Annotated in this window: 105 protein-coding genes, 7 tRNA genes and 1 other RNA gene (2 of these 113 cut by a window edge); 45 read left to right on the plus strand and 68 right to left on the minus strand. The window is 46.6% G+C overall.

Annotated features, from left to right (window positions below):
- The 3 genes in view from T495_RS0111070 to T495_RS0111080 are tightly spaced (each overlapping or abutting the next) and all read right to left on the minus strand, a layout consistent with a single transcriptional unit that may run on beyond the window.
- A protein-coding gene (locus T495_RS0111070; RefSeq protein ID WP_081832102.1) for a tetratricopeptide repeat protein crosses the window boundary here: on the minus strand, positions 1 to 2,505 show its 5' portion. The gene continues 348 nt to the left of window position 1, outside the view; only the first 2,505 of its 2,853 coding nucleotides appear in the window; the start codon lies at positions 2,503 to 2,505; its stop codon lies beyond the left edge, outside the window.
- A complete protein-coding gene (locus T495_RS0111075) occupies positions 2,505 to 2,762 on the minus strand; it encodes a hypothetical protein (protein WP_155950103.1) in 258 nt (85 codons plus the stop codon). Before T495_RS0111075 ends, T495_RS0111070 begins: the two co-directional genes overlap by 1 nt.
- Entirely contained in the window at positions 2,759 to 4,012 is a 1,254-nt protein-coding gene (locus tag T495_RS0111080) for a 3-phosphoshikimate 1-carboxyvinyltransferase (protein WP_033148735.1), read from the minus strand. Before T495_RS0111080 ends, T495_RS0111075 begins: the two co-directional genes overlap by 4 nt.
- A 170-nt stretch (positions 4,013 to 4,182) precedes the next feature.
- On the opposite strand from T495_RS0111080, the gene pelA reads away from it, so the two are divergent.
- Both pelA and T495_RS0111090 read left to right on the plus strand, forming a co-directional pair.
- Positions 4,183 to 5,265: a pectate lyase gene (gene pelA, locus T495_RS0111085; RefSeq protein WP_033148736.1), complete on the plus strand. Its 1,083-nt coding sequence runs from the start codon at positions 4,183 to 4,185 to the stop codon at positions 5,263 to 5,265.
- 84 nt (positions 5,266 to 5,349) lie between these two features.
- Positions 5,350 to 5,422: transfer RNA gene (locus T495_RS0111090), tRNA-Pro, on the plus strand.
- Positions 5,423 to 5,527: 105 nt separating this feature from the next.
- Here the strand turns inward: T495_RS0111090 and T495_RS0111095 are convergent.
- Positions 5,528 to 6,181 (minus strand): hypothetical protein, encoded by a 654-nt coding sequence (locus tag T495_RS0111095; RefSeq protein ID WP_028903809.1) that lies wholly within the window; start codon positions 6,179 to 6,181, stop codon positions 5,528 to 5,530.
- Between the two features lie 44 nt (positions 6,182 to 6,225).
- On the minus strand, positions 6,226 to 6,855 hold the full coding sequence (locus T495_RS0111100) for a nitroreductase family protein (RefSeq protein ID WP_051523111.1): 630 nt from the start codon (positions 6,853 to 6,855) through the stop codon (positions 6,226 to 6,228).
- Positions 6,856 to 6,943: 88 nt separating this feature from the next.
- Here T495_RS0111100 and pgeF point away from each other — a divergent pair, with 88 nt between their 5' ends.
- The 4 genes from pgeF (at position 6,944) to thrC (ending at position 12,874) form a co-directional block, all read left to right on the plus strand.
- Entirely contained in the window at positions 6,944 to 7,687 is a 744-nt protein-coding gene (gene pgeF / locus T495_RS0111105; protein WP_051652010.1) for a peptidoglycan editing factor PgeF, read from the plus strand.
- 129 nt (positions 7,688 to 7,816) lie between these two features.
- On the plus strand, positions 7,817 to 10,249 hold the full coding sequence (thrA, locus tag T495_RS0111110; protein ID WP_028903806.1) for a bifunctional aspartate kinase/homoserine dehydrogenase I: 2,433 nt from the start codon (positions 7,817 to 7,819) through the stop codon (positions 10,247 to 10,249).
- A gap of 5 nt (positions 10,250 to 10,254) precedes the next feature.
- Positions 10,255 to 11,493 carry a cofactor-independent phosphoglycerate mutase gene (locus T495_RS0111115; protein WP_033148737.1) on the plus strand — a complete coding sequence of 413 codons (1,239 nt, stop codon included), beginning with the start codon at positions 10,255 to 10,257 and terminating at the stop codon, positions 11,491 to 11,493.
- A 76-nt stretch (positions 11,494 to 11,569) separates the two neighbouring features.
- Complete coding sequence (gene thrC / locus T495_RS0111120) at positions 11,570 to 12,874, plus strand: threonine synthase (protein ID WP_033148738.1); 1,305 nt, start codon at positions 11,570 to 11,572, stop codon at positions 12,872 to 12,874.
- Positions 12,875 to 12,955: 81 nt separating this feature from the next.
- Here thrC and T495_RS0111125 read toward each other — a convergent pair whose 3' ends face one another.
- Together T495_RS0111125 and rnpB are read right to left on the minus strand one after the other, a co-directional pair.
- Positions 12,956 to 13,879 carry a YihY/virulence factor BrkB family protein gene (locus T495_RS0111125; RefSeq protein WP_051523109.1) on the minus strand — a complete coding sequence of 308 codons (924 nt, stop codon included), beginning with the start codon at positions 13,877 to 13,879 and terminating at the stop codon, positions 12,956 to 12,958.
- 11 nt (positions 13,880 to 13,890) lie between these two features.
- Positions 13,891 to 14,254, minus strand: an RNA gene (gene rnpB / locus T495_RS15355) — RNase P RNA component class A.
- 298 nt (positions 14,255 to 14,552) lie between these two features.
- Here rnpB and T495_RS0111130 point away from each other — a divergent pair.
- The 3 genes from T495_RS0111130 (at position 14,553) to T495_RS0111140 (ending at position 17,436) form a co-directional block, all read left to right on the plus strand.
- Entirely contained in the window at positions 14,553 to 16,046 is a 1,494-nt protein-coding gene (locus tag T495_RS0111130; RefSeq protein WP_028903803.1) for a trypsin-like peptidase domain-containing protein, read from the plus strand.
- A gap of 107 nt (positions 16,047 to 16,153) precedes the next feature.
- Positions 16,154 to 17,014 (plus strand): RNA polymerase sigma factor RpoD/SigA, encoded by an 861-nt coding sequence (locus T495_RS0111135; RefSeq protein WP_033148739.1) that lies wholly within the window; start codon positions 16,154 to 16,156, stop codon positions 17,012 to 17,014.
- Complete coding sequence (locus T495_RS0111140) at positions 17,014 to 17,436, plus strand: hypothetical protein (RefSeq protein ID WP_033148740.1); 423 nt, start codon at positions 17,014 to 17,016, stop codon at positions 17,434 to 17,436. The genes T495_RS0111135 and T495_RS0111140 overlap by 1 nt, the downstream gene beginning before the upstream one ends.
- A gap of 23 nt (positions 17,437 to 17,459) precedes the next feature.
- Here T495_RS0111140 and T495_RS0111145 read toward each other — a convergent pair whose 3' ends face one another.
- The 5 genes from T495_RS0111145 to T495_RS15295 form a co-directional block, all read right to left on the minus strand.
- The gene (locus tag T495_RS0111145) at positions 17,460 to 18,773 is read right to left on the minus strand and encodes a pyridoxal phosphate-dependent aminotransferase (RefSeq protein ID WP_033148741.1); all 1,314 of its coding nucleotides are present in this window, start codon (positions 18,771 to 18,773) and stop codon (positions 17,460 to 17,462) included.
- Positions 18,770 to 19,342, minus strand: coding sequence for an indolepyruvate oxidoreductase subunit beta (locus tag T495_RS0111150; protein WP_033148742.1), 573 nt, complete (start codon positions 19,340 to 19,342; stop codon positions 18,770 to 18,772). Before T495_RS0111150 ends, T495_RS0111145 begins: the two co-directional genes overlap by 4 nt.
- A 38-nt stretch (positions 19,343 to 19,380) precedes the next feature.
- Complete coding sequence (locus tag T495_RS0111155; protein ID WP_033148743.1) at positions 19,381 to 20,988, minus strand: thiamine pyrophosphate-dependent enzyme; 1,608 nt, start codon at positions 20,986 to 20,988, stop codon at positions 19,381 to 19,383.
- A gap of 146 nt (positions 20,989 to 21,134) precedes the next feature.
- The gene (locus T495_RS0111160) at positions 21,135 to 22,760 is read right to left on the minus strand and encodes an OmpP1/FadL family transporter (RefSeq protein ID WP_033148744.1); all 1,626 of its coding nucleotides are present in this window, start codon (positions 22,758 to 22,760) and stop codon (positions 21,135 to 21,137) included.
- Between the two features lie 43 nt (positions 22,761 to 22,803).
- A complete protein-coding gene (locus tag T495_RS15295; RefSeq protein WP_051523108.1) occupies positions 22,804 to 23,784 on the minus strand; it encodes a hypothetical protein in 981 nt (326 codons plus the stop codon).
- A gap of 129 nt (positions 23,785 to 23,913) precedes the next feature.
- Between T495_RS15295 and prmA the strand changes: the two genes are divergently transcribed.
- On the plus strand, positions 23,914 to 24,822 hold the full coding sequence (gene prmA, locus T495_RS0111170; RefSeq protein ID WP_033148745.1) for a 50S ribosomal protein L11 methyltransferase: 909 nt from the start codon (positions 23,914 to 23,916) through the stop codon (positions 24,820 to 24,822).
- Positions 24,823 to 25,065: 243 nt separating this feature from the next.
- Here prmA and T495_RS0111175 read toward each other — a convergent pair whose 3' ends face one another.
- Together T495_RS0111175 and T495_RS0111180 are read right to left on the minus strand one after the other, a co-directional pair.
- Complete coding sequence (locus T495_RS0111175; RefSeq protein WP_033148746.1) at positions 25,066 to 25,428, minus strand: hypothetical protein; 363 nt, start codon at positions 25,426 to 25,428, stop codon at positions 25,066 to 25,068.
- Positions 25,429 to 25,604: 176 nt separating this feature from the next.
- The gene (locus T495_RS0111180; protein ID WP_197020389.1) at positions 25,605 to 26,087 is read right to left on the minus strand and encodes a DUF4890 domain-containing protein; all 483 of its coding nucleotides are present in this window, start codon (positions 26,085 to 26,087) and stop codon (positions 25,605 to 25,607) included.
- Positions 26,088 to 26,374: 287 nt separating this feature from the next.
- Between T495_RS0111180 and T495_RS0111185 the strand changes: the two genes are divergently transcribed.
- Positions 26,375 to 26,447, plus strand: a tRNA-Thr gene (locus tag T495_RS0111185).
- A gap of 34 nt (positions 26,448 to 26,481) precedes the next feature.
- Positions 26,482 to 26,552: transfer RNA gene (locus T495_RS0111190), tRNA-Gly, on the plus strand.
- A 46-nt stretch (positions 26,553 to 26,598) separates the two neighbouring features.
- Here the strand turns inward: T495_RS0111190 and T495_RS0111195 are convergent.
- Positions 26,599 to 27,510 carry a glucosaminidase domain-containing protein gene (locus T495_RS0111195; protein WP_033148747.1) on the minus strand — a complete coding sequence of 304 codons (912 nt, stop codon included), beginning with the start codon at positions 27,508 to 27,510 and terminating at the stop codon, positions 26,599 to 26,601.
- Between the two features lie 76 nt (positions 27,511 to 27,586).
- Between T495_RS0111195 and T495_RS0111200 the strand changes: the two genes are divergently transcribed.
- Positions 27,587 to 28,060 carry a cytidine deaminase gene (locus T495_RS0111200; protein WP_028903794.1) on the plus strand — a complete coding sequence of 158 codons (474 nt, stop codon included), beginning with the start codon at positions 27,587 to 27,589 and terminating at the stop codon, positions 28,058 to 28,060.
- Here T495_RS0111200 and T495_RS0111205 read toward each other — a convergent pair.
- From T495_RS0111205 to T495_RS0111245, 9 genes are all read right to left on the minus strand, one after another.
- Positions 28,057 to 29,388, minus strand: a complete 1,332-nt coding sequence (locus T495_RS0111205) for a right-handed parallel beta-helix repeat-containing protein (protein ID WP_081832104.1) — start codon at positions 29,386 to 29,388, stop codon at positions 28,057 to 28,059. The genes T495_RS0111200 and T495_RS0111205 overlap by 4 nt on opposite strands.
- A 41-nt stretch (positions 29,389 to 29,429) precedes the next feature.
- Positions 29,430 to 29,987, minus strand: coding sequence for an NADH peroxidase (locus tag T495_RS0111210; protein WP_028903793.1), 558 nt, complete (start codon positions 29,985 to 29,987; stop codon positions 29,430 to 29,432).
- Positions 29,988 to 30,118: 131 nt separating this feature from the next.
- Positions 30,119 to 30,940 (minus strand): rhamnogalacturonan acetylesterase, encoded by an 822-nt coding sequence (locus T495_RS0111215; RefSeq protein ID WP_231495096.1) that lies wholly within the window; start codon positions 30,938 to 30,940, stop codon positions 30,119 to 30,121.
- Positions 30,941 to 31,007: 67 nt separating this feature from the next.
- A complete protein-coding gene (gene hisS / locus T495_RS0111220; protein ID WP_033148748.1) occupies positions 31,008 to 32,372 on the minus strand; it encodes a histidine--tRNA ligase in 1,365 nt (454 codons plus the stop codon).
- Between the two features lie 3 nt (positions 32,373 to 32,375).
- On the minus strand, positions 32,376 to 33,647 hold the full coding sequence (locus tag T495_RS0111225; RefSeq protein ID WP_028903791.1) for an adenylosuccinate synthase: 1,272 nt from the start codon (positions 33,645 to 33,647) through the stop codon (positions 32,376 to 32,378).
- On the minus strand, positions 33,634 to 34,149 hold the full coding sequence (locus T495_RS0111230) for a Fur family transcriptional regulator (protein ID WP_028903790.1): 516 nt from the start codon (positions 34,147 to 34,149) through the stop codon (positions 33,634 to 33,636). The genes T495_RS0111225 and T495_RS0111230 overlap by 14 nt, the downstream gene beginning before the upstream one ends.
- A 62-nt stretch (positions 34,150 to 34,211) precedes the next feature.
- Entirely contained in the window at positions 34,212 to 34,826 is a 615-nt protein-coding gene (locus T495_RS0111235) for a DNA alkylation repair protein (protein WP_033148749.1), read from the minus strand.
- 8 nt (positions 34,827 to 34,834) lie between these two features.
- Entirely contained in the window at positions 34,835 to 36,742 is a 1,908-nt protein-coding gene (locus T495_RS0111240; protein WP_081832116.1) for a dihydrofolate reductase, read from the minus strand.
- Positions 36,743 to 36,786: 44 nt separating this feature from the next.
- The gene (locus tag T495_RS0111245; protein ID WP_028903787.1) at positions 36,787 to 37,251 is read right to left on the minus strand and encodes an AraC family transcriptional regulator; all 465 of its coding nucleotides are present in this window, start codon (positions 37,249 to 37,251) and stop codon (positions 36,787 to 36,789) included.
- Between the two features lie 117 nt (positions 37,252 to 37,368).
- On the opposite strand from T495_RS0111245, the gene recQ reads away from it, so the two are divergent.
- The 4 genes from recQ (at position 37,369) to T495_RS0111265 (ending at position 41,825) form a co-directional block, all read left to right on the plus strand.
- The gene (gene recQ, locus T495_RS0111250) at positions 37,369 to 39,192 is read left to right on the plus strand and encodes a DNA helicase RecQ (protein WP_033148751.1); all 1,824 of its coding nucleotides are present in this window, start codon (positions 37,369 to 37,371) and stop codon (positions 39,190 to 39,192) included.
- Positions 39,193 to 39,338: 146 nt separating this feature from the next.
- Positions 39,339 to 40,154 carry a glycogen/starch synthase gene (locus T495_RS0111255; protein ID WP_028903785.1) on the plus strand — a complete coding sequence of 272 codons (816 nt, stop codon included), beginning with the start codon at positions 39,339 to 39,341 and terminating at the stop codon, positions 40,152 to 40,154.
- A 30-nt stretch (positions 40,155 to 40,184) separates the two neighbouring features.
- Positions 40,185 to 41,687 carry a DUF4270 domain-containing protein gene (locus T495_RS0111260; RefSeq protein WP_033148752.1) on the plus strand — a complete coding sequence of 501 codons (1,503 nt, stop codon included), beginning with the start codon at positions 40,185 to 40,187 and terminating at the stop codon, positions 41,685 to 41,687.
- Between the two features lie 6 nt (positions 41,688 to 41,693).
- Positions 41,694 to 41,825: a hypothetical protein gene (locus tag T495_RS0111265; RefSeq protein WP_028903783.1), complete on the plus strand. Its 132-nt coding sequence runs from the start codon at positions 41,694 to 41,696 to the stop codon at positions 41,823 to 41,825.
- Positions 41,826 to 41,847: 22 nt separating this feature from the next.
- On the opposite strand, the gene T495_RS0111270 is transcribed toward T495_RS0111265, so the two are convergent.
- Positions 41,848 to 44,277, minus strand: coding sequence for an ATP-dependent helicase (locus T495_RS0111270; protein ID WP_033148877.1), 2,430 nt, complete (start codon positions 44,275 to 44,277; stop codon positions 41,848 to 41,850).
- A gap of 624 nt (positions 44,278 to 44,901) precedes the next feature.
- On the opposite strand from T495_RS0111270, the gene T495_RS0111275 reads away from it, so the two are divergent.
- The 4 genes from T495_RS0111275 to T495_RS0111290 all read left to right on the plus strand — a co-directional run bounded on the left by T495_RS0111275 (position 44,902) and on the right by T495_RS0111290 (position 49,658).
- The gene (locus T495_RS0111275) at positions 44,902 to 45,411 is read left to right on the plus strand and encodes a hypothetical protein (RefSeq protein WP_155950101.1); all 510 of its coding nucleotides are present in this window, start codon (positions 44,902 to 44,904) and stop codon (positions 45,409 to 45,411) included.
- 159 nt (positions 45,412 to 45,570) lie between these two features.
- A complete protein-coding gene (gene carB / locus T495_RS0111280) occupies positions 45,571 to 48,831 on the plus strand; it encodes a carbamoyl-phosphate synthase (glutamine-hydrolyzing) large subunit (protein ID WP_033148753.1) in 3,261 nt (1,086 codons plus the stop codon).
- 10 nt (positions 48,832 to 48,841) lie between these two features.
- Positions 48,842 to 49,426 carry a YigZ family protein gene (locus T495_RS0111285; protein WP_033148754.1) on the plus strand — a complete coding sequence of 195 codons (585 nt, stop codon included), beginning with the start codon at positions 48,842 to 48,844 and terminating at the stop codon, positions 49,424 to 49,426.
- A 144-nt stretch (positions 49,427 to 49,570) separates the two neighbouring features.
- Positions 49,571 to 49,658: transfer RNA gene (locus T495_RS0111290), tRNA-Ser, on the plus strand.
- Positions 49,659 to 49,705: 47 nt separating this feature from the next.
- Here the strand turns inward: T495_RS0111290 and T495_RS0111295 are convergent.
- From T495_RS0111295 to serC, 5 genes are all read right to left on the minus strand, one after another.
- Positions 49,706 to 49,978: a TIGR03905 family TSCPD domain-containing protein gene (locus T495_RS0111295; protein WP_033148755.1), complete on the minus strand. Its 273-nt coding sequence runs from the start codon at positions 49,976 to 49,978 to the stop codon at positions 49,706 to 49,708.
- A gap of 4 nt (positions 49,979 to 49,982) precedes the next feature.
- Entirely contained in the window at positions 49,983 to 51,230 is a 1,248-nt protein-coding gene (locus T495_RS0111300; protein ID WP_033148756.1) for a DUF1015 domain-containing protein, read from the minus strand.
- A gap of 4 nt (positions 51,231 to 51,234) precedes the next feature.
- Positions 51,235 to 51,660: an HIT family protein gene (locus T495_RS0111305; protein ID WP_028903777.1), complete on the minus strand. Its 426-nt coding sequence runs from the start codon at positions 51,658 to 51,660 to the stop codon at positions 51,235 to 51,237.
- A gap of 79 nt (positions 51,661 to 51,739) precedes the next feature.
- Positions 51,740 to 52,657 (minus strand): NAD(P)-dependent oxidoreductase, encoded by a 918-nt coding sequence (locus T495_RS0111310; RefSeq protein ID WP_013065456.1) that lies wholly within the window; start codon positions 52,655 to 52,657, stop codon positions 51,740 to 51,742.
- 92 nt (positions 52,658 to 52,749) lie between these two features.
- The gene (gene serC, locus T495_RS0111315) at positions 52,750 to 53,817 is read right to left on the minus strand and encodes a 3-phosphoserine/phosphohydroxythreonine transaminase (protein ID WP_028903776.1); all 1,068 of its coding nucleotides are present in this window, start codon (positions 53,815 to 53,817) and stop codon (positions 52,750 to 52,752) included.
- 318 nt (positions 53,818 to 54,135) lie between these two features.
- Between serC and T495_RS0111320 the strand changes: the two genes are divergently transcribed.
- From T495_RS0111320 to T495_RS0111330, 3 genes are read left to right on the plus strand one after another with little or no spacing between them, the layout of a single operon-like run.
- Positions 54,136 to 54,528 (plus strand): 2-amino-4-hydroxy-6-hydroxymethyldihydropteridine diphosphokinase, encoded by a 393-nt coding sequence (locus T495_RS0111320; RefSeq protein WP_033148757.1) that lies wholly within the window; start codon positions 54,136 to 54,138, stop codon positions 54,526 to 54,528.
- Complete coding sequence (locus T495_RS0111325; RefSeq protein WP_033148758.1) at positions 54,525 to 55,757, plus strand: M64 family metallopeptidase; 1,233 nt, start codon at positions 54,525 to 54,527, stop codon at positions 55,755 to 55,757. Before T495_RS0111320 ends, T495_RS0111325 begins: the two co-directional genes overlap by 4 nt.
- Positions 55,754 to 56,560: an RNA methyltransferase gene (locus tag T495_RS0111330; protein ID WP_033148759.1), complete on the plus strand. Its 807-nt coding sequence runs from the start codon at positions 55,754 to 55,756 to the stop codon at positions 56,558 to 56,560. Before T495_RS0111325 ends, T495_RS0111330 begins: the two co-directional genes overlap by 4 nt.
- Here T495_RS0111330 and mtgA read toward each other — a convergent pair whose 3' ends face one another.
- From mtgA to T495_RS0111370, 8 genes are all read right to left on the minus strand, one after another.
- Positions 56,561 to 57,277 (minus strand): monofunctional biosynthetic peptidoglycan transglycosylase, encoded by a 717-nt coding sequence (gene mtgA / locus T495_RS0111335; protein ID WP_033148760.1) that lies wholly within the window; start codon positions 57,275 to 57,277, stop codon positions 56,561 to 56,563. It abuts the gene before it with no gap.
- Between the two features lie 28 nt (positions 57,278 to 57,305).
- On the minus strand, positions 57,306 to 57,986 hold the full coding sequence (locus tag T495_RS0111340; protein ID WP_033148761.1) for an OmpA family protein: 681 nt from the start codon (positions 57,984 to 57,986) through the stop codon (positions 57,306 to 57,308).
- A gap of 303 nt (positions 57,987 to 58,289) precedes the next feature.
- Positions 58,290 to 59,168, minus strand: a complete 879-nt coding sequence (locus tag T495_RS0111345; protein ID WP_197020390.1) for a site-specific DNA-methyltransferase — start codon at positions 59,166 to 59,168, stop codon at positions 58,290 to 58,292.
- On the minus strand, positions 59,165 to 59,986 hold the full coding sequence (locus T495_RS0111350; RefSeq protein WP_033148762.1) for a type II restriction endonuclease: 822 nt from the start codon (positions 59,984 to 59,986) through the stop codon (positions 59,165 to 59,167). Before T495_RS0111350 ends, T495_RS0111345 begins: the two co-directional genes overlap by 4 nt.
- Positions 59,979 to 60,881, minus strand: a complete 903-nt coding sequence (locus T495_RS0111355) for a DNA adenine methylase (RefSeq protein WP_051652016.1) — start codon at positions 60,879 to 60,881, stop codon at positions 59,979 to 59,981. The genes T495_RS0111350 and T495_RS0111355 overlap by 8 nt, the downstream gene beginning before the upstream one ends.
- A gap of 304 nt (positions 60,882 to 61,185) precedes the next feature.
- On the minus strand, positions 61,186 to 61,365 hold the full coding sequence (locus T495_RS0111360; RefSeq protein ID WP_033148763.1) for a DpnD/PcfM family protein: 180 nt from the start codon (positions 61,363 to 61,365) through the stop codon (positions 61,186 to 61,188).
- A 98-nt stretch (positions 61,366 to 61,463) separates the two neighbouring features.
- Positions 61,464 to 61,994 (minus strand): DUF4007 family protein, encoded by a 531-nt coding sequence (locus T495_RS0111365; protein ID WP_231495097.1) that lies wholly within the window; start codon positions 61,992 to 61,994, stop codon positions 61,464 to 61,466.
- A gap of 538 nt (positions 61,995 to 62,532) precedes the next feature.
- Positions 62,533 to 63,594: a linear amide C-N hydrolase gene (locus tag T495_RS0111370; RefSeq protein WP_081773303.1), complete on the minus strand. Its 1,062-nt coding sequence runs from the start codon at positions 63,592 to 63,594 to the stop codon at positions 62,533 to 62,535.
- A gap of 169 nt (positions 63,595 to 63,763) precedes the next feature.
- On the opposite strand from T495_RS0111370, the gene proS reads away from it, so the two are divergent.
- Entirely contained in the window at positions 63,764 to 65,245 is a 1,482-nt protein-coding gene (gene proS, locus T495_RS0111375; RefSeq protein ID WP_028903504.1) for a proline--tRNA ligase, read from the plus strand.
- 249 nt (positions 65,246 to 65,494) lie between these two features.
- Here proS and T495_RS0111380 read toward each other — a convergent pair whose 3' ends face one another.
- From T495_RS0111380 to ileS, 8 genes are read right to left on the minus strand one after another with little or no spacing between them, the layout of a single operon-like run.
- Positions 65,495 to 65,962 (minus strand): DUF3256 family protein, encoded by a 468-nt coding sequence (locus T495_RS0111380; protein ID WP_051523056.1) that lies wholly within the window; start codon positions 65,960 to 65,962, stop codon positions 65,495 to 65,497.
- Positions 65,959 to 67,281 (minus strand): phenylacetate--CoA ligase family protein, encoded by a 1,323-nt coding sequence (locus tag T495_RS0111385; protein ID WP_028903503.1) that lies wholly within the window; start codon positions 67,279 to 67,281, stop codon positions 65,959 to 65,961. The genes T495_RS0111380 and T495_RS0111385 overlap by 4 nt, the downstream gene beginning before the upstream one ends.
- A gap of 47 nt (positions 67,282 to 67,328) precedes the next feature.
- Positions 67,329 to 68,048, minus strand: coding sequence for a 16S rRNA (uracil(1498)-N(3))-methyltransferase (locus T495_RS0111390; RefSeq protein WP_028903502.1), 720 nt, complete (start codon positions 68,046 to 68,048; stop codon positions 67,329 to 67,331).
- 9 nt (positions 68,049 to 68,057) lie between these two features.
- The gene (locus T495_RS0111395) at positions 68,058 to 69,368 is read right to left on the minus strand and encodes an MFS transporter (RefSeq protein ID WP_028903501.1); all 1,311 of its coding nucleotides are present in this window, start codon (positions 69,366 to 69,368) and stop codon (positions 68,058 to 68,060) included.
- A 23-nt stretch (positions 69,369 to 69,391) separates the two neighbouring features.
- Positions 69,392 to 70,303, minus strand: a complete 912-nt coding sequence (locus T495_RS0111400; RefSeq protein WP_028903500.1) for a DUF4296 domain-containing protein — start codon at positions 70,301 to 70,303, stop codon at positions 69,392 to 69,394.
- Entirely contained in the window at positions 70,293 to 70,940 is a 648-nt protein-coding gene (locus tag T495_RS0111405; protein ID WP_028903499.1) for a lipoprotein signal peptidase, read from the minus strand. Before T495_RS0111405 ends, T495_RS0111400 begins: the two co-directional genes overlap by 11 nt.
- Positions 70,937 to 71,317 carry a molecular chaperone DnaK gene (locus tag T495_RS0111410; RefSeq protein WP_028903498.1) on the minus strand — a complete coding sequence of 127 codons (381 nt, stop codon included), beginning with the start codon at positions 71,315 to 71,317 and terminating at the stop codon, positions 70,937 to 70,939. The genes T495_RS0111405 and T495_RS0111410 overlap by 4 nt, the downstream gene beginning before the upstream one ends.
- A gap of 29 nt (positions 71,318 to 71,346) precedes the next feature.
- Positions 71,347 to 74,907, minus strand: a complete 3,561-nt coding sequence (gene ileS / locus T495_RS0111415; protein ID WP_028903497.1) for an isoleucine--tRNA ligase — start codon at positions 74,905 to 74,907, stop codon at positions 71,347 to 71,349.
- A 206-nt stretch (positions 74,908 to 75,113) separates the two neighbouring features.
- On the opposite strand from ileS, the gene T495_RS0111420 reads away from it, so the two are divergent.
- Positions 75,114 to 76,562, plus strand: a complete 1,449-nt coding sequence (locus T495_RS0111420; RefSeq protein ID WP_033148764.1) for an anaerobic C4-dicarboxylate transporter — start codon at positions 75,114 to 75,116, stop codon at positions 76,560 to 76,562.
- A 58-nt stretch (positions 76,563 to 76,620) separates the two neighbouring features.
- Here the strand turns inward: T495_RS0111420 and T495_RS0111425 are convergent, their stop codons facing one another.
- Together T495_RS0111425 and T495_RS0111430 are read right to left on the minus strand one after the other, a co-directional pair.
- Complete coding sequence (locus tag T495_RS0111425) at positions 76,621 to 78,366, minus strand: phospho-sugar mutase (RefSeq protein WP_033148765.1); 1,746 nt, start codon at positions 78,364 to 78,366, stop codon at positions 76,621 to 76,623.
- Between the two features lie 142 nt (positions 78,367 to 78,508).
- A complete protein-coding gene (locus T495_RS0111430) occupies positions 78,509 to 79,696 on the minus strand; it encodes a M48 family metallopeptidase (protein WP_155993618.1) in 1,188 nt (395 codons plus the stop codon).
- A 127-nt stretch (positions 79,697 to 79,823) separates the two neighbouring features.
- Here T495_RS0111430 and T495_RS0111435 point away from each other — a divergent pair, with 127 nt between their 5' ends.
- Entirely contained in the window at positions 79,824 to 80,318 is a 495-nt protein-coding gene (locus T495_RS0111435) for a hypothetical protein (RefSeq protein ID WP_033148766.1), read from the plus strand.
- A 75-nt stretch (positions 80,319 to 80,393) separates the two neighbouring features.
- On the opposite strand, the gene T495_RS0111440 is transcribed toward T495_RS0111435, so the two are convergent.
- Both T495_RS0111440 and T495_RS0111445 read right to left on the minus strand, forming a co-directional pair.
- Positions 80,394 to 81,023: an OmpH family outer membrane protein gene (locus tag T495_RS0111440; protein WP_028903492.1), complete on the minus strand. Its 630-nt coding sequence runs from the start codon at positions 81,021 to 81,023 to the stop codon at positions 80,394 to 80,396.
- Between the two features lie 32 nt (positions 81,024 to 81,055).
- Entirely contained in the window at positions 81,056 to 81,217 is a 162-nt protein-coding gene (locus T495_RS0111445; RefSeq protein ID WP_369699752.1) for a hypothetical protein, read from the minus strand.
- Positions 81,218 to 81,329: 112 nt separating this feature from the next.
- Between T495_RS0111445 and T495_RS0111450 the strand changes: the two genes are divergently transcribed.
- The 5 genes from T495_RS0111450 (at position 81,330) to T495_RS0111470 (ending at position 83,596) form a co-directional block, all read left to right on the plus strand.
- Positions 81,330 to 82,790 (plus strand): aminoacyl-histidine dipeptidase, encoded by a 1,461-nt coding sequence (locus T495_RS0111450; protein WP_033148767.1) that lies wholly within the window; start codon positions 81,330 to 81,332, stop codon positions 82,788 to 82,790.
- The gene (locus tag T495_RS0111455; protein WP_033148768.1) at positions 82,787 to 83,155 is read left to right on the plus strand and encodes a hypothetical protein; all 369 of its coding nucleotides are present in this window, start codon (positions 82,787 to 82,789) and stop codon (positions 83,153 to 83,155) included. The genes T495_RS0111450 and T495_RS0111455 overlap by 4 nt, the downstream gene beginning before the upstream one ends.
- 110 nt (positions 83,156 to 83,265) lie before the next feature.
- Positions 83,266 to 83,355: transfer RNA gene (locus tag T495_RS0111460), tRNA-Ser, on the plus strand.
- A gap of 33 nt (positions 83,356 to 83,388) precedes the next feature.
- A tRNA-Glu gene (locus T495_RS0111465) sits at positions 83,389 to 83,460 on the plus strand.
- Positions 83,461 to 83,524: 64 nt separating this feature from the next.
- A tRNA-Glu gene (locus T495_RS0111470) sits at positions 83,525 to 83,596 on the plus strand.
- 57 nt (positions 83,597 to 83,653) lie between these two features.
- On the opposite strand, the gene T495_RS0111475 is transcribed toward T495_RS0111470, so the two are convergent.
- From T495_RS0111475 to map, 18 genes are all read right to left on the minus strand, one after another.
- Positions 83,654 to 84,871 carry an S-adenosylmethionine:tRNA ribosyltransferase-isomerase gene (locus T495_RS0111475; RefSeq protein ID WP_028903488.1) on the minus strand — a complete coding sequence of 406 codons (1,218 nt, stop codon included), beginning with the start codon at positions 84,869 to 84,871 and terminating at the stop codon, positions 83,654 to 83,656.
- Positions 84,868 to 85,557, minus strand: a complete 690-nt coding sequence (locus tag T495_RS0111480) for a phosphatase PAP2 family protein (protein WP_033148769.1) — start codon at positions 85,555 to 85,557, stop codon at positions 84,868 to 84,870. The genes T495_RS0111475 and T495_RS0111480 overlap by 4 nt, the downstream gene beginning before the upstream one ends.
- Positions 85,554 to 88,142 (minus strand): BatD family protein, encoded by a 2,589-nt coding sequence (locus tag T495_RS0111485; RefSeq protein WP_033148770.1) that lies wholly within the window; start codon positions 88,140 to 88,142, stop codon positions 85,554 to 85,556. The genes T495_RS0111480 and T495_RS0111485 overlap by 4 nt, the downstream gene beginning before the upstream one ends.
- A 26-nt stretch (positions 88,143 to 88,168) precedes the next feature.
- Complete coding sequence (locus T495_RS0111490) at positions 88,169 to 89,872, minus strand: VWA domain-containing protein (RefSeq protein WP_033148771.1); 1,704 nt, start codon at positions 89,870 to 89,872, stop codon at positions 88,169 to 88,171.
- A gap of 1 nt (position 89,873) precedes the next feature.
- Positions 89,874 to 90,872, minus strand: coding sequence for a VWA domain-containing protein (locus T495_RS0111495; RefSeq protein WP_028903484.1), 999 nt, complete (start codon positions 90,870 to 90,872; stop codon positions 89,874 to 89,876).
- A gap of 10 nt (positions 90,873 to 90,882) precedes the next feature.
- A complete protein-coding gene (locus tag T495_RS0111500; RefSeq protein ID WP_033148772.1) occupies positions 90,883 to 91,950 on the minus strand; it encodes a BatD family protein in 1,068 nt (355 codons plus the stop codon).
- Entirely contained in the window at positions 91,950 to 92,819 is an 870-nt protein-coding gene (locus T495_RS0111505) for a DUF58 domain-containing protein (RefSeq protein WP_028903482.1), read from the minus strand. Before T495_RS0111505 ends, T495_RS0111500 begins: the two co-directional genes overlap by 1 nt.
- On the minus strand, positions 92,819 to 93,814 hold the full coding sequence (locus T495_RS0111510) for a MoxR family ATPase (protein ID WP_033148773.1): 996 nt from the start codon (positions 93,812 to 93,814) through the stop codon (positions 92,819 to 92,821). The genes T495_RS0111505 and T495_RS0111510 overlap by 1 nt, the downstream gene beginning before the upstream one ends.
- A gap of 144 nt (positions 93,815 to 93,958) precedes the next feature.
- Positions 93,959 to 95,557: an HU family DNA-binding protein gene (locus T495_RS15300; protein WP_033148774.1), complete on the minus strand. Its 1,599-nt coding sequence runs from the start codon at positions 95,555 to 95,557 to the stop codon at positions 93,959 to 93,961.
- Positions 95,557 to 95,844: an HU family DNA-binding protein gene (locus T495_RS0111520; RefSeq protein ID WP_028903479.1), complete on the minus strand. Its 288-nt coding sequence runs from the start codon at positions 95,842 to 95,844 to the stop codon at positions 95,557 to 95,559. Before T495_RS0111520 ends, T495_RS15300 begins: the two co-directional genes overlap by 1 nt.
- Complete coding sequence (gene rimO / locus T495_RS0111525; protein ID WP_028903478.1) at positions 95,834 to 97,147, minus strand: 30S ribosomal protein S12 methylthiotransferase RimO; 1,314 nt, start codon at positions 97,145 to 97,147, stop codon at positions 95,834 to 95,836. Before rimO ends, T495_RS0111520 begins: the two co-directional genes overlap by 11 nt.
- Positions 97,140 to 98,093 carry a signal recognition particle-docking protein FtsY gene (ftsY, locus tag T495_RS0111530; RefSeq protein ID WP_028903477.1) on the minus strand — a complete coding sequence of 318 codons (954 nt, stop codon included), beginning with the start codon at positions 98,091 to 98,093 and terminating at the stop codon, positions 97,140 to 97,142. Before ftsY ends, rimO begins: the two co-directional genes overlap by 8 nt.
- Before the next feature lie 104 nt (positions 98,094 to 98,197).
- Positions 98,198 to 98,356: a DUF4295 domain-containing protein gene (locus tag T495_RS15625; RefSeq protein WP_006950479.1), complete on the minus strand. Its 159-nt coding sequence runs from the start codon at positions 98,354 to 98,356 to the stop codon at positions 98,198 to 98,200.
- 13 nt (positions 98,357 to 98,369) lie between these two features.
- Positions 98,370 to 98,561, minus strand: a complete 192-nt coding sequence (gene rpmG / locus T495_RS0111535; RefSeq protein WP_028903476.1) for a 50S ribosomal protein L33 — start codon at positions 98,559 to 98,561, stop codon at positions 98,370 to 98,372.
- A 4-nt stretch (positions 98,562 to 98,565) separates the two neighbouring features.
- The gene (gene rpmB, locus T495_RS0111540; protein WP_013063140.1) at positions 98,566 to 98,829 is read right to left on the minus strand and encodes a 50S ribosomal protein L28; all 264 of its coding nucleotides are present in this window, start codon (positions 98,827 to 98,829) and stop codon (positions 98,566 to 98,568) included.
- Positions 98,830 to 98,947: 118 nt separating this feature from the next.
- Positions 98,948 to 99,463, minus strand: coding sequence for a CinA family protein (locus T495_RS0111545; protein ID WP_033148775.1), 516 nt, complete (start codon positions 99,461 to 99,463; stop codon positions 98,948 to 98,950).
- An 11-nt stretch (positions 99,464 to 99,474) separates the two neighbouring features.
- On the minus strand, positions 99,475 to 100,506 hold the full coding sequence (gene tsaD / locus T495_RS0111550; protein WP_028903474.1) for a tRNA (adenosine(37)-N6)-threonylcarbamoyltransferase complex transferase subunit TsaD: 1,032 nt from the start codon (positions 100,504 to 100,506) through the stop codon (positions 99,475 to 99,477).
- Positions 100,507 to 100,512: 6 nt separating this feature from the next.
- On the minus strand, positions 100,513 to 101,379 hold the full coding sequence (gene map, locus T495_RS0111555) for a type I methionyl aminopeptidase (RefSeq protein WP_033148776.1): 867 nt from the start codon (positions 101,377 to 101,379) through the stop codon (positions 100,513 to 100,515).
- 260 nt (positions 101,380 to 101,639) lie between these two features.
- On the opposite strand from map, the gene T495_RS0111560 reads away from it, so the two are divergent.
- The 13 genes from T495_RS0111560 to T495_RS0111620 all read left to right on the plus strand — a co-directional run.
- The gene (locus tag T495_RS0111560) at positions 101,640 to 102,314 is read left to right on the plus strand and encodes a transcription termination/antitermination NusG family protein (RefSeq protein ID WP_033148777.1); all 675 of its coding nucleotides are present in this window, start codon (positions 101,640 to 101,642) and stop codon (positions 102,312 to 102,314) included.
- A gap of 14 nt (positions 102,315 to 102,328) precedes the next feature.
- The gene (locus T495_RS0111565) at positions 102,329 to 103,177 is read left to right on the plus strand and encodes an ABC transporter permease (protein WP_033148778.1); all 849 of its coding nucleotides are present in this window, start codon (positions 102,329 to 102,331) and stop codon (positions 103,175 to 103,177) included.
- 16 nt (positions 103,178 to 103,193) lie between these two features.
- On the plus strand, positions 103,194 to 104,474 hold the full coding sequence (locus T495_RS0111570; RefSeq protein WP_051652019.1) for an ABC transporter ATP-binding protein: 1,281 nt from the start codon (positions 103,194 to 103,196) through the stop codon (positions 104,472 to 104,474).
- Positions 104,464 to 105,567, plus strand: coding sequence for an acyltransferase (locus T495_RS0111575; RefSeq protein WP_033148779.1), 1,104 nt, complete (start codon positions 104,464 to 104,466; stop codon positions 105,565 to 105,567). The genes T495_RS0111570 and T495_RS0111575 overlap by 11 nt, the downstream gene beginning before the upstream one ends.
- Positions 105,568 to 105,585: 18 nt before the next feature.
- Positions 105,586 to 106,518 (plus strand): glycosyltransferase family 2 protein, encoded by a 933-nt coding sequence (locus tag T495_RS0111580; protein WP_197020391.1) that lies wholly within the window; start codon positions 105,586 to 105,588, stop codon positions 106,516 to 106,518.
- Entirely contained in the window at positions 106,500 to 107,474 is a 975-nt protein-coding gene (locus tag T495_RS15305) for a glycosyltransferase family 2 protein (RefSeq protein WP_051652021.1), read from the plus strand. Before T495_RS0111580 ends, T495_RS15305 begins: the two co-directional genes overlap by 19 nt.
- On the plus strand, positions 107,456 to 108,430 hold the full coding sequence (locus tag T495_RS15310) for a glycosyltransferase family 2 protein (protein ID WP_051523050.1): 975 nt from the start codon (positions 107,456 to 107,458) through the stop codon (positions 108,428 to 108,430). Before T495_RS15305 ends, T495_RS15310 begins: the two co-directional genes overlap by 19 nt.
- Positions 108,431 to 108,463: 33 nt before the next feature.
- Positions 108,464 to 109,474, plus strand: a complete 1,011-nt coding sequence (locus tag T495_RS0111595; protein WP_033148780.1) for a glycosyltransferase family 2 protein — start codon at positions 108,464 to 108,466, stop codon at positions 109,472 to 109,474.
- Positions 109,475 to 109,691: 217 nt separating this feature from the next.
- The gene (locus T495_RS15315) at positions 109,692 to 110,738 is read left to right on the plus strand and encodes a glycosyltransferase family 2 protein (protein WP_051523049.1); all 1,047 of its coding nucleotides are present in this window, start codon (positions 109,692 to 109,694) and stop codon (positions 110,736 to 110,738) included.
- Between the two features lie 257 nt (positions 110,739 to 110,995).
- Entirely contained in the window at positions 110,996 to 112,126 is a 1,131-nt protein-coding gene (locus T495_RS15320; RefSeq protein WP_197020392.1) for a CDP-glycerol glycerophosphotransferase family protein, read from the plus strand.
- A 5-nt stretch (positions 112,127 to 112,131) separates the two neighbouring features.
- Complete coding sequence (locus tag T495_RS0111610; RefSeq protein WP_033148781.1) at positions 112,132 to 112,848, plus strand: 2-C-methyl-D-erythritol 4-phosphate cytidylyltransferase; 717 nt, start codon at positions 112,132 to 112,134, stop codon at positions 112,846 to 112,848.
- A 12-nt stretch (positions 112,849 to 112,860) separates the two neighbouring features.
- Entirely contained in the window at positions 112,861 to 113,922 is a 1,062-nt protein-coding gene (locus T495_RS0111615; RefSeq protein ID WP_033148782.1) for an NAD-dependent epimerase/dehydratase family protein, read from the plus strand.
- Positions 113,923 to 114,570: 648 nt separating this feature from the next.
- On the plus strand, positions 114,571 to 115,343 hold the beginning of the coding sequence (locus T495_RS0111620) for a VapE domain-containing protein (protein ID WP_033148783.1). Its footprint extends 1,369 nt past the window's final position; only the first 773 of its 2,142 coding nucleotides appear in the window; the start codon lies at positions 114,571 to 114,573; its stop codon lies beyond the right edge, outside the window.

Here is a 115,343-nt window from a genome sequence, read left to right on the forward strand (position 1 = left end):
ACGGTTATAATCACCAGCCTGTTCTACTTCTATCTCGAAGTTGCGCACCAGGAAGTTGGTGAAGTTGTAGCGTGCCAACTCGAACAGCAACTGGTTCTGGTTCACAGAATCGGGATTGTAAACAAGCATGAACATATAGTGGTCGCTGCGGTCTGTGCTCAGCGTGTCGATGGCTGTAGAATCATCAGTCAGCGTTATGTTCTGCTGGCTCCAGAGGTCACCGATCTCGAACTTACCACCATGTAGTGTCCTACCCTCCTGCACACCCTTGATGATCATGCCTGCCAGCTGACTCACCTCACTCTCAGGGTATTTCTCTACCACCTCTTTCAACTGGGTCATACACCCTTCGCCATCGCCTGCATTCAGCCTACTCAGGCCACTGATGAAGATAAACTTGTCGCGATGCGCACCTTGCGGGAAACGGGTAGCCGAGAGGGCGGCATTAGCCTTCACCACCTCAGTCTGGTCAGTCTTAAAGGCATCGTAGGTGGCCACATAGAGCGAGTCTTCTATCTGCTCACCCCAACGGGCGTTTTCAGCATATAGTGAATCGGCAATCAAAAGGGTCCATTCGCTCTCTGGGTATTGTTCCTTCAGCTGGCTCATGCACTCATCGGCTTGCATCGTTCTGCCTTGACGCGAGTAGAGCAACCACAGATGATACCAAACCTCATCATTATGCTCGTAGTCGGGATAATCTGCAGCCAGCCGGCGCAGATAGCGCTCACTGATAGCCAGCCGTTCCATCTTGTCCTTCAGGATGATACCTGCATAGAAGAGACCGTCCTTGATGATATTGTGACAGGCAGCCTGCTGCTCTTCCGTGAATGGTATCTGGGCGAGATAGTACTCACGCTGATGGGGATCGAAGGCTACAGAATCCTGAGGGCCAGAAATGACACTGTCATTGGTCACTATTGTCATGTCGTCAAGAGGCGCAGCCGACAGACTGTCAGTTTCTGCCGACGGCATGCGGACTACCGTCTGGTTGATACGTCGCCAGTTATCTACATTCTCACGCTTTCCCCACATGCGCTGGAAGGTAATCTTACCCTGACTCACAGCTGTGGGGTTATAGAAGTACCACGTGCCCCCCGACTGCTGAGCGCCAGGCATTTGCGGGGCACCCGAAGGGGGGCGTTGGGACAATGATCGATAATCCGATTGCGCCCCAAGCTGCTGTACATCGGCGTTGTTTTCCAACTCGTTATTGCGTGCCTCCTTCTCCCGTTTCTTCAGGGCGTCAATCACACGATCGATGGCCTGATAGCGCTCCTTCTCCGGCATTTGAGCAAGCGCCAGCAGAGAATCCTGCAGATGAATGGCTTCTGTATGTGGTACCAGTTCGTCGAGCACCTTCGAGCGCTGCGACAGCACGTCGTAATCCTTACGTTCCTTGTCGAGCAGTCCGATGGCCTCGTCATAGCAGCGTTTGGCCTCGCTGAACTGTTCGCGCTCCCAGTAAATGTTACCCAGCGTCAGGAGCAGTACACCTTTCTCGATACCGTTGCGTGTAGCTTTCATGTTACCCTTCTCATAAGCGGCTATCGCGCTGAGGGTATCGCCTTGAGCCATGTAGATATTGCCAATGGCGTAGTAAACCTGGTCGAGATAGTCGGCATTGTTATCATTGGCGGCCATACGTTTCAGCTTGCCTATCATCTGACGACCGTTGTTCTTAGCCAACACTTCGGTCTGGGCGATACGGGCATTAAACTCCAACTCGTAAGGCGGATGACATCTGACCACATGCTTAAAGGCGCTATAGGCCTGTTGCTGATGGCCTAACAGGTTCTGTATCTGTCCCATCAGATACCATTCGCGCGCACGTTGCAGCTTGCGACGCTCATGCTTGATGACCTTTTGCAGATAAGGCACCGCCTTGTCGTAACTGCCTTCACGGATATAGTAGTTGGCGTAGGTATAGTCCCAATCCTTCACAGCTCGGAAGTCCATCGAGTCGCGACTCATATTGCGTATCACGTCCTCGGCATCGTAGCGCCATCCCAGTTCCGTATAGCTTTTGGCAAGCCAGGCGCGAGCCAGTCCGCTGCGCATAGGATCGCCCAGATACAACCGGGCCATATACGAGAAGGTGGCAGCAGCCTCTTCGAACTGCCCCATCTGGAACTCAGCCTTACCCATCAGCAGCCACGCTTTCCAGAGGAACGGATTCAGTTCGCGTCCTTTCTCCTTGATACTATGGCGCTGGATGGCTTTCTCCATCTTCTCTACCGTTCGCTCGTAGTTCGATTTGCCTATCTCGCGACTGTTCTTATTGGCCACAGGATAGAGTGGCAACAGTTCTGTATAGTTGTCCTTGTTGCCTTTCTCCTTTTCCAGATTGCCATCGAGAAAGGCAATATGACCATTATAATAGGTATTATAGCGCGCATTGAAGGCATGCCACCAACGCGACTTAGCGGTATGCTTATTCTTTTGCGCGAGACAAGGGGCGAAAAAGAAAAATGCGGTTGTAAGAATGATACAAACCTTATTCATCAATCCTTATCGAACTTCCAGTATCTTCCCAGTTTGTTCAGTACGTTCTTATTCTTTTCTGATTCTTCTTTTTTCTTCTTCTGTTTCTGCTCTTCCAGCAGACAGTGTATCTTGCAGTCGCCCTCATCGGCAGCTGTACAGGTAGAGCAGTCGTGTCCCTGCTTAATCTCATCGTCGCCCCTGTCAAACCAGTTGGCTATCAGCGCTATCACACCGAGGGCGGCTATCATCGCTACACAAACTAATGCAAACATCATAAGCTCTCAATATTAAATCCAACATATTTCAGGTCGTCCCAGAACTTAGGATACGACTTGGTGACCACCTGCGGATTATTGATAATCAATCCGTTAGTGCGCAAGGCAAAGGGTGCGAAGGCCAGCGCCATACGATGGTCTTCGTAGGTATCGATGCCTGCCTCAAGGTTGGGCTCACAGCGCTCGCCGTCCCAATAGAGTTCGCTATCGTTAGCATCGTGTATCACGTAGCCCAGTTTCCGCATTTCGTTCTTCAAGGCTGCAATACGGTCGGTCTCCTTGATTTTCAGGGTTGAGAGACCCTTGAAGTGAAAGGGGATATCGAGTGCGGCGCAGGTCACCACAAAGGTCTGTGCCAAGTCGGGCGCATTTACAAAGTCGTACTCCAACTTCGATACGCCTCGGCCATTCTTCTTCAGTGTCACCAACTGTGGAATACCCTTCTTCTGGGTTTCAAAAGTAGTCTTTACGCCCAGCAGACTGAAGATATAGCGGGTGGTTGAGTCGCCTTGCATCGAGCCATCCATCAGGCCAGTCAGCTTCACTTCAGCCTCGCGGTCCTTGCTCAGCGCCACCATCTCATACCAATAGCTGGCACCACTCCAGTCGCTCTCTATATAGTAGTCGCGACTCGTGTAGGGTTTGTGGGTCACTGTAATCGTATCTGGTGTGCTCCACTTGGCTTCAGCGCCAAACTCGCCCATCATCCACAGCGTAAGGTCAATGTAGGGGCGCGATATAATGTCGCCTGTGAGCTGGAGCGTCAGACCGTTCTTCAACATAGGGCCGATCATGAGTAGTGCCGAGATGTATTGCGAACTGACGTTGCCTGGAATCTCGAGTACGCCGCCAGCCAGTTTCTTACCAGTAATCTTCAGGGGTGGGAATCCCTCTTCACCCACATATTCGATCTGCGCGCCCAATTTGCGGAGCGCATCGACTAAGATGGCAATGGGGCGATGCTTCATGCGGTCTGTACCTGTTATCACATGGGTGCCACGCATCACGCTCAGGTAGGCCGTCATAAATCGCATGGCGGTACCTGCAGCTTTTATGTTAATCTCGTCGGGCATATATTTCAGCGCCTCGATAATCACCTCTGTATCATCGCAATCGCTCAGGTTCTCAGGCAGGCTGCTGCCACCACTAAGGGCATAGATGATCAGGGCACGGTTGGATATGCTTTTTGAGGCTGGCAACTGGATGGTCTGAGCCAAACGTTCAGGTGCCGAGAGTCTATATTGCTTCATTTTTTGTAATTGTCGTTTTCTACGATGCAAAGATACGCATTTTCAGCCACAGAGCGCTCATTTTTACACATTTTATCACATTTTTCCTATTAATGTGTGTTAATCTTTGCGCCGGTTCGCAATCTTTTTGTACTTTTGCAGCCAGAACAACAATTTTAACAAACATCTGTATGAACTACATTAAGACTACTCTACTGTCGGCCCTCATTGGGCTATTACCTATCGCCACAGCTTCGGCTCAGGGCGAAAAGATGCTGAGAGAAAAGAATCCCGAGTTTTTCAAATCTGCCGAAGCCCGCCGTGTGGGCGACCAGTTGCTGATATGGCAACGCAATACCGGTGGATGGCCCAAGAACATCGATATGGTGACGCCGCTTACTGACGCCCAGCGCCAACAGGTGTTGGCCGACAAGCAGGTGACTGACGACTCGACCATCGACAACGGTGCTACCACCATGCAGATGACCTTCCTGGCTCGTCTGTGGCAGCAGACCAAGGATGAGCGCTATCGCGAGGCATTCAACAAGGGCGTACGCTATCTGCTGAGTGGTCAGTACGAGAATGGCGGCTGGCCCCAGTTCTGGCCCACCATGCGCAATTACCAGATACACATTACTTATAATGACGATGCGATGGTGAACACGCTGATCATCCTGCGCGAGATACTGAAAGACCGCGAGCCATTTAAGGATCTGAGTGATGCAGAGCTCGACAAGCAGATTGAGAAAGCATATAATAAAGGTATCGACTGCATTCTGAACACACAGATCAAAGTGGGCGACACACTAACCGTATGGTGCCAACAGCACGACCACACCACCCTTGCGCCAGCCAAAGCACGCTCGTACGAGCTGCCATCGTTCTGCTCGATGGAGAGTGCAAGCATCGTGCGTTTCCTGATGAATCTGCCCAACCCCGATGAGCGCGTACGCAAGGCCATACACAGTGCGATGGCGTGGTTCGACAAGCACAAGATTACCGGCTACCGCCTGGAGCGTATCGGCAAGAAGGGCGAGCCTGGTGCCGACACCCGATTGGTGGCCGACGAGAAGGCCGGACCACTGTGGGCCCGATTCTACGATTTGGAGACCTGCCAGCCCTACGTTTGCGACCGCGATGGAGTGCCCCGTAAGCATCTGTGGGAGATTGGTCCTGAGCGCCGAAATGGCTACAGTTGGTACAACGATCGTGCTGAACAACTGTTCGAAAAGTACGAAAAATGGAAAAATAAGTGGGAAAACAAAAAAAAGTAAGCCAAAAATTTGGTAGTTTCAAAAATACTCCGTACCTTTGCACCCGCATTCGACAATGAGGTCGGTGTTAAGCATAGTTTTGATCGGGATTTAGCGCAGTTGGTAGCGCACACGTCTGGGGGGCGCGAGGTCGCTGGTTCGAGTCCAGTAATCCCGACAGGAGGAGCGAGGGAGTCGAAAGATTCCCTCGCTTTTTTCTTTTTCATACGCTTGCTGTAGTACCAAAAGTAATCCCCTCCGTGATTGGAGGGGATTAACTATTTTAACGACGGCGGATGTGCAGGATATCGTCCTTGGTGCCGCGAGAGACATAGCCTAACAACTGGCTCACCTCGTTCATCAACTTGGCATTGATAAGCTCGCGCAAACTCACTTCCGTTGGCGTGCGATGTCCTTCGGCATCCTCGTGATAGGCATTCTGGAAGATGCCGTGCGACCAGTTCTCTGTGATTGTAGATACAATTTTTCGCCTGTCGTACTTGATCAGCGTCCAAGGACCGTCAGGATAACCATTATCGTCGCACAAACCGTGAAAACTATGTCCATCCTTGAAACGACCAGTAATATGGCCACTCACCTCACCATCGAAAACCGTCAGCGCCAGGTCTTCGGCAGTATCATCTGTGTTGTTCAGTGACGCATAGATCATATCGCCGCTCAACACGCCACACATGAAGTGCGTGCGCAGCTCTTTACGTCCATCGCTATGCTTACAGAACATCGACCAGTAGCCACTCTTAAAATCGTGCTCGTACTCGCCTTCCGCATGCTCATAATTGCCATCCTTGTGATTGCACTCGTAGCGGAACTTGCCATCCAACACATGCCCTTGGGCCGTTGGAATATACACATACTCAGCCGCGCCACGCTCAAACTTACCACGATAGAACTTATGACCAGCAGGAACATTGGTCATTAACCTAGTAAAAAATCTGTTGACACAGTTCATACTGGATCTATTTAATAGAACTTCACAACATCATCGAGAGGCTTGCGCTCTGGGCGGTTTGGCTCTTCAGCACGATAGCCCAGCGAAATAACAGCCATGATAGTCTCGCTCTCAGGGATAGCAAACAACTCACGCAACTGATCGGCATCGCGCATACCCATAATCAGCGTATCGAAGCCCATAGCACGTGCTTTCATAATCAGATAGCAGTTGCTCAGACCATTGTCGTAAGCACCCCAGCCATCGCCAACCTCATTGGTCTGATTGCCTTGGAAGAAGCCCGACCTGCCACGTTCGAAAGTAGAGACGATGAGCACTGGCGCATCCTTGATACGATCCTTGTTGCCACCAACCATATCCTGCACGGCAGCCAGTTTCTCAGGACTGATGGCCACATAGTACTTGGAAGGCTGCTGGTTGGCCCACGATGGTGCCTCCTGTGTTGCCAGCAGCAATTCACGCACCTCGGCCTCAGAAATCTTCTTCGAGGCATCGTAGCTACGCACACTGCGGCGCGAGGTCAGCACTTCGTCGAACGACGGCGATGTACCTGCCGACTCTGTATTACTACTGTTACTATTAGAACAACTGGTTAGCGAAAGAAGTGCAATAGCTGCACCAATCAGATAGTTTTTTGTCATAGTTTTAATTTAAAAATCGCTTGCAAATATACACAAAAATATGCTATTCTACAAGATTTTAACAATATTTTTGTACCTTTGCACCATTATGTTACACCTAAGCAAAGAAAGAGACATCATCGCCTTCTCGACCGAGAGAGGCTTTGTAGATATGGATGCACCCTACGACGGGTTCAACATCACCTGGTATACCGACGACAACGAGGAGCATATAGCCAACTGCCGTCACGACCTGTGTCAGATGCTGGAGATTGACGACCAGCATCTGGTACTACCACAACAGGTACACGATACACTGGTGGCCGAGGTAACTGCTGAGAACTTAGGTAGCCGCTTTGAGGGCATCGACGCGCTCATCACCACCCTGCCCCGCACCTGCATCGGCGTATCCACAGCCGACTGTGTACCTATATTAATATATGACACGCGCACGCGAGCCATCGCAGCAGCTCATGCGGGCTGGCGAGGTACCGTGGCACACATCGCACAAAAAACCATCGCCCAAATGACAGAGCGCTATGGCTCGCGACCAGAAGACCTCAAGGTGGCGATAGGTCCGAGCATCGGCCCAGAGGCCTTCGAGATAGGCGACGAGGTGTACGAGGCATTTGCCCAAGCCGACTTCGATATGCAGCGCATAGCCTTACGGCGCGAGAAATGGCATATCGACCTGTGGCAGGCCAATGCGCTCGACATCCAACAGACGGGTGTGCCTGCCAGCAACATCGAGATAGAAGGCATATGTACCTACGAGCACTATGACCAGTTCTTCTCGGCACGAAGGCTGGGCATTAAAAGTGGAAGAATTTATACCGGAATCATGATAAAATGAAAGTAAATAGCTAAATTTCCTTTCAGATATTTGGCTGTTTGCACAAAAACACTTACCTTTGCAGCGCCAGTGGATGAAGCCCTGCTTGTTTAAGGGTACCGCTAAAGGCAAGATAAATTGCATAGGAATATGAAAGTATTGAAATTCGGCGGAACGTCCGTAGGTTCCGTAAAAAGCATTCTTAGCTTGAAAAAAATCGTTGAGACAGAGGCTCGGACGCAACCTGTCGTAGTAGTAGTTAGTGCGCTGGGCGGTATCACCGATAAACTGATTGCCACATCGCAGATGGCCCTGAAGGGTGACGACAAGTGGCGCGAGGAATTCGACGCTATGGTGACACGACATCACCAAATGATCGACACCATCATTACCGATGACAAAAAGCGCGTAGATTTATTCAACAAAGTGGATCAGCTGTTCGACCAGTTGAAGAGCATTTATTATGGCGTATATCTGATTCACGACCTCTCGAAAAAGACAGAAGATGCGATTGTAAGTTACGGCGAGCGCTTATCGTCGAACATCGTGGCCACACTCATTAAGGGTGGCAAGCGCATGAACAGTCGCGACTTTATCCGTACAGAAAAAAAGAACGGCAAGCACCGTCTGGTGGCCGATTTGACCAACCAGCTGGTTCGCGAGGCGTTTAAAGATATGCCCGAGGTAGCTGTGGTGCCTGGCTTTATCAGTAGAGATAAGGACACCAGCGAGACCACTAACCTGGGACGTGGCGGTAGCGATTACACCGCCGCCATCATTGCTGCAGCACTCGACGCCGAGGTGCTGGAGATTTGGACCGACGTGGATGGCTTTATGACCGCCGACCCACGTGTGATTAAGACGGCCTACACCATCAATGAACTGAGCTACATCGAGGCGATGGAGCTGTGTAACTTTGGTGCCAAGGTTATCTATCCCCCAACCATCTACCCCGTTTGCGTAAAAAACATTCCCATTAAGGTTAAGAATACATTCAACCCCGAACACCCGGGCACACTGATTAAGGATCATATCGAGAACGATCAGAAGCCTATTAAGGGTATCAGCAGTATTAAAGGTACCACCCTGATTACCGTTACGGGACTGTCGATGGTAGGTGTGATTGGTGTGAACCGACGCATTTTCACCACGCTGGCCAACAAGGGTATCAGTGTGTTCATGGTATCGCAGGCATCATCAGAGAACTCAACCTCAATCGGTGTGCGCGACGAGGATGCAAACGATGCTGTAGAGGTGCTGAACGACGAGTTTGCCAAGGAGATTGAGACGGGCGCCATGTTCCCCATGCACGCCGAGAGCGGACTGGCCACCATCGCCATCGTAGGTGAGAACATGAAGCATACACCAGGTATCGCAGGAAAACTGTTTGGCACATTAGGTCGCAGTGGTATCAGCGTGATTGCCTGTGCACAGGGTGCTTCGGAGACGAACATCTCGTTTGTTGTGGATGGCAAGTTCCTGCGCAAGTCGCTCAACGTACTCCACGACTCGTTCTTCCTCTCGGAATACAAGGTACTCAACTTGTTTATCTGCGGTGTGGGCACCGTGGGTGGCAAGCTGATTGAGCAGATTCGCAGTCAGTACGAAACACTGATGCAGCGTAACGGTCTAAAGCTGAACGTGGTGGGTATCGCCTCGTCGAAGGCTGGCATCTACGACCGCGATGGCATCGACCTTGAGAACTATCGTGAACTGCTGAAGGCTCCCGAGGCACAGGGCAAGAACCTGCGCGACGAGGTGATTGGCATGAACATTTTTAATAGCGTGTTTGTAGATTGTACCGCCAGCAAGGATATTGCTGCGCTGTACCAATCGTTCTTAGAGCATAACATCAGCGTGATTGCAGCCAACAAACTGGCGGCTTCGAGCGATTACGCCAACTATATGAAACTGAAGAAGACGGCTCGCGACCGAGGTGTCTGGTTCCGTTACGAAACCAACGTGGGCGCCGGACTGCCTATCATCGGCACCATCAACGACCTGCGAAACTCGGGCGATAAAATCCTGAAAATCGAGGCTGTGCTGAGTGGTACGCTGAACTTCATCTTCAACGAGATAGCTGCCGACGTGCCCTTCTCGGAGACTGTACGACGTGCCAAGGAGCAGGGCTACAGCGAGCCCGATCCACGTATCGACCTGAGTGGTACCGACGTGATTCGCAAACTGGTGATTCTAACCCGCGAGGCCGGCTATCAGGTGGAACAGGCCGATGTAGAGAAGCATCTGTTTGTGCCCAATGAATACTTTGAGGGTACGGTTGACGACTTCTGGAAGAAGTTGCCTGAGCTGGATGCCGACTTTGAGGCACGACGCCAGAAGCTGGATGCCGAAGGCAAGCGTTGGCGCTTTGTAGCCACAATGGAAGACGGCAAGACCAACGTAGCTCTGCGCGAGGTGGATATCAACCATCCGTTCTACCGTCTGGAGGGCTCAAACAACATTGTGCTGCTAACCACAGAGCGCTACAAGGAGTACCCCATGCTCATTCAAGGCTATGGTGCCGGTGCCAGCGTAACAGCAGCAGGTGTCTTCGCAAACATCATGTCAATCGCTAATATTTAAAAGCTATGAAACACATTATTATCTTAGGAGACGGAATGGCTGACCTGCCAGTAGAACGACTGGGAGGAAAGACATTACTACAATATGCCAACAAACCCATGATGGACCAGTTGGCAAAAGAAGGACGCTGCGGCCGACTGATAACCGTGCCCGAGGGATTTCCTCCTGGCAGCGAGGTGGCCAACACCGCCATCTTAGGTTACGACCTGAATAAGGTGTACGAGGGTCGCGGACCATTGGAGGCTGCCTCGATAGGTTATGAGATGGCCGACGACGACCTGGCCTTACGTTGCAACATCATCAATCTGCAGGATGGAAAGATCATCACACACAACGGTGGTAATCTGGAAACAGATGATGCCCGATTGCTGATCGACTATCTGAACGAAACCCTGGCCAAGCCCATCAACGAGAGTCTGGGCTGCGAACGCGTAAAATTTATCACTGGCATACAGTATCGTCACCTGCTGGTAATCAAGGGCGGCAACAAGCACATTACTTGCGCCCCACCCCACGACCATCCTAACGAGGAGTGGCGCCCACTGCTGGTAAAAGCTGATATTCCTGAAGCACAGGAGACAGCCGACCTGCTGAACGAACTTATCTTGAAATCGCAGGAGCTGCTGCCCAAGCACCCTTATAATCAGGCTAAGGTCGCTAAAGGCGAACGACAGGCTAACAGCATCTGGCCTTGGAGCGGTGGTTATCGTCCGTCGATGGAAACGCTGATGCAGCAGTATCCCGACATCAAATCGGGTACAGTGATTTCGGCTGTAGACTTGATTCGTGGCATTGGTCACTATGCAGGCTTGAGAATTGTGGAAGTGGAAGGGGCTACCGGACTCGCCGACACCAACTACGAGGGCAAGGCTAAGGCGGCTATCGAGGCGTTGGAGCACGACGACTTTGTGTTTGTACATGTTGAAGCCAGCGACGAAGCCGGACACGACGGCGATCTGGAGCTGAAGCTCAAAACCATCGAGTATCTCGACCAACGACTCATCAAGCCCATCTACGAGCACATCCTTAAGATGAACGAGCCCGTATGTATGGCAGTGCTGCCCGACCACCTGACACCTGTTGAGATGCGCATACACGTAGGACAGCCCGTGCCATTCTTGATTTGGCACAAAGCCATCGAGCCCGACGAGGTTCAGCAATACGACGAAGTGAGCTGCGTATCAGGCAGTTACGGTCTCTTGAAGCTTAACGAATTCATGCAAGCCCTGATGACCGAAAAATAAAGTTCCGCTCGGCTATGCCGCTTTTACAAAGGCGGAACGCCGACTAAAAGAATGTTCAAAGATCAAAGTTAAAAGTATGAAATATTACAGCACCAACGGCAAGGCTCCTATTGCCGACCTGCACAAAGCAGTAGTAAAGGGACTGGCAGAAGATCGCGGACTGTATATGCCCGAGCGTATCAACAAGCTGCCCCAGGAGTTTTTCGATAATATCGAAAAGATGAGTTTTCAGGAGATAGCCTACACCGTAGCCAGCGCTTTCTTTGGCGAAGATGTAGATCCTGATGCCCTGCATGATATCGTGTACGACACCTTGGCATTCGATTGTCCTGTGGTGAACGTTAAGGATAATATCTATACTCTGGAGCTGTTCCATGGTCCTACCCTCGCCTTTAAGGATGTTGGCGCCCGCTTTATGGCGCGCTTGCTGCAGTACTTTATTAAGCAGGAGGAAGGGCATAAGGAGGTAAACGTGCTGGTGGCTACCAGCGGCGATACAGGTTCGGCTGTAGCCAATGGATTCTTGGGGGTTGAGGGTATCCACGTGTATGTGCTCTATCCCAAAGGCAAGGTAAGTCCAATACAGGAGTGCCAGTTTACTACACTGGGCAAGAACATCACTGCCATCGAGGTGGATGGTGTGTTCGACGACTGTCAGGCATTAGTAAAAAATGCCTTTATGGATGCTGAGCTGAACGCGCACATGAAGCTGACATCGGCTAACTCAATCAATGTGGCTCGTTTCCTGCCCCAGGCATTCTACTACTTTAATGCCTACGCCCGCATGAAGGAGCAAGGTAAGGCCGATAATTTGGTGATATGTGTTCCGAGTGGTAATTTTGGAAACATCTGTGCAGCGCTGTTCGGACATGAAATGGGACTGCCCATCAAGCGATTCATTGCTGCCAACAACGCCAACGATATCTTCTATAAGTATCTGCAGACAGGCAAATACGAGCCAAAACCATCGAAGCAGACACTCGCCAACGCAATGGACGTAGGCGATCCTTCGAACTTTGCCCGTATCTACGACCTGTATGGCAAGAGTCACGAGAAGATCAGCGCGCTGATCAGCGGTGCTACCTATAGCGACGAACAGATTCGCGAAACCATGCGCGAGTGCTACAAGGCTTCGGGCTATATCCTTGATCCTCATGGTGCTTGCGGCTATCAGGCTTTGGCCGACGGACTGCAGCCTGACGAGGTTGGTGTGTTCTGCGAAACAGCCCACCCTGCTAAGTTCAAGGAGAAGGTTGATGAGATTCTGGGTATCGATGTAGCTATACCCGAGCGCTTAGCCGCCTTCATGCGTGGTGAGAAGCAAAGCGTCCCCATGACAAAGGACTTCGCAGACTTTAAAGATTATCTCATGCATCAATAATTCAGCAACGGACAACAGGACTAACAAGACGGATTAATCCTAAAAACTAATCTTTAAGTCGTGTAGTCCGTTGCAAAAAAATTATAGAGAATCGAGGCGGTCAGAGTACAATTCTCTGGCCGCTTCGTCTCTTTCATCATCCGTCATATCGATAAGCGGATGAATGTCGATCTCATCGAGATTGATACCGATGCGGTCCATGTTCTGATTGGTATAAGTGAGCTGCGCACCAAACAAGCAGATGGTCCACGAAATCTGTACCCAAAGCATGAACAAGGGCAACGCAGCAAACGAACCGTAGATAGCGTTATAGCCAGTCACCCAAATCTGCGAGTGGATATAGAACAACTGTAGCAGCTGCATGGCAACACCCGACAGGATACCTGGCACAATGGCACTCTTAAACTTGACATTGGTATTGGGCATATACACATACAGTATTACAAAGAGCATCGACAACAGCAGATAAGGCGAGAAATCGAGTAATCTACTCACCGCCGAGCCCAAAATCAAAAGGCCTTCCATGTGTTTCGCCACCGTGGCCATAAAGATGGAAAGACCCATCGACACCACAATAATAATGGGGAATACAAAGAACATGGCCAAATAGTTTGTAAGCGAACGGATAAGCGGACGCGAATTGCTCACCTGCCATATCTGATTGAACGTTTCCTCCACATTGTTAACCAGCATCAAAACCGTATAGAGCATGAAGATCAAACCCACACCTAAGAAGATACCACTCTGCGTATGAATCAGGTAGCTGTTCACAAAGTCGGTCAGGATATCAGCCACCTGAGGCTGCGACGACAGCGCATCGCGAAACCATATCTCAATATACTTGTTATATCCGAATCCGCGCGCAATGGCAAAAATCACAGCCAAGATAGGCACTATGGCCAGCAACGTAGAATAAGTAAGGGCCGACGCCTGCGTCATCACTCGTTTCGTGGTAAAGAAACGAATGGTGAGAATCAGCGTACGATATATCTGGTTTATCTTCATATGATCGAAAAAAAAGCACTGCACCTATAAGCCGGGTTCTGTACCATGCAAGCATGGCGTTTGTCATTTATCTAGTCCATAAGTCACCTCATGGCTCAAGCGTTCTACCCTCCATCGTGTAAGAACTCGGGCGGGCAACCCTCAGACGACGGTTTACATGAACTTGCAGCCCCCAGTCGGCACAGCCCAACGATCACCCGCTGGCTGGTGGTCTCTTACACCACCTTCTCACCCTTACCTTGCGGCGGTAATTTTCTTCTGCCGGCACCTACTGTCACCAATAGCTTCTACTTTCAGAAGTGGAGCGCCCTATGCTGCCCGGACTTTCCTCTCGCGCGACCTTTCAGAAGCGCCAGCGACAAACCGTTGCAGTGCGTTTTCTGCCTGCAAAGATACTCATATTTTCGCAAATTCAAGAAGAATCTGCATAAAATAATTGATATAATTAAAAATATGTAACTAAAATCATAACAAATCCTTAATTTTGTCAGTAATTTAAGATTTAAAGTGTTAATCGCAAATGCGCGTTAAGCATATGGGGCGAATTGTTAAAATGGGACAAATCTTTGCGACATTTTGTCAGTATTCCAAATAATGCACTTATTTTTGCACCATCAAAACGTGAAAGGAAACTGGATTGTAGAATTTAAAACTTAAAAAAATGAATGAGAATATGAAAAAAATCGTAAATGTAGCAACACCTGCCGTTTGTGCAGTTGCTTTGACGCTTTCAGTAGTTGCATTCGCTAAAACCAATGCCGCTACTGCTCCCGCTCCTATTATGACATCAACAACAGCTGCTCCTGCCGGACAGCCTGTAGACCTGACTTATGCTGCCGAAAAGGCCCTGCCATCGGTAGTATACATCAAATCGGTACAAAACTCAAAGATTCAGACCGTTGAGTATAGTGATCCATTCGAGGACTTCTTCTCTAATCCCTTTGGCGGATTCTTCGGACAGGGTCAGGGTAACAACGGGCGCCGTCAGCGTCAGGTGCAGACACCTAAGCGTGCTGCAGCCGGTTCGGGCGTTATCATCTCTGCCGACGGTTATATTGTCACCAACAACCACGTAGTTGACGGAGCCGACGAGCTGACAGTTAGCCTGAACGAGGGTTCGAAGGAATACTCAGCTCGTGTCATCGGTGCCGACAAGACCACCGACCTGGCACTCATCAAAATCGACGGCAAAAACTTGCCCGCCATCGTAATTGCCAATAGCGACAATGTCAAGGTGGGTGAATGGGTTCTCGCTGTAGGTAACCCACTCGGCCTGAACAATACCGTTACAGCAGGTATTATCTCAGCAAAAGCACGTACACTGGGCGCTAACGGTGTCGAGAGTTTTATCCAGACCGATGCCGCTATCAACCAAGGTAACTCTGGTGGTGCACTGGTTAACACCCGCGGTGAGCTGGTAGGTATCAATGCCATGCTGGCATCACCCACAGGTTCGAATATCGGCTACGGTTTCGCCATCCCAACAGCAATTATGAATAAGGTGGTTGAGGACCTGAAGCAGTATGGTAACGTACAGCGCGCTATGATCGGTATTCAGGGTACAGACGTGAAGACCTACGTTGACGCCGAGAAAGACAAGGATAAGGAAGTTGACTTAGGCACCATGGAGGGTATCTATGTAGCCAAGGTTGTAGAGGACGGTGCTGCAGAGGCTGCCGGACTGAAGGAAGGCGACGTCATCACCGTCATCGACGGACAGAAAGTTACCAAGTTCGGTGAATTGCAGGGAATCCTGGCCAAGAAACGTCCTGGTGACAAGATCAACATCACCTATCTGCGCAATAAGAAGAACCACAGCGCTACCTTGACACTGAAAAACGAGCAGGGCACCACTAAGGTAGTGAAGAACGCTGATACCGACGTACTGGGAGCTGACTTCCGTCCTGTTACCGAAGCCCAGAAGAAGCAGTTGGAAATCAACTACGGTCTGGAGGTAATCAAGGTCAACGGTGGTAAGATGAAGGAGGCCGGTGTACCTAAGGGATTCATCATCCAGCGCGTGAACGATGTTCCTATGAAGACCTTCGACGACCTGCAGAACGCAGTAAAGGAGGCCAACAACTCGAAGGACCAGATGCTCGTTATCCGTGGTATCTTCCCAACAGGTAAAAAAGGTGGTTTCGTAGTATATCTGCAGAGCGAATAATACAAAATCGATAAAAAAGAGCCACGAATGATGAAAATTCGTGGCTTTTTTTTGGTCAATTCAGGAAAAAGCCTTACTTTTGCGCTCAGCTAAAAAATATTACCACGATGAGACAACTAAAGATCACTAAATCTATAACCAACCGAGAAAGTGCGGCTCTGGAGAAGTATCTACAGGAAATCAGCAAAGAAACCATGATCTCGGCTGAGGAAGAAGTTGAATTGGCACAGCGCATCAAAAAGGGAGACCAAAAGGCGCTGGAACGACTGACGAAGGCAAACCTTCGCTTCGTGGTATCTGTGGCTAAACAATATCAGAATCAAGGACTATCGCTACCCGATCTGATCAACGAGGGAAACCTTGGACTACTCAAGGCAGCAGAGCGTTTCGATGAGACACGCGGATTCAAGTTCATCTCGTATGCAGTATGGTGGATTCGTCAGAGTATTCTGCAGGCCATCTCAGAGCAGAGCCGTATCGTACGTCTGCCGCTCAACCAGGTGGGATCAGTCAATAAGATCAATCGCGAGATTAACCGCTTTGAACAGCTGAACGAGCGCCGACCATCAATCGACGAGATTGCCGAAAAAACAGATCTGCCGCAGGATAAGATCGACGAGGCAATGAGCATCAACGGCCACCACATCTCAGTGGATGCGCCATTCATTGAGGGCGAAGACAACAGTCTGCTCGACGTGATGACAAACAGCGATGCTCCTCTGGCCGACAACTCGCTGGTAGAAGAATCGCTGAAATCAGAAATACAGAACGCTCTGAACACCCTGAATGAGCGAGAGCGCAACGTGGTAGAAGCCTCATACGGCATCAACCAACCAGAGTTGACACTGGAAGAGATCGGCTCAAAGTTCGGACTTACACGCGAGCGCGTACGACAGATTAAGGAAAAGGCTATCCGCAAACTCAGAAATAGTAAAGCGAATAAATTTTTAAAGACATATTTAGGATAATGAAATTGATTAAACAACTTACACTCGCCATCATTCTGATGGCTGCCGGCACCACCAACGTACAGGCACAGAATGTAAAAGTTCCAAAGGCGTATATGTTCGGATTCGTAGCTTCGTTCAACGACTCTACGGTATATTTTACCAATATCCAGCAGGTTGACAGCGTTTGGGTTACCAAGAAAAAGAATATGCTGGCAGGCCGTAATCACTACAGCTACCAGTTGCGTGAATACTTCACACAGAACCGTTCACTCCCCAACCGTACTTGTGTAGTTATTGCCGACGTGAACCGCAAGAATCTTGAGAAGAAATACGCCAAGATGAAGAATAAGTATCTGGTAAAAAGCAAGAAGCCATACGAAGTACGCAGCATCGCTGAGACCGACTTCAAGTTTAAGACCGTTGATATGAGTTACGAATAAGAAAAAAATAATCCTCAGTAAAACTACTGAGGATTATTTTTTTCAAACACTTTCATGCGTTCTTCGAGTTGCGCATATTGGTGTTCCTCAATGAACGAGGTGCACACACGCAGACCTTCCTGCTCCGAACCACAGGTTATCAGGCAGATGGCAGACACACCATAGTACATCAACTCCTTGGCCAACTGTCCCGAAGTCATACCTGGATAGCCTATAGTAAAATAGAAGCCATCAGCAATAGGTTCGTCGAGATCCTTATCGTAAACCACATAGAAGTTGTGGCGACAGAAAATCTCCTTCAGTTTCTTGGCACGCTCACCATACACACTAATCTCCTTGCGGAAGTCGTATTCACCCTCGTAGGCAGCTTTCAGCATAGCTGCCAACGCATACTGAGCACTATGACTGGTGCCAGAACTCAAGGCATAAAGCATGCGAGTAGAGAATACGGGACCAAATGGCAAGCCCTGATAGCGAGCAGCCAAATCGTCGAAATGACGATGGAACAAGGCATCGCTGATACAAACCACACCAATGCGCTCACCAGCATAGCTGAAAGCCTTTGAGCCAGAAATGAGCAGCATATAATTATCGGTATAGCGAGCCACAGTGGCCTGATAAGGCGCTTCGAAAGGCTTTGAGAGATCCTTACGGAAGTCCATGGCAAAGTAAGCTAGATCCTCCATCACGATAGCATCATACTTGGTTGCCAGCTCGCCGACAATCTGCAACTCCTCCTCACGCAGACAAATCCACGAGGGGTTGTTGGGGTTTGAGTACACGATGGCGCAGATGTTACCATTGCACATGTAACTTTCGAGTTTAGCACGCAACTTTTCGCCACGATAATTATACACGTCGAAGGTCTCGTATTTCACACCCATCACCTGCAGTTGCATCTTCTGCACAGGGAACCCTGGGTCGATAAACAGCACGGTATCCTTGTTGTGATCACACTGCGAACAGGTCAGGAACGAGGCAAAGGTACCCTGCATTGAACCGGTAACAGGCACACAGCCTTCAGGCTTTACATCGATGCCGATAAAAGCCTTGACAAACTGCGAGGCAGCCTCTTTCAATACTAGCGCACCCTGAATGTCAGGATATGAATGAGCAATACCACCTTCGAGGGCTTTTATCTGGGCATCAACGCCTACCTGAGCAGCAGGCAGACCAGGAATACCCATCTCCATCTTGATGAATTCTACCCCACTCGCCTTCTCGGCTTTAGCAGCTACCTGCTTCACCTCACGGATGGTAGCCTTGGCAAAATCCTCGATGCCAAGTTCTGCCACCAGTCCGTCAACTATTTCTCTTTTAATTGGAGTTTCCATTATTTCTGCGCTGCTTTACCAATGGCTAATGCTTTGATGTTGGCATCTACGATGGCATCACCTTTGCGGGCGAAGACGCGACGGATGGCATCCTCTAACTTATCGTACTCGATACCCAAGGCCTTCTGGGCTGCACCCAGCAGAATCACGTTGGCCGAACGGGGCACACCATTATCTTTGGCTGCCTGTTCGATATCCAGTACAATCACATTCTTTACACTTTCCAAATCCTGTTTAATCTTCTCGATTTCAGGATAGTTAGGAATATTTACGAAAGGAGCGCTCGAAGTAATAATCCAGCCATCCTTAGCCAAGAATGGCAGATAGCGCAGGGCCTCCATGGGCTCCATCGAGATGATGACATCAGCACCACCCAGAGGAATCAGATCGCTGCTGATGGGGGTGCTCGAGATGCGCAGATTCGACTGTACGTCGCCACCACGCTGACTCATACCGTGTACCTCGGCCTGCTTGATATAGAGGTTCTCCTTCATGGCAGCCTCGCCAATGATAGTTGCAATCGAGAGGATACCCTGACCACCTACTCCACAAAGAATTATATCAGTTTTCATTGAACTTTGAGGTTTGAACTTTTTACTTTTTTACATTTTTACTTTTTCTCTGTAGCCTTTTTCTGCTTGAGATGGCGCTGCAGCGTCTGCATACACTCACGGCGAGGGATAATCACACTCACACCATGATAATTGATCTCATCGCGAATGGCCTGTGTAATCTCGAGCATGTTCTTAGGGATGGGGTTAACCACCTTAAGGTGATCCTCTGAGAGGCCCAAGCCCTTACAGATAGCCTCGAACTTATTGGTACCAGCCGAATCCTGTCCACCAGTCATAGCGGTGGTCAGGTTATCGCTGATAATTACAGTAATATCAGCATTCTCGTTGATAGCATCCAGCAAACCAGTCATACCGCTGTGGGTAAAGGTAGAGTCACCGATGATAGCTACGGCAGGCCACTGACCAGCATCGCTGGCACCCTTGGCCATCGTAATCGAAGCACCCATATCTACACAGCTGTGGATGGCCTTGTATGGAGGCAGGAATCCCAGTGTGTAACAACCGATATCGCCAAACACACGGGCATTGGGATACTCCTTCAGCACCTCATTCAAGGCTGTATACACATCGCGGTGTCCACAACCCTGGCACAGTGCAGGCGGACGTGGAGTAACATCCTCACATGGTGCATAGCCCTCGCTGCTCTCAATACCAAGCGCTTTTTTCAGGAAGTCGGGATTCAACTCGCCTGTACGAGGCAGTTCGCCAGTCAATCGTCCCTTGATAACAGCGTTTCCAGGCATCACACCACGTACCTGATCCTCAATGAAAGGCTGTCCCTCTTCGGCAATCAGCACGCTCTCACAATCATCTGTCATACGACGAATCAGCTTCTTGGGGATTGGATACTGAGAGATCTTGAGCACGGGGAAAGGACACCCCTCAGGATAGCACTCCATCAGGTAGTTGTAAGCAATACCGCTGGCGATGATACCCAATTGGTGGTCGGCACCATCAATATACTTGTTATATTTACTATCTACAGCCATCTGCTCAAGCAAAGGCTGCTGACCGGTAACTACTACATTACGCTTACGGGCAAAGGCGGGCAGCAATACCCAGTTGCTGGCCTGAGCATCGTAATTAAGCTCATTCTGTGGGCGGGCCTCTTCCTTCACCTCAACCACCGCACGACTGTGAGCCATACGGGTAGTGACACGCATCAAGATAGGCAGGTGCAACCGCTCCGACAGGTCGAATGCTTCTTGCATCATATCGTAAGCCTCCTGTTGTGAGCTGGGCTCCAAGGTAGGAATCATAGCAAACTTAGCATAGAAACGTGAGTCCTGCTCGTCCTGCGATGAGTGCATCGATGGGTCGTCGGCTACCAGAACTACTACACCACCGTTGGTACCCGTCATAGCCGAGTTAACAAACGGATCGGCACAGACATTCAGTCCCACATGTTTCATACACACCAGCGCCCTCTTGCCCATATACGACATACCGAGAGCAGCCTCCATAGCCGTCTTCTCGTTGGTACTCCAACGACGGTGGATGTTACGCTCTTTAGCAATTGGCGACTCCTGAATATACTCAGTAATCTCCGTTGATGGAGTGCCGGGATAGGCATATACACCACTCAGACCTGCATCAATAGCACCCTGAGCAATAGCCTCGTCTCCCAATAAAAGCTTTTTCATCTGACTAATTTATATTTTACAATTTTACGATTTTCAATTATGTGATATTATCTATCAGGGGCAAAGGTAGGCATTTTTACGCAAACAGCCAAAAAAATACGGCTTAATTTGCTTAAGCCGTATTTTTATTCATCCACCTTTCAATTTTAGAATGTATAGCCAATGGTCAGCAAGCCCTGACTACGCTTATTAGTAACCTTTGTCACACCAGTATCCATACCTGTTGCGTACTGCTGGAATGGGTGGAACTCACCATCAGTCTTACTCAGCTGATAAGCCAAGTCGATATTCATCTTTCCAACCTTGAAACCTACACCACAAGTCAGGCGCTGGGTATCGTCCCAGTTCACATAGTCGGTAGTTGAAGCGTACATAGTGCCTGGGCTGTTAACAGTCATATCGCGTACACCATCCATCTTATAGCCGCTGGTCAAGTAATTATAACCCAATCGCAAAGCAACATCAGGAACTGGCTTATACTCTACACCAAGCTTGAAAGTCGACACGCCTTTCAACGAGCGCTCAGTATTCTGCTTCATAGCATGATCCTTTGATGTCTCGGCATTATCGTAGTAGTCATAGCCATCGATGATACGGTTCTGACTGGCGCTATAGTCTGTAAACTCATAGCCTGCGCCCAAAGCCAACTCACGTCCGATAGTGGTACCCAGACTTAAACCAAACTTCCAAGGAGTATGGTAAGCGAAATCGTAGCTCTGCTGACTCGACATATCATCATAAGCACCAATCGGAGTTTCACCATCATATGCATTATTCACCAAGAGTGACGAATTACTGGAGGTTAGTTCATACCATGTTGGCGTATGGATATAAGCACCTATTCGGAATGGAGACTCCTCCATAGGACGAACGATAGCACCAAACTTGATATTCACACCTGTTCCCTTAATCCTACGGTCATCGCCAATAGCAACCGAACCACCAGAGACCTCACCACCTCCCTGATGAAGCACCAATGACTCACCATACTCAGAGTACCCCTTATACTGCACATCCTTGATACCTACGGTCAGTCCCCAATAAAACCGGTCGTTGTAATTACCGCTTATGTTAAAATCATAATCAGCTATCCAGCCTCTATGCGCACGGTCGAAACTATAAGCGTTGGCATCCATATAGTCAATGCTCCAATCCAACAAAGTTCCCTTATTGTCCAAAATCTCTGTAAGCATCAGCGAGTTGGCATTCATGTGATCAACTTCGGAGTAGCAGAACGAACGATAGTTATTTCTACCATCATAGCCCATGATATAATTCTGTTCATTATAACGCAAATCATACCCGCCATGAGCCTCATCAGCTTTCAACCCCTTTTGGAATGTCAGGCCATTCTGCGAGCACCCTCTCAGCGCATTAGCTGCCGACAATATCTGGTCGAAGTTCTTGCTCTTATGATAGTTGAAGCCCACATTAACAATAGAATGTGAACTAATACGAGCCGAATATACGAAACCAATCTGATCAAAACTCATATTAGTTTTGCCAAGACCATCAAACTCCTTTGCATCAGCCTGTGACACCAATCCAACCCCCAGGCTGGCTGTAGAGTGGCGGAACAATCCGATACCAGCAGGGTTAGTACCCATGGTTGAGATATCTGCACCCAATGCCTCCATTGCTCCACCCATACCCACATAGCGGGCGGTTCCGTTCAGATCGCTACCCAGCAAACGGGCGCTCTCGTATGTATCCTGTGCAGCTGCCGGCAAAATAATGCCCAAAGCAAACGCTGCCAATAAAGTCTTCTTCATAATGACAATATAATCTTTAATGTATAATGTTTAATGTATAATGTTAACGGCGTCCACCCATGTGACTACCTCCGCTACCACCACTAGAACGACTACCACCACTGAATCCACCGCTACTAGAACGGCTACCGCCACCAAAGCTACCACTGCTACTTGAAGAAGAACGTGATGGTGTGTAAGTAGAAGAACGGCTATAGCTGCTGCTATTCGAATTATCATAAGTACGGCGACCAACACGCTGACCAACACGCTGACCATTGCCAGACATGTTCACTCTGGTACCGCCATCCATACGTGCAGCGCGATCTCTCAGACTGCCCATACGCGCACTATTGGTCGAAACAGTGTTGCGATGTGCAGGACGATAACTGGTGCGACCAGACAAATCGATAGTGCCAGCATTACCTGTGCGTCCGTAATAGTGACCACCGCCACCACCATAGTAATGGCCATAATAACCATAGTAATAATGCGGATAATACCATCTGTAATAACCATAGTAAGGCCACCCCCATGTACTCCAATATGGATCGTACCAACCATTGTACCAGGGATCATACCAGCTGTAATACCAAGGACTATACAGACTACTGTATCCATACCAAGAACCATAATACCAAGGATCATACCAACCATAACGGCTATAATACCAAGGCGAATGCCACAACAACGAACTGCGGCCTGCGTTATAACCTGCCCAGAAAGCAGCGTTATCACTCACGTCGTAATCGTCGAATCGCATCATCTGTTTGGTCAGTGCATAATCCTCTGTCTGCAACGAGTCTGATGGATAAACGCCCTTCCCCCCTGTAAAGTCGATTACATCTAATTTGGTTGTATCACCGTCTATCACCTCATAGCTGCTCTGGGCTTTCGGCTGTGGAGCAACCACGCGGGTATTTTCCTTCACCGTCTCTAACTGTGCCTTCTTCTTTTTGGGTACAAAATAGAGATCGTCATCTTGAGCCATCATCGACAGAGGCATGGCTCCGATCAGCATTGAAATTAACAACAGTTTTTTCATTTTCTTCTAAGTTTAATGATTCACGTTGCAAAAATACAACGAATTTTGGTGCAAATGTAGGGAAAAACCCTAACTTATAGTAGGATTTTCCCTAATTTTTGTAATTTTGCCTCAAAAATTAACGATTATATGAAATATTTCGAAGTAGAATTCACAATTTCGCCCTTCTCAAGCGATGCAGCCGACTTGTTGGCATCACTGGCTGGCGAGGCTGGTTTTGAGACGTTTGAGGAGACTCCTACTGGAGTTAAAGGCTATGTTCAACAAAGTCTCTTTGATGAAGATACGCTAAAGGCATGCATCGAGGATTTTCCTTTTGATAGTACCAATATATTATATAAGGTACGCGAAGCTGAAGATCGCGATTGGAATGAGCAATGGGAACAAGAAGGTTTTGAGCCCATCATCATTGCTGATGGGAAACTGATTATCCACGATGGACGACACTTGCCTGACACCATCACATCAGGAAGCACCACTTCCACAATCTCTATCGAAATTGATGCGAAATTGGCCTTCGGAACTGGTACCCACGAAACCACAAGGATGATTTGCACTCAACTCATCTCGCTTCTTAAACCAAGTTCCTTATCCCCCGAGTCTCAAGCGCCCAGAACCGATTCTCTACGAGTTCTCGACTGTGGTACTGGAACCGGCATCCTCTCTATCTGCTCCCTGAAACTTGGTGCCCAGCAAGCTGTAGGATACGACATTGACGAGTGGAGCGTTGATAATGCCAGACATAATGCCGTTATCAATCGCGTTGACGAACGATTTACATCACTATTAGGCGATGCTTCGATTCTAAGCAAAATCGATAGCGATTTTGATTTAGTGCTGGCAAATATTAATAGAAACATCCTGTTAGCAGACATGCCCAGCTTCGTTGGGAAGATGCATCACGGATCTCTGCTCATCCTAAGTGGCTTCTACACAGACGATTGCGATATACTGATTAAAAATGCCCATAAACTTGGGCTTTCGCTTATGTCCCAGACCAGTAATCAGGATTGGGCTTGCCTCGTTTTTAAGTATTAATATGCATATAATATAAAGATTGTTAACAATACACCAAAAATTCTTGTTTCTCAGGTAATATCATTACCTTTGCACTCGATTTTAATGGTTAAGGTTTATGGTTGATTAATTTAGTTTTTTATTAAAGAGAGGCTAGCAGCGAATGCTCGCCTCTCTTTCTTTTTATGCATCATAAACAAAATAGAGGCATCCATCACGGACGCCTCAAGAAAGAATGACCAATAATAACTAATAAAACGAAATTTACTTGTTTAGACCACGATTGTTGATCGTAGCGTTGAGCAGCATCAGATACTTATGCATCTGCTCCTCGTTCAGAACATAACTCATGCGCTTTACGTCGGTGTTGATAGCGCGCTTAACCAAAGCGTCGCGATCTGTATTACCATACTGAACAGCATAGGTCATCTCTGTGTTGAACACGTAATGGATGTTCTCAACAGCTTCCTTCTGGTCGTCTGCCAGATTCAGAGCATCAGAGAGCTTATTCATATTGATATTCATTTCATAAGCCTCTATGTTGCTTACCATGTTTGCTGTCTCACCTTCAGCGAATGCAGTTGTCATACTCAGCATTGCTACCATTGTCAAAATCATCTTCTTCATCTTTTTACCCTTTCTTTAATTTAATTGTTATCCTAAAAGCGCGCCTCTCGGGCTAACGCTGCTTGTCCACTTAAGGATCAAGCTTCATACCTTTTATGTCTTTTGACGCTGCAAAAGTATGACGATTTTTGAATATAAACAAGTATTATTCCAAATTGTGTACGAACACAGCATAATTATTGATGCATATCAAATCGACGTGGATGATGCTGGTTCTCGCGCATCTTTTTCTGGTCTTTCTGATACTTCTTAAACTGATCGGCCGTCATAATCTTCTCTAATTCAGCTTCATAGGCTTTCATTGTGGCCTGCATTTCCTTATGATGTTCCTTCATCTTACCACCATCTTTTGGTGGCTCTGGACGTTTCACCATATCATTTTTAGGGGGCATTGGGGGGCGACCAGCCTCACCATGGCGTCCATGACGATGAGGACCACGTGGCATCATCTTATCAGCATACTTTGTATTCAGATCGAGTAGCTGTTTTGCTTGTTTATCACTCAGCTGATAACGGCTTACCGTCTCATCGGTACGATGCTTCACCATTTCTGTTTTGTCAAACTTACGTGGCTGACGCTGTTCACTCTTCTCTTCTTGTGCGATGACAGAAGTACTAACCAACAGAACTGCCATCATTGATAAAAACATTCTTTTCATTGTTCTAATCTTTTTTTGTTTAACCATATATTTAGTTCACTCATTGCTTTCAGCTGTAACTATCCTTTTGACGCAAGGATAGCAATCTGGTTTAACCAGAGATCAGCCCAATTCAGCAAACCCATAAAAAAATGCCTAACAACAGTCTAAAGACTTCAGCAAACCATATAAACAAAAGACTGATAAGAATAGAAAAAACAAAAATGACGGTTAATGCGAAAAAAAAAGGCGTAAAATTTGCACGATACAAATAAAATGAGTACTTTTGCACCCGCTAAAGGAGACCTGCCGATATGGCTCAGTTGGTAGAGCAACGCATTCGTAATGCGTGGGTCGCCGGTTCGAGTCCGGCTATCGGCTCTCCTCGTCAAAATCAGAGTTCTTATTCATCGCTGCGGAATTAGCACATCGGTAGTGCACGGGCTTCCCAAGCCTGGGAGGCGGGTTCGATTCCCGTATTCCGCTCAGAGAAGTAGAGGGCCGAAGCCCTCTACTCTTTTTATTTCCATAGCTATCTCAATCTGAGACCATCACCAACCTTTATCTGATAATCGGGCGATAAATGGTTCATCTTATACAAACTCTTCAGCCGGATACCATACTTCTGAGCTATGGTATACATGGATTCACCACTACGAACATAATGGAGGCGGCCTTTATAGTCCTTAGGAGCCTTGCTCTGTTTCTTTTTCAGCCATACAATCTCGCCTTCCTCTAACTGATCCTTGCGATAGCGTTCATTGTACTTAGCTATCTTGCGGTAACTGATGCCAATCTCCTGACCAATCGACTTAAAGGTGTCACCACGACGGGCTATCAGATAATAATTCTTATTGAATATCTTAATGACATGTAACGAAGCACCACCAACTTCCTGATCTTTGGTACGCTGGGCCATAAAATGATCGTACTCCTTTGCATTGTCATACTGGTAGAGCTTATACAACTGAATAATCTCTATGAGTTTCTCTGCATATACTGGATTTGTAGCATAGCCAGCAGCCTTCAGGCCCTTAGCCCACCCCCGATAATCGGTAGTCTTAAGTTGAAACAAAGAGCGGTAACGCTGATTACCTGCCAAGAACTTGGAGTGGTCTTCGTATGATTCATAAGCACTATCGTAAACGCGGAAACAGTCATTACGCTGATCATCATCATGATAAGTTCTACGTCCTACCCAACCATTATTACACTTTATGCCAAAATGGTTATTGCTATTACGTGTCAACTCACTACGTCCAGCACCACTTTCCAATAATCCTTGGGCTAACGTAATGGATGCAGGGATACGATAGCGCTTCATCTGCTCGATAGCAATATCCTTATATTGATCTACATATTGTTGGTAAGCCTGATTCCATCTGGCCTGCGAAAAAGCAGAAACTGAAAGCAAAAAGGCTATAAACACGGAAAAATATCTCATATTATGCTATTTATTTCTGCAAAAGTAATGATTTCTCTCGAATTATTTGTATTTTTGCACAAAAATATAGCATTTTATGAGAGAACTGGAGCTAAAGTCGGTAATTAAGGTGTGCGACATGGAAGAGTTAAGTACAGAAGAACACCACTTGATTGAACTCGCTATTGAGGCAACAAGCCGCAGTTATGCCCCCTATTCTAAATTTTGTGTAGGAGCAGCAGTCAGGTTAGACAATGGTGTGGAGATTATAGGCTGCAATCAGGAGAACGCCGCCTACCCATCAGGATTATGTGCCGAGCGTACAGCTCTTTTTGCAGCAGGTGCCCAATATCCCAATGTTCCTGTACGCATGCTGGCCATAGCTGCTCGTGGTACTAACGGTGAGTTAGAAGAAGAGCCAGTAGGTCCATGCGGTTCATGTCGCCAGGTCATCATAGAATCCGAGACACGTGCCAAAGCCCCTATCCGTATTCTGCTCTATGGCAAAAAATATGTGTACGTGATTGACGGCATCAGAGAACTAATGCCACTGACATTCTCTAAGTTCTAACGATAACATCCCAACCCCACAGCTGTCGACAAAGAGTCCAGATGGAAATCATAGTCAAGATTCGATTCATCAATCTTGACAAAATGTTGTTTCCCTTGTATTGAGTCTCTAGGCGACTCCCAGATAACATCTCTGAAATGAACAGTATCAGCAGCCAGAGCAGGTGTACGCAAAAGACTGTGAGAAAACAGATAATTAAATGTATCATCAGCTGATGACTGGTTTTCTATCAATACATCATCATCGTAACCCGTAAGGATCGAATTCTCACACTTCAAATCAACCAATGATGCAGGTGTATTACTAAAGCGTAAGGCAGCTCCACGTCCACCTGTAAAGGGATAGAACTGTGCCAACGTACAATAGACGATTTCTACAATACCGCCATTCACTTTCAGACAATCACCCATGGTGTTCGATAACTGACAATTCTCCAGATTTACATGAGCGTTTGTCAGATAAACACCATCACCCTGACAATTATGTATGATACAGTTTTTCAGCTTTAAACGATAACTATTAGCATCAAGTGCAGCCGAGTCACAAACCACACCTTGACAGGAATTACTAATCTGTGTATCATTCAGCACATTGCCATTTGACGTCTCACAGAATCTAACCCCTCGCCATTGCCCAGGAACCCGATCATATGGTAAATATGAGAACATACGGTCAAGTCGGTCACCTCGCATCGTACAATGGTCTGTCAATAAGGTTCCATAAACCTCTAAGCCGGCATCGGCATGAAAATAGAGGGTTGTATTACGGATTGTGAGATGCGCACCCTCTTTGATTACAAAATCACCGTAGACGACCAATGGTTTATCCGACTCAATAACCGAGTCACGCTCAATAACAGGCGAATAACATTTGATAGCATCCCAAGCCCAAGCCTGCAGACAAACATGCTGCTCCACCCCACTCTCAAGCAAGAACATCAACTGATCTGTTATTGGTTCCGGCTCAGTACGATAAGTTTCATACGGTGTAATCTCCACAAACACAAATATACTATCGTTTTTCCGTATTTCTATATCATTGGTTTGCGCACCATTAGTGTTATCAAGATAGATACCATCCACATTGACGCGGAAACCAGTTTGATTACCACGTTTCAAACGTACACTTTGCAGTTTAACTCCACTGCTATTCCGATTATGTACCCAGAACGAATAAGTTGATGAGGATGTACGACTGAAAACAGTATCCAATTTCACTGTATCCACAGGAAAATCAAGCTGCATACCCGTAGCAGCCGAAAACGCGTCGTCATCAGCACAAGCCACCAAGCCAAGAATCAGCGATAGAAAAAAGATAATCCGTTTCATCTTAATGATAAAACGGATTATTCCTTATTTTATTATATTGACTACTTGCCAAAATATCTCTTGAGAAGCCCAGCGAAGCCTGCACCATGACGAGCCTCATCCTTAGCCATCTCGTGAACAGTGTCGTGGATAGCATCGAATCCGGCAGCCTTAGCGTTCTTGGCAATACGGAACTTATCCTCGCAAGCACCAGCCTCAGCTGCAGCGCGCTTCTCCAGATTGGTCTTGGTGTCCCATACGCACTCGCCCAGTAGCTCAGCAAAACGTGAAGCGTGGTCAGCCTCCTCGAAAGCATAACGCTTGAATGCCTCTGCAATCTCAGGATAACCCTCGCGGTCGGCCTGACGAGCCATAGCCAGATACATACCTACCTCGCTGCACTCACCATTAAAGTGTGCACGCAGGTCGTTAATCATTTCTTCTGATACCCCCTCGGGCTTACCATCGCCAATACGATGAACAGTAGCATAAGTTACGTCACCATCGTCCTTCAGCTCAGAGAACTTAGAGGCAGGAGCCTTACAGATTGGACACTTCTCGGGAGGATTCTCGCCTTCGTAGATATAACCACAAACAGCGCAGATAAATTTCTTTGTCATAATTGTAATTTGTTTAGTTATTAATACATGATATTTTGTTAGTACAATATTCTTTTGCTGCAAATATAAGCATAAAAATTAAATCCCGCAAGGATTTTGCAGGATTTATTTTAAAATGTTGCGTAATTAGGTTATTTCTTACGATATTTACTCAGCACGGGAATCTCTTGACAGAGTGCATCGGCCAGCAGATTTGCCACCACTCTGGCACCATATATATTATAATGTGTATTGTCCTGCTTGCCCTTTGGCTCCGATGGCTCTTCACCGGGTCGATACCACATGTGCAACTTTTTCGAAGCCTCAGTTCCCATACCCTGTTCCAGGTTGTGGGTAATGGTGTTGGCATCTACAAAGTGGCAGTTCATACGGATTGCCACATCCTTTGGTGCCACACGATACTGGCCGTGGGTATCGTAAAGGGTGTCGCCCTCAATCATTTTTACGCCATCCTTAAAGGTTGATGTGCGCAGCTTCTCGTCGTCGTCGTTCTGAGGCGCAACCACAAAAAAGTTGCGACGCGCCACCGGATTCATCAGTACAGGAATACCACCATGCTCTCGTGTCTCGCGCACAAACTTAGCCAGGTTGTAATCAAAGGTTGAACCCGGATCTGTATGTCGGGCAAGATTGGGCTTTTCGTCATTATGTCCGAACTGGATAATCACATAGTCGCCAGGCTTGAGCTTCTCCAGCACCTTACCCCATCGACCTTCGTCGATGAAGCTTTTAGAACTACGGCCATTCACAGCATGGTTATCCACCACGATATAATCGGCATCAAAGCAATCCTGCAACATCATGCCCCATCCACGTTCCTGCTTTCCACCAGTTGTATCCTTGTTGGCTGCTGTCGAGTCGCCAATCACAAAGATGGTAGTATGCTTATCGGGAGTCATCGCCGTAAGCAGCAACAATCCTCCTATAAAGAATAATAATGTAAGTTTTTTCATTGTTTCAATTGTTTTAGTAGAAATCCCCCTCCAATAGCGGAGGGGGATTGGATAGTTATATCAACGATTATGCAAGAATCGCCTGGATAATTTCATCGATAGTGATGAGACTCTGCTCGCCAGTCTCCATATTCTTCAGCGTCAGTTTGCCTTCAGACATCTCGTTCTCACCAGCCAAAGCCACGAATGGAATCTGCTTGGCATTGGCATACGACATCTGCTTCTTCATCTTAGTAGAATCGGGGAATATCTCTGTACGGATGCCAGCCTCACGAGCCTTAGCAACGAATGGCAGACAGTAAGCAGTCTCCTTATCGCCAAAATTGATGAATAGCAGCTGGGTGCCGTTGGTAGCGTCCTTTGGATAGCAGTCGAGTGCGTTCAGTACATCGAAGATACGATCCACACCAAAACTGATACCTACGCCCGAGATACCAGGCATACCGAAGATACCTGTGAGGTTATCGTAACGACCGCCACCTGTGATTGAACCAATCTGCACGTCGAGCGCTTTTACCTCGAAGATGGCGCCTGTGTAGTAGTTCAAACCACGAGCCAAAGTCAGGTCAAGCTGAATCTCGTTCTTCAGACCGAGTGTCTTCAGTGTATCGAGAATGAAGCGCGTTTCCTCAACGCCCTTCAAACCAGTTTCACTGGTAGCCAGCACCTCAGCAATGGTGTTCAACTTCTCGTCGTTGGTACCCTCGAGTGAGATAATAGGCTGAAGCTTCTCAATCTGCTCATCAGAGAGCCCATCCTCACGCAGCTCCTGGTTCACGTTGTCGAGTCCGATCTTATCCAGCTTGTCAATAGCAACGGTGATATCAACAATCTTCTCAGCAGCACCGATTACCTCGGCAATACCTGTCAGGATTTTGCGGTTGTTGATCTTGATCTGAACACGTACGCCGAAACGGCTGAATACGGTGTCTACGATCTGCATCAACTCCACCTCGTTCAGCAACGAATCAGAACCTACGATGTCGCCATCAAACTGCCAGAACTCACGATAACGTCCTTTCTGAGGACGGTCGGCACGCCATACTGGCTGCATCTGGTAACGCTTGAAAGGCAGCTGCAATTCTTCGCGATGCATCACCACGTAGCGGGCAAAAGGTACGGTAAGGTCGTAACGCAAACCCTTTTCGCAGAGTTTGGCAGCCAAACGCAGCGAGTTACGCTCAGCCAGCTCATCGGGCGTTATCTTCGAGAGGTAATCGCCAGAGTTCAGTACCTTGAACAGCAGCTTATCACCCTCTTCGCCATATTTACCCATCAGTGTGCCGAGGGTTTCCATAGCAGGGGTCTCTATCTGCTGAAAGCCATAGAGCTGGTACACCTGTTTTATAGTATCAAAAATATAATTACGCTTAGCCATCTCCATTGGAGAGAAGTCGCGCGTTCCTTTGGGAATACTTGGTTTCTGTGCCATTTATTACTTTCTTACAATTGTCTGGGCGCGATCGGGACCGATAGAGATAATCTTAATTGGAGTCTCCAACTGCTGCTCCAGGAATGCTATATAATCATTGAACTCTTTAGGGAACTGATCCTCGCTGGTAAACTTAGTCATATCTGTCTTCCAGCCAGGCAGCTCCTGATATACAGGCTCGATACCATCCTCGATGTTGTATGGGAAGTAATCGATCTCTGTACCATTCTGCTTATAAGCAACACATGCCTTGATGGTGTCGAATCCATCGAGTACATCGCTCTTCATCATAATGAGCTGGGTAACGCCGTTCACCATGATAGAGTATTTCAAGGCTACAAGGTCAATCCAACCACAACGACGCTCACGACCGGTAACAGCACCATACTCGTGACCCAGATCGCGTATCTTCTTACCTGTCTCATCAAACAACTCTGTGGGGAAAGGACCTGCACCAACGCGTGTGCAGTAAGCTTTCATGATACCATATACATCGCCAATCTTATTGGGACCGATACCCAGACCAGTGCAAGCACCAGCACAGATGGTGTTAGATGATGTTACGAAGGGGTATGAACCGAAGTCAACATCGAGCATCGTCCCCTGAGCACCCTCGCAGAGCACGCTCTTACCACTCTTCAGGAGATTATTGATTTCGTGCTCAGAATCAACGATGGGGAACTGACGCAGATATTCGATACCTTCCAGCCACTTCTTCTCCACCTCAGTGATATCATAGTCAAAGTTGAGCGACTTCAGAATAGCATCGTGACGTGCCTTAGCCTTGGCATACTTCTCCTCAAAGTTCTCGAGGATATCGCCAACACGCAGACCATTACGGCTTACCTTATCGGTATAAGTAGGACCAATACCCTTACCAGTAGTACCTACCTTATTCTTACCTTTCTGGGCCTCATAGGCAGCATCGAGTACGCGATGGGTAGGCATAATGAGATGAGCTTTCTTTGAGATATGCAGACGGCTACGCAGTTCATGACCGCTTGCCTCGAGTGCCTTGGCTTCTTCCATAAAGAGATCTGGAGCCAGCACTACACCATTACCGATGATGTTTACCTTATCACCCTGGAAAATACCTGAAGGAATAGAGCGAAGCACATACTTCTCACCCTCAAACTCCAAAGTATGACCTGCATTAGGACCACCCTGGAAACGAGCAACTACATCGTACTTTGGAGTCAGTACATCGACCACCTTACCTTTTCCTTCGTCACCCCACTGCAAACCGAGCAGGACGTCAACTTTACCTTTGTTCATTTTCAGTTTTATTTTTGTTCTTACCTTTTATTACCTTTACAGTCTTCTTGCGTTTAGTCAATTTAATCTGACATGTGCTACATACACCATACACATAAAGTGTAAATCCGTCTTTTCGGAATCGCTTTAGATGCATATTATCCACAGCCGCGATAATCTCGGGGGATTTAATCTCTGTCACCTTACCACATATCGTGCATATCTGATGACAATGGCTCTGGTTATCATAACAAGCTTCATATTTGGTTGAACCTTGAAAACGATGTCTTACAACAAGTCTAAGCGACAAAAACAGGTTCAGTGTATTATACAAGGTAGCCCTGCTAACAGGGAAATCCATCTCTTGAGCCAGACGTGATTTCAACTCATCGAGAGTGAAGTGTCCATTGATGCTATAGATTGCTCTGAGAATAGTGTAACGCTCTGGTGTCTTGCGATGATTATTCATCTCAAGATAGTTATCCAGTAACCTCTCTACAGCTGCAATTACACTTTCTTTCATCTGATTCTCTCAAGAAAACCGCACAAAGGTACGCATTTTCGGGCAGATAAAAGAAACTTTATTTAAAAAAAATCTAAATTAGCCCGTTTTAATGCACTTTTTGCAAGTCGTTCGTATACTAATCCAAGTTCTGCAAATCGCATCATGGTATTCATGGCTGCTTTCTTTACCATCAGACTCTGCCCCTGGATAGCCGCCAGAGCCTGATCGATAAACTCGTTGATACCTCGTTCATTTGGTTGCTGACCATTCATGAACAAACGTGACAGAACATGAAAGCCACACAGCTGATACAACTCCTTATCGGAAGCCATCCAGGTATAGGCTTTTTCAGCAGCGAACGGCAGATACTGAAAAAGGTTGAACGAAGCCTGTTCTGCTATCTCCTGCGAATCAATCTGCTCCATCCATATATCAACCACTTCTGGCAATATTTTGTCTGCGGGCATCAGCATCGTTGCAAGAATCTTGCATTCACGCACATTCTCTTTCCATAACGCAATAGCCAGATCATAATCCTGCCCAATCTCCTCAGCTTTAGCTTTTAGTCGGGGTAGCGTGGCACCCCAATTCAGTTTATAATCTAATCCTTTATTACGCATAGAAGTAGCAACCATTCCGTCCATCATCAGACGGAATGATTGCTTGATTTCCTTTATCTGTTGGTTTATATCCATTTCTTCAATTAAATTAATGTGGCATACTCTGCACTATATCGCAACATCTGGTGTGCATAGCTCTCCCCATAGTTCACCTCAATATCACAGATTTCACGGTTTTCATCATATACCGGCAAAAGCTGCGGATTGATAAATCCCTTGTACGGAGCCAGATTCAGTTTCTTATATCGCTCCAGCACTTCGGCATGCAGTTCGGCATCAACCTTCACCGCATAACGCTCTACCATATCACGAGCAGCCTCATAGTCGCCTTCACTCTTTATACGTTGAATCTCAGCTAGCAGACGGGCTATCAACGTTCTCAGTTCTGCATAATCGCTAATCTCAACATAAGTCTTACCATCACGCTTCACCAATTTGATAACGTCGCCATTCTCATAGCACCAATGAGCTATCAAAGCACGGTTACGCATGTGAGCCTCTTCGAGTTGATGACCAGGCGTAATACGTATCAGCTGGGTCATCAGGCCATTCATCATATAGGTATAATACTGCGACTGGTAAGCCTTCTCATCAGGAACGAGTCCCAACTCCACCAGTTTGCGGTCTGCTATATAATAGAGACCAAACAAATCAGCTCTCGCCTCCTCTATCGTACTGCTATAGGCTTTCAGTGCATCGGGATCAACACCTGGCAACAGCTGACCGCTTCCATGCCCCAAGCACTCATGCAGATCAGTATGCAAATCATCACAGATGTCGCCATAGCTTTCTATCATCTCCAGTGTTTCCTGATCAACAACGAATTCTTCCTTGAACCCGTTACCTTTTGCTGCTTTATTATAGGCATCGGTAATATTACTGATGGTGATGCTCTTGCTACCATATACAGCTCTAATCCAATCAGCATTAGGCAGATTGATACCAATAGCTGTTGCCGGATACTCATCACCACCCAACATAGCTGCACAGATAACGTTGGCCGACACACCTTTCACTACCGGTTTACGGAAACGGGCATCCACAGGCGAATGATCCTCGAACCACTGAGCATGACTACTGATGGTCTGTGTACGATGCGTGGCATCTTCATCAATATATTCCACCAGACCTTCCCACGAGCCTTTCAGACCAAGTGGATCGCCATACACCTCGATAAAGCCGTTAATGAAATCTATGGTCGAATCATGCTCTTTCAGCCATTCAATACAATATTTATTGAATATCTGCAAATCACCTGATTGATAATAGCTTATCAGCAAAGAAATAACCAGCTTTTGTTGTTCATTCTCTGCCACATCACGTGCTTTTTCCAACCAACAGATAACGTTACGGATAGCATTGGCATATTTACCATCAGCCGACCAAACCAACTCCTTCACCTCACCATTTTCCTTCACCAGGGTTGAGTTCAGTCCGTAGGAAGGTGGCGTATCAGGGGTTGTCTCGTTTTGTTTCTGGCAATCATAAAAAGCCTCTGCTTCAGCCTGTGTCACACCATCGTAGAAATTACAAGCCGACGTCAACAGCAAGTCCTCTCCATCGGCCTGATTTACACGTTTTGGCATCACCTGCTCATCGAAGATAACCGGGAAGAGTTCATCACACATCTCATCGACAGTCTCTCCCGACTTCAATGGCAGTTTGCAGGCATCCACCAGGTGGAGTGCCTCGCGCAGATACTCAGCCGAGAAACCAGGTTTGAACTTCTCGCAACCATAGTGATGATGTATGCCACTTGAAAACCACACACGTTTCAGATACACCTCAAGCGCCTTGAAGTCATCAGAATCATGAGCGATACTCATATCAACATATACAACCTCCAACATCTTACGGATGCGGAGGTTGTATTTACCGAATTGATCAAATGTAATATCTCGTCCGAACAGCGTAGCTTTTGAAAGGTAGTAAACTAACTTCTTCTGCTGTAACGACAGTTTTTCAAATCCATTCAGACGATATCTGAGCATCTGCAGATCAGCAAAACGCTCATCTTGATAGTTAAAATCCACTATTATTCTTCTGTCTTTGGTTTACGACCACGCTTAGCCTTCATAGCAGGGTGCTGCTTGAGGTGCTCCATACGATAATCACGAGGAGTCATACCCATTACGCGATAGAATGAAGCATAGAACGACTGACGGTTAGCAAATCCAACCATATCACTAACCTCTTCCATGCGTAAATCCTGATAACGCTTGTCAACAAGGATAGTCATAGCCTCATCGATTCTATACTTATTCACAAATGAAGTATAGTTCATATGAAAACGCACGTTAACGACAGCTGAGATATAACGGGTATTTGTTCCTAATTCCTCAGCCAGTTTCTTTGCTGAATAATCCTTGTCACGATACTTCTTCTGCATCACGATGATGTTCATGATTTTTTCTTGCATTTCATCCATCATCTTTGGGCTCACCAAACTTCTGTAAGCCGCTACCTTTTCCTTCTTCTCAATAATGTTGTACTTTGCCATTTGCTTTTGGTAATTTTTTAATGTTGCGCAAAGTTAGCAAGATTTTTCGAATTAACAATAGTTTTTGAAGAAAAATTGAGAAAAAAGCATTACCTTTGCCCAAAATTTAAAATAATTATGGATATTTTTGGTGTTTTACAACAGTATTTCGGCTATAATTCATTCCGCGAGAATCAAGAAGAAATCATCCGCCACGTCATCAACGGGAACGATGCATTAGTACTGATGCCAACGGGCGGCGGCAAAAGTATCTGCTATCAGATTCCGGCTCTCGCCATGCCAGGAATTGCCATAATTATTTCACCATTAATCAGCCTCATGAAAGATCAGGTCGAGGCGCTTCGCGCTAACGGCATTGAGGCCGAGGCACTGAATAGCGGAAACGATTCTACAGCCGACTTGGTAATCAGGCGGAAATGCATCAATGGCGAAATAAAATTATTGTATATTTCGCCAGAAAAAGTGATGGCCGAATGCGACTATCTGCTTAAGAACCTACAGATATCACTGTTTGCCATCGACGAGGCCCACTGTATTTCGCAATGGGGTCACGACTTCAGACCAGAGTACACACAACTGGGCACCCTCAGAGATAAGTTCCCGGACGTCCCGATGATGGCTCTGACAGCTACCGCCGACAAGATCACCCGCCACGACATTATCGAACAATTGAAATTAAGAAACGCGCGCGAGTTTGTTTCCAGTTTCGACCGTCCCAACCTTAGCCTAACCGTAAAAAGGGGTTATAGAGGCGCAGAGAAAATGCACTTTATTCTTAATTTCATCAAAGCACGCCCTCACGATGCCGGCATCATCTACTGCCTGAGTCGCAAAACTACCGAGAAAGTTGCTGCCGACCTGCGCAAGAAAGGTATCAACGCTGCGGCATACCACGCAGGCATGTCGAATCTGGAACGAAGCCAGACTCAGGAACAATTCAAGAACGACCAGCTATTGGTGGTTTGCGCTACGATTGCCTTTGGCATGGGTATCGACAAGAGCAACGTGCGATGGGTGATTCATTACAATATGCCCAAAAGCATTGAGAGTTTCTATCAGGAGATAGGCCGCGCCGGACGTGATGGTGCTCCCGCCGATACCGTCTTATTTTATTCTCTGGCCGATATCATCCAGCTATCCGAGTTTGCCCGCCAAAGCGGTCAGCAGGATGTAAACATGGATAAGTTGAAACGCATGCGTGAGTATGCAGAGTCAAACGTCTGCAGGCGTCGTATCCTGCTGAACTACTTCAGCGAACAGACCGATCACGACTGTGGCAACTGTGATGTATGCGACAACCCACCCCAACGCTTCGACGGCACCCGATACGTACAAATGGCATTAAGCGCTGCTAAGCGCTGCAACGAGGAGATTCGCATATCAACTATCATAGAGATTCTGAAGGGCATGCGCTCACCCAGCATCGTCAGACACGGGTATGACCAGCTGAAGACATTCGGCGTAGGTCATGATTTAAGCATTAACGACTGGCAGGATTACCTGTTGCAGATGCTACAGATGGGCTTTATCGAGATAGCCTATAACGACGGCAACAAAGTGAAAGTTACCGAAATAGGCAACGACGTACTTTACGGACGCAAATCGGCTCCGTTATGCGTGATTGACCATAGCGCCAAGGAAGCCCCGAAGAAGAAACCGAAACTGCGTCTGGAAATCCCAACCATCACCATCCCAGGTCTCCCCCCGACAACCGGTATCGAAGACCCCAAACTGTTCGAAGCCCTTCGCCAGCTCAGGAAGGCATGCGCCGACGAAGAAGGCTTTCCACCCTATATCGTTTTCAGCGACAAGGTGCTCCATGCTCTAGCCACCATCAAGCCTACTTCGCTCGATCAGTTTGGCAATATTCAGGGCATCGGAGAGCACAAAAAAGGCAAGTATGGCGATTGTTTTGTATCACTGATCCAAAAGTACGTTTAAGCCCGTTTTTACACCTTATTATTATAAAAAAGGGAAAAAGAAACTAAAAAATCGCCCTAAAAGTGTCTATTTTTGCTAAAAACGAGCACATATTGGCAATTTTGTGCAAAATAATTAGTACCTTTGCAAGGTAAAATCATCCAAAGATGGCTAAAAAGAAAATATTATTCATCAATCAGGAGATCACTCCGTATGTCCCCGACAATTCACTGTCGCTCATGGGGAAAAACCTTCCAAAGGTTATGCAGGAACGTAGTCACGAGATTCGCACTTTCATGCCTAAGTGGGGTAATATCAATGAGCGCCGCGGTCAGTTGCACGAAGTCATCCGACTCTCGGGTATGAACCTAATCATTAACGACACCGACCACCCATTGATTATCAAGGTTGCTTCGATTCAGTCAGCACGTGTTCAGGTATATTTCATCGACAACGATGATTACTTTGGCAAGCGTCTGATAGAGCGCGACGAAGCAGGTGTTGAGTATGATGACAATGGCGAACGAGCTATATTCTTTGCACGTGGCGTGCTTGAAACAGTTAAGAAGTTGCGCTGGGTACCCGATATCATCCACTGTCAGGGTTGGATGAGTGGCGTTGTGCCTTTCTATGTCAAGACGGCCTATCGCGATGAGCCTTCGTTTGCCGAAACCAAAGTAGTAACTTCTCTGTACAATAAGAGCATTGAAAAGGACTTTGGCAATAACTTCAAGCAGTTTATGGAGTTCCGCGACGCCAAGCCCGAGTTGCTGACTGACTACCAGGATAAGTTTGATTTTGAAGAACTTGGCAAGTTGGCTATTGATTACAGCGATGGTGTGATCCAGGCCGTACCCGACGCCAGCCAGACACTGCTGGATTATGCGGGTGCCAAGAATGTACCGCTGCTCGGCTATCATGAGGACTTTGCCGATGCCTATGAGGCATTCTACGAGTCGCTGTATGCCGATGAAGCAAAATAAGTAAATAGGATTAAGACAAAACATGCGTCAATGAAATTTAGATTGTTTACAGCGATTGCAGTTGCTGCAATGGCAATAACCTCTTGTAGCGAAGATACTGCAACAATTGGATCTTCAGTTACCAACAAAACCGACCTGCTTGAATATTCCACCGGATTATATCAGGCAACATCACGCTCGATTCTGGCTGATTCGGTTTACTCGGATAACTCCAACTGTTATTTTGGAATGGTAAAAGATCCTGAGACCCTATCGTATGTCAAGAGCGATTTTATGACTCAGTTCAATATGATTGAAGGCTTCGAACTGCCAACCCAAGATAAGATGCTGAGTAAGATTGATGGTGAAGTAGTTGCTGACTCTTGCGAGATTTCATTGTTTGTGAAGTATTCAAAGTCATACGGCGACACGCTTGCAGCCATGAAGATGCGCGTTTCTGAGCTTGACTCGCCCATCGATGACAAATACACTCATTATAGCAACTTTGATCTCAAATCAAACGGATACCTTCGAGATAAGGGTTTACAAATTAACAGAATGTTCTCTATCAGAGACCTGACGCTCTCTGACGCCAACCTGCAGCATATCCAGACCAATATCTCAAAGCAAGGCACATCTACGGACAGCGGATATTATGACAGAATCCGTGTTCCAATGAATGTTCCCTATACAGCCAAGAACGGCACGACCTATAATAACTATGGTACATACGTGCTTCGTACCTACTATGAGCATCCCGAGTATTTCCGTAACTCGTACTGGTTTGTTCATAATGTATGCCCAGGTTTCTATTTTGAGATTACCGACGGTCTTGGCGTCATGGCAAACATCCTTGAGATCAACATCCAGATGTACTACACCTTCCAGGCTGATACCACACAGGCTATTTCGGCAGTATATCTGTCATCAACACCTGAGGTGATGCAGACTACTCATGTAGTTAACGACCGTCCAACCTTACAGAAGTTGGTAGACGACAACAACTGTACTTATCTCAAGTCGCCCGCTGGCATCTTTACGGAGGTGACATTGCCTGTCGACGAGATATCACAGACTCACGCCAACGACTCTCTGCTGTCGGTCAGCATCAACTTCGAGCGTCTGAACAATGGTGCGCAGGGCAGCGAGGTGCACCTCGCTACACCCACCAACATCCTGATGGTACAGAAAGACAGCCTCTATTCATTCTTTGAGAATAAGACCATGTACGACTATACCACCTCGTTTATGGGCACACTTTCAACCAATGTCTATGCATTCAGCAACATTGGTAATCTGATTACACAGATGGCCCGCCAGAAAGCTGAGGGACTGAAGAGCGATGCCAACTGGGAGGCCAAGCACCCCGACTGGAACAAGGTGGTACTGGTACCAATCGCCACCACAACCAAGACGTCGTACGACAGCTATGGTTATTCTTCGACCACCATCTCGGGTATTCACAACCAGATGGGCTTATCAAGCACCAAACTGGTAGGTGGTACCAACAGTCCTATCGAAGTCAAGGTGGTATATGCCAAATTTAAGAACTAATAAGCTATGGCCGACGGATTTTTAGAGAAGCATCACGAGGATTACGAAGCCCGCAAGGCGGCTTGGATCCGCAAGAAGAAGCATCTGCCGAAAGCTAAGCCCAGAAATATAGAGCGCCCCGATGACGAGGCGCTCTAATTTTTTCTCATGTCGAGATCATTCAACCGATAATCTTGAATTTAGCGAACTTCAGCAACAGCTGTTTGGTGCCCGCATTCGTAAACGCCACAGTAGCCTTGGCATTCTCACCCGAACCCTCCAAGCGCACCACGGTTCCTACACCGAAACGCATATGCTCTATCCGAGCGCCCTCATGCAGATCGCTGGCACTCGGATCGGTTGCCATCGGACGAGGCGCCACAGCATTATATACCCGTTTGAAGTTTGCGCCAAACGGATTCACAGGCTTTTCCGGTTGTCGTGGTGCAACAGCACGCGGCTTGGGATCGGCTTTGAATTGTGAAGCCACCGGCCGTGGGTTCTGCATCCATTCCGGACCTTCGCTCTCAAACCGGCTGTTCCTACTATAGCCACCAGTAGTACCTGTGCCATAAGCACCGCCATCATAGCGATTGTAGGCCTTACGCTGAGGCGAGCCGAAGTTGCCTGCCCCACCCGCTTCACCATGTACCTCCAGCAGATCGGAGTCAATATCGCGGATAAAGCGCGATGGTGTATCATACTCCATGCGCCCATAGCGGAATCGGTTCTGGGCACAGGTCAGTATGCAGTGTTTCTCAGCACGCGTGATAGCCACATACAGCAATCTACGCTCCTCTTCCAGCTCACGCATCGAGTTCGTACACATCGGACTGGGGAAGATATTCTCCTCCAACCCCACCACGAATACCGTTGGGAACTCCAGCCCCTTGGCAGAGTGGATGGTCATCAGCACCACTTTATCGTTGTCGTCGCCATTATCGCTATCAAGATCGGTAAGCAATGCCACCTCCTGCAGGAAATCAGGCAGATAGACCTCTTCGCCCATATCCTCCTCACGTCGGCTCTCCACAAAATCCTGCATACCGCTCAGAAACTCTTCCAAGTTCTCCTGGCGCGATATATCCTCAGGATTACGTCCGCTGTAGATATCCTTACTAATGCCCGACGACATAATGATATCATGACCCAACACATAAGCATCCTCAGTCTGGATACGGGCTATCCATCCTTCTATCAGTTCACGGAAATGCTGGAGTTTGGTCATCGTGCCCTTGCTCACATCCAGCGGGAACAGCATAGGCTGCTTAATAACCTGCCACAAGCTGACACCATACTGCTGGGCAGTCTGTATGATTTTTCCGACCGTTGTATCACCAATGCCACGAGCAGGATAGTTCACGATACGCTTAAACGCCTCTTCATCGTCAGGATTGGCTATCAAACGGAAATAGGCAATCACGTCCTTGATTTCCTTACGCTGATAGAAGCTCAGACCGCCATAGATGCGATACGGAATACCGTCCTTACGCATCTGTTCCTCAAAGCTTCGGCTCTGCGAATTGGTACGATACAGAATGGCAAAGTCGCTCCAGTTACAGCAATCCTGCCGTTTCAGGCGCTTGATATCCTGCGTTACAATCATCGCCTCTTCACGATCGCTGTAGGCTGGCTTCAGCTGCAGACGTTCACCATGCTCATTCTTTGAGAATACATTCTTCGGTATCTGTCGCTCATTACGACGTATCAGCGAGTTAGCCGCCTGAACAATCAACTGCGTTGAACGATAATTCTGCTCCAGTTTGAAGAGTTTAGCATGCTGATACTGGCTTTGGAAATTCAGGATATTGTCGATATTCGCACCTCGGAACGAGTAGATACTCTGCGCATCATCACCCACCACGCACACCTTCTGGCGCTCTTTGGTCAGCTGATATACTATCTGCTGCTGCGCATAGTTCGTGTCCTGATACTCATCTACCAGCACAAACTGGAATTTATCCACATATTTCTGTCGTACATCCTCGTTCTTTTGGAAGAGCACCCACGTCTGTACCAGCAAGTCGTCGAAATCCATCGCATTGGCCTGCCTGCAGCGCTCCGCATACCTCAAATATATCCGTGATACCTGAGGACGTTTTTGAGTAGCATCATCAGCTGCCCAATCACTCTCCTTATAAGCCTGCGGCAGCAGTAGATGGTTCTTTGCCAACGAGATACGATCGGCCACCGACGAAGGTTTATATACCTTATCATCCAACCCCATTTCTTTGATGATGTTTTTTACAAGCGAACGGGCATCAGTCTGATCGTAGATTGTAAAGTTCGGATTGTAGCCGATTTTGTCGGCTTCAGCCCTTAATATGCGTGCAAATACGCTATGAAAAGTACCCATCTGCAGATATCTGGCCTGCTCTTCACCCACCAGGCGCCCTATTCGCTCCTTCATTTCGCGGGCCGCCTTATTGGTAAAGGTGAGTGCCAGAATCTGCCAAGGCTTCATTCCTTGTTCTAAGAGCCAAGCAATCTTATACGTCAGCACGCGTGTTTTTCCCGATCCAGCACCAGCAATCACCAAGCTGGCGCCATCGCAGTACTCCACTGCAACACGCTGACTTTCATTCAGTTGACTCAGTATCTCATTATTCATCATTCTCTATTTTGTATTGTTGATGCAAAGATACAAATAATATTTAAAACCACCAAATTTGGTTTATAGAATTACGCCATGTGGAGCAACTCGGACGTTCAAAAACGTAGTAAAAGTATATTTTTGAAAAGTACCTAAGAATTTTTTGCGCGCTAACTACTTTGCACGTGAAAAGTACTTAGAGAAAAATTGACACATTATTGATCGTTTTTTGGACATCGTAGGGTGACTGAAAAACCGTGAGTTAATTCAAACGATAAAACGAGCTGGATCATTTTATCAATCGAATTAACTCAGCAGAAAATTCGACCTAATTTACCCAAGTAGGCAACTATGATTAAAAAGTTTTTACAAGTATCAGGGGCAAAAATTGAAATGACCATAGACCGACATCGCTCCAGATAGTAATAATTTCAGTTTCATGTATAATATTTTATAAATCATGTCGGGTGATAAAGAGACTATAAGAAATAATAACAATAGCATGACAAAAAAGTACTGAGAGGAATTAACAATTAGTTAACACTTAATATTTTGTGCGCTGACGGAAAATGTGTAACTTTGCATGGTCAAAAAAATAACGAGCGATAGCCGCTCACAGTATAACTATAATTATTATCTGAAATGAAAAAACTAAAAATGATGGTTGCCATGCTGGCAATGACAATGGCTATGCAGGCACAAACAAAGTTCCACGACGTCGAAGCCAACGAGGCTACAGGCAAAGTGAAGTCAATCACTATGAACATGATGGGTATGCCCCGCAACATCACCTTCACCGAGGACGGTAAGATGCAGCAGGAAGGCATGAGCGATGTCCAGTATGATGAGAACGGCTATCTGCAACAGGCCACAGTAAGCATGATGGGACAGAGTGCTACCATCAAGTTCGGTTGGGAGAACGGCAAGCTGGTAAGCCAGAGTGTTAACGCCATGGGCCAGGATATCAAGACCACCTTCGTTTACGATGAGAAAGGCATTATAAAAGCACAGAAGGTAAACATGGGCGGACAGGAGATGGAGACTCCCCTCACCGACTACAAGTTCGACGACAAGGGCAACTGGATCAGTCGTAAGATGAGCATGATGGGACAGGAAATGGAAATTACTCGTACCATTACTTATTACGAATAAAACGCATAAACATTAGTTTTATATTTATAGGACTCACTTTTTTATAAGTTGAGTCCTTTTTTTAACACTTTACAAGACGCTGTTTTTGGAGGATTAAATAAATCTTTGTAACTTTGCACGCGATAAAATCGCAATCTTCATAATAAACCCAATACGAATATGAAAAAAGAACTGAAAAAAGTGTTGGTACTCGGTTCGGGTGCCTTGAAAATCGGACAGGCCGGAGAGTTCGACTATTCTGGCTCTCAGGCTCTGAAAGCACTACGTGAGGAAGGCATCAAGAGTGTGCTCGTAAACCCTAATATCGCAACCATCCAGACAAGCGAGGGTATTGCAGACAAAGTGTATTTCCAGCCGGTAAATACACACTTCGTAACAGAAATCATCAAGAAAGAGCGCCCCGACGGCATCCTGCTGGCATTTGGCGGACAGACAGCACTGAACTGCGGTACTGAGCTCTACCTGAACGGCACGCTAAAGGAGTATGGCGTTGAGGTACTGGGCACCAGTGTTGAAGCCATCATGAACACAGAGGACCGCGATCTCTTTGTGAAGAAGCTGGGCGAGGTTAACCTGAAGGTGCCTGTAAGCCACGCTGTAGAGTCGATGGAAGATGCGCTGAAGGCTGCCCACGAGATAGGATTCCCCATCATGATCCGTTCGGCCTATGCGCTGGGTGGTCTGGGGTCTGGTATCTGTCCCGACGAGAAGAAGTTTATCGAGTTGGCAGAGTCGGCCTTCACCTTCGCTCCACAGATTCTGGTGGAGGAGAGTCTGAAAGGCTGGAAGGAGATTGAGTTCGAGTGCATCCGCGATGCCAACGACCGCTGCTTCACTGTTGCCTCGATGGAGAACTTCGACCCATTAGGCATCCACACTGGCGAATCTATCGTAGTTGCCCCAACCTGCTCGCTGCGTGAGGAGCAGGTCAAGATGCTGCAGGAAATCACCATCAAGTGTGTAAAGCATCTGGGTATCGTAGGTGAGTGCAACATTCAGTTCGCATTCAATGCTGAGACCAACGACTATCGTATCATTGAGATCAACGCTCGTTTGAGCCGCTCTTCAGCACTGGCATCAAAGGCCACTGGCTATCCCCTCGCCTTCGTTGCTGCTAAGATCGCTCTTGGTTACACACTCGACCAGATTGGCGAGATGGGCACAACCTCAAGTGCATACGTTGCCCCCAGCCTCGACTATATGATCTGTAAGATTCCTCGTTGGGACCTGACTAAGTTTGCTGGTGTGAGCCGTCAGATTGGTTCATCGATGAAGTCGGTTGGTGAGATTATGTCTATCGGACGTTCGTTCGAGGAGATGATTCAGAAAGGCTTGCGTATGATTGGTCAGGGCATGCACGGTTTCGTGGGCAACGACCACACCAAGTTCGACAACCTCGACGATGAGTTGGCTAACCCCACCGACCTGCGTATCTTTGCTATCGCTCAGGCACTCGAAGAGGGCTACACCATCGAGCGTATTGAGCAGCTCACCAAGATCGACGTCTGGTTCCTGGAGCGCCTGAAGCATATCGTAGATCTGAAGCACGAACTGCTGAAGTACAACAAGCTGGAGGAGCTGCCCGACGAGCTGCTGCTGGAGGTGAAGCGTTGCGGATTCAGCGACTTCCAGATAGCCCGCTTCGTGTTGAAGCCACAGGGTGGTAATATGGAAAAGGAGAACCTGGCTGTTCGTAAATATCGCCAGCAGAAGGGTATCGTTCCTTCAGTAAAGCGCATCCCCACAGTAGCCTCCGAGCATCCTGAGCTCACCAACTACCTCTACTTCACTTATACGCATGTGCCCGCTTTCGGCAATCCTGAAGGAGAGAAATATGTAGCCGCGCACGATATCAATTATTATAATAACGAGAAGTCAGTTGTTGTTCTCGGTTCTGGTGCTTACCGCATCGGTTCATCGGTAGAGTTCGACTGGTGTTCGGTAAATGCCATCAACACCGCCCGCAAACTGGGTTACAAGTCGATCATGATCAACTACAACCCCGAGACGGTTTCTACCGACTACGACATGTGCGACCGTCTGTACTTCGACGAACTTTCGTTGGAGCGCGTGCTCGACGTTATCGACCTCGAGTCGCCACGTGGTGTCATTGTTTCTGTAGGTGGTCAGATTCCAAACAACCTGGCTATGAAGCTGCACCGTCAGGGTGTTCCCGTACTCGGCACTTCACCAGTTGATATCGACCGTGCCGAGAACCGCGACAAGTTCTCAGCCATGCTCGACAAGCTTGGTATCGACCAGCCCGCATGGCAGGCACTCACCAGTTTCGACGATGTGAAGGATTTCGTGGCCAAAGTGGGCTACCCCGTACTGGTTCGTCCTTCGTACGTACTCTCTGGCGCAGCCATGAACGTATGCTACGATGAAGAGGAGCTGCACCGCTTCCTCAACATGGCTACCGAGGTATCGAAGGAGTTCCCCGTAGTGGTTTCCAAGTTCATGACTGAGACCAAGGAGATTGAGTTCGACGCTGTAGCCGATAAGGGTGAAGTGATTGAGTATGCTATCTCGGAGCACGTGGAGTATGCAGGTGTTCACTCAGGCGATGCCACCATGGTATTCCCTGCTCAGAACATCTATTTCTCTACCATCCGTCAGATCAAGAAGATTGCACATAAGATTGCAGCCGAGCTGAATATCAGCGGACCATTCAACATCCAGTTCCTGGCTAAGAACCGCGAGGTGAAGGTGATTGAGTGTAACCTGCGCGCCAGCCGTTCGTTCCCATTCGTTTCGAAGATTCTGAAGCGTAACTTCATCGAGACGGCTACCAAGATTATGCTCGACGCTCCTTATCAGAAACCCGACAAGAGTGAGTTCGACATCGATCGTATCGGTGTGAAGGCCAGTCAGTTCTCATTTGCCCGTTTGCAGAATGCCGACCCAGTACTGGGTGTCGACATGAGCTCTACCGGTGAGGTTGGTTGTCTGGGCGACGACCTGAACGAGGCGCTGCTCAACTCGCTGATTGCTACAGGCTACTCTATTCCAAAGGATGCCGTTCTGATTTCATCAGGTGGTGCCAAGGGTAAGGTTAGTCTGCTGGAGCCAGCACAGCAGTTGGCCAAGAAGGGCTACACCATCTACGCTACAGCTGGAACAGCCAAATTCTTCAACGATAATGGCGTGAAGGCCACAGCCGTAGCATGGCCCGATGAGAATGGCGATAACAATGTGATGGATCTCATCAGTCAGCACAAGGTTGGTCTGGTTATCAATGTGCCAAAGAATCATACCAGTCGCGAGCTGACGAATGGTTACAAGATCCGTCGTGGTGCCATCGATCACAACATTCCATTGATGACTAACGTGCGCTTGGCCAAGGCATTTATCGAGGCCTTCACCGCTATGAGCATCGATGATGTGAAGATCAAATCATGGCAGGAGTATAATAATTAAACATTGAACATTGACAGACGAATATAAAACTCTAAAGACCGAAGGCGAGGGTTACTACACCGAGAAGCGTAGCAAGTTCCTCGCCTTCGCTCATCATGTAGAAACCCTTGACGAAATCAAGGAATTATTAGCAGGCTATCGTAAGAAGTACTACGACGCCCGCCACGTTTGCTATGCGTATATGTTAGGTGCCGAACGATTGGAGTTCCGCGCTAACGACGACGGCGAACCATCGAGCACAGCCGGTAAACCCATTCTAGGACAGATTAACAGCAACGAGTTAACAGATATCCTGATTGTAGTGGTGCGTTATTATGGTGGTGTGAACTTAGGTACATCAGGTTTGATTGTAGCCTATCGCGAAGCAGCTGCCGATGCCCTCGCCCACTCCGAGATTGAAACTCGTCAGGTTGAGGAGATTGTGACCTACACTTTCGCCTATCCGCTTATAAACGACGTGATGCGCATCGTGAAGGAGATGCAGCCTCGTATCGTTTCGCAAACCTACGATAACACTTGCGAGATCAAGCTCAGCATCCGCAAATCAGAGGCAGAGCAGCTACGTAACCGACTATCGAAGCTGTCCTTTGAATAAAAATGGGAATTTTCCGTCAGAAATGTTTGGTGGTTTCCAAAAAATGCATTACCTTTGCACTCGCAAACGAGAGAAAGAGTTAAACAAGTTTGACTCTCCTTTCGTTCAGCAAAACGAGCAAGCTCGATTTGCCTTCGCTTAATCGGAGAGTTGGCAGAGTGATCGATCGCGCTGGACTCGAAATCCGGTATACCCCTTTCGGGTATCGGGGGTTTGAATCCCTCACTCTCCGCAAAGAAAAGAATAAGGCTTCGGAATTTTCCGGAGCCTTATTTCTGTTTATCCTTCTAATGGTGCGTCCTTGAGTTTCTCAAGGGCCCGGCACAGCTGATCGGGACACGAGGTACCCTTGGCACCACAACGAATACCATTGATCTTAGGTATCACATCGTCAATCTTCTGTCCGCGAACCAACTGGCTGATTCCCTGAAGGTTGCCATTGCAACCTCCAAGGAAGAACACCTGCTGTATCACGTTGTTCTCATCGGCAGTCACGTCGATCAGTTTCGAACATGTGCCCTGAGTCTCATACTGTACGTGCTTAGTCTTCATCGGCTTAGCTCAGTTTGTGAATAACCAGTCCTGAACGCAGCTTTGGCTCGAACCAGGTAGCCTTTGGTGGCATAATCTTACCGCTATCGGCGATATCCATGATCTGCTGCATGGATACGGGATAGAGGGCCAGAGCGGCACGCATCTCACCTGAGTCAACACGACGCTTCAACTCCTTCAGTCCGCGCAGACCGCCAACGAAGTCGATACGCTGCGAAGAGCGCAAGTCGCCGATGTTCAGAATCTCGTCCAGAATGAGTCGGCTCGAGATGTCAACATCCAGCACACCGATAGGATCGGTATTATCGTATGTTCCCTCCTTAGCCTTCAGACTGTACCAGTGCTCATCGAGATAGAGCGAGAACTCGTGCAACTGCTGTGGCTTATAGATGTCAGTACCCTTATCCGCAACCTCGAAATTCACCTGCAGGGCAGCGAGGAACTCCTCAGAAGAGAGACCGTTCAGGTCCTTTACCACACGGTTGTAATCGAGGATGGTGAGCTGCGATGCCTGGAAGCAAACCGCCATGAAGTAGTTGTACTCCTCTGTACCATTGTGGTTGGGGTTCTGCTTCTGCTTCTCGGCACCAACCAGGGCGGCAGCAGCTGAGCGGTGGTGACCATCGGCGATATACAGCGATGGCATATTGGCAAACTGCTCAGTGATGGTCTGCATATCCTTCGCGTCGCTGATTACCCAGAACTGATGACGGAAGCCATCGATAGGAGCTACGAAATCGTACTCGGGCTCGGTAGCAGCATAACGCATAATCAGCTCGTTGAGCACAGCGTTGTCGGGATAAGCAAAGAATACAGGCTCGATGTTGGCATTGTTCACACGAACATGCTTCATGCGGTCCTCCTCCTTGTCACGACGGGTCAGCTCATGCTTCTTGATGTTACCCTTCATGTAGTCGTCCACATAGGCGCCCACCACCAGTCCGTACTGTGTCTTGCCGTTCATGGTCTGTGCATAGATATAATAGTGGTCGTCGGCATCCTGTACCAGCCATCCCTTATCCTGGAACTTCTGGAAGTTCTCGGCAGCCTTCTCGTACACGCGTGGGTCGTACTCCGAAGTACCAACGGGGAAGTCAATCTCTGGTTTGATGATGTGATAGAGGCTCTTCTCATTGTCGCCAGCCTCTGCCCTCGCCTCTTCACTGTCGAGCACGTCGTAAGGACGGCTCTCCACTTGCTCTACAAGCTCTTTGGGTGGGCGAATACCCTTGAATGGTTTGATAATAGCCATGTTATTATAAGTATTTTTTAATGTTCTCTATCATTTCTGTATATTCGGCATCGGTAAGATATACCTTGCCTGGGTTCATCTGGAACACGCCACCGTAATCAGGACCATCCACATATTTGGGCGCCAGATGGAAGTGCAGATGCGACAGCTTGTCGCTATAGGCACCATAGTTAATCTTTTCGGGATTGAATGCTTTCTGCATGGCACGAGTCACCTTAGCCACATCGGCCATAAAGGCATTGCGATCTTCGTCGCTCAACTCGTTCAGATCATTGACGTGGTCCTTATAGGCCACCAGGCAACGACCGCGATAGGTCTGCTCCTTAAACAAAAAAGCTCGCGACACCGACAGTTGAGCAAACTCAATCATCAGGTCGTGAAGCGTCTGATTATTCGTGCAGTACAAGCACTGCTTGGGATCACTTTGCATAATTATTATTGGTTTTAGGAGAATACAAAAGTGCACAAGTAGGGCTTAAACCCTCCTGTGCACCTTATATATCAGTAAATTACTTATTTACCTGGAACTTGGTGTCGCCATCCTTGAAGAAGGCGTTGATCTGCTTGGCAGCAGCGATACCAGCGTTGATGTTGGCCTCGGCTGTCTGAGCACCCATCTTCTTAGGAGTTGAGAAGTAACGACCCTCGAACTTAGCGAACTCATCGTTAGCATCGGGCATGATGTCGGTCACGAACTTCAGGTCCTCACGCTCAGCCATCAGCTTAATCAGCTCGGGCTCGTTGATAACCTCCTTACGGGCTGTGTTAACCAGCACGCCACCCTTCTTCATCTTGCCAACCAATGCAGCGTTGATGCTCTGCTTGGTCTCAGGAGTAGCAGGGATGTGGAGTGATACAACATCACAGGTCTCGAACAACTTCTCCTGACAGCAAACAGCGTGTACGCCAGCAGCCTCGATAACCTCTGCAGGGCAGAAAGCATCGTAAGCGTAAACGTCCATACCGAAGCCCTTGGCGATGCGAGCCACATTGCGACCTACATTACCGAAAGCCAGGATACCCAGCTTCTTACCCAGCAGCTCTGAACCGCTCTTACCGTTGTAGAAACCACGAACGGCCATCACGAGCAGACCGAATACCAACTCGGCTACTGCGTTTGAGTTCTGACCTGGGGTGTTCTCAGCTACTACGTTGTGAGCAGTAGCAGCAGCCAGATCGATGTTGTCGTAACCAGCACCGGCACGAACCACGATCTTCAGCTGCTTAGCAGCGTCGAGTACCTCAGCGTCAACCTTATCGCTACGGATAATGAGTGCGTCGGCATCAGCAACGGCTGCCAGGAACTGAGCCTTTTCTGTATATTTCTCGAGCAGTACCAGCTCATTGCCGGCTGCCTCAATCTCTGCCTTGATACCATTAACAGCAGCTGCTGCGAATGGCTTCTCTGTTGCAACTAATACTTTCATATCTTTGTTTTTTATTTGCAACGGACTACAGGACTTAAGGACTTTTTAATGCGGATAGTCCTGTTAGTCCTGTAGTCCGCTGCTAAAAATAATTAATGATTACTCTCGAATTCCTTCATGCAGGCTACCAGAGCGTTGCAGCCTTCGATGGTCTGGGCGTTGTAGCAAGATGCACGGAAACCACCAACTGAGCGGTGACCCTTAACACCAACCATACCCTTTGAAGTAGCGAAGTCGAGGAAGTCCTTCTCCAGCTCCTTGTACTCGTCGGCCATCACGAAGCAGATGTTCATCAGCGAACGATCCTCAGCCTTAGCAGTACCTACGAACATCTTGTTGCGGTCGATCTCGCCGTAAACAATCTCCGCGCGCTGCTGAGCCAGCTTGTCCATAGCCTCTACACCACCCTGGGCCTTGATCCAGCGCAGGTTCTCGAGAGCGCTGTAGATAGGAACTACAGGAGGCGTATTGAACATAGAACCCTTATCTACGTGTGTACGGTAGTCGAGCATGGTAGGAATCTCACGAGGAGCCTTACCCAGCGCGTCGTCCTTAACAATCACGATGGTAACACCGGCCATAGCCAGGTTCTTCTGAGCACCAGCGTAGATGGCATCGTACTTAGCCACGTCGACAGGACGGCTGAAGATATCTGATGACATATCGGCAATCAGACGAACGGGAACATCGAGGTCCTTGCGGATCTCTGTACCATAGATAGTATTGTTAGTTGTGATGTGCAGATAGTCAGCATCAGCGGGAACAGTCCAATCCTTAGGGATGAAAGTATAGTTGGCATCAGCTGAAGAAGCCACCTCTACTACCTCACCGAAAAGCTTAGCTTCCTTCATAGCCTTCTTAGCCCAAACACCGGTGTTCAGGTAAGCAGCCTTCTTAATCAGGAAGTTATAAGGAATCATACAGAACTCCAGACTGGCACCACCACCAAGGAAAATCACGGAGTAACCCTCGGGAACGTTAAGGAGTTCCTTTACGAGAGCCACAGCCTCGTCAACTACAGGCTGAAAGTCCTTTGCACGATGGCTGATCTCCATCAGAGAGAGACCCGAACCGTTGAAATCAAGACACTGCTGAGCGGTCTTCTCAATCACCTCGCGAGGAAGCATCGAGGGACCGGCGTTAAAGTTGTACTTCTTCATTTGATTGTTTATTTTTTAAATGATTTATATTCCTTTATTCAACCCTTCAATCATATGATATCCGAATTGCGCTGCGAAATTACACTTTTTATTTTATTCCACCAAATATTTAAGCAGAAATTCACAAATATTCCTGTTTTTCTTTCATTTTGTCAACTCAATATAGCACTTTTCATTATCTTTTGACAATGCCTTATACCTTTATTATATATATGACGTTGCAAAGATACTGAATATTTTTGTATTACAAGCCGTTCAAACAGATTTTTTTGAATTCATTTGGATTATTGCCCGCTAATTCGTACCTTTGCAATCGTTATGGTACAAAAGCAACATCACGTCATTATCAGTCTGGCCTCTAATAGCAACCAGGAGGCCCATCTGGAGGCTGCGCGCGCCCAACTCACGCAGCTGCTCACCGAGGTGCATTTCACATCGGCCATCTACACCGACCCTGTAGGGAATGGTCCATGTTCAATGTTCAATGTCCAATGCCCCAAATATCTCAATCAGCTCTGTCAAGGTACTACCGGCTTAGGCATGAACCTGCTCAACGAGGTATTGAAGGAGATTGAGAAACGACTTGGCCGCACCCATAACGAGGATGGGATTGTGACCGTCGATCTGGATATACTGGAATACGACAACGAACGGTTCCACCACCGGGACTGGGAACGAAACTATGTAAAGGATTTAATTAACGAATTATGAAGAAACTATTAGTTATCAGCGTTTTACTATCCGTCTTCACACAGATATATGCGCAGCGTTTTGAGGATTATTTCATCGATCGCACCCTGCGTATCGACTATACTTTTGCGGGGAATCAGACCGCTCAGAACATCTATGTCGATGAGCTTGTTTCCACGCCCCGATGGTTCGGAAAACGCCAGCGCCTGTCAGAGGTTCCATTAAAAGGCAACGGACAGATCATCGTCAGCTGTCCCGACAGTCACAAGGTGATCTACCGTAATTCATTCTCAACACTATTTCAGGAATGGCTCACCACCAACGAGGCCAAACACACACAGAAATCGTTCGAAAACGTCTTCTTGGTACCATTCCCCAAACAACCCGTCGATATAACCATAGAGCTATACGACTACCACAACCGCACGAACGCGAAGATGACCCACAGAGTAGATCCCAAGGACATCCTCATCCGTAACACCGACTCCATCGGCCATACCCCCTACCGCACATTACTCCAGGCCACCGACACCAACCGATGCATCCATATCGCTTTTGTAGCTGAGGGATACCAGGCCCATGAGATGGACACCTACCTCAACGATTGTCGCATTGCCATCGAGTCGCTATTCCAGCATGAGCCCTTCAAGCACCTGAAAGGCCGATTCAATATCATCGCCGTAGAATCGCCATCTATCGACAGCGGCACCAGCGAGCCCAACAAAGGCATTTGGAAGAATACGGTACTGGGCTCACATTTCGACACGTTCTATAGTAACCGCTACCTCACCACATTACACCTGAAGAAGCTTCACGATGTACTGTCAGGCACACCCTACGAGCACATCATCGTATTAGTGAACACCGAGCGCTATGGCGGTGGCGGCATCTACAATTCATACAATCTAACCTATACACACGGACGTTATTTCCGCCCTGTCGTAGTTCACGAATTCGGCCACTCCTTTGGCGGTCTGGGCGACGAGTACCCCTATGGCGACGACGATCCCATGTACTTTGCCGACACAGAGCCATGGGAGCCCAACCTCACCACAAAGCATGATTTCAAGGGCAAATGGGAGAACTTGATCCGCGAAGGGAAAGCCGGTTTCGTTGAAGGTGGCGGCTATCTGACCAAAGGTGTATGGCGCGGCTTCGAGAACTGCCGCATGCGCACCAACGAAGAACCCGAGTTCTGCCTGGTTTGCCAGCAGGCTATACAAAATCTCATTGATTTCTATACCAAATGATTATTGAAATAAATTCGTTACAACAGCCAGGCTTAGAGTTATTCACTACCCTCACAGAAGCACAGCTTCGCAACCGTCTCGACGCAGCCAACGGCATCTTCATTGCCGAAAGCCCTAAGGTCATCCGGGTTGCACTTCAGGCTGGTTACAAGCCTTTAGCACTGCTCTGCGAGCGTCGACATATCACGGGCGACGCTGCCGACATCATAGCCACCTGTGGCGACATCCCCGTTTATACCGGCAACCGTGAATTACTGGCACAGCTCACTGGCTACACCCTCACCCGAGGTGTGCTTTGCGCCATGCGCCGACCTACGGAGAAGAACGTCGAAGACGTACTTGCCACCATCCCCTCGCAACAGAAACACCGTATCGTGGTGATCGACGGTGTGGTCGACACCACGAACATAGGTGCCATCTTCCGTAGTGCAGCGGCTCTTGGCATCGACGCCGTGCTACTGACCCGTAGCAGCTGCGACCCGCTGAACCGTCGTGCCGTACGCGTATCCATGGGGTCGGTATTCTTAGTTCCCTGGACGTGGCTCGACTCCTACGACACCGTGCGCCGTCTGGGCTATCACACGGTAGCAATGGCATTAACCGATAAATCCATATCGCTCGACGACCCCATCCTGAAGCAAGAAGAGAGGTTAGCATTCATCATGGGCACCGAAGGCGACGGCCTGCCACAGCAGACCATCGCCGATGCCGATTATACGGTTCGTATTCCCATGTCGCATCAGGTCGACTCGCTGAATGTTGCAGCAGCTGCAGCCGTAGCGTTCTGGGAACTCAGAAAGTGATTACTTTTTCTTGTTTATCTTCACGTCCTCACCCTCCTTTGGCAGCGGGGTGACATATCTCATTTCGCGAAGAATACGTGCCTGGCGCTTCAACATGTACGCCGAGGGATGTTTACTTGAGAACTTACGCGGATTAGGTAGTGTAGCCGCTATCAACGCACACTGTGCCTTCGACAGATGCTGTGCCTGCGTATTGAAGTGCTCCTCAGCCACAGCGTCGGCACCATAGATACCATCGCCCATCTCAATCGAGTTCAGGTACACCTCCATGATTCGCTGCTTGCTCCACATCAGCTCAATCAAGCCGGTAAAATACACCTCAAACCCTTTGCGCACCCACGAACGTCCCGGCCACAGGAAAACATTCTTGGCCGTTTGCTGCGATATGGTCGATGCGCCCAGTTTACGTTTCTCGGGATGTTTGCTGTTACGTTCGGCAGCCTTCTCAATAGCCTGGAAGTCGAACCCATGATGCTGCAGGAATTTTGCATCCTCGCTGGCCATCACAGCTTGCGGCAGCGACGATGATATCTCCTCCAGAGGCACCCAGTGGTGTTTCAGCTTCATACTCTTACCCTCGCCCATCTGTTCACAACAACGGATGAACATCAGCGGTGTAAAGTAAACAGGCAGGAATCGCAATGCTACAACAGCAAGAATAGTGGAGGCAAAGAATGCCACCACTATCCATTTTATTATGCTCTTAAATACTTTCAATTGAAAATGTTCAATGTTCAATATTCAATTACTTAGAGGCCTCAGCGTTAGCCTCGTTGATCATCTGCTCCGAAGCATACATATAAACCTCTACACGGCGGTTCTGCTTGCGGCCCTCTTCTGTTGAGTTGTCAGCTACAGGATTGGTAGAACCCTGACCGTCAACTGTCTTGATCTGTGAAGCAGATACACCCAGCGACTTCAGATACTTAGAAACGCTCTGAGCACGATTCTTTGACAGAGGATTGTTAACAGCATCCGAGCCAGTGCTATCAGTATGTCCGAAGATAGCGATATCGCACTCGTTGTTGTTCTTCAGCACCTGAGCGAACTGCTGCAGTGAGCTCTTTGAAGCGGCATTCAGGTCAGCCTTGTTAACTGCGAACAGGATACCAGAGTCGAAAGTTACCTTCACAGCAGTCAGACCATTAGCGTCGGTGATAGTCTCAACCTGAGCGTTCTGCACAGCCTGAGCCTCCTTCTTAGCCTTATCCATCTTCTTACCGATAATGGCACCAGTACCAGCACCTACAGCACCACCGATGGCAGCACCTACAGCGGTATTACCAGCAATTTTACCAATGATAGCACCCAGAGCAGCACCACCACCAGCACCAATCATTGTACCTTTAGCTGTGTTACTCATGTTACATCCAGCCAGCACCAGCGTTGCGCTCAGTGCAACAGCAATTGTTTTAATACTTTTCATACTTCAATCATTTATTAAGAGTTAAAAACGTTGATTTCTGCCTGCAAAGATAGTACATTTTTTCTAAGCATGTACAAATCTATCGGTATTTTTTAAAAAATAATAAGCATTCCAGCTTGCATTTTTCAGAAGAAAGCCTTAATTTCATACCCGAAAACTATAAATATTGAGTCTACGAGCGAGTGAGGAGAGGCCGTTCTTACGTCTGAATCAACCTCAGATTCTCAATATGTACGCGCGAAGGGTTATTCCCATCCCATATGAGAAACCAACAGTGAAGTGCGGAGAGATTATCTATTCGAATCACAAGAAAGGCAGGCGTTCTATCACATCTTCGTGACATGTAAAACAATCGGTTTGCGTGTCCTCTGCCTTCATGATATCCGGAATCTTATGCTTATACGTCGCGAATGTATTCAAGTTCTCAATCTCTTCGCGGCGCGCCTTGCTGATAGCAGCATATTCTTCTTCACGCTCAATACCAAGAAAACGACGTCCCAGGAGATTAGCTGCAATACCAGTTGTGCTACTGCCCGCAAAGGGGTCGAGAATCCAATCGCCAGGCTTTGTTGAAGCCATAATAATACGGCTCAACAAGCCCAGTGGTTTCTGAGTAGGATGCTTGGTACACGATTTCTCCCAAGGCGCGATAGCAGGCAGGCGCCACACATCAGTCATTTGTTTCTCGTCGTTGATGTGTTTCATCAGCTCATAATTATAATAATGCGCCACCTTCTCCTTTTTGCGAGCCCAGATTACAAACTCTGTAGAGTAAGTAAAGTACCGGCACGAAATATTGGGTGGCGGATTCGTCTTAGCCCACGTTATTACATTAAGAATCTTATACCCCAGCTTCGTTAGACAATTTGCCACAGAGAAAATGTTGTGATAAGTTCCTGAAATCCAGATCGTACCGTCATCCTTTAGTTTCTCTCTGCACAAGGACAACCATTTCAAATTAAACTCATTAATCTCCTCAGGTGACATACTTTTATCCCAATCGCCCTTATCTACACAAACCACCTTACCACTCTGCACACTGATGCCACCACTCGAGAGGAAGTAAGGTGGATCGGCAAATATCATGTCGAACTTGAATTTGAACTGCGGCAACAGCTCAAACGTATCACCACATATCAAGTTAAAGTCGTGGTTGGGAGATTTGTAATAAGGGACAATCATTTCTTCAGGTCTTCAATGAACGAACTGATATTTGTGAGGTTATAGACACTTGGAATTGTATTGTAAGCCTCTTCGAGTTTGTTACGAGCCGACTTCCAACCTATACCATCCGTAATCCAAACAAATTCGAAGCCTTTGACTGAGTTAACCTTTGGCGCAAGTTCGGTATAAGAACGTGCAACCTCGTTTAGTTTTGAACCACTCGAACTGTAGAAATTAACTTCTATGAGATATTTCTTGTTCGAAGTCTCAATGTAAAAATCAAAACGTTTCTCATCGGCACCTAATACAGAGAGTTCTGGAAATTCCGAGGAATATACTTCCTGACGAAAATCAATATCTTCATCATTCAACAATTTAGCTACAGTATTCTCCATAATATGCCCGCTTCGGTTTTTTCGAGCATTTGTATCAAGCCCAGTCTCAATACCAAACACATAATCGACCAAATCCTTAACGCGTTGAGAACGGAAAACTTCTGCAAGCCCTGTATCTTCGAGGAATTCTACAACCTTCTTACTCGATTCAAAGTAACTCTTAAGCAAAACCACGTTTCCATCACTGTTTACTACAGGTTTGGCGCCTTCGTCTCTTACCGCAATCAAAATACTTAGAACTTCGAAAACTTCAGGATCACGTTTCCATAGTTCGTCAACACATTTAGATAAATCATCCTTGCCTATCAGATAATTTAATGTATTCAAACTAATCTCGATTTCTGCTACGTTTTCTGATATCTTTTCGAAATCACAGAAAAAATCCAAAGTCTGGTTGGTCTCTTTAAGTTGAGACATAAACAAATTAAAATCCTTATTCATAGTTCTTGATTAATAATTCGGTTAGTTTACCACGTTTATTAGGGTTTGCATTGATAGCGCGAGAGGCATATACGCGATGGATATTGAAATTAGCATAAATATCCTCGAAGAAAGTATCCTCTGGGGTCTTAGCAGAGCAATCAGAATTGCTGAGCATCCACATAACGTTGGGCTGCTCGTTCAGGCGTGCACAGTAATCACGCAACCGAATCTGCTCAACGTCGTTGAAGTCTTCTTTAGCATACGAATTAAAGCTTGATGTTGCATTCAGGGGACGGTAAGGCGGGTCGAAATAGAAGAAGTTCACCCCCTCGCCCATTTCATCTGCCGTGCTTTCATAATCACCATTTAGTATGGTTACATTTGCCCGGTTCAGCATCTCACTATCAGCCATTATCGTATCGGCATTACAGATGGTAGGATGTAGATTACGGCCAAATGGCACATTGAACTTGCCTTTGCTGTTGACACGATACAAGCCATTGAAACAGGTTCGATTCAGGAATATCAGGTACTTTGTACGATCAATGTTATCGAGCTCTGTCTCATTAAAGATGTTCCTCACGTTTAGAAAGTATTCCTTCTTTGCCTCTTCATCAGGCCGCGAGAAATAGTCTTGTTCCAAAGCCGAAAGCCGACGTATCAGTTCATCAGGCTGCTGCTTAATAACACGATAGGCAGTTACCAAATGTGGATTGATATCATTGATTACCGCATGAGTGATATTTGAGTACTTATGCAACATATGGAAAAGCATTGCTCCTCCACCAACAAATGGCTCTATGTACGTGAACTCCTGCCTCTGCAATTCGATAGGCAGATGTTCATCGAGTTGTGATAAAAGTTGTCCTTTGCCTCCAGCCCATTTCAAAAAGGGCTTAGCTTCTTTACTCATCGTCTTTTTGTCGTTTTAAAGTGGACAAAAAGAAAGCGCACCTCCTCCGTTTTCCAACTCCAGACAAAGGCAGTCCACCACAGAAGCCCATACAGAGAGAAGGAAAGGAAGGGGGTACGCCTATACAATGATAGGCGTATCCGCATTCCCCGAGACTCTCTGTATAAATGTTTGGTGGACTTTTATGTCTGAGGTCTCTTCGAATTTAGATACTGCTATCTAATTTCCCACAATGTAAAATGCGCTAATGATGAGTATCAAAAGCGGTGCAAAGATAGTGATTTCTTCTGAAAACTACAAACACTCACCCAGATTTTTCATCTTTCACGCTAAATTCCGTATAATTGTAGTCTGAATCATCCAGCACAATCCTGCATTTTCGATAATCCAGTCTCACCTTCTCAATAGCGTCCTCTTCATCAGAAGCCTCTACCTCAACGATGCGACTCAACATCTCTAACACTTCAATGCTGTACTTCTTCATACAAGATACAAAAGTAGCGCAAAAAAATGAGAAAATCAGTAATAGATCAAAACTTAACAAAAAAGATCAAAATAGATCAAATCAGTAAATGTTCAAAATCAAGAGTAATGATTCCAGCAATCATTACTGATCATCAGAACTGTCCCCAATATTTTATCCTTTTTTACAGTGTTCTCATTATACAATGTGGTCTTTCCTGCTTCAGCCATTTTTAGCTTCACATAAGTCAAAACCTGTTCACGTTCAAAACTTGAACGCTCTCGCTGTACACCACAGAAGAACATTTTATATAGCGTTGCCTCCTCTGAGAATACCAAATTAAAATGGAGCAACCATAGGGTTGCAATATCTTCAAGATACTTATCCTTGCCACTTATTTCGTCGAAGAGATAGTCGCCTATCCAGGTTATCTCGTCGCTCTCAGTAATACCAAAAGCCTTAAGCCTGAATCGGATTGAAGCAACCATATTCTTACCTACGCCCAATCCAATTACAGCTTCAGGTCTATTAAAGTTGTTACCTGACACAACAAAATCATACCCTTTCTTAAGCCAAAGCGACTTACAAGGAAATGACTCGTGACCAGAAAACGCATATTTCACGCCTTTTGCCTTATTACTTGCATTCATTGTCTTTAGTTCATAAATTATAGGGGAAATAAAAAAAGCGCACAGAGCACAGAGCACAGTTTATTTGCGAGAGGGGTACATGGATTAGTGAGTTCTAGTAAGTATAATAATTACTATATATATAATATATATAATATATATAGTAAAAGTATTACTTGCATATTTTGAGGTGCTCATGAGAAAACTGTGCTCTGTGCTCTGTGCTCAAATGAGTAGACCTGATAATTTTAACAATCCATTAACAAATAATATTTCATTATATAACGAATTTTTCGTGCATTTGCATTATCAAGATAAAGATGGAAATGATGCTCCCGCGCGAGGAAAAAGAATTTCCCACGTGCACTAAGAAATTCTCCCACGTGTGGCCGCAAACCAACATCGAAGTTGAGACAATAAAAGAGTAAAAAAGTAAAACGGTAAAAAATTTAACAACAACACAAAAATAAAATTAGAATTATGGCACTTAAAGTTAAAGCACAGGAAAAGGTGATTTCTGAACTTGTGCAATTTTAGCACAGATTGACTTTTTTCCAGTTCACCCTCTTTTAAACATTAATTTTAATGGCTTGTTGAAGTGGCGGCGAGAATAATAGGTGACTGATGGATGCTTCAGGTCCATCACCATCGTCCAGGCTGTGCCCAGGAAGCCCTCACGCTGTGGTTGCGATACCGATGCAATCGCGCTAGTAAGCTGTTCCTGAGTCATCACACCACCGGTTTCGGAAAATCGCTCACATAGGACGTCATAACGCTTATCGCCAGGCTCCAGACCTGCATTCAGTTTCTGCTGGCACAGATAGTGATTGGTCACAGCTGGCGATTCTACCACTACCATTTTGTTGTCAACATATTCAAGTACCACCCTTCTGCCCGTTGCATCGGCCATAGCGTAGTGGTGGGCCGAACCTATGTCGGAGTGCATATCTATACCCTCGAGCAGATGCAGTGCCTCGTCAACGTTGGCCGCATTTTTCAGCATATATGGTATGGCGGCAGTCGTGGTCAGGTCGGGCTTGTTAGTGTGCTGATGTGTTTCGACAGTGTCGCCAGCCATTAGGTCGGCTATGGCAAGTCCCTTCTCATTGATACCGTCGAGAGCCACAAACAGGCCTGTAAGCGACATATACTGATTCTTAAATCCCTCTGGTTTGAAACCCTCGCCAAAGTTGTAGAACTCCACGTTAAAGGTAGTGATTGTTTCGTAGCCCTTGTCAGGTATGCAGTGCATCACCACACCAATGGCCGATGGAAAATCGAAGTTGCGCCCCATCAGTATGCCGCCATCAGGCGTACTTACCGTTAGTGCTGAACATCCGTATGACTGCTTTGATGTGCTGATTTCTGGCTTGTAGTGGCCCTTAGACAGGAATTCGATGGCGTATCCTGCCAACTGGTCGGCTTTTTCTATTCCGCCCTGCGCCATCAGTCCGTCAAAGCCGTCGTCGCCCGTGTACTCCATAAAATAAAGGCCGTCGTCCAGTTTCACGCACGAATTTGCACCTTTTACCAACGGACCAAACTCCATCCACACGGCAACTCCTAATAAGACAACCAATCCCAAAACGCTAAACAGCGTGATTTTTAATGCTTTCTTCATCAGTTTACAATTTAATTAATGTTTCTATTAATGTTATGTTTGATGCTGCAAAGATAATAAAATATTCGGGCAAAAACAAGGCTAATGGTAACTTTAATTGATTTTTATTTTGTTTTTCGCTCGATTTTCAGTACCTTTGCAGGCAAAATAGAAATCATAGAAAACAAATATGGCAAAAGAATTAAAAGAACTTACAAAAAGAGCCGACAACTACAGTCAGTGGTTTAACGACCTGGTAGTTAAGGCCGACCTGGCAGAGCAGAGTGCTGTACGTGGCTGTATGGTCATCAAACCTTACGGTTATGCCATCTGGGAGAAGATGCAGCAGCAGCTCGACAAGATGTTTAAGGAAACTGGTGCTCAGAACGCATACTTCCCCTTGCTCATCCCAAAGTCGTTCCTCTCGAAAGAGGCCGAGCACGTTGAGGGTTTTGCTAAGGAGTGTGCCGTAGTAACACACTACCGCCTGCGTGCCAAAGAGGACAAGAGCGGTGTTGAGGTTGACCCAACAGCTAAGCTCGAAGAGGAGCTGATTGTCCGTCCTACTTCGGAGACTATTATCTGGAATACCTATAAGAACTGGATTCACTCATGGCGCGATCTGCCCCTGATGTGCAACCAGTGGTGTAATGTGATGCGCTGGGAGATGCGTACACGCCCCTTCCTGCGTACCAGTGAGTTCCTCTGGCAGGAGGGCCACACAGCCCACGCTACCCGCGAGGAGGCCGAGGAGGAAGCACAGAAGATGCTGAAGGTATATGCCAAGTTTGCTGAGGAGTGGATGGCTGTGCCTGTAGTACAGGGCGTGAAGAGCGAGACTGAGCGTTTTGCCGGTGCGCTGGATACTTACACCATCGAGGCTATGATGCAGGACGGAAAGGCGCTGCAGAGCGGTACCAGCCACTTCCTGGGTCAGAACTTTGCCAAGGCTTTCGAGGTTACCTATCTTAATAAGGAGAACAAGCCTGAGTATGTATGGGCCACCTCATGGGGTGTTTCTACCCGCCTGATCGGTGCGCTCATCATGACTCACTCTGACGATAACGGACTGGTTCTGCCTCCACGTCTGGCTCCTATCCAGGTAGTGATTATTCCTATCGCCACCAAGCCTGAGCAGATGGAGCAGGTGAACAAGGAGGTTACTCCTATCATCGAGGCCCTGCGCGCTAAGGGTATCACCGTGAAGTTCGACGATGCTGACAACAAGCGTCCTGGCTTCAAGTTTGCCGACTACGAGTTGAAGGGTGTTCCCGTACGTCTGGTTCTGGGTGCTCGCGACCTGGAGAACGGTACCATCGAGGTAATGCGCCGCGATACGCTGGAGAAGGAGACACGCTCTATCGAGGGTATCACAGAATACGTAGAGCAGCTGCTGGAGGATATCCAGAAGAATATCTTCGAAAAGGCCAAGGCTTATCGTGATGCTCACATCTACGAGTGCGAAAACTACGAGGAGTTCAAGGAGAAGGTAAAGGACGGTGGATTCTTCCTGTGCCACTGGGACGGTACTGCCGAGACCGAGGCTAAGATCAAGGAAGAGACTCAGGCCACTATCCGCTGCGTGCCTTTCGGCGTAGAGCAGACACCTGGTGTGGATATGGTTACTGGCAAGCCCTCAAAAGCTCGCGTGATCATAGCTAGAAGCTATTAACATTGAACATTGAACTTTGGTCAATGATAGAAAGTAAAAGAGGAACCTTCTCAGGTTCCTCTTTTTTTAACCATAAACTAATATTCATAAAAAAAATCAAACATTACTTTATGGAGGCCGAAATATCACTTACCTCACGATAAACGATCTTCTAATTAACCTTAATAATCTAATACCATGAAAAACACTCTGCAAAGGTAGTTTTTTTCTTTTAGAATGCCATTAATTAGAAGTCGGAATCTGAAGATTTTAACGTTTGTTTAGCAAATCGTCGTCGCGCTTTACGATATTTTGCATTTTCAATCGCTTGATTCTTTGCGCCTGAATCCCGCTGAAACAGGGCTGCGCCAAGGGTTTCCAATCTACAGAATAATAGTGCACCCTACTCTCGCCATAAACAGAATCAACGGTGAAGGTTTCAACCATCACCACCACACTATCCATGAGCAACATATCAACACGCAAACCATCGCTCATACGAATAGACAAGCTATCGTCGGCAATAGATGTCATCTCACTGGTTCCACCCAGCGAGTTTTTTACCTCAGCCTTCATGCCCGAATCAAGGAAGTCGATGAAATCCAGACGATTGTTCTTTGAAAGATAAGGCATAAGGGAGTCAGGCATCTCCCTGAACACGTCGCGTATCTGGACGTCAGCAGCAGATGCCTGACTAAAAGTGGCGGCCATCAACAGGGCCATCAATATTTTCTTCATCCACGTGAAGGTCTTAAATCTTTAACACGAACGGCCTTGCCCTCACTCTGAGGCAACGAGCCCTTCTTTACAAGTTTTACTACTGGAGTGAGCAGAATCTCATCCTTGAGCGCACGCTGGATATCCTTCATCATCCGCTGCATCTCGGGATAGATCTCGGTCTCCAGGCTGTCGAGCTCAACTTCGACGGTCATCACATCGTTATCGTCGATGGTCTCGAGGGTAATCAGGTAATTGCTGCCCAAACCGGGATACTGCACCAGGATCTTCTCGACCTGCATGGGGAATACGTTCACACCCTTGATGATGAACATGTCGTCAGTACGACCCTTGATGCGGTCGATACGACGGTGGGTACGTCCGCACTTACATGGCTCGGCAATGATGCGGGTGAGGTCGCGCGTACGATAGCGCAGGATAGGCATCATAGTGCGGTCGAGGGTGGTAAGCACCATCTCGCCCATCTCGCCATCGGGCACTGGCTCGAGTGTATCCGGATCAACAATCTCAACGATATAGTTATCCTCCCACAGGTGCATACCGTCCTGATACTTACACTCGAAGGCTACACCAGGACCATTCATCTCGGTCATACCAAACGAGTTGTAGGCCTTTACGCCCAGCATACGCTCGATGCGGCGGCGCTGCTCCTCGGTATGAGGCTCGGCACCAATGCAAAGGGTGCGAAGCTTGGTGGTTGAGGGATCAACACCCTCCTCCTTGAACACTTCGGCCAAGCGGATGGCATATGATGGAATGGCGTGCAGACAGGTGGTGCCAAAGTCCTTTACGAACTTGATCTGACGTTTAGAGTTACCAGCTGCAGCAGGCACAGTCATGGCACCCAACCACTCTGCTCCATATTGGAAGCCAAGTCCGCCGGTAAACATGCCATAGCCGGATGAATTCTGAAACACATCGCTCTTGCGACAGCCTACCATATACAGGTTGCGGGCAATCATGTTGGCCCACGAGCAGATATCGTGCTCAGAATATACCACTACGCAGGGATTACCTGTTGTTCCGCTGGTAGAGTGGATACGAACGGCATCATCCAAATTGCCGCCAACAAGTCCAAACGGATAGTTATCGCGCAGATCCTGCTTCGTGGTGAAGGGAATCTTGCGAAGATCCTCAAGGCTATTGATTGAATCGGCCGTGATACCCAGTTTGCCTAAGCGCTCCTTGTAGAATGGCGATTTCAGGCAGACGTTGATCGTATCCTTCAGTTTTTTTACTTGCAACTGCTGGAGTTGCTCTCTTGGCATTGTCTCGAGTTCGGGCTGCCAGTACTCGCCATCGGGCTTTATGGTAGCCATAATCTTCTCGTCAGTCATATCTTATAGTTTATTATGGTTTATCATCATTATTGTTGTGCCAGCTGCATCATCATCACTGCCGACAGGCCTGCCGTCTCTGTACGCAAGCGACTCTTGCCAAGACTTACCGACACCCAGCCTGCCTTAACAGCTGCCTTCACCTCGTCGATTGAGAAGTCGCCTTCAGGCCCAACCAGAACCGTCACATCGTCAGAGTCGGAAGGTTTGCGTAACTCATCAAAAAGCTCGGTACGAGGCACTTCCTCATAGCAGTGAGCGATATATTTACGGCCCTCAAGCGGCTGTTTCAGGAAAGCATCAAAATGAACCATCTCATTGACCTGAGGTTTCCATGCCTTATGACTCTGCTTGACAGCTGCGGTGACAATCTTGTCAAGACGGACCAGCTTTACCAGTCGACGCTCAGAGAACTTGCAGTTCAGGAACGATACCTCGTCGATACCAACCTCGGTGGCCTTCTCCATCATCCACTCCATGCGGTCCATCATCTTGGTGGGCGCAATACCTAAGTGCAGGTGGCCTTTCCACTGGCGCTCCTGAGGCAGCTTCTCCAGGATTTCATAATAGCAGTGATGCGTAGCCGCCACTGTTACTTGAGCACGAAAGTAATTACCCTCACCATCCATCAGGAACAGCTCGTCGCCACTCTTCAGGCGCAATACACGCATGGCGTGCATGGCCTCATCAGTAGGTAACTCTGTCTGATTCTCAGCATCAGGCACAAAAAAATATCTTGCTTCCTTCATATCTGTTCTTTATTTCTTTTCCGGATGGAACACAAGGGCGAACGAAATGCCTACTACCAGTGCAAATGCAGCAAAGATAAACCAGCAAGTGGCCCAATTACCCTGCAGGAATCCATTCTCCCAATAACAATAATGGTTTACTATCTCGCCAGCAGCCAGTGTACCTATTGTTGCGCCAACACCATTGGTCATCATCATAAACAATCCCTGAGCCGAAGCCTTGATGCTGGGATCACATTCCTGATCAACGAAGATACCACCCGACACATTGAAGAAGTCGAAGGCCACACCGTAAACGATGCAAGAGAGAATGAACATGATAACGCCTGGCATAGCGGGGTTACCAACACCGAAGAATCCGAAACGGAATACCCAGGCGAACATCGACATGAGCATGACCACCTTAATACCATATCGTTTCAGGAAGAATGGTATCATGAGGATACACAGCGCTTCACTGATTTGTGAGATACTGGTAAGCAGTGTTGCGTTATTGGCTGCAAACGAGCTGGCAATAGCTGCATCGGCACTACCCTTGAAGCTGGTAATGAACGGACCGGCATAGCCATTGGTTACCTGCAGGCACATACCCAACAGGGCCGAGAAGATAAAGAACAGCGCCATATTGCGATTCTTGAACAGCTTGAAGGCATTGAGACCCAGGCTCTCGATGAGCGAAACCTTCTCCTTGACCACCACCTTACACTCGGGCAATGTGAAGCAATAGAAGCAGAGCACAATGCTGAGGATGCCTGATACAAAGAACTGCATGTAGGTATACTGGAACTTATAGGCGCTGTCGGCCAGCGTCATGCTGAAGCTGCCATCCTGCCATACGGCACAGTTAACAAACCACATGGTTACGATGAAGCCCACGGTGCCCAGCACACGGATGGGGGGAAAATCCTTCACGGTATCAAGTCCGTTGTTCTTCAGAATAGTGAAGGCAGCGGTATTCGACAAAGCGATGGTTGGCATGAAGAATGCCACACTCAGGGTGTAAAGCGTGATGAACAGTGCCTTATCGGGCAACTCATTGCCAAAGCCAGCCTGGAGGCCTAACCACCAGCAGCCCAGCATAAAGCCACCTGCTGCCAAGTGGCACAAGCCCAACAAGCGCTGTGGCTGAATATACTTATCGGCTACAATTCCCATCAAAGTGGGCATAAAGATACTGACGATACCCTGAATAGCATAGAACCAGGAAATCTTGTCGCCCAGTCCGGCCACTCCGAGGTAATTACCCATACATGTAAGATAAGCTCCCCAAACTGCGAACTCCAGGAAGTTCATCAATGATAAACGGAATTTCAGATTCATAATTGTTATACTCGATTATTGGTTCAATTATTCTTTTTCATCTGGCGCATTCTATTCACCTCGCCAATGGTGAGTGGATGGTCGTCCAAAGGCTTAACAGTATCAGGCGTCAGCACCTTGACACTATCACCCAGGGGTTTCGGAGCCATCGGCTGTTCAACCACCTTATTGTGGAAACGTATCAGCTGGATATTATTCACAAACAATATACAGAGATTATAGGTCAGCTCTGTTGCGGGGCGCATACCACACATCACAAATCCCTTGATCTCCTTCACACGCTCCTTGCAATAAGGTATGCGCAAAGAAGACGTGCCAGAAGATGATATGACGGTGTTTTGCTTGGTGGTACTATCGTTCTCATAGGTGATTGCCATATAGACTGTGGCCTGACGGTTTCCATTCTGCATCAGCCATGTGGTGTTGATATTCATGACAAAACTGTCGCCAGCATGAAAGGTTGTATCGGCTAACTGACGAAACGAATACAGATGATATGGACGGTCGTTGAGCAGCATCAGCATGCGCTCACCCTCCCACACATCTGTAGTATCGCCATTTAGCGAATTTGATGCAAAATTCTGCATCTCATTGATAGCGCCACCATACTTCTCGGCTTCGTCGTTCAGGCGGTTCTGCACATTCTTATAAATTTCCTGGAACCGGTCTGCACGCGTATAGTAATACACCAACGAAGAATCGAAAGCCGCCTGCGTAAATCCATGTTCATTCAGAACCGTTTCGAACGCAAGCCTGCGGTTATATTCCTCGTCACCACTCTGCTGAGCAGCTATACCTTGGGCTATGTGATAATCGTATAGCAGATCCTCCATGTCGTCAGGTTGAATATACTGTGACGGAACCTGAGGTTTACAGCTTACCAACATGGCTACAGCTGCCACCAGCTGGATGATATGTATAGCCTTACTCTTCAACTTGTTTCTCCTTACTCTTCAATGAAATCTTACTGATTTCTTCACGATAGAACAATAGCAGCAGGACAACACTGACACTGATACTGGCATCGGCGAAATTGAATACCGGGCTAAAGAACACAAAGTGCTCACCACCCACAAACGGCATCCACATAGGCCACTCTGTCTCAATCAACGGGAAGTAGAACATATCTACTACCTTACCCATCAAGAAAGGCGCATAACCAGTTCCGAAGTCAACGAAATACGACAGATAATAGGGCGACGACTCATTGAACATCAAGCCGTAGAACATGCAATCTATCAGATTGCCTGCTGCACCTGCCAGCACCATCGAAAGACATACAAGATAGCCCCAACGCGCATTCTTCTGTATCTGCTGCCAGATGTAATAACCCAGCACACAGATAGCAGCCACACGGAACAGTGACAACACAATCTTGCTGCCTAACTGCATACCAAAAGCCATACCCATATTCTCGATAAAAGTAATATAGAACCAATCTGTAATATGGATACTCTCATGGAGCGACATCGAAGTCTTTACCCAGATCTTGATAGCCTGGTCAATAAGGAGAATGGCGACTATAATAAATGTCGCCAGTCTGCCTTTGGTGATAAGTTTTCCTAAACTCACTTTTTCTGATTCAACTTTGACTCTACACTGAGGGTAGCATGTGGAACCGCACGAAGGCGCTCCTTGGGAATCAGCTTACCCGTGATACGGTCGATACCGTAAGTTTTGTTCTCGATACGAATCAATGCAGCCTTCAGGCCCTGGATGAACTTCTGCTGGCGGGCTGCCATCGAGATGAGTTCCTCTTTCGACTGGGTTGCACTACCCTCCTCCAATGCTTTGTATGTAGGTGATGTGTCATCTACATCATTGCTGTCCTCATTGGTCAGCACACGCATCATCTGGTCGTAATCACGTTTGGCCAAAGCCATCTTTTCATTGATAATCTGACGGAACTCTTCGAGCTCTTCATCAGTATAGCGAGTCTTCTCTGCCATAATAATAAATGTTTAGTTATTGATTATTTCTAATTCTTTGTAACTGTAATGTTCAACTTGAAGTCATCGAACTCAACCTCCTGGCCGTCATTAGGTTGTAGAGTAATATTATCGGCCAGAACCTGAGTCTTGATGTAGTCAGCGAAGCTATCAACAGCCTTCTTCACCTCATCGTTTGGAGCAATCACCACGCTAATACGATCTGTAATCTCGAAGCCACTCTCCTTACGAATATTCTGAATACGGTTGATGAGTTCGCGGGCCATACCCTCGTTCTTCAGCTCATCAGTCAGCTCAACCTCAAGAGCCACTGTCAGGTTACCCTCGTTAGCTACCAGCCAGCCTGGGATGTCTTCGCTGATAATCTCAACATCAACAGCCTCGACGGTGATATCCTGACCCTCGACATTGATACCGATGGTACCCTGCTTCTCGAGCTCGGCAATCTGCTCCTGTGTCAGGGCATCCATAGCGGCAGCTACACTCTTCATGAGCTTACCGAACTTCTTACCCATGGTACGGAAGTTACACTTCACCTTCTTAACCAGCACGCCAGCACCCTCAACGAAACGGAGTTCCTTCACGTTAACCTCGTTCATGATCAGGTCCTTAACGGCCTCGATGTGCTTCTTCTGAGTCTCGTCCACAGCAGGAATCATGATGGCCTGCAGTGGCTGGCGAACCTTGATATTCACCTTACGGCGAAGGGCCAGAACCATTGAGGTAATCTTCTGAGCCATCTGCATGCGAGCCTCGAGATCCTTATCAATCTGTGCCTCGTCGGCTACAGGGAACTTATCCAGGTGTACTGAGTCGAGCTCACCACCCAGGTCCTTATACAGCTGATCAGCATAGAATGGTGCGAATGGAGCCAACAGCTTGGCAACGGTCATCAAGCAGGTGTAGAGCGTCTGATAAGCCGAGAGCTTGTCCTCGCTCATCTCCTTACCCCAGAAACGTTTGCGGTTCAAACGAACAAACCAGTTAGAAAGGTCGTCGTTTACGAACGCGTCAATCAGTCGTCCGGCACGTGTTGGATCGTAGCCATCCAGCTCTTTCTCAACACCCTTGATGAGGGTATTCAGACAAGAGAGAATCCAGCGATCGATCTCAGGACGCTTCTCGAATGCCACCTGTGCTGCTGTTGGGTCGAAACCATCCACATTAGCATAGAGTGCGAAGAAGCTATAGGTGTTATAAAGTGTTCCGAAGAACTTACGACGTACCTCATCTACGCCCTCTGGGTCGAACTTCAGGTTGTCCCAAGGCTCAGAGTTGGTCATCATATACAGACGTACAGCATCGCTACCGTACTTGCCTATCATATCGAATGGGTTTACTACGTTACCAACGTGCTTCGACATCTTGTTACCCTTGGCATCGAGCACCAGACCTGAAGAAATAACATTCTTGAAGGCTACTGAGTCGAAAATCATGGTAGCAATAGCGTGCAGGGTGAAGAACCAACCACGGGTCTGGTCGACACCCTCGTTGATAAAGTCGCAAGGGAATGCGATACCCTTATCAATCAGATCCTTATTCTCGAATGGATAGTGGATCTGTGCGTATGGCATAGAACCAGAATCGAACCAAACGTCGATCAGGTCGGTCTCGCGCTTCATAGGCTTACCGCTCTCTGATACCAGTACGATGTTGTCAACGTATGGACGATGTAGGTCGATCTTATCGTAGTTCTCCTTGCTCATATCGCCAGGAACAAAACCATTGTCCTTCAATGGGTTGCTCTGCATGAAGCCTGCCTTAACAGCCTTCTCAATCTCGTTGTAGAGTTCCTCTACCGAACCGATGCAGATTTCCTTGCCATCCTCGTCGCGCCAGATAGGCAGTGGTGTACCCCAGAAACGTGAACGAGAGAGGTTCCAGTCGTTCAGGTTCTCCAGCCAGTTACCAAAGCGGCCTGTACCAGTGCTCTCGGGCTGCCAGTTGATGGTCTTGTTCAATTCGAACATACGCTCCTTCTTGGCAGTTGAACGAATGAACCAAGAATCCAATGGATAATAGAGTACGGGCTTATCGGTACGCCAGCAGTGAGGATAGTTGTGCACGTGCTTCTCAATCTTGAGTGCGGTGCCCTCCTGCTTCATCTCCATACAGATAACGATGTTCAGGTCCTCAGCCTTCGCTGCAGCCTGCTCGTCGTACTTGCCATCCTTGTTGAACTCAGGTGCATAGGCGTTCTTCACGTAGTCACCAGCGTGGTGACCGTATGCCTTTACATCTACACACTTCTCAACAAAGTTATTATCCAGTTCGTCCATCACATAGTACTTACCCTGGAGGTCGACCATTGGACGTGTCTCACCTTTCTTATTAATAAGGAACAGACTTGGGATATGGGCATCCTTAGCCACCTTGGCGTCATCAGCACCGAAGGTAGGCGCAATATGTACGATACCGGCACCATCCTCTGTGGTTACGTAATCGCCAGGAATCACACGGAAAGCCTCGCTCTCCATCTCTACAAACTGATCCTTGCCATTCTCACCAGCGAATACTTTCTCAGGATGTGCAGCTGCATACTCCTTCACGTAGTCGGCAGCGTTCTGATCGAGCTTAGCCGAGGGCTTAACCCAAGGCATCAGCTGCTGGTACTTCATGCCAACCAGTTCCTCACCAGTATAACGACCAACAATGCGATAAGGCACAAACTTCTCGCCCTTGTTGTATTCAGGCATCTCATCGCCATCGGTGATATTACCCTCAGGTGAGAGATAAGCATTCAAGCGGCTCTCGGCCAGTACGATGGTCATCTTCTCGCCATTATAGGCATTGTATGTCTGTACAGCTACGTAATCAATCTTCGGTCCTACGCAAAGTGCAGTGTTCGAAGGCAATGTCCAAGGAGTGGTTGTCCAGGCTACGAAGTAAGCCTCACCCCACTTGGTCCACTCTTCCTTAGGATTGAGAGCCTTGAACAGGGCAGTAACAGTGGTATCCTTCACATCGCGATAGCAACCTGGCTGGTTCAGCTCGTGTGAGCTCAGACCAGTACCTGCACCTGGCGAATATGGCTGGATGGTGTAACCCTTGTAAAGCAAGCCCTTCTTATAGAACTGCTGCAACAGCCACCACAGTGTCTCGATGTATTTGTTGTCGTAGGTAATGTAAGGATTATCCAAATCAACGAAATAACCCATCTTCTCTGTGAGGTCGCGCCACTCCTGTGTGAACATCATCACATTCTCGCGGCACTTCTTATTGTAATCCTCGGTTGAGATGTACTTTTCTGATGCTTTATTATCGATATCCGCCTTGGTAATACCCAACTCCTTCTCGACGCCCAACTCTACAGGCAGTCCGTGAGTATCCCAACCAGCCTTACGCTTCACCTGATAACCCTTCATGGTCTTATAACGGTTGAAGGTATCCTTAATGGTACGCGCCAACACATGGTGAATACCAGGGTGTCCATTTGCAGAGGGAGGTCCCTCAAAGAATACAAACTGAGGACATCCCTCACGCTCATCTACCGAGCGCCAGAATACATTCTTCTCACGCCACATCTCCAGGATATCATTGTTAACCTGGGTCAGATTCAAGCCGTTATGTTCTGCAAACTTCTTTGCCATATTCTAACTTTTTTAGCTTCTATTTTTTAACCTTTATTATTTAGCGTGCAAAGGTAGTGATTTTATCTGACCTGACCAAAGAAATAAATAATTTTAAGATTTACATATCAAAAAATGCAGAAAAATTTCTCTTTTCTATTTTTTTTCAGTATATTTGCCCTCAGAATTCCAATAATAGCAACTTAAAACAGTTTATTTATTAACGTATGATTACCTTTTCAATGATTTTGCAGCTCTGTATCGTACTCGGTGCACTGTGGGTAGGCTCTCGTTATGGCAGTTTGGCATTGGGAGCAATTTCAGGAATCGGTTTGGCCATTCTCGTGTTCGGGTTCGGATTGAAACCCGGCTCACCTCCAACCGACGTTATTTACATCATCATCGCAGCTGTAACATGTGCTGGCATCATGCAGGCTTCAGGCGGTATGGACTGGCTGATACAGATAGCAGAGAAGATGCTGCGCAAGCATCCCGACCACATCACGTTCTTCGCGCCATTGTGTACATTCTTCCTCACCGTATTGGTAGGAACAGGTCACGTGGTTTACACACTGATGCCTATTATCTGCGACATCGCGCTGAAGAAAGGTATCCGCCCGGAACGCCCCTGTGGTGTTGCTTCGATCGCCTCACAGGTAGGTATCACCTGTTCGCCTATCGCAGCAGCTGTCGTGGCATTCGTCACCATCTCTAATGCCAACCACTTCGACATTACGATTCCACGCGTGCTGATGGTCAGCATTCCTGCTTGTGTCTGCGGACTGATTGCTGCTGCAGCTGCTTCCTATCATCGTGGTCTCGACCTCGATAAAGATCCAGAATTCCAGAAAAAGATTGCTGATCCTATTCAGCGAGAGTATATCTATGGCTCTAATGCCACAACACTCGACAAGGAGATCCCACAGTCGGCCAAGAATGCTGTATTCATCTTCCTGGGTGCGCTGGCTATCATCGTCATGTTTGCTGCCCTCCCCGACCTATTACCATCATATCCTACGGTAAAGGCTGTTAAGGGTGCTGGCGATCTGACACTTGTAAGTGGCGTTACCATCTCTGCCTCAACGCTGGCTAAGGCAGGTGTTGTAGCCGAGGGATTCACAGAGAAAGGCATGGTTGACCTGAAGATGAACCTGGTGATCCAGATTGTCATGATTTCTGCTGCCGCCCTGATGATCATATTCTGTAAAGCCCAACCCAAAAAGGCTGTAGCTGGTCCTGTATGGCAATCGGGTATGGTAGCCGTTGTGGCCATCTACGGCATCGCCTGGCTGGCTGATACCTACTTCTCAAATTACATGAGCGAGATGCAGGCTATGCTGGCTGATATCGTAAAAGAATATCCATGGAGTATTGCTTTTGTATACTTCCTGGTGTCTGTGCTCATCAACTCGCAGGGAGCTGTAGTGGTAGCCATGTTACCATTGGCATATAAGCTGGGAATCCCCGGACCTGTCCTGTTAGGTGTACTGCCCGCTGTTTACGGTTACTTCTTTATCCCTAACTACCCATCGGATATCGCCACCGTCAACTTCGACCGCTCGGGTACTACGGTAATCGGTAAATACCTGTTGAACCACTCGTTCATGATGCCTGGTTTGATCAGCGTATTCACCTCTACGATAGTAGCTTATCTGCTTTCAATGATATTCTACTAAAAGGCATAAAAATAGCCCTCGCCAATGTGACGAGGGCTTCTTTTTTTATGTATAAGCTTTAAAGATTCAAGCTCTTCTTCAGGGCCTCGATCTTCTCTTCAGCAGCCTTGCAGCAGCGCTCGTAATCGGCAGCATCCTTAAAGCTGGCATCCTTCACCTCGGTGTAGAACTTAATCTTTGGCTCGGTACCTGAAGGACGAACCGATACCTTTGTACCATCCTCGCAGAACCACTGCAGAACGTTGCTGGTGTCAGGCATATTCAACTTCTCAACACTACCGTCGGCCTTCTTAGCCTCGAGTGTCTTGTAGTCCTTCCACAGGCAAACCTTGCTACCACCCAGCTCCTTTGGAGGATTAGCGCGGAAGTCGGTCATCATCTGCTTAATCTCATCGGCACCGGTCTTACCAGGTCGAACCACATTGATGGTTACCTCCTTAGAGAATCCGTACTCCTTGTAGATGTTCATCAGCAGGTCGTACAGAGTCATACCGTTGTCGCGAGCCCAAGCTGCAATCTCACAAATCAAGCAGATAGATGCTGGAGAATCCTTATCGCGAACCTTATCGAATGGCAGGAATCCGAAGCTCTCCTCACCACCACCGATATACTTCTTCACGCCCTCAGAGATGCGGATCTCGTTGGCAATCCACTTAAAGCCTGTATAGCAGTCGCGATACTCTACACCGTTCTTCTTAGCAATCTCAGCAATCACCTCGGTAGTAACGATGGTCTTTACCAGGAACTCGTTACCCTTCAGCTGACCAAGCTTCTTCTTGTTGGCAATGATGTACCATGAGAACATCATACAGGTCTGGTTACCATTCAGGATCTCCCACTCGCCCTTAGCATTGCGGCAAACAATAGCCAAGCGGTCGGCATCCGGGTCAGAAGCGATGACCAGGTCGGCATTCAGGCGTGTACCCAACTTCATACCAAGAGTCATAGCCTCAGCATTCTCTGGGTTAGGACTAACTACTGTTGGGAAGTTACCATCGATAACCATCTGCTCGGGAACCACATGGATATTCTGGAAGCCCCATGAACGCAGAGCCTCAGGAATAATGACACGACCAGTACCGTGCATAGGGCTGTATACGATGTTCAGATCCTTCTGGCGCAGGATAACATCCTGATCTACCATAGCCTCCTTAACAGCCTGCAGGTAATCCCAGTCCATCTCACCACCAATGATGTCGATAAGTTCCTTGTTGCCTTCGAACTTAACATCCTCGATCTTAACCTTGTTCACCTCGTCGATGATACCCTTATCGTGTGGAGCCAGCACCTGAGCACCATCGTCCCAGTAAGCCTTGTATCCATTATATTCGCGAGGATTGTGTGAGGCTGTTACGTTAACACCTGCCTGACAGCCAAGCTGACGGATTGCAAATGAAATCTCCGGTGTTGGACGCAGACTCTCAAACAGATAAACCTTAATGCCATTAGCTGAGAAGATATCAGCTACAGTCTCAGCAAACATACGACCATTGTTACGGCAATCATGACCAACAACAACCGAACTCTGCTTGCCAGGGAATGCCTTCAGGATATAGTTGGCAAAACCCTGTGTAGCCATACCTACAATGTACTTATTCATACGGTTGGTACCAGCACCCATGATACCACGAAGTCCACCTGTACCAAACTCCAGATTCTGATAGAAAGCATCAATCAGCGCAGTCTTGTCAGCATTGTCAAGCATTGCCTGTACTTCCTTACGTGTCTCCTCATCAAAGGCTGGAGAAAGCCATTCCTTAGCCCGTGCCTCGCACTGAGCAATCAATTGAGCATTGTCTGTCATAGTCTTACTTGATTTATCTCTTTAGATTGTTACTTAATTCCATTTTACAAAGATACGCAAAAATACAAAAGGATAGGCGAAAAGCAGAATCTATTTATAGAATCTTAACTTTTCGCCTAACCACATATCACGTTCTATGATGTTACCTACTCTTCAACAGTTTGTCTATCTCATCAAACTGCTTACCCATATTCAGGTTGAAATAGATCCTATAAAGTGCTGGTGCCCATTTACCCACCTCGTCAGGAGCCATCTCACGGTATTTCTCCATATAAGGACGGGCCTTATCATACATTTTCTTTATCTGGTTCTTGTACTTACGTGAGTCCATGCGCTGAGCGATATTCAAGCAAGCGATACCGCCATTATAGTAAATATCTGGCATATCAGGCTGCTGCTGTATCAATTGGTCACTGTACTTCAAACAGTCGCCATACTTTCTCAGATTCAGCATCACTGTACTCTTGGCAAAAAGGAACAGCTGATTCAGTGTATCAGTCTTTAACGCCTCGTTCACCACACTATCAGCCATCTGATAGTCGCCACGGCTATTGTAGATATCCATCAGTCGAGGGAAAAAGTAGTTTGAATTGGGATACTTTGAGAATCCCTGCCACAAAGTGGCGATATGCATAGAATCCTCCTCCAATTTATCCCAGGCCTCGGCCATATACTGTAAGGTATACTCAAGTTTGGCCTCATCACGTTGTGCTGTTGATGCATGACGCAATACCAACACAGGATCATCCAGTCGATAGCCACAATATGTAGCCCAGTAGGCCACCTCCCCCATCTTTGGATCCTTGTACATCAGGTCATAGCCCTCGAACAAAGGCTGACGATCACAATCCAGATAGGTTTCGAAAAGACTATACGCCTTTTTGAAATCACCCTTCTTCAGATGATGGGCTCCACCATAATAGATGTTCGGGCGATATGTCAGCATCTTGGCTGCATTCGCCTTGCGATATTCAGGACGGCTCTTGCCATTCTTATCAGGGAGAGCATCCACAGAGTCAAGTTTCTCAGCGACTATAAACATACGCTGAGCCAGATCGAAGAATTTTGTTGTATCAACCTGCTGCTTGATATACATCTTTTCATTGATGGCCAGATACTGTTTTTCTACAGCCTGCAACCATATATCATAGATACGGGTATTCCGACGATTGGCAGAATCCTTCAGCAAATCGGTCATCAGTGTCTCCGCTTGCTCAATATTTTTACCACTCTTCAATATCGTTCGTGCATCACCAATCTGTTTACGCTGAGCACACATCGTAGTACTCAACATCAGTGCACAAAGGGGCAATATAATTTTTATCTTCATCCAGTTTATACCTAATTATCTGTCTAAGCGGTTGCAAAGGTATAAAAAAAATCCATAAAATATTTGGAAACTACAGATTTTTTAGTTATTTTTGCAACCATAGAATCTACATAGCGCCTTTTGGACAATGAAAAAGAAGTATTTATTATGGGGTTACGCAGTGATTGCGATCTGTAGTATTGTCATCCTGATAACTATTACCATCACATCTGTTGCTGGCATTAAGGCCACACGTAACCGTATGTCGAATCCCGAGAATCGCAGAGCCATTTATGACACTGCAGCTAAAGTTACACGCGACACTGGTCTCAAATTTCCCGACTTTCGCATTCAAGAGCAGAAGGCGGGTGAGTTTATTGCGGATGGTGCCTTGTGGCAAGATACACTGGTTGTTTACTTCTACAAAGGTATCAGCAAAGATGTGTTCCACTCATTTGAAGAGCGTGCCAAGACAATTTCCGAAACAAACGACACCACCAAAAGTGTACGTATCGACAGTCTGAACTATTACTACCAGGACCGCTATGTAAGCGGATTCCGCTCGTCAGTCATGGTACATATCAACCGCAACTCACAATACGGCGAGATTATCTATGGCAACTGGTCAGACAAAACAAAATAGATTCGTCAGATACAAAAACAAACGAACCCCTACTGCCATAGTAAGGGTTCGTTCTTATTATATATGATATTCTAATTATTTCTTATCGTCGGCCTTCTTTGTATCAGCAGCCTTGGTATCAGCAGCAGGTTTAGCAGATGGCTTGTAACGCTTGTTCAGACCATTGATAACATCCTGAGTGATATCATACTTCTTATTCCCCATCAGGATATTGTCACCAGCCTTAGAAAGAATCAGATCAAACTTCTTGTCCTGGTTGTATGCTTTCAGGAAATTCTGAAGAGAATCACGCAAAGCCTCGTTAAACTTAGCTGTCTCCTGAGCCAACTCTCCCTCAAGACGAGCCTGGAGCTCCTGAAGATCGCGCTGCTGACGCTCAATGGCAGCCTGCTGGCTGGCAGCCTGCTCACGGCTCTGGAAGCCATTGTTATTCAACTTCTGCTGGAAGTTATTTACTGCAGCCTGTAAAGCATTACCCTTCTGATTCAGTGTATTGCGCGCATTGTTACTCTTCTTCTGCAGGGTAACACTGTAGTCCTTGGCAAAATCATACTGAGTCATCAGCGAGTCAACCTCTACATAAGCGATTTTAATACCCTCACCACTTGCAGCAGCAGCGGGTGTTTCATCCATCTTTGGACTCTGGTTGTTGCACGATGCCATCATAGCTGCGATGGCCAGTGCTGAGAAAATGTACTTTTTCATTTCAAATTTTATTGTTTTTGATTAATTCATATCTATCGCTCGGATACAGCATGCCTGCTTTTCGACCGCATCTCACGATCCTGATCCATTACGCAGTGAATACCACGCTCCTTCATTGCTTCTGAATCGTGGATATGCTGTGATGAGAACTCGCCATTGCGCTTGAAAAGCACCTTAACGAGCAAAAATGCCATGCCTATAGCAATTATTAACGTGGTTATGAGTAGAGTCTCAATCATTTTTTATATCTTTGCGGCTGCAAAGTTAAGCATTTTATATCGAAATCAAACAAAAAAAGCATTAATAATGAATAAAAACGATTTAAAACCTGCAGTTGTGTTCGCAGAATTTGCGAAGATTAACGAAATTCCACGCCCTTCTAAGCGCGAGGAGAAGATGATTGAGTATTTGAAACAGTGGGGTGAGAGCCACCAATTGGATACAAAAGTTGACGAGACTGGCAACGTGATTATCCGCAAACCAGCCACCAAGGGCATGGAGAACCGCAAGACTGTTATCCTTCAGAGCCACATGGATATGGTGTGCGATAAACTGGTTGACGTAGAATTCGATTTTGACAAGGATGCCATCAAGACCTATGTAGACGGTGAATGGCTGACTGCCGAAGGAACCACACTGGGTGCCGATGATGGTATAGGTTGCGCCATTGAGTTGGCCATCCTGACAAGCGATGATATCGAGCATGGCCCTATCGAGTGTGTATTTACCCGTGACGAGGAGACAGGTCTTTCTGGTGCCGAGGGTATGAAAGCAGGATTTATGACAGGCGACTACCTCATCAACCTTGACTCAGAGGATGAGGGCGAGATTTTCGTATCCTGCGCGGGTGGTCGTAACACCACTGCCAAGTTCACCTTCAATCGTCAGCAGCCTGCTGAGGGCAGTTTCTTCATGAAAGCCCAGCTCAAGGGATTGGTTGGCGGACACTCTGGCGACGATATCAACAAGAAGCGCGCCAACGCCATCAAGATTCTGGGTAGATTCCTCTATCAGGAGATGAACCGCTACGAGGGCATCCAACTGGCACAGTTCCATAGTGGAAAGCTGCACAACGCCATTCCACGCGATGGTCAGTTTGTGATTGCCGTACCAAACGAGTTAAAGGAGAATGTAAAAGCCGACTGGAACGTATTTGCAGCTGAAGTTGAAGACGAATTCCACGTTACAGACACACAAATGGTATGGTCGATGGAGAGCACCGATGCTGAGCCTGTGATTGATCCCGCAGTTGCCAAAAACTTTGTATGGGCCTTGCAGGCTGTTGATAATGGTATCTATGCCATCTGTCAGGACGAAGCATTGGGCGGTATGGTCGAGACCTCGTCGAACATTGCCAGCATCCACTCTTCAGAGAAGAACATTGAGATACTGAGCAGTCAGCGCTCTAACGTCATGTCAAACCTCGACAATATGTGCGCCACTATCCGTGCAGCTTTCCAGCTGGCAGGAGCTGAGGCCACTTCGGGCGATGGCTATCCCGCCTGGAAGATGAAAGCGAACTCAGAACTTCAGAAGATTGTACGCGAAAGCTATGTGAAACTGTTTGGCAAGGAGCCCGTAGTTCGTGGAATCCATGCAGGCTTGGAGTGCGGTCTGTTCTCAGAGCGCTACCCACAACTGGATATGGTAAGCTTCGGCCCCACCCTGCGATTTGTACATACTCCTGACGAGCGCCTGCTCATCCCAACCGTACAGATGGTATGGGATCATCTGCTTGATGTTCTTAAAAACATTCCACAGAAATGATCAAGTCTCGCGCGTACATTATTAATATAACTATTTGCTTGGGTGTGCTGTTTCTCGCTTCGTGCGGCAAACAGCACACTGCTGAGCAAACGGTGAAGGATTTTGTTGCCCAGAATATGCAGGAAGGCGTAGAAACTTCTGGTTACGATTTCGCTGATTTGGGCACAACCCGCCACATCAACGACTCACTTGTGGCAGAAATGAGGAAAAAAGGTGCTGACTTGTTTAAAAGCGGTATTCAGTATGACAAAGCGCCCCAAGGCGACATGTTCTATCTGAGAATGAGATACTTATATAAGGGTGATACACTACAGAACACCTTTTACTTAGACTCTACCCTAACTCACGTAGTTGCTTTTAAATAACTTTTTTCGAAAAAACTTCCCCAAAAATTTGGTGGATTCGAAAATTAGTCGTACCTTTGCACCCGCAAACAAGGAGATAACCCCAAGGTTTAGAACTCCAGGGTCCTTTTGGAAGGATGGGTGAGTGGCTGAAACCAGCAGTTTGCTAAACTGCCGTACGGGTTCCCGTACCGGGGGTTCGAATCCCCCTCCTTCCGCCAAGGGGAGTCTCTGCGAGTGCATTTTGAAATGTTGGTCGATTCATCTAATGGTTAGGATACAAGATTCTCAATCTTGGCATAGGGGTTCGATTCCCCTATCGACTACATCAACAACTGCTTACATGAGCAGTTATTTTTTTCAAAAGTAGCTTGATTGTTCTCGCTGCACGGTCGATTCATCTAATGGTTAGGATACAAGATTCTCAATCTTGGCATAGGGGTTCGATTCCCCTATCGACTACAAAAAAAGAGCTTCCGATTTTTCGGAAGCTTTTTTTGTATCATCATTATTGAATCCCTAAGGAATCAATAACGATGAATCGCCATAGCTCAGGAAACGGAAATCATTTTCCAGAGCATAATCATATATCTTATGCCAGTCGCCCTTGACAAAGGCACTAACCAGCAGTAGTAGAGTCGACTGTGGCTGATGGAAATTGGTTACCAGCATTTTCACGATGTGATAATCATAGCCAGGAGCAATGATAATCTGGGTACTGCTATGCAACACCTCAAGTCCGTGGGCGTCCATCCAAGCACCTAATGCAGTCAGCGAATCTACCGTACTGACAGTGGTAACAGTATCGTATGGTTCCCACTGGTTGACATGCAAATCCGACTCAGATGCTTCTGGGTTCTGCATCACCTTAAGTCCCATATAATACAAGCTCTCGAGTGTACGAACACTTGTTGTTCCCACAGCAATAGCGCATCCATCGTGAGCAATCAGCTTGCGGATAGTATCGCGGCGTACGGAGATATACTCCGTATGCATCTCGTGGCCCTCTATCTCCTCACTCTTAACAGGCTTGAAGGTACCTGCGCCAACATGCAGTGTCAGTTCCTCACGTTCTATACCATGAGCATCAACAGCTGCCAGTACCTCTGGCGTGAAATGCAGACCTGCAGTAGGAGCAGCCACGCTCCCCTTAATCTTGCTGTAAACAGTCTGATACGTAGTTTTATCACTCTCCTGAGTTTCACGATTCAAATAGGGAGGTATAGGCAGTTCGCCCATAGCGTCGATAATCTCGGCAAACGACACCCCACCCGTCCATTCGAAATCTACTCGATGCGATGTGCCATGAATGGGACCGCGTGTGGCACACACCTCAATCTGCTGCCCCTTCACATCGATGGTGCGACGCAGCGTTCCTTCCTTCCACTTCTTCAAGTTGCCCACCAGACAATACCAAGCACAGCGTTCTGAGGTCTGGAACATCAGCTCATAGTCTGAAGGCGCTGCTGGCTCTAACAAGAACACCTCGATAAGTGCACCTGTATCCTTACGGAAATGCATACGTGCCTGTATCACTTTGGTATTATTAAACACCATCAGAGCGCCCTTGGGCAGATATTCTGGCAGGTTGTAAAACACGTCCTGACTTACTTCGCCCTTGCGATAAACCAGCAGTTTTGAATGATCACGCTGGCTGAGAGGAAACTTGGCAATACGCTCATCGGGCAGCGGATAGTTATAATCATTAATACGAATATGTCGTGGATCTGAATTCATATAATACAAGCTTTAATCAATACAAATGTTAATGTGAAAACAAAAATGGCAACTGGCCAGTTACAATCCTGACGACGGTAGCACGTGGTTGTGTACTGCGAAGGATTGAGATTGCGAGGCGTGTACATACCACGCGTAAGTCGACGATAGAGGAAATAAACGGCTGTACCTACAGTAAATCCCCAGCTGATACCAACAAGGATATCGCCAGGAAAATGAACACCTAAATACATACGGGTCCAACAATTGGTAAGCGACCAGACAATCAATGTTAAAGACAGTCGACGACTGCGAACCAGCCAACCGAAAAAGGTTGCGATGCTCATGGTGTTAGAGGCATGCGCTGAAAAGAAACCATATCTCCCGCCACGATAGCCATCAACAATATCGACCAATGTACCGATCTCCGGATCGTGAGTAGGGCGCCAACGAGCCACCAGAGGCTTAACGATCTCGTCATCAACCGTACCAGCCAGCAACACGCACAACCCTGCGCCACATAACACATACAGTAACCTACGGAAGTTATCGTTGTTCTTCATGACCATATAGAACAATCCCAAATAGAGCGGCACCCAGGTAAGTGCATGGGTGAGCGTACGGACTGCGTGGTCGAGGAACAGCGAATCGCTACCATTGACAGCTAATAAAAGCTGACGGTCGATATCAGAAAGCATCTCTATCATATCATCTCTATCTTCTTACTTTCCAACCATCCTTTCTTACCATCAGCCAAGCGGATTTCGCGCCAGTTCTTCATCGAGCTGTCGGTAATAACCACCTTGGAACCCTCGTGCAGGATAAAGAGATCAGTACCATTCTGGGCTGGTGTACTCTTAACCGTTACCGATGGCGCCACTACAATGGCACTCTGGCGATACAACAACTGCTGACGCTGCTGCCAGGCAAAGATATTGCTGACCACAAACAACGCCAAAAGAGCAAAACCGCCAAAGAATCCCACCTTCTGCATCCACACACGGACAGAAAAGAGGTAAACCAGGAAGAGACCGATAACCAGTACTAAAGCGACAAGAGCCGTGCGAGCCCATCCATCAACACTCATCAGATTAACCAATGAACGATACCATGTAACGAAAAACATCTCACTTTCAGGCACAATCTTATCAATGGTCTTTGAACGGGCTATCTGCAAGTTAAAGCGGATATCGCCATCACCAGGTGAGAGCAACAAGGCACGTTCGTAATTCAGAACGGCACGTGTGATATTCTCTGTACGATAATAGGCATTACCCAAATTATAGTATATCTCAGCCGAAGCACCATTCTTAAGAAGGCTTTCATAACCTTTGATAGCTTCCTGATAATTACCATTGACATAAGCAGAATCGGCCTCTGCCTTGGTAGCAGCATTGGCAGCCATTGGTGCCAGGAGCAACATTAAGATAACAGTTGAAACCTTCTTGCCGCCTTTCTTCATGGCCTCTTCAATCTCCTCAATAGCCAAGATGGCCTTATCGTAAACCTTATTCATATTTCCCTTTGGATCACCAGGCGCATAGCGCTCGAATTCACACTCGTCAATAGCACCAATAAACTTATCGATAATAGACTGGTGAACACCACGATCTGCCAGTTTCTGACTGATATTGTCGTGCGAGAGCTGAGCAACAGGAATAGTCAGTTTATCGCCTACATAGCCCCATAGTGCACGGAGCACCTCGTCGTAGAACTCACCAGGTTTGTTATCCGTCATGAGTCGCGAAGCCTTTTTCAGACGCTTCGCTGCAACCTTGTTTGCTTTCTTGCCACGCATCTTTGTAACATTTGCATTATCAATGGCACGCTGGCGGAAAATGATAAACAAAGTCATGAAAACAAGAACCAACGCTACAAGGGTAACCCAATAAGCCGTTGAGCCGAAGAAGAAGTCATCAACAGGATGCTGCTTAACATCACCCGTCTTAATAAAACGGATATCCTTATTTAGCTCCTGCAAATCTTCCTGACCAGAGAAATCGCTAACCAAGGAAGTGCCAGAACCTTTGTCTACATCCAGATGGAAAGCCTCGCTCTTAACTGTCTCATAGCGCTGGGTCGTCGTATCAAAATAGGTAAACTCCACAGGTGGCAAATCATATTTGCCCTGATGGCGCGGCACAATCAGGATATCGTAAATCTTCGATCCCTCAATACCTGCTGTTGTCAGTTTGGTTTGCTCAGTAACCTTAGGCTCATACTTATCAAAATCCTTTGGCAGCGTGATAGAAGGCTGCTTGATCAGTTTCAAGTTACCTGTTCCACTCACAATAACACGCAACGTGATAGGATCATTAGCCTTAGTCTCTGTCTTATCGAGCTGAGCCGAAATATTAAACTTACCCACCCCACCAGAGAATGAAGCAGGACGCTGTGGCAGCGGATCAACCTGAATCTCAATGCCAGGCGCTTCGATTTTCTTTTTCACTTCCACATAACCTGAGCCACCATTGAAGAAAGCTTCAAAGGGATCAACATTACGATTCTGCTGGACAACGATTCCCTCGAAGGTAATGGCAGGAATATGCAGTTTACCTGTGGTCTGTGGGAACATGACATACTGGCTCCAGGTACAAGTGCGATACGGACGTCCGTTAATCGTCTCGACAGAGAAAGACTTCTGCTGAGGCAGATCAACCTCCTGCGTATAGAAACTCTTCAGATCAGGCATATCACCACGAAGCTGAGTGAGCTGAACCAACGTATACACCTTATAGGTGAGCAGAATCGGCTCCTGCTCAAACACGCGCTTCTTGTTGGCACTCACCTTAATAAAGAGGTCGCTACCCGAGATACGGCTACCCATGTCGCGCACCTCTTCGCCAGCATTACCATTCTGATTATGCGAAGAACCTGCGGAACCTGACACCTTGATAGTCAGCGTATTAGAGGAAATTTTCTTTCCATCAACTACCACATGAGCTGCAGGAATGGTGAACGAGCCTCCCTTAGTAGCAGCTACAATATAAGTATAGGTGATAGATGAGGTGGAGCTGGTATGACCATTAATCATCTGATAGCTCGACTGCATAGAACGGTTAGGCCCTATGAGCACTTCAAACTCTGATGGGATATTACCAGCACGGAAGTCTGATACATTTTGAGTATTGACTGTATACGACAATCGGAACTGTTCGCCCACCGCTACATGCGAGGGCGCAGATGCAGTAAGAGTTTGAGCCAGCAAACTTAAAGGCAAAAAGGTTAAAAGGTAAAAGGGTAGAACCCATTTTACCCACCTTTGCACCTTATCAAATGTAATATTAATCATTTTTTCGTTCTTACCTTTTTACTTTTTTACCAATTCTTTAATACATTACGACGCTGCGGCTGTTGCTGCTGTTTCTTCATCTTGTCCTGTGTCATCTTCTCATTCTGGATGGCCGCATTCAAGAGTTGTTCTGCATTGTCTTTACTCATCTGAGGTTTCTGCTGCTGTTGCTGCTTGTCGTCTTTCTTATCTTGTTTCTGATCTTTCTGATCATCTTTTTTCTGATCATCCTTCTTTTGATCATCCTTGTTAGGTTGATTCTGCTGCTGTTTCTGGTCTTGCTTCTGTTTCTGATGTTTGCAGAGAACCAGATTGTATCGGGTCTCATCATCATTAGGATTCAAGCGCAAAGCGCTCTTATAGGCTTCAATAGCCTCGCCATACATCTTGTGAGTCTGACAGATAACACCCATATTATGATAGGCTGCCGACTTACGCAACGGATTCGTCTCCATACGGGCCGCCTGTTCAAACTGCTGAACAGCTGCCGAGTCCTTCTTCTGCGCCAACAGCGCATTGCCCAGATTATAAGCAGCCTGCGGATTCTTAGGATTCTTCTCAACGGCTTTGCGGTATGATACCTCTGCCTTATCATACTGTCCCAAGCGGAATTGTTTATTACCCTCACGGATAAACTGACGATCAGACGTTTGCGCACAAACGGTTGAAGCTACCATCAGCAATAACAGCGTGGCAACAGTCTTCTTCCTTGACCCAAAGAGCGAGAGACGTTTAATCAAAGGATTGCGACGGTCGAAAATACATATTTCGAGAATCAACAGCAATAAGGCAAGGATAGCTACAGCCTGGAACTGCTCATCAAATTCGCTATAAACAGTACTCGTCGTCTCCTTTTTTGCCAATTTGTCGAGTTCGTTGTCCAACTGATCCTGGGCAGCACTATTATTCTCCACATGGATATAAGCACCACCACCAGCCTGAGCCACTTGACGACACATATCTTCATTCAGTGCCGACATCACCGTGTTGCCTGTATTATCCTTCATATAGTCGCCTGTGCCTGGAATGGGGATAGGAGCTCCGTTAGTAGAACCTACGCCCAACACATAGACACGCATACCAGCATCCTTTGCAGCCTTAGCAGCTTCGAGTGCCCCACCCTCGTGATCCTCACCATCTGTAATCACGATAATAGCTTTTCCTATGCCCTCTTCCTGTGTAAAGCTATGAGAAGCCATATCGATGGCACGGGCGATATCAGTACCCTGAGTAGCCATCATAGATGGATCAATGCTTGAAAGGAACATTTTGGCCGACACATAGTCGCTGGTGATAGGCAACTGCACGAAAGCATCGCCTGCGAAGACGATAAGTCCAATCTTATCATTGGTAAAATGGTCGACCAGATTTTCGACCATCATCTTACTACGATCCAAACGACTTGGCACAATATCTTCAGCCAGCATAGAGTTACTGATATCCATTGCAATAATAGTCTCAATACCAGTACGCTGTTCGTGGTTAATCTTAGTACCGAACTGCGGACGGGCAAGCATGACTACCAGCAATGCCAATGCTCCTTGCAGAATCCAGAACTTGACAGACGGACGGAAACGCGAAACATCGGGCATCAGCTCACGCAATAATCTGGGATCGCCGAACTTGCGTAAGCGCTTCTTCTGATTGCGATATGTCAGAAACCGTATCAGCGCCAATACAGGTATCAGCACTAAGAGATAGAAATATATAGGGTCTGCAAATCTAAACATATTATGGAATCCTCCTAAAGATTGTTATACGAAGTAGAATTTCGAGCAGCAGGGCTAAAACAGCCACAAGCGCAAAAGGCTGATAGGCCTCATAACGCTTGCTAAAGGTCTTAACGTTAAGTTTCGACTTTTCCAACCGATCAATTTCCTTATAGATATTACGAAGTTCTTTGGTATTTGTAGCGCGATAGAAATCACCCTCGGTTGCAGCAGCAATCTCGCTAAGGGTCTTAGTATCTATCTCGACAGGAATGTTAACATACTGCACACCGCCAGCCACAGGCATTGGATAAGGAGCCACCTTATTGGTACCAACACCAATGGTATACACACGGATACCCATGCTTTTGGCAATCTCGGCTGCAGTAGATGGAGAAATATCACCACGGTTATTACTACCATCGGTCAGCAGAATAACCACTCTGCTTTTAGCCTTCGAATCCTTCAGACGGCTCACAGCATTAGCCAATCCCATACCAATAGCAGTTCCGTCCTCAATGAGTCCGCGAGCAGCAATATCTGTACGTACATTCTGCAGCAGATTCAACAGCGATGTGTGATCAGTTGTCATAGGACACTGTGTGAATGACTCGCCTGCAAAGATAACCAATCCGATGTTATCATTAGGACGACCACTGACGAACTCTGAAGCCACCTGCTTGGCAGCTTCAATACGGTTAGGACGCAGATCCTCTGCCAACATACTGGTCGAGACATCCATCGCCAGCATAATATCAATACCCTCAACAGTCTTACTATCCCATGAATTCTGAGTCTGAGGGCGAGCCAGAACCATTACTATCATGACAAATACCAGCAGTCTGAGCAACATAGAAAGCGGCATCAATGTCACCTTCCAACTACGAGGCGCATAGCGAAACACAAAGGTATCGCTCATCCGCAGCGTAGGCTCGGTTTTCTTTCTGTACATCACATACCATATCACATAAGGTATGATGAGCAGAAGTAACAGCAGATATTCTTTATTGACAAATTCCATTTGTTCTGTTTTAATTCAATAACTGATAAAGTGTATATGCCACATATCCGAACAAGACGACACACACCACAGAGATCAACGTGATGACCGTCTTGAGCAGTCGGCGTGACTTCTGTGTACGCTGATCTTCCTCCGAGAGCTGTGGTTTAACCGTTTCTTCCACAGGCTGATTCTCAAGTTTGGTCTGGTTAATGAAATCGATAGCACTCACAAGGTTCTTATCATTCTCATTAATCAGCGTAGAATACTTGGCGAACTTAACCAGATCGGCAGTCATGAACAGCTCGCGCAGTTCGTCGAGAGCCTTCTGGTCCTGCGATGCTGTCAGTCGCTCGATAATCTCGCTACTGGTCATCTCCATGGCATTAAATCCATAGCGCTCTTCGATATACTTACGCAAGGTATCGGTAAGTTTGGTATAGTATTCCTTTGAGTTCTCTGATGCAACCATCTTATCAGCCTTAATCTGCTCAATCTCTTGCATAGCCTTCTGATGAGGCAGTAATCGTTTCACAATGCGGATATGAGTGATGATGGGCTTATTGTCGCGCAGACGAAGATAGAGATAGTAGCACAAAGCCAACAGTACCAGCATCAGCACACTGAGCCAGAAAGGCAGGCTCCACTCACTCCAGAGGAACGGATTATCCTGCACATCCTTAGGTCCAAAGAACTGATCAACCTGAGTGGTATCTACATCAATCGTAAGTACCTTCAAAGCCAGACTCTTACTCTTATACTGCTTGCCATCAACCTTGACAACCATTGGTGGCAGGTAATAAAGGGTATCATCAAACGAGGTTAATGTATAAACCATCGAACGGGCTTCGAAACCATCTCCTGCGTCGCGTTTCTGCTCCTGACAAGAAAGGACTTCCACACCAGGAGTTATCATCTGGGTTGGCTGGAACTGAGGGAATTCAACCTTTGCTGAAGGCTGAACCGTTGTTGTCAACTTCAGATGAGTCTGCTGACCAACAAATATCTGAATCGAGTCAATCTCTGCCTCGATAGACACTTGTGCTGATATCAGCAAAGCATTAGCAATCAGTGATATAAGAAGAAATATTCTTTTCATTAATTACGCTGTTTAAATAGCAATAGCAACGATTTCACGAAGTCCTCGTTGGTGGCTATGCTCACATTGTCCACATTGCTCTTATTAAAAGTATCCAGCAACTGCGCTTGTCGTGTCATCCAGTATTTCTGGTAAGCCTGACGCAGTTTTTTGGAACTCGTATCTACATACTGCTCATACCCCGTTTCAGCATCAACGACCTTCATTAAACCTACATCAGGCAACTCACGGGCACGCTGATCATACACCTGAATAGCAACCACATCATGCTTGCGATTGGCAATCTGCAGCGACTGCAGGAAATCTTCACGCACATAGAAGTCACTAAGAATGAAAGCGGTAGTACGACGTTTTTGTACACTCGACAAGAATTCGATGGCCTGCTTGATGTCAGTACGTGTCGATTCCGGTTTAAAGTCGAGCATCTCACGTATAATATACAGAATATGCTTACGACCTTTCTTCGGTGGAATATACTTCTCAATCTTATCAGAGAAGAAGATGACCCCAATCTTATCGTTGTTCTGAATAGCACTAAAAGCAAGGGTGGCAGCAATCTCTGTCACCATATCACGCTTCATCTGCTTCTGGGTTCCGAAATCGAGCGATCCGCTGACGTCGATGAGCAGCATGACCGTCATCTCACGTTCTTCTTCGAACACCTTGACATAAGGACGATGGAAACGAGCAGTCACATTCCAGTCAATATCTCGCACATCATCACCAAACTGATACTCGCGCACCTCGCTAAAGGCCATTCCCCTACCCTTAAAGGCAGAATGATACTGACCTGCAAAGATGTTAGAGCTCAGACCACGGGTCTTGATCTCGATCTTACGGACTTTCTTTATGATCTCAGAGGTTTCCATTAGGGCACTTCAACCTTATTGATAATCTTTGAAACAATCTCCTCGCTGGTGATATTGCTGGCCTCAGCCTCGTAGGTCAGTCCGATACGATGGCGCAGCACATCATGAGCCACAGCACGAACATCCTCTGGCACCACATAACCACGACGCTTGATGAATGCATAAGCACGAGCAGCCTTGGCCAGATTGATGCTGGCACGTGGCGAACCTCCGAACGAAATCATATCCTTCAGGTCCTTCAAGCCATAGCGATCAGGATAACGTGTAGCAAATACGATATCAGCAATATACTGCTCAATCTTCTCATCGATATAGACCTCGCGTACTACACTACGAGCTTTCAGAATCTCATCAGCAGTAGTCACAGGTGTCACGGATGGCATTTCACCAGTGATATTCTCACGGATAATCTTCTTCTCTTCTTCGAGTGAAGGATAGTCGATAACCACCTTCAACATAAAACGGTCTACCTGTGCTTCAGGCAATGGATAGGTACCCTCCTGTTCGATTGGGTTCTGAGTAGCCATCACGAGGAATGGGTTTGGCAAGCTGAAAGTCTGGCTGCCAATAGTAACCTGTTTTTCCTGCATGGCCTCAAGCAGAGCACTCTGCACCTTGGCTGGTGCACGGTTGATTTCATCAGCCAGCACGAAATTAGCGAATACAGGTCCCTTCTTCACCTGGAACTTCTCTTCCTTCTGTGAATAGATCATTGTACCAATGACATCGGCAGGAAGAAGGTCGGGTGTAAACTGGATGCGGCTGTAATCAGAATCAATCAACTGCGAAAGGGTCTTAATGGCCAGGGTCTTAGCCAGACCAGGAACACCTTCCAAAAGAATATGTCCATCACTCAACAAACCAATCAAAAGTGAATCTATCAGATGCTTCTGACCCACGATGACGCGGTCCATTCCACTTACAAGATTTGTTACAAATGCGCTTTGTTGTTCAATCCGGATATTCAACTCACGGATATCAATAGCTTCTGCCATAATATTTTCTATTTATAAGTTTTCTAAAATTTGACTGCAAAATTACTTTTTTTATAAGACTTGACCACTATTTATGTGTCTAAATAATATTAAAAAAGTTTCCCAAAACCTAAGTTTTAAGAAACTTTTTCATTATTTGCAGGTTTAGTTGGCTGTTGCAGCCTTCTTTTTCTTTTTCAACTCCAGTTTTGGGATTTTGATTTCCTGTCCCACTTTTAGTGGAGTCGAGGCTTTGATGTTGTTATATACCTCAAGATAGCACTCCATATCTGGACCTAAAATACGGCGCGAAATCTTTACAAGATTCTCACCTTCCTTTACCTTTACCACCTTTTCGGTTCCAATAATACGGTAAGCACCAAGACGCACACGGACATCCATCTCGTCGTACTTATTGTATACAGGTTTGGCCTCTTTTTCTGCCTTAGCCTTGGCATCCGCTTTGGCTTTAGCTTCAGCTGCAGCTTTCTCAGCATCGGCCTTTGCCTTTGCTTTGGCTTCTGCTTCTTTTGCCTTTTGCTCTTCCGCCTTCTGCTTTTCTGCAGCCGCCTCCTCTACTGGTGCGGCCTCTTCAGCAGGCGCCTCCTTTACCTTGGCCCCAGCGGCTTCAACCTTAACAACCTCTGCCTTCTGAACATTAATGACTGTGCTCTTTTCAGCAGGCTCTACCAGCTGAGAACAAGGATAATAGCTACCCAGCAGATAACCACCAGCCAATCCAATGATAACAGCAACCAATACTAATAACCACTTAGAAGCGGGATTACCTTTGGTTTCAGGTACCTCCTCTTCAGCAGGCTCATCCTCTTCTGCAGGTTCCTCTTCAGCTGGGGCTTCTTCTGTCTGAGGTTCCTCTTCAACGAGAGGTTGCTCTTCAACGAGAGGTTGCTCTTCAACGAGAGGTTGCTCTTCAACAATAGGCTGTTCTTCAACCTCAGGTATATCTTCAACAGCAGGTTCCTCAATTATCTCTGGCTCTGGCTCAACAGTAGGTTGGGCCTCAACAACTGGAGCAGGTTCTGGAACGACCTCAGGTTCTGGAACGACCTCAGCTTCTGGAACGACCTCACGCTCAGTAGCAACATAAGGCTCAATAACCCACTCAGGAACATCCTCCTCAGCAACCTCCTCAGCAACCTCAGGCTCAGATTCAACTTCCGGTTCTGGCTCAACCACAGGTTCTGGCTCAACCACAGGTTCTGGCTCAACCACAGGCTCAGGCTCAGACTCTACCACAGGCTCATCTGGATCACCAAAATCCACAAGCGGCATTGACGAGTGATCATCGCCCATAACCTCCTCTGGCTCAGACTCAACCATAGGCTCTGGAGCCACTACTGGCTCTGGCTCAACTACTGGTTCTGATTCTACTTCCTGCTCAGGAGCGTCAGTAGTTGTTGTAGCAAGATCCTCGAAGTCTACGCCCTCATTCAGCACCACCGTCTCAAACTGCGAGAACGGCTTGTTAACCAGCTCTTTCAGCAAAGCATCAGGTGAATAGGTTATCTTTCCATGTCCTTCAATAAGCACACGCTCACCTGTATTGACATTTACACTTTCGCGATCTTCCACATCAATAATCTTGAAAGTACCTAATCCTTTAACTTTTACAAGCTTATCGGTTTCAAGATGCTGTTGCACAATATCAAACATAGCGCCCACAAACGCACTTGCTTCGCGCTTATTCAGCTTCTTACGCTCTATCAGCACATTGGCCAACTCCTGCATTGAAATCTTTCCCATCACTCGGTTCCTCCATTCTTAACGCGTTCTTTCCAACTAACATTCGGTTTGAATGTCAGCACTAATTTTGGTGGAACCAACATGCGCTGTCCTGTAGAAGGATTTACCATGATACGCTCCATCTTCTTTTTTACTTCGAATGTGCCGAAAGTGGGAATCAACACCGAGTCATCATCTTGGAAATGATCACCCATTGCCTCAACAACACAATTCACGAACTGCTGTGTTTCCTCAGCAGTGTAGCCTGTTCGTTGCGCCAATTCTGTGATAAAGTCTTTATTGTTCATATGTTTTAATGATTGTGGTTCCGTATAAATCAAATTCCTCAGAATCCTTTATCAAGACATCGTAGAACTCTCCGATATTCAGCTTTGCCTCAGCTGCGGGTATCAGCACCTCAGGATCAACTTCTGGCGAGCAGAATTCTGTACGGCCGATATAATAATCGCCCTCACGCCTGTCAATAATCACCTTGAATACCTTCCCGACTTTCTCAGCCTCAAGTTCTGCGCTGATATTCTGCTGGATACGCATGATCTTATCGAGTCGATTCTGCTTCACATCCTCAGGCACATCGTCCTCAAAGTTGTCAGCCGAATAGGTTCCTTCTTCCTCAGAATAAGCAAAAGCACCCATACGTTCAAAGCGCGCCCATTTCACAAATGCCTTGAGCTCCTCGAAATCCTCATCAGTCTCACCAGGGAAACCAACCATCAGCGTTGTTCGGATGTGGATGCCAGGCACCTCTTCACGCATACGGCGCACCAGTTCATAGGTTTCCTCCTTGGTTACGTGTCGACGCATACGGGTCAGCATGTTATCCGACACATGCTGAAGGGCAATGTCGAGATACTTACAAACGTTCTGCTTTTCACGAATCACACGAAGCAGGTCCCATGGGAAATGTGTGGGATAAGCATAGTGCAAGCGAATCCACTCAACACCTGGAATATCGGCCATCTGCTCGATGAGCTCAGCAATATGCTGCTTACCATCCAAGTCAACACCATAATAAGTTAACTCCTGAGCAATGACATTAAACTCCTTGGTACCCTGGCTCACCAGATAGCGGACCTCATCCAGGATCTCCTGCATCGGACGGCTCTGGTGCTTACCAGTAATCAGAGGGATAGCACAATAGGCGCAATGACGATCGCAGCCCTCACTAATCTTGATATAGGCGTAATGACGAGGAGTGGTGATATGGCGTTTGCCTTCGCAAACCTTGAAATCCTCACCCTTCAGGTCATTCAATAATTTCTTATAATTGAACTTTCCATACCAGCCGTCGACCTCAGGAATCTCACGCTCCAAGTCGGCCAGATAACGCTCGGAAAGACAACCCATCACAAAAAGTTTCTCGATACGTCCTTCTGTCTTAGCCTGAGCAAACTCCAGGATGGTATTAATGCTCTCTTCCTTCGCATCGTTGATAAAACCACAGGTGTTAACGACTACGATTTCGCCCTGAGGATCATCGCTATCGTGCGTACACTGATAGCCATTAGCCTCCATCAAGCCCATCAGAGTCTCACTATCAACCAGATTCTTAGAGCATCCCAGTGAAATAATATCTATTGTCTTACTCATTGAACAGCGAATCTACAAACTGGCGTTTATTAAACAACTGGAGGTCGGTCATCCCCTCGCCCAGTCCGATATACTTTACAGGAACCTTCAACTGGTCGGAGATACCAATCACGACACCCCCTTTGGCAGTACCATCAAGTTTGGTGATAGCCAGCGAAGTAATCTGGGTAACAGCAGCAAACTGCTTGGCCTGTTCGAAGGCATTCTGACCAGTAGAGCCGTCAAGCACAAGCATCACCTCATCAGGAGCCTCAGGCAGAACCTTCTTCATCACTTCTTTGATTTTCTTCAGCTCGTTCATCAAGCCCACTTTGTTATGCAGACGTCCTGCCGTATCAATCAGAACCACATCGGCTCCGTTAGCCTTCGCACTCGACAGTGTATCGAAAGCCACACTGGCAGGATCGCTACCCATCTGCTGCTTGATAACAGGCACGCCTACCCTTTCGCCCCAAATGCACAGCTGCTCTACAGCTGCAGCACGGAAAGTATCGGCAGCGCCAAGATATACTTTCTTACCAGCCTGCTTGAATTGCCAAGCCAGCTTACCGATGGTTGTGGTTTTACCCACACCATTCACGCCAACCACCAGGATAACGTATGGCTTATGGTCGGCAGGCAGATCCCAGTTATCATTATCCTCCGAATGGTTCTCTGCCAACAGATTTGCTATCTCATCACGCAGTATGGCATTCAGTTCAGAAGTACTGACATACTTATCACGAGCCACACGCTCCTCGATGCGCTGAATAATCTTCAATGTGGTGTCAACGCCGACATCACTTGTAATGAGAACTTCTTCCAGATTATCCAAGACATCATCATCCACCTTCGACTTTCCAGCTACAGCACGAGCAAGCTTATCGAAGACGCTTGTCTTAGTTTTCTCCAAGCCCTTATCAAGGGTCTCCTTTTTATCCTTACTAAAAAATCCAAATAAACCCATATTGCAATATTTTCGATTGCAAAGATAGGTATAATTTACGACACAACCAAAAAAAGAGGCTGCAAATTTCTTTGCAGCCTCTCATTTTATATGAATAATGTCAATTAGTTCTTAAAGAAGTCCTTAACGGCCTCGTTTGGAACCATCTGCTCGTCGAAGATGTAAGCACCAGTCTTGGGGCTCTTAACCATCTTGATTACCTTTGTGTAAGCGCGACCATCCTTTGAGCCTTCGTGGAGGGTAGCAACGGTTTTCTTTGCCATACTTCAGTCGTAATTATTTAATCTCCTTGTGAAGAGTCATCTTCTTCAGGATTGGGTTATACTTCATAAGCTCCATACGCTCAGGCGTATTCTTACGATTCTTTGTGGTTACATAACGGCTAGTACCGGGCATACCACTGTTCTTGTGCTCAGTGCACTCCAGAATAACCTGGACGCGATTACCTTTTGCTTTCTTACTTGCCATGATTTTAATCTCCTATCACTTTAATATCCTTCCAGTCTACAAAACCTTTAGCGACAGCCTGCTTCAAGGCAGCATCCAGACCAACTTTGTTAATCATACGAAGACCAGCAGCGCTAATCTTCAACTGAATCCAGCAACCCTCCTCTACATAGTAGAACTTCTTGCTGAAAAGGTTGACATCAAAGCTTCTCTTAGTACGGTGCTTTGAGTGAGACACATTGCAACCTATCTGTGCCTTCTTTCCTGTAATTTGACAAATCTTAGACATTTCTATCTACTTTTTACTTGTGATTTACACTTACTTATTCCAAACAGCGTGCAAAATTACACAATTTTATTGAGATTCAGATAATTACACGACTGGAAAATAAAAGAATTAATAATTTTTAACCTTCTCGCATGGGTCTGGGGGCATCTTCTTCCTTCAAGAAGCCCAAAAACATCTCCATAGCACGGTTTGTAGCGATAGCCAGATTAATGTCTCGACCGTAGTCTTCTTCCAGCTTCATGGTAGTCACTCTTTCAGGACTTCCGCAAGCCAACCAGATGGTGCCTACGGGTATCTCTTTGGTACCTCCGGTAGGACCAGCAAAGCCCGTTGCAGCAATCGCATAATCGGTATTCAGTGCCTTACATGCACCCTTTACCATAGCAATCGCAACCTCCTCACACACAGCGGTTTTCTCTTCGAGCAACTGATGGTCAACACCCAGCAGATTCTCCTTAACCTCGTCGATATATGAGATAATACCACCCTTGAAATACTTGGAAGCACCAGGCACAGCAATGATTGCCTCAGCAATACGGCCACCAGTACAACTCTCAGCGGTACTTACAGTCTTTTCTGTTTCCCAGAGGATTTCACTCACCTCCCTACTTGTAATCTTACTTTCAAAATCCATATTTAGTTTTATTATTTAAACGTCACTTTACTGAATGCAGGCGCATCGATCGAGCAGAACTGCTGGTCCTGATACTTATAATAGCCCACGATACCTATCATGGCAGCGTTATCAGTGGTATAGCTGAACTTGGGGATATAGATGGTCCAGCCATAGCGCTTCTCAGCATCGTAGAACGCATTGCGCAGTCCGTTGTTGGCACTCACGCCACCAGCCACAGCCACATGCTTGATCCCCGTCTGCTTCACAGCCTTCTTCAGTTTCTTCATCAGGATATCCACAATCGTCCACTCTAACGAGGCAGCGATATCCTCCTTATGCTTCTCGATGAAGTCAGGATCCTCAGCCACCCACTTCTGCATCGAATAGAGGAACGAGGTCTTCAAGCCCGAGAAACTATAGTCGAGTCCAGGGATATTAGGTTCAGCAAACTGGAAAGCCTTGGGGTTTCCCTGCCGCGCCAATCTATCGATGATTGGGCCACCAGGATAACCAAGTCCCATCACCTTCGAGCACTTGTCGATAGCCTCACCAGCCGCATCGTCGATGGTCTGTCCCAGCACCTCCATATCGTTATAGGCGTTCACCTTCACAATCTGTGAGTTTCCGCCAGAAACCAGCAGACAGAGGAATGGCAATGGTGGCTGATGCTGATCATCCTCGCTCTCCTTAATGAAATGCGCCATCACATGTCCCTGCAGATGGTTCACGTCAATCATCGGGATACCCAACGAACGGGCAAAACCCTTAGCAAAGCTCACACCAACCAGCAACGAGCCCATCAGTCCCGGACCACGGGTAAAGGCAATCGCTGTCAAGTCCTCTTTGGTAATGCCAGCCTTCTTGATAGCCTGATCAACCACAGGCACCACATTCTGTTGGTGAGCTCTCGATGCTAACTCGGGCACCACCCCACCGTATGCCTCGTGTACAGCCTGCGAAGCTGTGACATTCGACAGCAGAATACCATTCTTCAGGACAGCTGCCGATGTATCATCACACGAGCTCTCTATACCTAATATATATATATCCTTTTCCACCACTATTCACTAATACGTCAGTACTTCAACACCATGTTCAGTCATCACGAGCGTATGCTCCCACTGGGCGCTGGGCAGTTCATCTTCAGTAATCACCTCCCATCCGTATGGATCGTCAGCATCGATAAACACCTTCCAGGTACCCATATTGATCATAGGCTCGATGGTAAACACCATACCGGGCACCAGTAGCATACCAGTGCCACGATGACCATAGTGGTTCACATCAGGTTCCTCGTGGAATTTCAGTCCTACGCCATGTCCTGCCAGATCGCGAACGATACCATAGCCATACTTCTTACAATGCTTCTCGATGGCATGACCTATATCGCCCACAAAGCTATAAGGCTTAGCAGCCTCCATACCTATCTCCAGACACTCCTTAGCCACACGCACCAGCTGTTCCTTCTCAGGCGATGTCTTGCCGATAATGAACATACGGCTTGCGTCAGCATAGTAGCCATCAAGGATGGTCGTAAAGTCCACATTGATGATATCGCCCTCCTCGAGCACGTCCTCCTCTTTGGGAATGCCGTGGCAAACCACCTCGTTGATAGAGGTACATACACTCATGGGGAATCCTTCGTAATTGAGACAAGCAGGGATGGCGCCAGCGTCCTCGCATACCCTGCGACATATCTGGTCGATCTCCAGTGTGTTCATACCAGCCTTAATCTCCTTGGCCACTGCGTCGAGCACAGCGGTATTTACAACACCCGCCTTGCGGATGCCTTCTATCTGTTCTGGGGTTTTAATCAAGTCACGTGTTGGTACCAGCTTACCCTTGTTCTCCCAATACATGATGGTTTTATCCATCTCAGTGGGCTCCTGTCCGGGCAAGCAATGCCATCTTCTTTTCTTATTAAATGCACTCATTTCACCTTATTATATATATAATCGGGTGCAAAGGTACTGCAAATTATGCGAATAACCAAATTAATTTGTTATTTTTCTAATTATCGAGGATTGAGAAAGAGCTCTTGTTTCCATCCCAGAATATTATAATCACAATCGATTAACTATATTTAACATGTAAATATAAAAAAATAGTGACAATATTTCATATCTTTGTATCCAAAAGTACCAATACAAAGGTTCTGTGTTAGTGCTTTGTGAGATATAATGGATCGTTGGATATGAACGCATTGGATAATGCTAATATCAAGGACGAGAATTGCTCAGGATTTGTCTCCTTTGCCATCCCCGAAGCGAAAAGCTCAAAAACAGGGGTGTCGGTAAGATATGTCCCGTGTGAAGACAAGGCATGGTATGTCCTCCGTATCAAGTATGGGCAGGCACAGGCAGTTGCTGATGCCCTCATTGAGGACGGCACCTATGCCTATTTGGCGAAGGTATGGAAAGACATCAGGCACAAGGAGACGGGCAAGAAGCAAAGAAAGCTATTCCCTTTCATGAACCTTCTTTTTGCATACATGACGGAACAAGAAGCAGAAAAGTATGTCAGGCATTCCGAAATGTCGCAATATACCACTTACTATTACAATCATTTCGTTACCGACAAGAACGGCCACAACCCACCGTTGACAGTCCGTTCCAAAGATATGGAACCATTACTCAGAGTTACCGCTCTGCTCGACGAGCATGTGATGGAAATCGACACCAATACCTGCCGGTTTCTTTCTAACGATTTAGTGCGTATCAACGATGGCCCCTTTAAAGATATAACAGGCCGTGTAGCCCGAATAGCAGGACAAAAGAGGGTGGTCATCACTATCAAAGGACTGCAATCCAGTTTGACCACCGCTTATATTCCACCTTACTGTCTTGAAAAAATCGAAAACGAAGAATAAGTTTAATCAAATATATGGAGCAACAAGTCTGGACGATGAAGATAAGGCCGCATGAAAAACTGTGGCATATTGATTTCAAGGAAATCTGGCATTACCGCGACCTGATAGAACTGTTCGTCAGGCGCAACATCGTGGTGCAGTATAAGCAGACCATACTGGGGCCGCTTTGGTATCTGATACAACCCATTTTGACCGTTATCATGAATATGGTGGTGTTTGGCAGCATTGCCAAGATGAGCACGGACGGGATGCCACAGGCAATATTTTATATGGCTGGTAATATTTGTTGGTTCTATTTCTCCGACTGTCTGAATCAGACGTCAAACACATTCACAGCCAATCAGAACATGTTTGGCAAGGTCTATTTCCCTCGTCTGGTGGTGCCCATCGCTGTGGTGATATCCAATCTGTTGCGATTTGTCATTCAGGTAGGGCTCTTTGTGGCGCTTTATCTCTATTTCTTTATGGCAGGTGCTCCTATAGCCCCCAATTGGGCTATTCTGCTTACGCCCCTATTGGTCGTGATGTTGGCAGGTCTTGGTCTTGGCTTTGGCATCCTGATCTCCTCGCTCACCACGAAGTATCGTGATTTTACGATTCTCTTTACCTTCATCGTTCAACTCTGGATGTATGCTACGCCTATTGTCTATCCACTCAGCATGGTGGAAGAAGGTACGCTGCGCACACTGATTATGGCCAACCCGATGACCTCCATCATCGAGGCATTCAAGTATGCGACGTTAGGACAGGGCTATTTCTCTTGGTTCGCCTTAGGCTATAGTTTCCTGTTCATGAGTGTGCTGTTGCTATTCAGCGTTGCTATATTTAATAAGGTACAACGTAATTTCATGGATACCGTCTAAAAGTGAATAGTTAATAATGAAAGCTATTGAGTTTAATCACGTAGGCAAGCAGTATCGCTTGGGAGTTGTCTCAACAGGCACGTTTAGTCACGATTTGAACCGCTGGTGGGCCATGAATGTGCTGGGCAAGGACGATCCTTATCTGAAGATTGGCGAGACCAATGTCCGCTCCAAGAAGGGTGAAAGCGATTTTGTCTGGGCACTGAAGGACATTAACTTCAGCGTAGAGCAAGGCGACGTGGTAGGTATCATCGGCAAGAACGGTGCCGGCAAGAGCACCTTGCTGAAACTGCTCTCACGGGTGACGGCCCCTACCGTCGGTGAAATCAATGTCTGTGGACGCATCGCCTCGCTGCTCGAGGTAGGCACAGGCTTCCATCCCGAGATGACAGGCCGAGAGAACATCTATATGAACGGGGCCATCATGGGCATGACGAAGGCAGAGATTACCCGCAAGCTCGACGAGATCATCGACTTCTCCGGCTGCGAACGATATATCGACACCCCCGTCAAGCGCTATTCCTCCGGCATGAAGGTGCGCTTGGGCTTCTCTGTTGCCGCCCATTTAGAGCCGGAAATCCTCGTAGTCGATGAGGTGCTGGCCGTGGGCGATGTCGAGTTTCAGAAGAAAGCCATCGGCAAGATGCAGGATGTATCGAAGGGAGGAGGCCGAACAGTGCTGTTTGTGAGTCATAATATGGCGGCAGTGCAGAAACTCTGCAAAAGAGGTATCCTGCTCGAAGATGGAGCAGTGAAATACTCGGGTGAAATTGAGGACACGATTCGAATGTACATTGACGATGGCACCATACCATCTCAAAGCGTGTTCTTCGATGATTTAGCGACAGCTCCAGGCAATGACAAAGTTCGTATCAAGTCGTTCGAGGTGTTGCCGGTAAAGGGCAACGTAGTGAGTGTCGCATCTGGCATCCATTTCCGCCTGACATTTATGAACTATTTCCCGACATTTCACCTTGATGCTGCTTTCGAGTTGAGAACAGCTGATGAGATTATCATATTCAATAGTGGTAAAGTGGTCAGCCCCCAGCAAGAATCCAAAATTGGTGAATACGTTGTCGAATTCTCTCTGCCGCCATTTATGCTCAATCGAGGCAAGTATTATATGACGATTTGGATGGGAGAGAAAAACAAATATCGTATCTGCGAAAAATATTCCCACCCCTTTATGGTTGAAGACGCTTTCCCCGATGACCCTTATTTAGGGAAGCCTCGGCTAGGAATACTTAAAATGGAAATAAACGCTTCGTCACAATTCAGAGAAGTACATGGAAAATAAGCAACAAAAGACTTTCGAAAATCGAATTGCACTTGCAGATTACATTCGCGTGATGGCCTGTCTGACGGTGATGGTTGCCCATGCCTGCGGAAAATTCTTTAATGTGGGTGGGGGGATTCTAATCGCCAACGAAAGCAATCGTTTTTGGGTATCAGTCTATGATGGTTGTTGTCATGTATCCGTACCGCTGTTTATGATGGTTTCAGCATTTCTGTTAGTACCCTTGAAGCCTGGTGTGACGATGAGCCAATTCTATCGTCGGCGCTTCTTGCGCATCCTACCGCCCTTCATCTTCTTCCTGCTACTTTATGCCGTGTTGCCCGCCACGTGGGGAGCTTTTACATGGAGCAAGGCTGTATCTCGACTACTGATGTTGCCTTTCAACTTTCCGTCAGGGGCCTATCATCTGTGGTTCATGTACCCGCTCATCGGTATCTACCTCATTATTCCAGTGGTGTCACCTTGGCTCGAAAAGGCCAGTGCCAAAGACGAGTTGATGTTCCTTGGTCTATTCGCCTTTTCGACACTCACCCCCTGGCTGCATCGCTATGTATCGCCTGAACTCTGGGGTGAATGTTACTGGAATCAGTTCTCTGCCCTGTACTATTGCTCTGGGTACTTGGGGTATCTTGTTCTGGCCCACTATATTCGTGTGCATCTGAAGTGGAGTCAGCAGAAGAGACTGTTCATTGGGATGTTTTGCTTCGTACTTGGCACCCTGTTTACCGCATGGTGCGTCTGGTACAAAACCGTGCCCGGCATACAAATTGAAAAGTCGGTGCTGAGATGGTCGTCTGATTTCTGCACCCCCGATGTTCTACTTGCCACCTTTGGAGCCTTCCTGTTGTTCACCTGCATCCAGAAGGCTCCCAGTTGGATTACCAGTCTTGCCAAACTGTCCTTCGGCATGTATCTGATGCATGTATTCTTCCTGAGGTCTATAGCAGAATGGATCATTGGTGGCGATGTCGCTCATCCGCTACTGCCTGTATGGTTGGCTATTCCCGTTATTGGCCTGCTAACGTTTCTGTGCTGCGCCGTCGTCACAAAACTCATCTCACTGATTCCTGGTAGTAAATATTTAATCGGTTAACCCAAATAATGAATGTTTATGTCTCCTTTGTTTAGTATTATCATACCTCATAAAGAGATACCGGATCTGCTGATGCGGTGCCTGAAGTCCATCCCTGTATCTGAGGATATTCAGGTGATAGTAGTCGATGACAATAGTGCCGATGCTGACACCTACTTGGAAAGGTATCCAGAGTTGTCGCGCCCCTATCTGGAGTTCGTAAGAACGACGAAAGGCGGAGGTGCAGGCTATGCCAGGAATGTGGCTTTGGAGCATGCTGAAGGAAGGTGGATTCTGTTTGCTGATGCAGATGATTTTTTTGTTGATGACCTTAATGAAATCATCTGTTCCTATGTAGGTTCTGAAGCGGATGTGATATACTTTAGGAAGAGGTCGGTGCTCTCAGAAGACATAGGTGTAGAAAACAACAGAAGTTCTTACATCGATAAAATCATTGATCAATATTTGACGGATGGTGATGAATATCCTGTAAGGTTCAAATTGCCTACTCCGTGGGGCAAAATGATCAAAAGGGATTTGCTTGTCAAACACAGCATACGTTTTGACGAAATAGTGTATTCGGCAGATGTGTTTTTCTCCTTGCTCGTTGGTTATTATGCTGAAACCATTAATGTTGTCAACAGAGTCCTTTATGTTGTTACTTATCGCTCTGATTCATTAAGTGCAGATTTTTGTTCTAAACCTGGTGAGTTGGAACAAAGAGCAGAGGTGGCTTTTCGTTGTGACATATTTATGCTTCAAAATGGGTTTTGCAGGGAGCGGATGTCGAGGTGTTATTTAACGAAGTTGTATAATCAAGACCGCAAGCTGTTCAAAGAATTCTTTTTTAAACTTGATGAGATTTATCCGTCGAAATGGTCGGCATTACGAGATATTAGCAGGAACAAATCCTGGAGATTTAAAATCAAGTTCTACTTATATTCATTGTTAGTATGGATAAGGATTCGGTAAGTATTACGGGTAATATGCCATTGGTGTGTCCAACGTTTAGTATCATCATACCTCATAAAGAGATACCGGATCTGCTGATGCGGTGCCTGAAGTCCATACCCGTATCTGAGGATATTCAGGTGATTGTGGTGGATGATAACAGTCCAGATGCCGATACATATTTAGAGAGGTATCCAGAACTATCGCGTCCTTATTTGGAGTTTATCAGAACGACAAAAGGTGGAGGCGCTGGCTATGCTCGCAATATAGGATTGGATCATGCAAAGGGTGAATGGCTACTGTTTGCTGATGCCGATGATTTTTATGTGGAAGATATGTATGATATCATTTCTTCAAATGCAAACTCGGAAGCGGATGTCATATATTTCAAGAAAGAATCTGTATATTCAGAAAATATTATCCAAAAAACAGATAGGGATGTTTATATTGATAGAATGATTAATAATTATTATGCGAATGGTGACGAATGGCCTTTAAGATTTATGTATTGTCCTACATGGGGCAAGATGATCAAAAGAGATTTGATTAATAAATTTAACATCCGCTTTGAAGAAATAAGATACTCAAATGATGCGTTTTTCTCTTTGTTTGTAGGATATCATGCTGAAACTATTGAGGTAGTTAATAAAGTCCTTTATGTCTTGACTTCTCGCCCCGATTCGTTAGTGGCTAATTATTGTTCTAAACCAAATGAGTTAAGAATAAGGGCAGAAGTGCATTATCGTTCAGATCTATTTTTGCATCAGCATCAAATGTGTAAGGAAAGGTCCATGAAACAATATTTGGTGCTAATGTTCAATAAAGACCGGAAACTGTTCAAATACTACTTCTTTAAACTTGATGAGATTTATCCATCAAAATTATCGGCATTACGTGATATTAGTAAAAACAGATCCCTAAGGTTTAAAATCAAATTCAGTTTATATTCATTATTGGTATGGACAAGACTCCTGTAAGTATTATGGCAAATTTAAAATCTATGTGTCCTACGTTTAGTATCATCATACCTCATAAAGACATCCCGGATCTGCTGATGCGGTGCCTGAGGTCAATCCCTGTATCTGAGGATATACAGGTGATTGTAGTGGATGATAATAGCCCTGATGTAGATACCTATTTAGAGAGGTATCCTGAATTGTCGCGACCCTATCTGGAATTTATCAGGACGAAAACAGGAGGAGGGGCTGGCTATGCCAGGAATGTAGGATTGGATCATGCCAAAGGAAAATGGATTCTGTTTGCCGATGCGGATGACTTCTTTGTTGAAGATATGCATGACATCATCAGCTCATACGTTGATTCGGAAGCAGATGTCATATACTTCAAAAACAAGGCGGTTCTTTCGGAGAATATAAACATAGAATCAAATCGATGTTCTTGGATGAATAAAAAGATTGATCAATGTTTGAAAGATGGTGATGAATGGCCTGTAAGATTTAAGTTGTTTGTTCCATGGGCCAAAATGGTTAAAAGGGATTTAGTTATTAAATACAATATCCGATTTGACGAAGTAGTGTATTCGGCTGATGTATATTTTTCCATGCTTGTTGGTTATCATGCAGGAATCATCAAGGTTGCAAATATAACCCTATATGTCGTGACTTTTCGTCCCAAATCATTAAGTGCAGAATTTTGCACCAAGCCAGGTGAATTGAAAACAAGGGCAGAAGTGTTTTTCCGAGAAGAAAAATTCTTGATTAGGCATAATATCTGTAGAGTTAGGTCTATGAGAAAATATTTATTGATAATGTTGAAGAGAGACCATTCTTTATTCAAATATTACTTTTATAAATTAGACGAATTATATCCATCAAAACTATTGGCATTGCATGATATAGGAAAAGGTACATCTCTGCTTACCAAGATCAAGTTGTATTTATATTCATTGCTGATATGGGCAAGGGACTTGTGAGTATCTGTTGAAGTAAAGTTATATAAGCGTAAGATGGAAAACGAACTCCTTCACCCGTTTGTCAGCATCATCGTGCCTGTATATAATACGGCGGAATACGTGGAAGAATGTATTCAGTCCATCCTGTCGCAGACCTACGAGAATATAGAACTGATTCTTGTGAATGATGGCAGTACGGACGGCTCTGGTGAAATCTGCAAGAAGTATGAACATTTGCCCAATGTATCGTATTTTGAACAATGCAATTCTGGTGTGGTTGTTTCAAGAAAGCGAGGTGTTAGCGAGGCACATGGCGAGTGGATTATGTTCATGGACTCTGACGACCTTTTGTTGGAAGATGGTGTACAACAAATAATGCTTTTGTCGTCTGGTGTGGATATTGTAATAGGTATACATGAAGGAAATACTTCGTTATTAAAGGCTCCTAATTATTTTGAGTGGGATGAGTATCTTTATGGACTTTATCTTAAAAGAATTCATAGCGCAGTTTGGGCAAAGTTATTTAAAAGAGAACTATTTGAGAATTGTTCGCAGGCTTTTGAATATAAAATTACTAGGGCGGAAGATGCGTTAATGAATTTAGCGATAGGAAGTGTTAATAGGAAAAAAGTCTCAATATGTAGGAATGCTATTTATCAATATAGGAAGCGTGATAGTTCAGCAACGCACACATTTAAATATTCATTTGACTATTGTGAAAGATTGAGTTTAATTGCTGATTCTTTAGTGAAGGGTTTATTTTCTGCCGATATGGAGTTGAGGGGTGGAATCAATTGGCGAATGTTTTATTATAAAATGGCATTGGCAGAAAATGATTTTCAGGGCGACAATCATCATCCTTTTGTTAAAGGAATAATAAGCCGCATGAATGAAGCGAGGGTGTTGCGTCTGAGTGACAGGATGATATTGTATGTGTCAAATCGACATGCTGTAAGGGCTTGCCTGTTTTTGTCTAAGTTCGTGAGGAGAATAGAAATTCCTTCATTGTTCCTGAAGGTTTTTGATAGACTAAGAAAGAAGATTTTGATAAATGTGTGTCGTTGATTATCAATATCTAGTAAGAGAGCAATTAAGATGTATTCTTTCCAAAAGAAGTTTATCATTAGGATTTAAATCCCTCCATATTTTGCAACGACTTTGTACTCAAGTAGTTTTTTAATGATAAAATAATTGTATGATTTCTTGTTATATTTACGAATTGTTTGTATATTTGAAACCGAGAAGAATAAAAGAGAATAAAGAAGAATAAAATAGAATAAAAATGAATAAAAATCACCAAGAGGAGATTCATACGTTGTTTCATCCGACATTCGGGAATCACCCTCAGCCATTAGTCAGCATCATCGTGCCTGTATATAATACGGCTGAATACGTGGAAGAATGTATTCAGTCCATTCTGGTGCAGACCTATAAGAATATAGAATTGGTTCTTGTGAATGATGGGAGTACGGATGGTTCTGGCGAGATATGCAAGAAATATGAGCTTCTGCCCAATGTAAAATACTACAGCCAAGATAATCATGGGGTAACCTCTGCTAGACGGAAAGGTGTGGTAGAATGTACTGGTGAGTGGATAACATTTATGGATTCAGACGATTACTATATGCGTGATGACGCAATACTTATGCTTGTTTCAGACTCAGAAGGAGTTGACATTGTATTTGGAAGTGCTGGAAAAGGTTATTCAGGACGTTCTGATTTGCCAAGTTTCCTCTCTTATGAAAAATTTCTTGAGATGCAATATGGTAGGGAACTTTCTGCTGGGCCATGGGCAAAATTATATAATAGGAGGCTATTTACTGAAAATACATTGAATGAGTCAAAAAACATCAAAAGAGCACAGGATTATCTGATGAATCTTGAGTTGGCAGTTGAGAATAGAAGGCCCGTGAAATTGTTTAAGAAGTCAGTATATTATCTGAGAGAGCATCCTAAGTCAAGACGTCATACTTTCATTCTAAATCTTGATTATATGTTGTCGCTGACAAAAATGGCAGACAGAATAGTAGAAGGACATCTGCCTCAAAAGATTGTAGAGAAGGCAAAGGCGAAACAAAGACGTTATTTTTTCTATGAAACTATTTCTACTAATGGCTTCCGAAGTAGCGCAAATCATCCGTATGCTATTGAAACAAAGAAATTGCTTAAACAAACCTCCCAACTCACGTTAATGGACAGATGGCTATTGAGCGTCTCTTCTCCTTGGGCTGTGAAGATGGTCTGGAATTTGAAGAAGGTTGCAAGAAGGCTGGAGCATCCCTCGATAATTATATGTGACTTGAAGAGATTGGCTAAAATATTTGCATAAATACTTGTTGGTTTCATGTAATCTTTGTATATTTGCGTCCAAGTATGCTTTCTGCATTGAGCAAAAATGGGCAAATAATGCTTTTTGGATAAAGCAAAATATAAGTTTTATACTTTTGCTGTCAAACTAAGTTAGGAATGAATATTAAACAACGGATATGGAAGATGACAAGGCCAGTGCTGAGGCCTGTGGGAGCAGTGACAATAGTTTGTTTGTTCTACCTATTGCGCATATTTCCGATAAAGAAGAATAAGGTTTTGGTTTGTGTTTTAGGTGGCATGTGCTATGACGATAACCAGAAGTATATCATGGAGGAGCTTCATAAGCTTATTCCTGATTTGGATATCGTTTGGGTGAAGGATCCCAAATATGAATACGAACTACCTACATGGATGCGACCAGTTAAATGGCACAGTTGGCAATGGCTATATGAGCATGCGACGGCTAAGATCTGGACAAACAACTGGTGCGAACCTGATTACTTTGTGAAGCGAAAGGGGCAGTTATACGTGGAAACATGGCATGGGGGACTGGGCATCAAAAAAGTGGAAGGTGATATGATTGGTGAATGTGCGACAGATAGAGCAAAGAACCTCTTCCAGAAGAATGCTTCGGATATGGCGAATGTATATATCTCTAACTCCGACCATCTGTCGGTGATCTATCGCAGGACATTCAATTATCATGGGCCTATCTGGAAATGCGGCTATCCGAAGAACGATATGTTGGTGCAGAATAATCCTGAGGAGGGTATGAAAGCGCGCAAGGACTTAGGCATTCCTTCTGATCATAAAGTGTTGCTCTATGCTCCTACTTGGCGACATCGTTTTAGTCAGGAACAGCACATCGACATGAATGTATATGATATGGATATACAACGTCTGAAAAAAACGCTGACGAATAAATTTGGTAGCGAGTGGACGATGCTCATCAGATTCCATCCTAAGCTGCGCCTCTATGCCAAGGGCTATCAGGAGACGCATCCGGATGTGATGGATGTGACCGACTATCAGGATATGCAGCGGCTGCTGATGGCGACGGACGTGATGGTGAGCGACTATTCGAGTTGTATCTTTGATGCAGCTCTGAGGCGGATTCCCTGTTTTACATACGCTACAGACTTCAATCATTATAAATATGAGGAGCGTGGCGTGTATTACGAAATGGAAGAACTACCTTTCCCTTACGCCAAGAACAACGACGAGATGGAGAAAAACGTGAAGGCTTTCGATATGGAGGACTATCTGAAGAAGTGGGATGCCTTCACCTTGAGAATGGGACTGAACGAAACAGGCCATGCGGCGAAGGACATCGCACAGAAGATGGCAGACTTCCTGAATGGCAAGACGGTGACATGGCAGAATGATTATCCAATAAAAATACCCTAAAAGATATGAACATAGCAGTAATTTTTGCAGGAGGGCAAGGGAACAGACTTAATTATCATAGTCGCCCCAAGCAGTTTTTTGAGTTTCGGGGGAAACCTATCGTAGTCTATACCATCGAGGTGTTTCAGCATATCCAGGAGGTTGATGCCATCGTGGTGGTATGCTTGGAAGACTGGATACCTTATCTGCGTCGTCAGGTGGAGAAATATGACTTGAATAAAGTCATAGATATCGTACCTGGTGGCAGCAAAGGACAAGACTCCATTTATCATGGACTGGTATGCGCCAAGCAACATTATCCAGAGGATTCGATGGTGCTGATACACGACGGTGTGCGCCCCTTGGCGATGGAGAAAACCATTATTGAGTGTATTGAAGTGGCCAAGGAGAAAGGAAACTGTATTGTTTGTGTACCAGCGATGGAGACCATCGTCACGAAGAAAGCTGACGGTTCGCTGGAGGTGCCTGATCGCAATAGCGTTCTGATAGCGAGAGCACCACAATGTTTTGTACTGAAAGATGTGCTGGAGGCCCATCAGAAGGCATTGGCAGAGGATAGGCATGATTTTGTGGATACCTGTTCGATGATGAACCATTATGGTTATGAGTTGCATACGATTTTAGGCACGATCGAGAATATCAAGATTACGACACCTGCTGACTACTTTATGTTCAAGGCTATCATAGAATCAAGGGAAGAAAGTGCTGTATTTGGATTTTGAACATTGAAAAGAATGGTTATTATAGAAGATCTGCAGAGGATGAGTGAGGCTCGTCTGCCTTGGCGAGAGCTTGACGGGAAGACTATCCTCGTGACAGGGGCTACAGGTATGTTGGCCTCATATGTCACTTGGCTGTTGCTCTATCTGCATGAGCATGCAGGTATTCATGTCTCTATAGTAGCGCTTTGCAGGAATCGCCAGAAAGCTGAGCAATATTTTGGCTCGTATGTGGGTAAGCCTTATTTCCATTTTCTGATTCAGGATGTTTGCGATCCTATCGCCTATGAGGGAAAGGTGGACTACGTTTTCCATCTAGCAGGGAACGCCAGTCCGCATTATATCAATACGGATCCTGTGGGCATCATGAAATGCAATCTGCTGGGCACGATGAATGTGCTGGAGTATGCACGCGATTGTCAGACGAAGAAGGTGATTTTTGCCTCTACACGTGAGGTCTATGGCAAAAACGAGGAGGCAGAACGCTTGGATGAGCAGACTTTTGGCACACTCAACCCTTTGGACGACAGATCGTGCTATCCTGAGAGCAAACGGGCTGCAGAGACGTTACTGAAGAGTTATTATCTGCAATATGGTGTGAACTTTAATGCTATTCGTATTGCCCATTCGTATGGCCCTACGATGACACTAGAAAATGACGGAAGGGTGATGGCCGACCTGATGGGCGACGTTGTGGCTGGTCGTGACATTGTGCTGAAAAGCAGTGGTGAGGCTGTTCGGGCGTTCCTTTATATCTCAGATGCCGTCGTAGGTATGTTCACTGTGCTCTTTCATGGCCAAACGGCAAAGGCTTATAACCTCGCTAACGAAACGGAGCCCATCAGCATCAGGAATTTGGCACAACTATTGGCGGCATCAAGCAAGAATACAACGATTCAGGTGGTAGTATCGGAGTGTGAACAGAAAGGCTATTGTGCCTATCGCCGCACAGCTTTAGACACATCAGCCATCCAACAATTAGGCTGGAAACCGATGGTTTCCCTCAAAGTAGGAATTGAGAGGGTGCTACATTACTTTACATCTACAGAAAATCCTCTCCCAATAGGGAGAGGATGAATAAGGCCTACTGCTCCATTAGCCAGTACTTGCTTGCAAAGATAGTACTTTTTTGGTGAATATCAGCATATTTGGAGGAAAAATTGTTTTTCATGCTGGATTTTAGAGAAAATGACTCGAAACTGTTCGGAAGATATAGCTTGAGAAAGAAATATTTTTGGCGCAGGAAATACAAAAATGCTGTTTAATCCTACTAAACCTACATTATCCAACTCTATTACAGATACTTACACTAAAATTTAATCCTACTAACAACCCTACTAAAATCCTACTTTAATCCTACTTTAATCCTACCTTAATCCTACTAGAATGGAGCAATCACGGAAAAAGTAAAGCATAACTTTTGCACCAGTTTCCCGTAAGGTTACAAATAGTTCCCCGTAAGGGAACTGGTAATTCCCACGTTGGGAACCAAAAATTCCCACGTTGGGAACAAAATACGGCAATATTGGTAGGATTAATGTAGTGTATTTGTAGGATTAAAAGTGGATTATTGGTAGGATTGAAAAATCGGTTAAATAATTATAAATCTGACAGTTAAATGGCGTTTGGTAGGATTAAATGGGGTATTTGTAAATTTTGCATTTGGGAAAAGACATTTTTCTTCGTATATTTGCGCTAAAATCAATCAATAATAACTCTAAAGATATGAAGATTACTTTATTAAAACTATCGAGAAAGAAGGAAGTCATAAACCGTCTGGAGCTGTCGGAAATGGCTGAGATGATCAAAAACAGCCCCATCGCACAAAACGTGTTCAACTTGCGACTGAACTACAAGTTCCTGAAGCCACAGCGGATAAACGACGGACAAATCATGGTGGACGACCAGCAACACACGGTGAATCTGCCCCGTATCCTCTTTGCTGCGGAATGCATGAACTACAAAGAGAAGCAGAAGGGACTGAGGTACAACGGACTGGTAGTGATAGAAGTGAACGGACTGAAGACCTACGAGGAGGCCACAAGCATCCGCAATCAGGCTGCGAGGATGGACGAAACGCTGATGGCCTTTTTAGGCGCATCGGGCATGAGCGTGAAGATAGTGTGCAGAGGTGAGCTGTATGGGGATTACCAGTCGACAAGCACCACGCTGCCACAGCGAGACGAGGAGATCAGACAGTTTCATAAGAACCTGTACGAGACGGCACGCAGGGCTTATCAGAACCAGTTGGGCATCGACATTGCCTACTTGGAGCCTACTGTGGAGCGCACCGTCTATCTGAGTGCCGACCCTGAGATGTACTTCAACCCGGAGGCACGACCATTCAAGGCTGATGCAGACAAACACGACCAGCCAGAGCCTACCAAAATATCGTACGAAAGCGACAGGCTGATGCCAGGCCGAACCATCACACGAACGTATCACTTCAACTGGTTGTTCATTCTGCGCGAGGTGCTGGGCGAGTACTTCGACCTGCC

This window comes from Prevotella sp. P6B1 (assembly GCF_000702825.1).
Classification (GTDB): domain Bacteria; phylum Bacteroidota; class Bacteroidia; order Bacteroidales; family Bacteroidaceae; genus Prevotella.

Bases quoted from the DNA above. Each gene is read 5' to 3' on its own strand.
- T495_RS0111200 (WP_028903794.1), top strand. From the start codon at position 27,587: ATGAGAGAACTGGAGCTAAAGTCGGTAATTAAGGTGTGCGACATGGAA.
- proS (WP_028903504.1), top strand. From the start codon at position 63,764: ATGGCAAAAGAATTAAAAGAACTTACAAAAAGAGCCGACAACTACAGT.
- T495_RS0111435 (WP_033148766.1), top strand. From the start codon at position 79,824: ATGAAAAAGAAGTATTTATTATGGGGTTACGCAGTGATTGCGATCTGT.
- T495_RS0111430 (WP_155993618.1), bottom strand. From the start codon at position 79,696: ATGAAGATAAAAATTATATTGCCCCTTTGTGCACTGATGTTGAGTACT.
- ileS (WP_028903497.1), bottom strand. From the start codon at position 74,907: ATGGCAAAGAAGTTTGCAGAACATAACGGCTTGAATCTGACCCAGGTT.
- T495_RS0111180 (WP_197020389.1), bottom strand. From the start codon at position 26,087: ATGAAAAGAATGTTTTTATCAATGATGGCAGTTCTGTTGGTTAGTACT.
- T495_RS0111365 (WP_231495097.1), bottom strand. From the start codon at position 61,994: ATGAATGCAAGTAATAAGGCAAAAGGCGTGAAATATGCGTTTTCTGGT.
- T495_RS0111175 (WP_033148746.1), bottom strand. From the start codon at position 25,428: ATGAAGAAGATGATTTTGACAATGGTAGCAATGCTGAGTATGACAACT.
- T495_RS0111140 (WP_033148740.1), top strand. From the start codon at position 17,014: ATGAAATTGATTAAACAACTTACACTCGCCATCATTCTGATGGCTGCC.
- T495_RS0111080 (WP_033148735.1), bottom strand. From the start codon at position 4,012: ATGAAGCAATATAGACTCTCGGCACCTGAACGTTTGGCTCAGACCATC.
- T495_RS0111450 (WP_033148767.1), top strand. From the start codon at position 81,330: ATGAATAAAAACGATTTAAAACCTGCAGTTGTGTTCGCAGAATTTGCG.
- T495_RS0111490 (WP_033148771.1), bottom strand. From the start codon at position 89,872: ATGTTTAGATTTGCAGACCCTATATATTTCTATCTCTTAGTGCTGATA.
- T495_RS0111135 (WP_033148739.1), top strand. From the start codon at position 16,154: ATGAGACAACTAAAGATCACTAAATCTATAACCAACCGAGAAAGTGCG.
- serC (WP_028903776.1), bottom strand. From the start codon at position 53,817: ATGAAGAAGTACAACTTTAACGCCGGTCCCTCGATGCTTCCTCGCGAG.
- pelA (WP_033148736.1), top strand. From the start codon at position 4,183: ATGAACTACATTAAGACTACTCTACTGTCGGCCCTCATTGGGCTATTA.
- T495_RS0111150 (WP_033148742.1), bottom strand. From the start codon at position 19,342: ATGAAAACTGATATAATTCTTTGTGGAGTAGGTGGTCAGGGTATCCTC.
- T495_RS0111380 (WP_051523056.1), bottom strand. From the start codon at position 65,962: ATGAAGAAAATATTGATGGCCCTGTTGATGGCCGCCACTTTTAGTCAG.
- T495_RS0111225 (WP_028903791.1), bottom strand. From the start codon at position 33,647: ATGAACAAAGGTAAAGTTGACGTCCTGCTCGGTTTGCAGTGGGGTGAC.
- T495_RS0111410 (WP_028903498.1), bottom strand. From the start codon at position 71,317: ATGGCAGAGAAGACTCGCTATACTGATGAAGAGCTCGAAGAGTTCCGT.
- T495_RS0111500 (WP_033148772.1), bottom strand. From the start codon at position 91,950: ATGAAAAGAATATTTCTTCTTATATCACTGATTGCTAATGCTTTGCTG.
- T495_RS15300 (WP_033148774.1), bottom strand. From the start codon at position 95,557: ATGGGAAAGATTTCAATGCAGGAGTTGGCCAATGTGCTGATAGAGCGT.
- T495_RS0111595 (WP_033148780.1), top strand. From the start codon at position 108,464: ATGGAAAACGAACTCCTTCACCCGTTTGTCAGCATCATCGTGCCTGTA.
- T495_RS0111160 (WP_033148744.1), bottom strand. From the start codon at position 22,760: ATGAAGAAGACTTTATTGGCAGCGTTTGCTTTGGGCATTATTTTGCCG.
- carB (WP_033148753.1), top strand. From the start codon at position 45,571: ATGAAAAAAGAACTGAAAAAAGTGTTGGTACTCGGTTCGGGTGCCTTG.
- T495_RS0111370 (WP_081773303.1), bottom strand. From the start codon at position 63,594: ATGAAGAAAGCATTAAAAATCACGCTGTTTAGCGTTTTGGGATTGGTT.
- T495_RS15305 (WP_051652021.1), top strand. From the start codon at position 106,500: ATGGATAAGGATTCGGTAAGTATTACGGGTAATATGCCATTGGTGTGT.
- map (WP_033148776.1), bottom strand. From the start codon at position 101,379: ATGAGTGCATTTAATAAGAAAAGAAGATGGCATTGCTTGCCCGGACAG.
- T495_RS0111340 (WP_033148761.1), bottom strand. From the start codon at position 57,986: ATGAAAAGTATTAAAACAATTGCTGTTGCACTGAGCGCAACGCTGGTG.
- T495_RS0111265 (WP_028903783.1), top strand. From the start codon at position 41,694: ATGGCCGACGGATTTTTAGAGAAGCATCACGAGGATTACGAAGCCCGC.
- T495_RS0111570 (WP_051652019.1), top strand. From the start codon at position 103,194: ATGAAAGCTATTGAGTTTAATCACGTAGGCAAGCAGTATCGCTTGGGA.
- T495_RS0111395 (WP_028903501.1), bottom strand. From the start codon at position 69,368: ATGAATCTGAAATTCCGTTTATCATTGATGAACTTCCTGGAGTTCGCA.
- T495_RS0111205 (WP_081832104.1), bottom strand. From the start codon at position 29,388: ATGAAACGGATTATCTTTTTTCTATCGCTGATTCTTGGCTTGGTGGCT.
- thrA (WP_028903806.1), top strand. From the start codon at position 7,817: ATGAAAGTATTGAAATTCGGCGGAACGTCCGTAGGTTCCGTAAAAAGC.
- T495_RS0111155 (WP_033148743.1), bottom strand. From the start codon at position 20,988: ATGAAAAAGCTTTTATTGGGAGACGAGGCTATTGCTCAGGGTGCTATT.
- hisS (WP_033148748.1), bottom strand. From the start codon at position 32,372: ATGGCACAGAAACCAAGTATTCCCAAAGGAACGCGCGACTTCTCTCCA.
- T495_RS0111300 (WP_033148756.1), bottom strand. From the start codon at position 51,230: ATGGCTATTATCAAACCATTCAAGGGTATTCGCCCACCCAAAGAGCTT.
- T495_RS0111260 (WP_033148752.1), top strand. From the start codon at position 40,185: ATGAAATTTAGATTGTTTACAGCGATTGCAGTTGCTGCAATGGCAATA.
- T495_RS0111445 (WP_369699752.1), bottom strand. From the start codon at position 81,217: ATGGCATTTTTGCTCGTTAAGGTGCTTTTCAAGCGCAATGGCGAGTTC.
- T495_RS0111240 (WP_081832116.1), bottom strand. From the start codon at position 36,742: ATGCTCAGATATCGTCTGAATGGATTTGAAAAACTGTCGTTACAGCAG.
- T495_RS0111610 (WP_033148781.1), top strand. From the start codon at position 112,132: ATGAACATAGCAGTAATTTTTGCAGGAGGGCAAGGGAACAGACTTAAT.
- T495_RS0111320 (WP_033148757.1), top strand. From the start codon at position 54,136: ATGGTACAAAAGCAACATCACGTCATTATCAGTCTGGCCTCTAATAGC.
- T495_RS0111115 (WP_033148737.1), top strand. From the start codon at position 10,255: ATGAAACACATTATTATCTTAGGAGACGGAATGGCTGACCTGCCAGTA.
- T495_RS0111485 (WP_033148770.1), bottom strand. From the start codon at position 88,142: ATGATTAATATTACATTTGATAAGGTGCAAAGGTGGGTAAAATGGGTT.
- T495_RS0111130 (WP_028903803.1), top strand. From the start codon at position 14,553: ATGAAAAAAATCGTAAATGTAGCAACACCTGCCGTTTGTGCAGTTGCT.
- rimO (WP_028903478.1), bottom strand. From the start codon at position 97,147: ATGAGTAAGACAATAGATATTATTTCACTGGGATGCTCTAAGAATCTG.
- prmA (WP_033148745.1), top strand. From the start codon at position 23,914: ATGAAATATTTCGAAGTAGAATTCACAATTTCGCCCTTCTCAAGCGAT.
- T495_RS0111580 (WP_197020391.1), top strand. From the start codon at position 105,586: ATGTCTCCTTTGTTTAGTATTATCATACCTCATAAAGAGATACCGGAT.
- T495_RS0111425 (WP_033148765.1), bottom strand. From the start codon at position 78,366: ATGACAGACAATGCTCAATTGATTGCTCAGTGCGAGGCACGGGCTAAG.
- T495_RS15310 (WP_051523050.1), top strand. From the start codon at position 107,456: ATGGACAAGACTCCTGTAAGTATTATGGCAAATTTAAAATCTATGTGT.
- T495_RS0111100 (WP_051523111.1), bottom strand. From the start codon at position 6,855: ATGACAAAAAACTATCTGATTGGTGCAGCTATTGCACTTCTTTCGCTA.
- T495_RS0111125 (WP_051523109.1), bottom strand. From the start codon at position 13,879: ATGAAGATAAACCAGATATATCGTACGCTGATTCTCACCATTCGTTTC.
- T495_RS0111270 (WP_033148877.1), bottom strand. From the start codon at position 44,277: ATGAATAATGAGATACTGAGTCAACTGAATGAAAGTCAGCGTGTTGCA.
- T495_RS0111615 (WP_033148782.1), top strand. From the start codon at position 112,861: ATGGTTATTATAGAAGATCTGCAGAGGATGAGTGAGGCTCGTCTGCCT.
- T495_RS0111210 (WP_028903793.1), bottom strand. From the start codon at position 29,987: ATGACAAAGAAATTTATCTGCGCTGTTTGTGGTTATATCTACGAAGGC.
- T495_RS0111215 (WP_231495096.1), bottom strand. From the start codon at position 30,940: ATGAAAAAACTTACATTATTATTCTTTATAGGAGGATTGTTGCTGCTT.
- T495_RS0111355 (WP_051652016.1), bottom strand. From the start codon at position 60,881: ATGAGTAAAGAAGCTAAGCCCTTTTTGAAATGGGCTGGAGGCAAAGGA.
- rpmG (WP_028903476.1), bottom strand. From the start codon at position 98,561: ATGGCAAGTAAGAAAGCAAAAGGTAATCGCGTCCAGGTTATTCTGGAG.
- T495_RS0111230 (WP_028903790.1), bottom strand. From the start codon at position 34,149: ATGAAAGAAAGTGTAATTGCAGCTGTAGAGAGGTTACTGGATAACTAT.
- T495_RS0111575 (WP_033148779.1), top strand. From the start codon at position 104,464: ATGGAAAATAAGCAACAAAAGACTTTCGAAAATCGAATTGCACTTGCA.
- T495_RS0111275 (WP_155950101.1), top strand. From the start codon at position 44,902: ATGAAAAAACTAAAAATGATGGTTGCCATGCTGGCAATGACAATGGCT.
- T495_RS0111305 (WP_028903777.1), bottom strand. From the start codon at position 51,660: ATGCAAAGTGATCCCAAGCAGTGCTTGTACTGCACGAATAATCAGACG.
- T495_RS0111495 (WP_028903484.1), bottom strand. From the start codon at position 90,872: ATGGAATTTGTCAATAAAGAATATCTGCTGTTACTTCTGCTCATCATA.
- T495_RS0111325 (WP_033148758.1), top strand. From the start codon at position 54,525: ATGAAGAAACTATTAGTTATCAGCGTTTTACTATCCGTCTTCACACAG.
- T495_RS0111345 (WP_197020390.1), bottom strand. From the start codon at position 59,168: ATGATTGTCCCTTATTACAAATCTCCCAACCACGACTTTAACTTGATA.
- T495_RS15315 (WP_051523049.1), top strand. From the start codon at position 109,692: ATGAATAAAAATCACCAAGAGGAGATTCATACGTTGTTTCATCCGACA.
- T495_RS0111310 (WP_013065456.1), bottom strand. From the start codon at position 52,657: ATGAAAGTATTAGTTGCAACAGAGAAGCCATTCGCAGCAGCTGCTGTT.
- T495_RS0111565 (WP_033148778.1), top strand. From the start codon at position 102,329: ATGGAGCAACAAGTCTGGACGATGAAGATAAGGCCGCATGAAAAACTG.
- T495_RS0111440 (WP_028903492.1), bottom strand. From the start codon at position 81,023: ATGAAAAAGTACATTTTCTCAGCACTGGCCATCGCAGCTATGATGGCA.
- T495_RS0111095 (WP_028903809.1), bottom strand. From the start codon at position 6,181: ATGACCAATGTTCCTGCTGGTCATAAGTTCTATCGTGGTAAGTTTGAG.
- ftsY (WP_028903477.1), bottom strand. From the start codon at position 98,093: ATGGGTTTATTTGGATTTTTTAGTAAGGATAAAAAGGAGACCCTTGAT.
- T495_RS0111255 (WP_028903785.1), top strand. From the start codon at position 39,339: ATGGCTAAAAAGAAAATATTATTCATCAATCAGGAGATCACTCCGTAT.
- T495_RS0111390 (WP_028903502.1), bottom strand. From the start codon at position 68,048: ATGAAGGAAGCAAGATATTTTTTTGTGCCTGATGCTGAGAATCAGACA.
- T495_RS0111510 (WP_033148773.1), bottom strand. From the start codon at position 93,814: ATGGCAGAAGCTATTGATATCCGTGAGTTGAATATCCGGATTGAACAA.
- T495_RS0111455 (WP_033148768.1), top strand. From the start codon at position 82,787: ATGATCAAGTCTCGCGCGTACATTATTAATATAACTATTTGCTTGGGT.
- T495_RS0111505 (WP_028903482.1), bottom strand. From the start codon at position 92,819: ATGGAAACCTCTGAGATCATAAAGAAAGTCCGTAAGATCGAGATCAAG.
- T495_RS0111295 (WP_033148755.1), bottom strand. From the start codon at position 49,978: ATGAAGACTAAGCACGTACAGTATGAGACTCAGGGCACATGTTCGAAA.
- rpmB (WP_013063140.1), bottom strand. From the start codon at position 98,829: ATGTCTAAGATTTGTCAAATTACAGGAAAGAAGGCACAGATAGGTTGC.
- T495_RS0111360 (WP_033148763.1), bottom strand. From the start codon at position 61,365: ATGAAGAAGTACAGCATTGAAGTGTTAGAGATGTTGAGTCGCATCGTT.
- T495_RS0111385 (WP_028903503.1), bottom strand. From the start codon at position 67,281: ATGGCTACCATAAAGCCCGATGGCGAGTACTGGCAGCCCGAACTCGAG.
- T495_RS0111195 (WP_033148747.1), bottom strand. From the start codon at position 27,510: ATGAGATATTTTTCCGTGTTTATAGCCTTTTTGCTTTCAGTTTCTGCT.
- T495_RS0111520 (WP_028903479.1), bottom strand. From the start codon at position 95,844: ATGAACAATAAAGACTTTATCACAGAATTGGCGCAACGAACAGGCTAC.
- T495_RS15295 (WP_051523108.1), bottom strand. From the start codon at position 23,784: ATGAAAAAACTGTTGTTAATTTCAATGCTGATCGGAGCCATGCCTCTG.
- T495_RS0111235 (WP_033148749.1), bottom strand. From the start codon at position 34,826: ATGGATATAAACCAACAGATAAAGGAAATCAAGCAATCATTCCGTCTG.
- T495_RS0111420 (WP_033148764.1), top strand. From the start codon at position 75,114: ATGATTACCTTTTCAATGATTTTGCAGCTCTGTATCGTACTCGGTGCA.
- T495_RS0111480 (WP_033148769.1), bottom strand. From the start codon at position 85,557: ATGATAGAGATGCTTTCTGATATCGACCGTCAGCTTTTATTAGCTGTC.
- T495_RS15625 (WP_006950479.1), bottom strand. From the start codon at position 98,356: ATGGCAAAGAAAACCGTTGCTACCCTCCACGAAGGCTCAAAGGATGGT.
- T495_RS0111245 (WP_028903787.1), bottom strand. From the start codon at position 37,251: ATGGCAAAGTACAACATTATTGAGAAGAAGGAAAAGGTAGCGGCTTAC.
- thrC (WP_033148738.1), top strand. From the start codon at position 11,570: ATGAAATATTACAGCACCAACGGCAAGGCTCCTATTGCCGACCTGCAC.
- T495_RS0111330 (WP_033148759.1), top strand. From the start codon at position 55,754: ATGATTATTGAAATAAATTCGTTACAACAGCCAGGCTTAGAGTTATTC.
- T495_RS0111560 (WP_033148777.1), top strand. From the start codon at position 101,640: ATGAACGCATTGGATAATGCTAATATCAAGGACGAGAATTGCTCAGGA.
- T495_RS0111545 (WP_033148775.1), bottom strand. From the start codon at position 99,463: ATGGATTTTGAAAGTAAGATTACAAGTAGGGAGGTGAGTGAAATCCTC.
- pgeF (WP_051652010.1), top strand. From the start codon at position 6,944: ATGTTACACCTAAGCAAAGAAAGAGACATCATCGCCTTCTCGACCGAG.
- T495_RS0111075 (WP_155950103.1), bottom strand. From the start codon at position 2,762: ATGATGTTTGCATTAGTTTGTGTAGCGATGATAGCCGCCCTCGGTGTG.
- T495_RS0111475 (WP_028903488.1), bottom strand. From the start codon at position 84,871: ATGAATTCAGATCCACGACATATTCGTATTAATGATTATAACTATCCG.
- T495_RS0111350 (WP_033148762.1), bottom strand. From the start codon at position 59,986: ATGAATAAGGATTTTAATTTGTTTATGTCTCAACTTAAAGAGACCAAC.
- recQ (WP_033148751.1), top strand. From the start codon at position 37,369: ATGGATATTTTTGGTGTTTTACAACAGTATTTCGGCTATAATTCATTC.